This is a genomic window from Rahnella sp. AA (genome assembly GCF_002834385.1).
Lineage (GTDB): Bacteria > Pseudomonadota > Gammaproteobacteria > Enterobacterales > Enterobacteriaceae > Rahnella.
The window spans coordinates 230,686-343,304 of sequence record NZ_PITQ01000003.1; the positions used below are offsets into that span (position 1 = coordinate 230,686).

Annotated in this window: 125 protein-coding genes (1 of these 125 running past the window's edge); 19 read left to right on the top strand and 106 right to left on the bottom strand. The window is 51.3% G+C overall.

Annotation, left to right across the window (positions count from 1 at the left end; all coding sequences use genetic code 11):
- From CWS43_RS09365 to CWS43_RS09400, 8 genes are all read right to left on the bottom strand, one after another.
- Positions 1–120, bottom strand: partial view of an ABC transporter permease subunit gene (locus CWS43_RS09365; protein WP_101076674.1) — the 5' portion only. It extends 792 nt beyond the left edge of the window; the window shows 120 of its 912 coding nt (coding positions 1–120); it begins with the start codon at positions 118–120; its stop codon lies beyond the left edge, outside the window.
- A gap of 9 nt (positions 121–129) precedes the next feature.
- On the bottom strand, positions 130–1,050 hold the full coding sequence (locus tag CWS43_RS09370) for an ABC transporter permease subunit (protein ID WP_101076675.1): 921 nt from the start codon (positions 1,048–1,050) through the stop codon (positions 130–132).
- Positions 1,051–1,191: 141 nt separating this feature from the next.
- Positions 1,192–2,736 carry a glutathione ABC transporter substrate-binding protein gene (locus tag CWS43_RS09375; protein WP_101076676.1) on the bottom strand — a complete coding sequence of 515 codons (1,545 nt, stop codon included), beginning with the start codon at positions 2,734–2,736 and terminating at the stop codon, positions 1,192–1,194.
- A 36-nt stretch (positions 2,737–2,772) separates the two neighbouring features.
- Positions 2,773–4,644 carry an ABC transporter ATP-binding protein gene (locus CWS43_RS09380; RefSeq protein WP_198555801.1) on the bottom strand — a complete coding sequence of 624 codons (1,872 nt, stop codon included), beginning with the start codon at positions 4,642–4,644 and terminating at the stop codon, positions 2,773–2,775.
- 30 nt (positions 4,645–4,674) lie between these two features.
- The gene (gene dgcA / locus CWS43_RS09385) at positions 4,675–5,640 is read right to left on the bottom strand and encodes an N-acetyl-D-Glu racemase DgcA (RefSeq protein ID WP_101076677.1); all 966 of its coding nucleotides are present in this window, start codon (positions 5,638–5,640) and stop codon (positions 4,675–4,677) included.
- Positions 5,640–6,650, bottom strand: a complete 1,011-nt coding sequence (gene dgcN, locus CWS43_RS09390; protein ID WP_101076678.1) for an N-acetyltransferase DgcN — start codon at positions 6,648–6,650, stop codon at positions 5,640–5,642. The genes dgcA and dgcN overlap by 1 nt, the downstream gene beginning before the upstream one ends.
- A gap of 284 nt (positions 6,651–6,934) precedes the next feature.
- Positions 6,935–8,032 (bottom strand): porin, encoded by a 1,098-nt coding sequence (locus tag CWS43_RS09395; protein ID WP_101076679.1) that lies wholly within the window; start codon positions 8,030–8,032, stop codon positions 6,935–6,937.
- A 686-nt stretch (positions 8,033–8,718) separates the two neighbouring features.
- Entirely contained in the window at positions 8,719–10,431 is a 1,713-nt protein-coding gene (locus tag CWS43_RS09400; RefSeq protein ID WP_101076680.1) for an ABC transporter ATP-binding protein, read from the bottom strand.
- A gap of 192 nt (positions 10,432–10,623) precedes the next feature.
- On the opposite strand from CWS43_RS09400, the gene CWS43_RS09405 reads away from it, so the two are divergent.
- Entirely contained in the window at positions 10,624–11,331 is a 708-nt protein-coding gene (locus tag CWS43_RS09405; RefSeq protein ID WP_101076681.1) for a DUF2461 domain-containing protein, read from the top strand.
- Positions 11,332–12,146: 815 nt separating this feature from the next.
- Here CWS43_RS09405 and CWS43_RS09410 read toward each other — a convergent pair.
- The 6 genes from CWS43_RS09410 to CWS43_RS09435 form a co-directional block, all read right to left on the bottom strand.
- Positions 12,147–13,019, bottom strand: a complete 873-nt coding sequence (locus CWS43_RS09410; protein ID WP_101076682.1) for a D-amino-acid transaminase — start codon at positions 13,017–13,019, stop codon at positions 12,147–12,149.
- 169 nt (positions 13,020–13,188) lie between these two features.
- On the bottom strand, positions 13,189–13,428 hold the full coding sequence (locus CWS43_RS09415) for an LPXTG cell wall anchor domain-containing protein (RefSeq protein WP_101076683.1): 240 nt from the start codon (positions 13,426–13,428) through the stop codon (positions 13,189–13,191).
- 82 nt (positions 13,429–13,510) lie between these two features.
- Positions 13,511–14,191, bottom strand: coding sequence for a respiratory nitrate reductase subunit gamma (gene narI / locus CWS43_RS09420; RefSeq protein WP_101076684.1), 681 nt, complete (start codon positions 14,189–14,191; stop codon positions 13,511–13,513).
- Positions 14,188–14,910 (bottom strand): nitrate reductase molybdenum cofactor assembly chaperone, encoded by a 723-nt coding sequence (gene narJ / locus CWS43_RS09425; protein ID WP_101076685.1) that lies wholly within the window; start codon positions 14,908–14,910, stop codon positions 14,188–14,190. Before narJ ends, narI begins: the two co-directional genes overlap by 4 nt.
- Complete coding sequence (narH, locus tag CWS43_RS09430) at positions 14,910–16,445, bottom strand: nitrate reductase subunit beta (RefSeq protein ID WP_101076686.1); 1,536 nt, start codon at positions 16,443–16,445, stop codon at positions 14,910–14,912. Before narH ends, narJ begins: the two co-directional genes overlap by 1 nt.
- Positions 16,442–20,218: a nitrate reductase subunit alpha gene (locus tag CWS43_RS09435; protein WP_101076687.1), complete on the bottom strand. Its 3,777-nt coding sequence runs from the start codon at positions 20,216–20,218 to the stop codon at positions 16,442–16,444. The genes narH and CWS43_RS09435 overlap by 4 nt, the downstream gene beginning before the upstream one ends.
- A 385-nt stretch (positions 20,219–20,603) precedes the next feature.
- Between CWS43_RS09435 and CWS43_RS09440 the strand changes: the two genes are divergently transcribed.
- The gene (locus CWS43_RS09440; RefSeq protein ID WP_101076688.1) at positions 20,604–21,623 is read left to right on the top strand and encodes a transporter; all 1,020 of its coding nucleotides are present in this window, start codon (positions 20,604–20,606) and stop codon (positions 21,621–21,623) included.
- Here the strand turns inward: CWS43_RS09440 and CWS43_RS09445 are convergent.
- From CWS43_RS09445 to CWS43_RS09500, 11 genes are all read right to left on the bottom strand, one after another.
- On the bottom strand, positions 21,620–23,323 hold the full coding sequence (locus tag CWS43_RS09445; protein WP_101076689.1) for a chloride channel protein: 1,704 nt from the start codon (positions 23,321–23,323) through the stop codon (positions 21,620–21,622). The two genes, CWS43_RS09440 and CWS43_RS09445, sit on opposite strands and share 4 nt — an antisense overlap.
- Before the next feature lie 74 nt (positions 23,324–23,397).
- A complete protein-coding gene (locus CWS43_RS09450; RefSeq protein WP_101076690.1) occupies positions 23,398–24,045 on the bottom strand; it encodes a DUF998 domain-containing protein in 648 nt (215 codons plus the stop codon).
- 61 nt (positions 24,046–24,106) lie between these two features.
- The gene (locus CWS43_RS09455) at positions 24,107–24,700 is read right to left on the bottom strand and encodes a hypothetical protein (protein WP_101076691.1); all 594 of its coding nucleotides are present in this window, start codon (positions 24,698–24,700) and stop codon (positions 24,107–24,109) included.
- A gap of 580 nt (positions 24,701–25,280) precedes the next feature.
- Positions 25,281–26,858, bottom strand: coding sequence for an ABC transporter substrate-binding protein (locus CWS43_RS09465; protein ID WP_101076693.1), 1,578 nt, complete (start codon positions 26,856–26,858; stop codon positions 25,281–25,283).
- A 433-nt stretch (positions 26,859–27,291) separates the two neighbouring features.
- The gene (locus CWS43_RS09470) at positions 27,292–27,969 is read right to left on the bottom strand and encodes an ABC transporter ATP-binding protein (RefSeq protein WP_101076694.1); all 678 of its coding nucleotides are present in this window, start codon (positions 27,967–27,969) and stop codon (positions 27,292–27,294) included.
- On the bottom strand, positions 27,962–28,867 hold the full coding sequence (locus CWS43_RS09475; protein ID WP_232776826.1) for an ABC transporter ATP-binding protein: 906 nt from the start codon (positions 28,865–28,867) through the stop codon (positions 27,962–27,964). Before CWS43_RS09475 ends, CWS43_RS09470 begins: the two co-directional genes overlap by 8 nt.
- Positions 28,857–29,720 (bottom strand): ABC transporter permease, encoded by an 864-nt coding sequence (locus CWS43_RS09480; protein WP_369825857.1) that lies wholly within the window; start codon positions 29,718–29,720, stop codon positions 28,857–28,859. Before CWS43_RS09480 ends, CWS43_RS09475 begins: the two co-directional genes overlap by 11 nt.
- A gap of 21 nt (positions 29,721–29,741) precedes the next feature.
- Complete coding sequence (locus CWS43_RS09485) at positions 29,742–30,794, bottom strand: ABC transporter permease (RefSeq protein WP_101076696.1); 1,053 nt, start codon at positions 30,792–30,794, stop codon at positions 29,742–29,744.
- Positions 30,794–32,362 carry an ABC transporter substrate-binding protein gene (locus CWS43_RS09490; protein WP_101076697.1) on the bottom strand — a complete coding sequence of 523 codons (1,569 nt, stop codon included), beginning with the start codon at positions 32,360–32,362 and terminating at the stop codon, positions 30,794–30,796. The genes CWS43_RS09485 and CWS43_RS09490 overlap by 1 nt, the downstream gene beginning before the upstream one ends.
- A gap of 221 nt (positions 32,363–32,583) precedes the next feature.
- Positions 32,584–34,830 carry a TonB-dependent siderophore receptor gene (locus tag CWS43_RS09495; protein ID WP_101076698.1) on the bottom strand — a complete coding sequence of 749 codons (2,247 nt, stop codon included), beginning with the start codon at positions 34,828–34,830 and terminating at the stop codon, positions 32,584–32,586.
- A gap of 268 nt (positions 34,831–35,098) precedes the next feature.
- Positions 35,099–35,788, bottom strand: coding sequence for a gamma-glutamylcyclotransferase (locus CWS43_RS09500; protein ID WP_101076699.1), 690 nt, complete (start codon positions 35,786–35,788; stop codon positions 35,099–35,101).
- 780 nt (positions 35,789–36,568) lie between these two features.
- On the opposite strand from CWS43_RS09500, the gene chaA reads away from it, so the two are divergent.
- Positions 36,569–37,669 carry a sodium-potassium/proton antiporter ChaA gene (gene chaA, locus CWS43_RS09505; RefSeq protein ID WP_101076700.1) on the top strand — a complete coding sequence of 367 codons (1,101 nt, stop codon included), beginning with the start codon at positions 36,569–36,571 and terminating at the stop codon, positions 37,667–37,669.
- Between the two features lie 74 nt (positions 37,670–37,743).
- Here the strand turns inward: chaA and phoH are convergent, their stop codons facing one another.
- From phoH to putP, 7 genes are all read right to left on the bottom strand, one after another.
- The gene (phoH, locus tag CWS43_RS09510) at positions 37,744–38,532 is read right to left on the bottom strand and encodes a phosphate starvation-inducible protein PhoH (RefSeq protein WP_101076701.1); all 789 of its coding nucleotides are present in this window, start codon (positions 38,530–38,532) and stop codon (positions 37,744–37,746) included.
- A 638-nt stretch (positions 38,533–39,170) separates the two neighbouring features.
- Entirely contained in the window at positions 39,171–40,442 is a 1,272-nt protein-coding gene (locus CWS43_RS09520; protein ID WP_198555802.1) for a chloride channel protein, read from the bottom strand.
- Positions 40,443–40,506: 64 nt separating this feature from the next.
- Complete coding sequence (locus tag CWS43_RS09525; protein WP_101076703.1) at positions 40,507–41,652, bottom strand: N-acetylmuramoyl-L-alanine amidase; 1,146 nt, start codon at positions 41,650–41,652, stop codon at positions 40,507–40,509.
- Between the two features lie 168 nt (positions 41,653–41,820).
- Positions 41,821–43,128 carry an iron uptake transporter deferrochelatase/peroxidase subunit gene (gene efeB / locus CWS43_RS09530; RefSeq protein WP_101076704.1) on the bottom strand — a complete coding sequence of 436 codons (1,308 nt, stop codon included), beginning with the start codon at positions 43,126–43,128 and terminating at the stop codon, positions 41,821–41,823.
- Positions 43,129–43,332: 204 nt separating this feature from the next.
- On the bottom strand, positions 43,333–44,472 hold the full coding sequence (efeO, locus tag CWS43_RS09535) for an iron uptake system protein EfeO (RefSeq protein WP_101076705.1): 1,140 nt from the start codon (positions 44,470–44,472) through the stop codon (positions 43,333–43,335).
- Between the two features lie 46 nt (positions 44,473–44,518).
- Positions 44,519–45,370: an iron uptake transporter permease EfeU gene (efeU, locus tag CWS43_RS09540; protein WP_101076706.1), complete on the bottom strand. Its 852-nt coding sequence runs from the start codon at positions 45,368–45,370 to the stop codon at positions 44,519–44,521.
- 214 nt (positions 45,371–45,584) lie between these two features.
- A complete protein-coding gene (gene putP, locus CWS43_RS09545) occupies positions 45,585–47,069 on the bottom strand; it encodes a sodium/proline symporter PutP (RefSeq protein WP_101076707.1) in 1,485 nt (494 codons plus the stop codon).
- Positions 47,070–47,595: 526 nt separating this feature from the next.
- Between putP and putA the strand changes: the two genes are divergently transcribed.
- Positions 47,596–51,570 (top strand): trifunctional transcriptional regulator/proline dehydrogenase/L-glutamate gamma-semialdehyde dehydrogenase, encoded by a 3,975-nt coding sequence (gene putA / locus CWS43_RS09550; protein WP_101076708.1) that lies wholly within the window; start codon positions 47,596–47,598, stop codon positions 51,568–51,570.
- A gap of 741 nt (positions 51,571–52,311) precedes the next feature.
- Here the strand turns inward: putA and tcyN are convergent.
- From tcyN to CWS43_RS09585, 7 genes are all read right to left on the bottom strand, one after another.
- Positions 52,312–53,064: an L-cystine ABC transporter ATP-binding protein TcyN gene (tcyN, locus tag CWS43_RS09555; protein ID WP_101076709.1), complete on the bottom strand. Its 753-nt coding sequence runs from the start codon at positions 53,062–53,064 to the stop codon at positions 52,312–52,314.
- Positions 53,061–53,729 (bottom strand): cystine ABC transporter permease, encoded by a 669-nt coding sequence (gene tcyL / locus CWS43_RS09560; RefSeq protein ID WP_101076710.1) that lies wholly within the window; start codon positions 53,727–53,729, stop codon positions 53,061–53,063. Before tcyL ends, tcyN begins: the two co-directional genes overlap by 4 nt.
- Before the next feature lie 29 nt (positions 53,730–53,758).
- Positions 53,759–54,559, bottom strand: coding sequence for a cystine ABC transporter substrate-binding protein (tcyJ, locus tag CWS43_RS09565; RefSeq protein WP_101076711.1), 801 nt, complete (start codon positions 54,557–54,559; stop codon positions 53,759–53,761).
- Positions 54,560–54,697: 138 nt separating this feature from the next.
- Positions 54,698–55,708, bottom strand: a complete 1,011-nt coding sequence (locus CWS43_RS09570) for a D-cysteine desulfhydrase (protein ID WP_101076712.1) — start codon at positions 55,706–55,708, stop codon at positions 54,698–54,700.
- 188 nt (positions 55,709–55,896) lie between these two features.
- Positions 55,897–56,403 carry a flagella biosynthesis regulatory protein FliZ gene (gene fliZ, locus CWS43_RS09575; RefSeq protein WP_101076713.1) on the bottom strand — a complete coding sequence of 169 codons (507 nt, stop codon included), beginning with the start codon at positions 56,401–56,403 and terminating at the stop codon, positions 55,897–55,899.
- A gap of 54 nt (positions 56,404–56,457) precedes the next feature.
- Positions 56,458–57,180, bottom strand: coding sequence for an RNA polymerase sigma factor FliA (locus CWS43_RS09580; RefSeq protein ID WP_101076714.1), 723 nt, complete (start codon positions 57,178–57,180; stop codon positions 56,458–56,460).
- A 307-nt stretch (positions 57,181–57,487) separates the two neighbouring features.
- Positions 57,488–59,197 (bottom strand): FliC/FljB family flagellin, encoded by a 1,710-nt coding sequence (locus tag CWS43_RS09585; RefSeq protein WP_101076715.1) that lies wholly within the window; start codon positions 59,195–59,197, stop codon positions 57,488–57,490.
- A 376-nt stretch (positions 59,198–59,573) separates the two neighbouring features.
- Between CWS43_RS09585 and fliD the strand changes: the two genes are divergently transcribed.
- The 5 genes from fliD to CWS43_RS09610 all read left to right on the top strand — a co-directional run bounded on the left by fliD (position 59,574) and on the right by CWS43_RS09610 (position 63,176).
- Complete coding sequence (gene fliD, locus CWS43_RS09590; protein ID WP_101076716.1) at positions 59,574–61,031, top strand: flagellar filament capping protein FliD; 1,458 nt, start codon at positions 59,574–59,576, stop codon at positions 61,029–61,031.
- A 3-nt stretch (positions 61,032–61,034) separates the two neighbouring features.
- A complete protein-coding gene (fliS, locus tag CWS43_RS09595) occupies positions 61,035–61,472 on the top strand; it encodes a flagellar export chaperone FliS (protein ID WP_101076717.1) in 438 nt (145 codons plus the stop codon).
- Positions 61,447–61,809: a flagella biosynthesis regulatory protein FliT gene (gene fliT / locus CWS43_RS09600; protein ID WP_101076718.1), complete on the top strand. Its 363-nt coding sequence runs from the start codon at positions 61,447–61,449 to the stop codon at positions 61,807–61,809. Before fliS ends, fliT begins: the two co-directional genes overlap by 26 nt.
- Before the next feature lie 367 nt (positions 61,810–62,176).
- A complete protein-coding gene (locus CWS43_RS09605; protein WP_232776829.1) occupies positions 62,177–62,878 on the top strand; it encodes an AraC family transcriptional regulator in 702 nt (233 codons plus the stop codon).
- 121 nt (positions 62,879–62,999) lie between these two features.
- Positions 63,000–63,176 carry a GhoT/OrtT family toxin gene (locus tag CWS43_RS09610; protein WP_101076720.1) on the top strand — a complete coding sequence of 59 codons (177 nt, stop codon included), beginning with the start codon at positions 63,000–63,002 and terminating at the stop codon, positions 63,174–63,176.
- Between the two features lie 71 nt (positions 63,177–63,247).
- On the opposite strand, the gene CWS43_RS09615 is transcribed toward CWS43_RS09610, so the two are convergent.
- The gene (locus tag CWS43_RS09615) at positions 63,248–63,406 is read right to left on the bottom strand and encodes a YqaE/Pmp3 family membrane protein (protein WP_101076721.1); all 159 of its coding nucleotides are present in this window, start codon (positions 63,404–63,406) and stop codon (positions 63,248–63,250) included.
- A 70-nt stretch (positions 63,407–63,476) separates the two neighbouring features.
- Positions 63,477–63,731, bottom strand: a complete 255-nt coding sequence (locus CWS43_RS09620; protein ID WP_101076722.1) for a hypothetical protein — start codon at positions 63,729–63,731, stop codon at positions 63,477–63,479.
- A 129-nt stretch (positions 63,732–63,860) separates the two neighbouring features.
- Between CWS43_RS09620 and CWS43_RS09625 the strand changes: the two genes are divergently transcribed.
- Positions 63,861–64,298, top strand: a complete 438-nt coding sequence (locus tag CWS43_RS09625) for a DUF4186 domain-containing protein (RefSeq protein ID WP_101076723.1) — start codon at positions 63,861–63,863, stop codon at positions 64,296–64,298.
- Between the two features lie 235 nt (positions 64,299–64,533).
- Positions 64,534–64,809: a hypothetical protein gene (locus CWS43_RS09630; protein ID WP_101076724.1), complete on the top strand. Its 276-nt coding sequence runs from the start codon at positions 64,534–64,536 to the stop codon at positions 64,807–64,809.
- A gap of 87 nt (positions 64,810–64,896) precedes the next feature.
- Here CWS43_RS09630 and CWS43_RS09635 read toward each other — a convergent pair whose 3' ends face one another.
- Positions 64,897–65,166: a hypothetical protein gene (locus tag CWS43_RS09635; RefSeq protein ID WP_101076725.1), complete on the bottom strand. Its 270-nt coding sequence runs from the start codon at positions 65,164–65,166 to the stop codon at positions 64,897–64,899.
- Between the two features lie 150 nt (positions 65,167–65,316).
- On the opposite strand from CWS43_RS09635, the gene CWS43_RS09640 reads away from it, so the two are divergent.
- Complete coding sequence (locus CWS43_RS09640) at positions 65,317–65,517, top strand: hypothetical protein (protein WP_101076726.1); 201 nt, start codon at positions 65,317–65,319, stop codon at positions 65,515–65,517.
- Between the two features lie 67 nt (positions 65,518–65,584).
- Here CWS43_RS09640 and CWS43_RS27380 read toward each other — a convergent pair whose 3' ends face one another.
- Positions 65,585–65,758, bottom strand: a complete 174-nt coding sequence (locus tag CWS43_RS27380) for a hypothetical protein (protein WP_198555803.1) — start codon at positions 65,756–65,758, stop codon at positions 65,585–65,587.
- Between the two features lie 332 nt (positions 65,759–66,090).
- Here CWS43_RS27380 and CWS43_RS09645 point away from each other — a divergent pair, with 332 nt between their 5' ends.
- The gene (locus tag CWS43_RS09645) at positions 66,091–66,555 is read left to right on the top strand and encodes a GNAT family N-acetyltransferase (RefSeq protein WP_101076727.1); all 465 of its coding nucleotides are present in this window, start codon (positions 66,091–66,093) and stop codon (positions 66,553–66,555) included.
- Positions 66,556–66,635: 80 nt separating this feature from the next.
- Here CWS43_RS09645 and CWS43_RS09650 read toward each other — a convergent pair whose 3' ends face one another.
- On the bottom strand, positions 66,636–66,875 hold the full coding sequence (locus CWS43_RS09650; RefSeq protein ID WP_101076728.1) for a hypothetical protein: 240 nt from the start codon (positions 66,873–66,875) through the stop codon (positions 66,636–66,638).
- Positions 66,876–67,019: 144 nt separating this feature from the next.
- Positions 67,020–67,925, bottom strand: a complete 906-nt coding sequence (locus tag CWS43_RS09655; RefSeq protein WP_101076729.1) for a bestrophin family protein — start codon at positions 67,923–67,925, stop codon at positions 67,020–67,022.
- On the opposite strand from CWS43_RS09655, the gene CWS43_RS09660 reads away from it, so the two are divergent.
- Positions 67,875–68,141: a hypothetical protein gene (locus CWS43_RS09660; protein WP_157825370.1), complete on the top strand. Its 267-nt coding sequence runs from the start codon at positions 67,875–67,877 to the stop codon at positions 68,139–68,141. The two genes, CWS43_RS09655 and CWS43_RS09660, sit on opposite strands and share 51 nt — an antisense overlap.
- A 182-nt stretch (positions 68,142–68,323) precedes the next feature.
- Here the strand turns inward: CWS43_RS09660 and CWS43_RS09665 are convergent, their stop codons facing one another.
- The 35 genes from CWS43_RS09665 to CWS43_RS09835 form a co-directional block, all read right to left on the bottom strand.
- The gene (locus CWS43_RS09665) at positions 68,324–68,584 is read right to left on the bottom strand and encodes a hypothetical protein (RefSeq protein ID WP_101076731.1); all 261 of its coding nucleotides are present in this window, start codon (positions 68,582–68,584) and stop codon (positions 68,324–68,326) included.
- Positions 68,585–68,697: 113 nt separating this feature from the next.
- Complete coding sequence (locus CWS43_RS27725) at positions 68,698–69,138, bottom strand: tail fiber assembly protein (RefSeq protein ID WP_304528643.1); 441 nt, start codon at positions 69,136–69,138, stop codon at positions 68,698–68,700.
- 15 nt (positions 69,139–69,153) lie between these two features.
- Entirely contained in the window at positions 69,154–70,074 is a 921-nt protein-coding gene (locus tag CWS43_RS27510) for a hypothetical protein (protein WP_232776832.1), read from the bottom strand.
- Positions 70,075–70,131: 57 nt separating this feature from the next.
- Positions 70,132–70,368 carry a cor protein gene (locus CWS43_RS09680; RefSeq protein WP_101076732.1) on the bottom strand — a complete coding sequence of 79 codons (237 nt, stop codon included), beginning with the start codon at positions 70,366–70,368 and terminating at the stop codon, positions 70,132–70,134.
- A 124-nt stretch (positions 70,369–70,492) separates the two neighbouring features.
- Positions 70,493–71,161, bottom strand: coding sequence for a hypothetical protein (locus CWS43_RS09685; protein ID WP_101076733.1), 669 nt, complete (start codon positions 71,159–71,161; stop codon positions 70,493–70,495).
- On the bottom strand, positions 71,161–71,475 hold the full coding sequence (locus CWS43_RS09690) for a hypothetical protein (RefSeq protein WP_101076734.1): 315 nt from the start codon (positions 71,473–71,475) through the stop codon (positions 71,161–71,163). The genes CWS43_RS09685 and CWS43_RS09690 overlap by 1 nt, the downstream gene beginning before the upstream one ends.
- Positions 71,475–74,663, bottom strand: coding sequence for a host specificity protein J (locus CWS43_RS09695; RefSeq protein WP_101076735.1), 3,189 nt, complete (start codon positions 74,661–74,663; stop codon positions 71,475–71,477). Before CWS43_RS09695 ends, CWS43_RS09690 begins: the two co-directional genes overlap by 1 nt.
- A 54-nt stretch (positions 74,664–74,717) precedes the next feature.
- Positions 74,718–75,308 (bottom strand): tail assembly protein, encoded by a 591-nt coding sequence (locus CWS43_RS09700; RefSeq protein ID WP_101076736.1) that lies wholly within the window; start codon positions 75,306–75,308, stop codon positions 74,718–74,720.
- Between the two features lie 55 nt (positions 75,309–75,363).
- Positions 75,364–75,783 (bottom strand): hypothetical protein, encoded by a 420-nt coding sequence (locus tag CWS43_RS09705; RefSeq protein WP_101076737.1) that lies wholly within the window; start codon positions 75,781–75,783, stop codon positions 75,364–75,366.
- A gap of 8 nt (positions 75,784–75,791) precedes the next feature.
- Complete coding sequence (locus CWS43_RS09710) at positions 75,792–76,325, bottom strand: hypothetical protein (protein WP_157825371.1); 534 nt, start codon at positions 76,323–76,325, stop codon at positions 75,792–75,794.
- A gap of 75 nt (positions 76,326–76,400) precedes the next feature.
- Positions 76,401–76,784, bottom strand: coding sequence for a hypothetical protein (locus CWS43_RS09715; protein WP_101076739.1), 384 nt, complete (start codon positions 76,782–76,784; stop codon positions 76,401–76,403).
- A complete protein-coding gene (locus CWS43_RS09720) occupies positions 76,781–77,569 on the bottom strand; it encodes a hypothetical protein (protein ID WP_101076740.1) in 789 nt (262 codons plus the stop codon). Before CWS43_RS09720 ends, CWS43_RS09715 begins: the two co-directional genes overlap by 4 nt.
- Before the next feature lie 197 nt (positions 77,570–77,766).
- A complete protein-coding gene (locus tag CWS43_RS09725; protein WP_101076741.1) occupies positions 77,767–78,144 on the bottom strand; it encodes a hypothetical protein in 378 nt (125 codons plus the stop codon).
- Complete coding sequence (locus tag CWS43_RS09730) at positions 78,141–78,350, bottom strand: hypothetical protein (protein ID WP_101076742.1); 210 nt, start codon at positions 78,348–78,350, stop codon at positions 78,141–78,143. Before CWS43_RS09730 ends, CWS43_RS09725 begins: the two co-directional genes overlap by 4 nt.
- A gap of 212 nt (positions 78,351–78,562) precedes the next feature.
- Complete coding sequence (locus CWS43_RS09735; RefSeq protein WP_101076743.1) at positions 78,563–78,766, bottom strand: DUF551 domain-containing protein; 204 nt, start codon at positions 78,764–78,766, stop codon at positions 78,563–78,565.
- 72 nt (positions 78,767–78,838) lie between these two features.
- On the bottom strand, positions 78,839–79,549 hold the full coding sequence (locus CWS43_RS09740) for a C40 family peptidase (RefSeq protein ID WP_101076744.1): 711 nt from the start codon (positions 79,547–79,549) through the stop codon (positions 78,839–78,841).
- A gap of 4 nt (positions 79,550–79,553) precedes the next feature.
- The gene (locus tag CWS43_RS09745) at positions 79,554–80,306 is read right to left on the bottom strand and encodes a phage minor tail protein L (protein WP_101076745.1); all 753 of its coding nucleotides are present in this window, start codon (positions 80,304–80,306) and stop codon (positions 79,554–79,556) included.
- A 14-nt stretch (positions 80,307–80,320) separates the two neighbouring features.
- Positions 80,321–80,662: a phage tail protein gene (locus tag CWS43_RS09750; protein WP_101076746.1), complete on the bottom strand. Its 342-nt coding sequence runs from the start codon at positions 80,660–80,662 to the stop codon at positions 80,321–80,323.
- Positions 80,663–80,694: 32 nt separating this feature from the next.
- Positions 80,695–83,817 (bottom strand): phage tail tape measure protein, encoded by a 3,123-nt coding sequence (locus CWS43_RS09755; protein WP_101076747.1) that lies wholly within the window; start codon positions 83,815–83,817, stop codon positions 80,695–80,697.
- Positions 83,817–84,065 carry a DUF1799 domain-containing protein gene (locus CWS43_RS09760; RefSeq protein ID WP_101076748.1) on the bottom strand — a complete coding sequence of 83 codons (249 nt, stop codon included), beginning with the start codon at positions 84,063–84,065 and terminating at the stop codon, positions 83,817–83,819. The genes CWS43_RS09755 and CWS43_RS09760 overlap by 1 nt, the downstream gene beginning before the upstream one ends.
- A 56-nt stretch (positions 84,066–84,121) precedes the next feature.
- Positions 84,122–84,433, bottom strand: coding sequence for a phage tail assembly chaperone (locus CWS43_RS09765; protein WP_101076749.1), 312 nt, complete (start codon positions 84,431–84,433; stop codon positions 84,122–84,124).
- Positions 84,434–84,492: 59 nt separating this feature from the next.
- Complete coding sequence (locus CWS43_RS09770; RefSeq protein WP_101076750.1) at positions 84,493–85,173, bottom strand: phage tail protein; 681 nt, start codon at positions 85,171–85,173, stop codon at positions 84,493–84,495.
- Positions 85,174–85,219: 46 nt separating this feature from the next.
- A complete protein-coding gene (locus CWS43_RS09775; RefSeq protein ID WP_101076751.1) occupies positions 85,220–85,627 on the bottom strand; it encodes a DUF4128 domain-containing protein in 408 nt (135 codons plus the stop codon).
- Complete coding sequence (locus CWS43_RS09780; protein WP_101076752.1) at positions 85,624–86,208, bottom strand: hypothetical protein; 585 nt, start codon at positions 86,206–86,208, stop codon at positions 85,624–85,626. Before CWS43_RS09780 ends, CWS43_RS09775 begins: the two co-directional genes overlap by 4 nt.
- Positions 86,209–86,210: 2 nt before the next feature.
- Complete coding sequence (locus CWS43_RS09785) at positions 86,211–86,561, bottom strand: hypothetical protein (RefSeq protein WP_101076753.1); 351 nt, start codon at positions 86,559–86,561, stop codon at positions 86,211–86,213.
- Between the two features lies 1 nt (position 86,562).
- A complete protein-coding gene (locus CWS43_RS09790; RefSeq protein ID WP_101076754.1) occupies positions 86,563–87,045 on the bottom strand; it encodes a DnaT-like ssDNA-binding protein in 483 nt (160 codons plus the stop codon).
- Positions 87,042–87,635: a hypothetical protein gene (locus CWS43_RS09795; RefSeq protein ID WP_101076755.1), complete on the bottom strand. Its 594-nt coding sequence runs from the start codon at positions 87,633–87,635 to the stop codon at positions 87,042–87,044. Before CWS43_RS09795 ends, CWS43_RS09790 begins: the two co-directional genes overlap by 4 nt.
- Positions 87,617–89,068: a glycosyltransferase family 2 protein gene (locus CWS43_RS09800; protein WP_101076756.1), complete on the bottom strand. Its 1,452-nt coding sequence runs from the start codon at positions 89,066–89,068 to the stop codon at positions 87,617–87,619. Before CWS43_RS09800 ends, CWS43_RS09795 begins: the two co-directional genes overlap by 19 nt.
- 70 nt (positions 89,069–89,138) lie before the next feature.
- Complete coding sequence (locus CWS43_RS27190; RefSeq protein ID WP_157825372.1) at positions 89,139–89,570, bottom strand: hypothetical protein; 432 nt, start codon at positions 89,568–89,570, stop codon at positions 89,139–89,141.
- Between the two features lie 346 nt (positions 89,571–89,916).
- Positions 89,917–90,894, bottom strand: coding sequence for a major capsid protein (locus tag CWS43_RS09810; protein WP_101076758.1), 978 nt, complete (start codon positions 90,892–90,894; stop codon positions 89,917–89,919).
- A 13-nt stretch (positions 90,895–90,907) separates the two neighbouring features.
- Complete coding sequence (locus tag CWS43_RS09815; protein ID WP_101076759.1) at positions 90,908–91,630, bottom strand: hypothetical protein; 723 nt, start codon at positions 91,628–91,630, stop codon at positions 90,908–90,910.
- A gap of 89 nt (positions 91,631–91,719) precedes the next feature.
- Positions 91,720–92,829: a hypothetical protein gene (locus tag CWS43_RS09820; RefSeq protein WP_101076760.1), complete on the bottom strand. Its 1,110-nt coding sequence runs from the start codon at positions 92,827–92,829 to the stop codon at positions 91,720–91,722.
- The gene (locus tag CWS43_RS09825) at positions 92,813–94,222 is read right to left on the bottom strand and encodes a DUF4055 domain-containing protein (protein WP_101076761.1); all 1,410 of its coding nucleotides are present in this window, start codon (positions 94,220–94,222) and stop codon (positions 92,813–92,815) included. Before CWS43_RS09825 ends, CWS43_RS09820 begins: the two co-directional genes overlap by 17 nt.
- A 4-nt stretch (positions 94,223–94,226) precedes the next feature.
- Positions 94,227–95,708, bottom strand: a complete 1,482-nt coding sequence (locus tag CWS43_RS09830; RefSeq protein ID WP_101076762.1) for a terminase — start codon at positions 95,706–95,708, stop codon at positions 94,227–94,229.
- A complete protein-coding gene (locus tag CWS43_RS09835) occupies positions 95,708–96,310 on the bottom strand; it encodes a hypothetical protein (RefSeq protein ID WP_101076763.1) in 603 nt (200 codons plus the stop codon). Before CWS43_RS09835 ends, CWS43_RS09830 begins: the two co-directional genes overlap by 1 nt.
- A 103-nt stretch (positions 96,311–96,413) precedes the next feature.
- On the opposite strand from CWS43_RS09835, the gene CWS43_RS09840 reads away from it, so the two are divergent.
- On the top strand, positions 96,414–96,698 hold the full coding sequence (locus tag CWS43_RS09840; RefSeq protein ID WP_101076764.1) for a hypothetical protein: 285 nt from the start codon (positions 96,414–96,416) through the stop codon (positions 96,696–96,698).
- Positions 96,699–96,881: 183 nt separating this feature from the next.
- On the opposite strand, the gene CWS43_RS09845 is transcribed toward CWS43_RS09840, so the two are convergent.
- The 5 genes from CWS43_RS09845 to CWS43_RS09865 form a co-directional block, all read right to left on the bottom strand.
- Positions 96,882–97,322, bottom strand: coding sequence for a DUF2570 domain-containing protein (locus tag CWS43_RS09845; RefSeq protein WP_232776835.1), 441 nt, complete (start codon positions 97,320–97,322; stop codon positions 96,882–96,884).
- Positions 97,310–97,942: a glycoside hydrolase family 19 protein gene (locus tag CWS43_RS09850; RefSeq protein WP_101076765.1), complete on the bottom strand. Its 633-nt coding sequence runs from the start codon at positions 97,940–97,942 to the stop codon at positions 97,310–97,312. Before CWS43_RS09850 ends, CWS43_RS09845 begins: the two co-directional genes overlap by 13 nt.
- Positions 97,929–98,291 carry a phage holin family protein gene (locus CWS43_RS09855; protein ID WP_157825373.1) on the bottom strand — a complete coding sequence of 121 codons (363 nt, stop codon included), beginning with the start codon at positions 98,289–98,291 and terminating at the stop codon, positions 97,929–97,931. Before CWS43_RS09855 ends, CWS43_RS09850 begins: the two co-directional genes overlap by 14 nt.
- Positions 98,292–98,447: 156 nt before the next feature.
- A complete protein-coding gene (locus tag CWS43_RS09860) occupies positions 98,448–98,852 on the bottom strand; it encodes a type II toxin-antitoxin system HicB family antitoxin (protein ID WP_101076767.1) in 405 nt (134 codons plus the stop codon).
- A 49-nt stretch (positions 98,853–98,901) separates the two neighbouring features.
- Entirely contained in the window at positions 98,902–99,078 is a 177-nt protein-coding gene (locus CWS43_RS09865; protein WP_050122017.1) for a type II toxin-antitoxin system HicA family toxin, read from the bottom strand.
- Between the two features lie 274 nt (positions 99,079–99,352).
- Here CWS43_RS09865 and CWS43_RS09870 point away from each other — a divergent pair, with 274 nt between their 5' ends.
- Positions 99,353–99,625, top strand: a complete 273-nt coding sequence (locus CWS43_RS09870) for a hypothetical protein (protein WP_101076768.1) — start codon at positions 99,353–99,355, stop codon at positions 99,623–99,625.
- A 196-nt stretch (positions 99,626–99,821) separates the two neighbouring features.
- Here CWS43_RS09870 and CWS43_RS09875 read toward each other — a convergent pair whose 3' ends face one another.
- From CWS43_RS09875 to CWS43_RS09885, 3 genes are all read right to left on the bottom strand, one after another.
- Positions 99,822–100,559, bottom strand: a complete 738-nt coding sequence (locus tag CWS43_RS09875; protein ID WP_101076769.1) for a Rha family transcriptional regulator — start codon at positions 100,557–100,559, stop codon at positions 99,822–99,824.
- A gap of 109 nt (positions 100,560–100,668) precedes the next feature.
- Positions 100,669–101,307, bottom strand: coding sequence for a P22AR C-terminal domain-containing protein (locus tag CWS43_RS09880; protein ID WP_101076972.1), 639 nt, complete (start codon positions 101,305–101,307; stop codon positions 100,669–100,671).
- A 70-nt stretch (positions 101,308–101,377) separates the two neighbouring features.
- The gene (locus CWS43_RS09885; RefSeq protein WP_101076770.1) at positions 101,378–101,542 is read right to left on the bottom strand and encodes an Arc family DNA-binding protein; all 165 of its coding nucleotides are present in this window, start codon (positions 101,540–101,542) and stop codon (positions 101,378–101,380) included.
- Between the two features lie 109 nt (positions 101,543–101,651).
- On the opposite strand from CWS43_RS09885, the gene CWS43_RS09890 reads away from it, so the two are divergent.
- Positions 101,652–102,035 carry an Arc family DNA-binding protein gene (locus CWS43_RS09890; protein WP_101076771.1) on the top strand — a complete coding sequence of 128 codons (384 nt, stop codon included), beginning with the start codon at positions 101,652–101,654 and terminating at the stop codon, positions 102,033–102,035.
- Between the two features lie 41 nt (positions 102,036–102,076).
- Here the strand turns inward: CWS43_RS09890 and CWS43_RS09895 are convergent, their stop codons facing one another.
- The 17 genes from CWS43_RS09895 to CWS43_RS09975 form a co-directional block, all read right to left on the bottom strand.
- Positions 102,077–102,910 (bottom strand): antitermination protein, encoded by an 834-nt coding sequence (locus CWS43_RS09895; RefSeq protein WP_101076772.1) that lies wholly within the window; start codon positions 102,908–102,910, stop codon positions 102,077–102,079.
- Positions 102,907–103,221 carry a hypothetical protein gene (locus CWS43_RS09900; protein ID WP_101076773.1) on the bottom strand — a complete coding sequence of 105 codons (315 nt, stop codon included), beginning with the start codon at positions 103,219–103,221 and terminating at the stop codon, positions 102,907–102,909. The genes CWS43_RS09895 and CWS43_RS09900 overlap by 4 nt, the downstream gene beginning before the upstream one ends.
- Positions 103,218–103,397, bottom strand: coding sequence for a hypothetical protein (locus tag CWS43_RS09905; protein WP_101076774.1), 180 nt, complete (start codon positions 103,395–103,397; stop codon positions 103,218–103,220). The genes CWS43_RS09900 and CWS43_RS09905 overlap by 4 nt, the downstream gene beginning before the upstream one ends.
- Positions 103,394–104,008: a recombination protein NinG gene (locus CWS43_RS09910; RefSeq protein ID WP_101076775.1), complete on the bottom strand. Its 615-nt coding sequence runs from the start codon at positions 104,006–104,008 to the stop codon at positions 103,394–103,396. Before CWS43_RS09910 ends, CWS43_RS09905 begins: the two co-directional genes overlap by 4 nt.
- A complete protein-coding gene (locus CWS43_RS09915; protein ID WP_101076776.1) occupies positions 104,001–104,306 on the bottom strand; it encodes a hypothetical protein in 306 nt (101 codons plus the stop codon). The genes CWS43_RS09910 and CWS43_RS09915 overlap by 8 nt, the downstream gene beginning before the upstream one ends.
- Positions 104,307–104,589: 283 nt before the next feature.
- On the bottom strand, positions 104,590–105,030 hold the full coding sequence (locus tag CWS43_RS09930; RefSeq protein ID WP_101076779.1) for a hypothetical protein: 441 nt from the start codon (positions 105,028–105,030) through the stop codon (positions 104,590–104,592).
- On the bottom strand, positions 105,027–105,473 hold the full coding sequence (locus CWS43_RS09935; protein WP_101076780.1) for a recombination protein NinB: 447 nt from the start codon (positions 105,471–105,473) through the stop codon (positions 105,027–105,029). The genes CWS43_RS09930 and CWS43_RS09935 overlap by 4 nt, the downstream gene beginning before the upstream one ends.
- 15 nt (positions 105,474–105,488) lie before the next feature.
- Positions 105,489–106,244, bottom strand: coding sequence for a hypothetical protein (locus tag CWS43_RS09940; protein ID WP_101076973.1), 756 nt, complete (start codon positions 106,242–106,244; stop codon positions 105,489–105,491).
- Complete coding sequence (locus CWS43_RS09945; RefSeq protein ID WP_101076781.1) at positions 106,244–106,561, bottom strand: hypothetical protein; 318 nt, start codon at positions 106,559–106,561, stop codon at positions 106,244–106,246. The genes CWS43_RS09940 and CWS43_RS09945 overlap by 1 nt, the downstream gene beginning before the upstream one ends.
- Entirely contained in the window at positions 106,551–106,727 is a 177-nt protein-coding gene (locus tag CWS43_RS27195; RefSeq protein ID WP_157825375.1) for a hypothetical protein, read from the bottom strand. Before CWS43_RS27195 ends, CWS43_RS09945 begins: the two co-directional genes overlap by 11 nt.
- A complete protein-coding gene (locus CWS43_RS09950) occupies positions 106,724–106,918 on the bottom strand; it encodes a hypothetical protein (protein ID WP_198555804.1) in 195 nt (64 codons plus the stop codon). Before CWS43_RS09950 ends, CWS43_RS27195 begins: the two co-directional genes overlap by 4 nt.
- A 4-nt stretch (positions 106,919–106,922) precedes the next feature.
- Complete coding sequence (locus CWS43_RS27200; RefSeq protein ID WP_157825376.1) at positions 106,923–107,075, bottom strand: hypothetical protein; 153 nt, start codon at positions 107,073–107,075, stop codon at positions 106,923–106,925.
- A gap of 395 nt (positions 107,076–107,470) precedes the next feature.
- The gene (locus CWS43_RS09960) at positions 107,471–108,817 is read right to left on the bottom strand and encodes a replicative DNA helicase (protein ID WP_101076783.1); all 1,347 of its coding nucleotides are present in this window, start codon (positions 108,815–108,817) and stop codon (positions 107,471–107,473) included.
- Between the two features lies 1 nt (position 108,818).
- Positions 108,819–109,676 carry a replication protein gene (locus CWS43_RS09965; protein ID WP_101076784.1) on the bottom strand — a complete coding sequence of 286 codons (858 nt, stop codon included), beginning with the start codon at positions 109,674–109,676 and terminating at the stop codon, positions 108,819–108,821.
- Positions 109,660–109,821 (bottom strand): hypothetical protein, encoded by a 162-nt coding sequence (locus tag CWS43_RS27385; protein ID WP_198555805.1) that lies wholly within the window; start codon positions 109,819–109,821, stop codon positions 109,660–109,662. Before CWS43_RS27385 ends, CWS43_RS09965 begins: the two co-directional genes overlap by 17 nt.
- 36 nt (positions 109,822–109,857) lie before the next feature.
- Entirely contained in the window at positions 109,858–110,136 is a 279-nt protein-coding gene (locus CWS43_RS09970; RefSeq protein ID WP_101076785.1) for a CII family transcriptional regulator, read from the bottom strand.
- Between the two features lie 136 nt (positions 110,137–110,272).
- Positions 110,273–110,506: a transcriptional regulator gene (locus CWS43_RS09975; RefSeq protein WP_101076786.1), complete on the bottom strand. Its 234-nt coding sequence runs from the start codon at positions 110,504–110,506 to the stop codon at positions 110,273–110,275.
- 116 nt (positions 110,507–110,622) lie between these two features.
- On the opposite strand from CWS43_RS09975, the gene CWS43_RS09980 reads away from it, so the two are divergent.
- Together CWS43_RS09980 and CWS43_RS09985 are read left to right on the top strand one after the other, a co-directional pair.
- Positions 110,623–111,303: a LexA family transcriptional regulator gene (locus CWS43_RS09980; RefSeq protein WP_101076787.1), complete on the top strand. Its 681-nt coding sequence runs from the start codon at positions 110,623–110,625 to the stop codon at positions 111,301–111,303.
- Positions 111,304–111,607: 304 nt separating this feature from the next.
- Complete coding sequence (locus CWS43_RS09985) at positions 111,608–111,853, top strand: hypothetical protein (protein ID WP_101076788.1); 246 nt, start codon at positions 111,608–111,610, stop codon at positions 111,851–111,853.
- 319 nt (positions 111,854–112,172) lie between these two features.
- Here CWS43_RS09985 and CWS43_RS09990 read toward each other — a convergent pair whose 3' ends face one another.
- Entirely contained in the window at positions 112,173–112,616 is a 444-nt protein-coding gene (locus tag CWS43_RS09990) for a hypothetical protein (protein ID WP_101076789.1), read from the bottom strand.
- Between the last annotated feature and the right edge of the window lie 3 nt (positions 112,617–112,619).

The window sequence follows — 112,619 nt, forward strand, 5'->3', positions numbered from 1 at the left end:
TGCCATCGGATGGCGGATAAACGTCTGGAAAAAGTCGTACCACGGCGAGCGGATATCATCACTCTGCGCAGCAACCGCTGCCGGTTGGTTTTCTCCAGGCACTGAGACAGGATCGGTCATATGCAGCTCCTAGCGCAGGCGAATGGCAGGATTGACGACGGCGTACAGCACGTCAACCAGCAGATTAATGAGAATAAATTCAAACACAAAAAGCATCACCAGCGCCTGAATTACCGGCTGATCCTGCGTTTTGATGGATTCGATCAGTAACCAGCCCAGCCCGGGCCAGCTAAAGACGCTTTCAACAATAATCGAGCCGCCGAGCAGGAAGCCAAACTGTAAGCCCAGCATGGTGATAATCGGGATCAGCGCGTTGCGCATGATGTGTTTCCAGGTCACCAGCCGCGCACGTAAGCCTTTGGCATTGGCGGTGCGGACATAATCTTCCTGCGCGACATCGAGAAACGCCGAACGGGTGAAACGCGCCATGACCGCCGCGACCGAAGAACCGAGCGTAATCGCCGGTAAAATGATGTCGGTCGGCTGGTTAAATCCACTGACGGCAAATATCCCAAACGGCATCGCAACAAACTGAATCAGCAGCAATCCGAGCCAGAACGGCGGCATGGAAATCCCGCCGACCGCCATGCTCATCAGCGTCCAGTCCTGCCATTTACCGCGTTTAAGCGCTGACACCACGCCAATCACCAGCCCCAAAACCACTGACCAGGCGAAACCGGCCAGCGCCAGCAGCAGCGTGGGCATAAATCCGCTTTCGATCACGCTTAACACCGGCTGACGCGTGCGGTATGTCGTGCCCAGATCACCATGTACCATACCGTCGAGCCAGTGCCAGTACTGCGCCGGAAGCGGATCATTCAGACCAAGCAGTTGCCGCGCTGACTCAACCGCCTCAATCGGCGCATCCTGACCGGCGTAAATACGCGCAGGGTCACCCGGCAGCAGCTTGATAAATCCAAATACCAGTAATGACACCACCAGTAAAACAGGGATCATTTCCAGTATCCGGCGGAGAAAATAGGTCAGCATAAATGTGTTTCCCTGAGCCTGGATATTGATGACGGTTTACTCATCCCCGGCGCAGAAGAGAGAGCTGACCGAAGGTCTGGCCTTTGCTCCTCCCCCTGCGAAGGGGGAGGGAGTAAACCGCATACACGTTCTGGCAATCAATTACTTAAACTGTGCCTGATTGAAAATCAGAGAACCGTCGGCCAGCATGTAGACGCCGGACAACGCTTTGCTCTTACCGACCAGATTGTCCGGTACACCCAGATACGCCACCGGCGCATCGGCCCACAGCAGTTTCTGCGCATCGGCATAGGCCGCTTTACGTTTTTCAACGTCGGCGGTTTGCAACCCGGCGGTGATCGCCGCATCAACCTGTTTGTTGCTGTAGTACGACACGTTGTAGGCCGACGGGATCCACGATTCGGTAGCGAACAGCGGGCGCAGCGCCCAGTCAGCATCACCGGTCGAGGCCGACCATGCGCCGTAATACATTTCGACTTTCGCATCTGCCGGTTTAGGCGTGCTCCACAGACGCTGCGTCAGGGTTCCGGCATCCATCGGCACCAGCTTCACGCGCACACCAATCAGCGAGAGTTGCTGTTTCAGGAACTGCGCGCTGCGAATGCGGTCGGTTTTATTCGAACTCCACATTTCCACATCGAAGCCTTTCTCATAACCGGCTTCTTTCATCAGCTCTTTTGCTTTGGCGATGTTGTAGCTGTAATCCGGCGTGGTTTGCTTCTGGTAGAACTGGACGTTTTTCGGCAGCGGCGACGTGGATGGTGACCCTAAACCGGCGAAGCCCACTTTCAGCCATAAATTACGGTCAATGGCGTAGTTGATGGCCTGACGGACGCGCACGTCGGAGAACTCTTTTTTCTGCGTGTTGAAGGCGATGTAATACAGGTAAATGCCCGGATCCTGCGCGATATCGAGTTTCGGATCGCTTTTCACGGTTTCTACCAGATCAGACGGCAGTGGATAAACGGCATCGACGCCGCCGGATTTCAGTTTTGCCACCTGCGTGGAATCTTCCGGCGTCGGATACAACGTTACGGAATCGACTTTCGGCCAGCCTTTTTGCCAGTAATTGTCGTATTTCACCAGCTTGACGTCTTTGCCCTGCTGCCATTCGACGAATTTAAACGGCCCCGTGCCGACCGGATGTACGCTCAGATCCTGCTCGTTCGGATACTGTTTTAACGACGCCGGGCTGTGCATGACCGCAGACGGGTGAGCCAGCGTGTTGATCATCGCGCCAAACGGTTTATTCAGCGTGATTTTGACCTGATAAGGGCTCGTCACGTCTACCGATTTGATCATGCTGAACAGCGAGTTGCGCTTCAGATGATTCGCCGGATTCGCCAAACGATCGAGGTTGGCTTTTACCGCATCGGCGTTAAACGGCGTACCGTCCTGGAAGGTCACGTCGTGACGCAGGTTGATGGTGAATTCGGTGGCGTCGCTGTTGCTGGTGTAATCGGTCGCCAGCACCGGCACGACGGCCATTTTGCTGTCGAACTGGAACAGGCGTTCAAAAATGCCACTCTGGATGGAGTAGCTCAGCGTATCCGTGGTGTCGTGCGGATCAAAACCGGTCACGTCGGCATACATAGAGATGCGCAGATCTTTAGCCTGTGCTGAAGCGGCAAAACATAACGCCAGCCCTGCTGCCAGCAGGCTTTTACGCAGAAACGTCGAGTGCATGGTCTTCTCCTGTGTGTTCCCAAAAAGAAATATGATTTATCCCTGTGCGACCCAGTGATGTTCGCTGACCCGGGAATATTTAAGTTTTTCTATCTGTACACCTGCCGGATGCACCGGCGACTTTACTTCCACATCATCAAAATTACGGAGCGCACGCTGTGTCGGATCGGCCACTGGCACCGAACTGAGCAGGCGTCGGGTGTAAGCGTGTTGAGGATTGCTAAATACCGCATCGCGCGGGCCAATCTCGACGATCTGCCCGCTATACATCACCGCGACCCGGTTGGCGATGCGTTCCACCACCGCCATGTCATGCGAGATAAACAGCCAGGCCACGCCGGTGTCGCGCTGTAAGTCCATCATCAGATTGACCACCTGCGCCTGAATCGAGACATCCAGCGCCGATACCGCTTCATCTGCAATAATCACCTGCGGCTGCAACGCCATCGCGCGCGCAATAGCAATACGCTGGCGCTGGCCGCCGGAGAATTCATGCGGGTAGCGCCGTGCATGAGAAGGATCCAGCCCGACACTTTTGAGCAACTGATTCACCACCGGCGTGGCATCTGCCAGCGACTTTTTCAGGCCGTGGAGCAATAAAGGTTCTGCAATAGAAAAACCGACGGTCAGGCGCGGATTCAGCGAGGCGTACGGATCCTGAAAGACCATCTGAATCTGGCGGCGTACGGCCTGAAACGGCGTGTCGCGCATCAGCGTAATTTCTTTGCCTTCCAGATGAATGCTTTCCGATTCGCTGCCGACCAGACGCAAAATCGCCCGTCCGGTGGTGGATTTTCCGCAGCCACTTTCCCCGACCAGCGCCAGCGTTTCCCCCGGCCAGATAGAGAAATCGATTTGCTCCACGGCGTGCACTTCTTTGGTCACGCGCGACAGCACGCCGGAACGGATCGGATAGCAGACCCGAAGCCCGCGCACGTCGAGGAGTGGCGGTGCGTCGTAATCTGCGGTTTTCTGATCACCTCCGGCGGCTGAAGTGTGAGGTTCATCACCTGCAATCGATTGCTTATTTGCGCCATTTTTAGGGGCGCTGAGCAGCGGAAAACGGCGTGGCCATTTCAGCCCCTGCATGTCACCCAGTTTCGGCACGGCAGCCAGCAGCGCGCGGGTATAAGGGTGCTGCGCGTGGGCAAAAATTTCGGTCACGCTGCCCTGTTCGACCACGTTGCCCTGATACATCACCACCACGCGGTCGGCAATTTCGGCGACAACGCCCATGTCATGCGTAATAAAGAGCACGGACATGTCGGTGCCCTGTTGCAGGTCACGCAGGATTTGCAGAATGCGCGCCTGAACGGTGACATCCAGCGCAGTCGTGGGCTCGTCGGCAATCAGCAAGGCCGGATCACAGGCCAGCGCCTGCGCAATCATTACGCGCTGACGCATCCCGCCGGAAAGTTCGTGCGGATAACATTTGAGAATGCGTTCAACGTCGGGGATACGCACCTGTTTAAGCAAGTCGCGTGCAATATTAAGCGCATTGGCTTTGGTCGCCATCCCGTGATCGAGCAGCCCTTCCGTGAGCTGATCGCCGACCCGTAATACCGGGTTCAGCGACGTCATCGGCTCCTGAAAGATCATCGACATTTCACGGCCACGCAGCTTACGCCGGGACTCATCTGACAGAGAATTGAGGGCGTGCCGGGTGCCGTCGCGCCCGAAGAAATTGACCGTGCCGCCGTCGATATGCGCGGAATCCGGCAGCAACCCCATGACGCTCAGTGACGTGACGGACTTACCGGATCCGCTTTCGCCGACCACCGCCACCACTTCACCTTTGTTAATAGAAAAGGAAACGCCTTTCAGCGCCTGAGTTTTGCCCTGCCGGCCTGAAAATGTCACCGACAAATCGTTAATCTGCAAAATTGGCGATGGCTGTTCATTAATCAAAAAACGTCTCCTTTATATAGCAGTTAAAAATCAGAGCCAGACTTCGCCATTCTCGTAGCGCAATGCCGGTTCGGCGTCCTGCGCCAGCCAGATCGGGCCATCCAGATCGACACGTTCGGCCTGAACCGCCACCGGCAGCGCGGCTTCCATCGCAATGGAAGACCCGAGCATGCACCCGACCATAATCCGCAGCCCCAGACGGCGGGCTTCTTCGGTCATCGCCAGCGCTTCGGTCAGCCCGCCGCATTTATCGAGTTTGATGTTGATCATCTCGTAACGGTCGCGCAAACCGGCGATATCCGAACGTTCGTGACAGCTTTCGTCGGCGCAGACAGGGATAGGATGCAAACAACGCACCAGATCTTTGTCGTTACCTGCCGGAAGCGGTTGTTCAATCATCGCCACGTTATATTCGTGCAGCGCCTGAAAAAGGCTGCCGAGATCCAAACCCTGCCAGGCCTCGTTAGCATCCACCACCAGCGTCACCAGCGGTGCTGCCGCGCGTATAGCGGCGACTTTCTCAATAATCTGCTCACGGTCGAGTTTGATTTTCAGCAACTGTGCGCCACCTGCGGCGGCCACTTCAGCGGCTTTCGCCATGTTCTCCACGGAATCCAGACTCAGGGTTTCTGCCGTGATAACCGAAACAGGTTTCGGCATATCAAGCAGTTGCCACAAGGTTTTGCCCTGTTTTGCCGCATCCAGACGCCACATTGCACAGTCGAGGGCATTGCGCGCCGAACCGATCGGCATCACTTCCTGCAACGCTTCACGGGTCAGCCCCTCTTCAACCCGCGGGCGGATTAAATCCAACTGTTCGCAAACGCTTTGCGGGGATTCCTGATAATGCGCAGTGGGCGTGCATTCGCCGGTTGCGGTAAATTCACCGTCAGTCAGCGTCACCCGCACCACCGTGACAGCGGTGCGCGTACCCCGGGAAATTGCAAATGGCTTCGCCAGCGGCAATTCGACGGACCGGAAAGTCATCTCAGTCATCAGCCGTTGTCCCTGATCCATTGCGCAATATTTTTGATGCCGAAACGTACCGGATCGGTGGCAGGAACCCCGAATTCTTTGCTGATTTCCGCCAGCGCGATTTTGGCTTCTTCTTCACTCACGGCAGAGGTGTTCAGCGAGAAACCGGCGATCTTAACGTCCGGGCTGGTGAGACTGGCTGCGGCCAGATTAGTGTCGAGACACTGACGCAGCGTCGGCATAAACTGGTGCGGCAGATGACGCATGTGCGGGCGCCCCAGTTCATGACACATTACTAATAAGTGTGCCTGCGCGCCGTGGATCAGGCCCATGCTGACGCCTGCAAAAGACGGGTGATAGAGCGATCCCTGCCCTTCGATGATGTCCCAGTGGTCATCTTCATTAGCCGGAGCCAATGCTTCGACCGCACCGGAAATAAAGTCCGCAATCACGGCATCAATCGCGATACCGGCACCGGCCACCAGCACGCCGGTTTGCCCGGTAGCACGGAAATCTGCTTTCAAATCCAGCTCACGCATGGCCGCCTCAAGCGCCAGAGAAGTGTACATTTTGCCGACGGAACAATCGGTGCCGACGGTAAGAATGCGTTTGCCGCTGCGCTTCTTGCCGGTGCCGGTATCCAGCTCCGGTTGCATATGGCGCACATCGAACAACTGCACGTTATGTCCGGCGGCAAGTTCCACCAGTTCGGGGATATCGTTCAGCCCCTGATGCAAACCGTTCGCTACGTTCAGCCCGGCGCGGATCGCCGTTTTAATGGAATCAATCCAGTGCGCAGGTAATTTCCCACCCGAATTCGCCGTCCCCAGGACCATGGTTTTTGCACCCTGCGCTTTTGCTTCATCGATGCTCAGATCCGGCAACCCCAATGACACAGAATCCGTTGCCAGACGAATTTGTCCGACACAGGCTTCAGGGCGCCATACGTGTATCCCGCGCGCAGTTTTCGCCGCCAGTGGATCCATAACATCGCCCAGGAATAACAGGTACGGCTTCGGTATTTGCTGCATGTCAGTTTCTCCGGAAATGAATTTTAGAATGTGTTTTAAGTAAGACCGGAGGACACTATTCCACGGGGGGCACAACGCGGCGAATACTTGTTTAGCGCTGGGGTATAACTTCAGGTTATGGGTATTAGAATATTGAATTTATGGGGATTATTTCACATAACGAGAAAAAGCGAGTGGCGGGGGATTCACGGGAAAGCAGCAATAAAAAAAGGCAGAGCCAATGAACTCTGCCTTTGCGATTACCTTTTTCAGACACAGAATGGGGTAATAATTTTCAAACCAACTTAGAAGCGGTAAGTCAGTGCTACAGCAACAACGTCGTCAGAGCTCACGCCCAGTTTGTTGTTGTCATCAATCAGGTTGATTGCATAGTCAACATAGGTGTACATGTTTTTGTTGAAGTAGTAGGTTGCGCCCACTTCAACGTATTTGACCAGATCTTCATTGCCAATGTTTTCAACATCTTTCGCTTTAGACTGAACATAAGCAACGGAAGGGCGCAGGCCATTTTCGAACTGGTACTGTGCTACGAATTCGTAACCCTGAGTTTTGTTAGCGTAACCGCCAGCAATTGGCTGCTGGTTGCGGGTTTCGTTATACATTGCGGCCAGATAAACCTGATTAGCATCATATTTCAGGCCAGTTGCCCATGCAGACGCTTTATCACCACCACCGATTGCGGAAGCGGCCTGGTTATTGGTACGGTCAGAAGAAGAACCCGCGATAACAGCACCGATACCTGAACCTGCGATATCAGAATAATCGATGGATGCGCCGTAACCGTCACCGTTGGCACGCTTATCAGCACGGCCGTCGTTTTCGTTTTTAGCCTGGTATTGCAGGGCAATATTCAGACCGGTCACCAGGCCAAAGAAGTCCTGATTACGGTAAGTAGCCAGGCTGTTAGAACGGCCTACCATGAAGTTATCAGAGTTACCGGTATCGCCACCGAACTCTGGCAGCATATCGGTATAGCCGATTGCGTCGTATACCACACCGTAGTTACGGCCGAAATCGATAGAACCGAAGTTTTTGATTTTCAGACCCGCGAAGCCCAGACGCGTTTTAGTCCCTTCAGTCCCGCCATGGCTCACGCCGTCGGAATCAACGCTGGTCGCTTCAGCGTGGTTAGCCTGAATGTTATATTCCCACTGGCCATAACCGGTCAGTGTGTCATTAATTTGAGTTTCACCCTTGAAGCCCAAACGCGCATAAGTCAAATCGCCATCTGAGCCTTTGTCATCAGAGAAATAATGCTTAGCGGTTACACGACCGTAAAGGTCCAGTTTATTACCGTCTTTATTATAAATTTCGGCTGCATTTGCGGTAGAACCCACTGCAATTAAAGAGACCGCTAAGGCCAGCACACTGCGCTTCATCATTATTTAAGTTTCCTTGATTTTTTATAAAGGAGTTCTCATGCCCGCTTTCTTTTATATGGCGGGAATATCGGGCTGTGAGTATTTGTACATGTTTTAAAATGCGTCTGTCTGTAAAACGATTTGAACCTTAACACTGAGCACAAAAAGTTAAAATGGAAAAGTTCGACTCATTAAGTCTTTTTTGCGTAAAGAGTTGTAACCAAACATTTCAAACATAAGTTCACAACCCCCTGATTATATGCGGTTTTCGCATAACGTTTTGCACCAAGATTGTGCGATGCACTTTTTTGGCGCAATAAACCTTTCGATTTGTAAAGTTGTTGCAAGCCAGATCACCTTTATCAAAAGGTTTTTTTCTGTTAACAATCGTTAATGAATTAACAGAGTAATAAATCACTCTGCATTTAAATAGTGCATAGCAGGGTAATTATATTCATGATAAGTTCATTATCGAATTAATAGAAAATGCAGCCATAAGATTTATGTACTACGTAATTTTTTTTGATTTAGGATTTTTAATAAAATAACTGAACAAAATAAAACCAAATTTGATTATTGAATAATGACGGGCGTGATTGATTTGGACGAAAATAAAGATTTCACCAATGCCCGTATTGGGTGATTTTTATTCAAAACGGGCTTTGGTTTTTAATTCCTCCCTTTTTACCCGGGAGGCAGTGACATATTTAGCGAAACTGTGCGGCGTGGAGTTGTGCGTACCGGCCCTGACGGGCCAGCAGAGATTCGTGGGTCCCCTGCTCAACGATGCCTTCTTTATCAACGACGATAATACGGTCTGCGTTCTGAATCGTCGCCAGCCGATGTGCAATCACCAAAGTGGTTCTGCCTTCGGACAGCTCGGCCAGCGATTGCTGAATCGCCTGTTCGGTTGCGGTATCCAGCGCGGAGGTCGCTTCGTCAAGGATAAGGATCGGCGGATTCTTGAGAAAGATACGGGCAATGGAAAGCCGTTGTTTCTGCCCGCCTGAGAGTTTAACACCCCGCTCACCGATCACCGTGTCCATCCCCAACGGCAACGCGTCGATCACATCGTCAAGGCGCGCACGGCTGGCGGCAAGACGAATTTCTTCTTCGCTGGCATCCAGCTTGCCGTAGGCAATATTTTCGCGGATTGTGCCGCCAAACAGGAAGACATCCTGCTGCACAATGCCGATGTTGTGGCGCAATGAGGTTTGCGTCATATCACGGATATCAATGCCATCGATGGTGATACTGCCGCTGTCAATTTCATAGAAACGGGGCAGCAGCGAGCACAGCGTGGTTTTCCCCGCACCGGACGGCCCGACAAACGCCAGCGTTTCACCGGCATTAATCGACAGCGTGATCCCGTTCAGAATTTTACTGGCAGGCGTATAGCCGAACACCACATTGTCATAATGAATGTCACCACGCAGATGGCTGACAACCTTCGCATCCGGGCGATCCACGATATCCGGTGCCGTATCGATAAGCTGTGTGAAGCGTTTAAAGCCAGCAATCCCTTTCGGATAGCTTTCCAGAACAGAGCTGATTTTCGCCACCGGACGGAAAAACACCTCCACCAGCAGCAGGAAACCGACGAAACCGCCGTAGGTCAGTTGGTCATTGATCACGTACCAGGTGCCCGCCACCATCACAATCAGCTGAACCAGCCGCGTGCTCAGATAACTCAGCGTCAGGCTGGCGGTCATGATCTGATAGGCTTTCAGCTTCGTCGTCCGATATTTATCGTTGTCATGCGCGAACAGTTTTTGCTCATGTTCTTCGTTGGCGAAGGCTTTCACCACGCGGATACCGCCGATGCTTTCTTCTATACGGGCGTTGAAATTCCCCACCTGCCCGAACAGCCGCCGCCAGGTTTCCGTCATTTGCGCCCCGTAACGGCTGACCATCCAGGTCATCGCGGGCACAATAATGATGGTCATCAGCGCCAGTTGCATATGCACGGTTGCCATCAGAATAAAGGCCCCAATGAAGGTCATCACCGCGATAAACACGTCTTCCGGCCCGTGGTGCGCGACTTCCCCGACCTCTTCCAGATCTTTGGTCACATGCGTAATGATGTGGCCGGTTTTAGTGTTGTCGTAATAACGGAAAGAGAGTTTCTGTAAATGGCTGAAAGCCTGACGGCGCATGTCGGTTTCAATCCCGACGCCCAGCGCGTGGCCCCAGTAGTTCACAATCGCCATCAGCGCGGTGTTAAACAGGTAAATCAGCAGCAACCCGACCGTCGCGCCGATGATCAGCACCCAGTCATGGGCAGGCAGAAGCTTATCAATGAAAGTTTTGATCGCCATCGGGAACCCCAGTTCCAGCAATCCGGCGAGGATCGCGCATCCGAAGTCGAGGAAGAACAGTTTTTTATAAGGCGCGTAATAAGAGAAAAAGCGGCGGAGCATCATGCATCCTCATGGAATAGCCCGGAGGCGAAGCCGATAGTCTAGATGAAAACTTTTATCAATCAGAGAGTTTTATGGGCCTGCTTTCTGTACGGATTACCGGAAATTCAGCGTTCTTTTTTGATCTGGCGATAAAATTGCGTGATACTGTTTAAATACACAGTGCGGCATTTTTTGGCAAATTAAGGGAACATCATAGGAGCATTTACCGGTTTTACGCAGCCTGGCCTGACCTTCCTGCAGACACTTCGTCAGAACAATAATAAAGAGTGGTTCGATGAAAATCGTGATATCTATCAGGAACATCTTCTCGACCCTATGCGCAAGCTGGTCGAGGATCTGAGCCAGGATATGGTGGTCATCGACGATCTGTTTGAAACCCGCCCGGCAATTGGCAAAACCATCTCCAGAATGCACCGCGATACACGCTTCTCTCACGACAAATCTATTTATCGTTGCAACCTCTGGCTGACGTTCAAACGGTCACGTAAAAACTGGACCGATGCGCCGGTGTACTTCTTTGAATTCGGTCAGGACTGGTGGCGTTACGGGCTGGGTTATTACAGCGCGTCGAAAACCACGATGGATCTTTTCCGCCAGCAGCTTCTGAAAAAGCCCGCAGAATTTCTGAAAATGGCGAAATGCATCGAGCCGAATTTCACCATCGAAGGCGACAGCTATAAGCGCCCGCTGATTAAAGATCAGGATCCGGCGCTGGCGGCCTGGTACAACAAAAAATCCTTTGCGCTGATAAGTTCACACAGGGATATGGAGCCGGTTTTGAGCAGCGAATTGGTGGGGATCCTGAGGGCTGATTTTCTGCGCATTGCACCGTTATATCAGATGCTGATGGGGATCGAGGGGATGAAGAGGAATCAACTGCCGTTGGGGGAAGAATGATGTTCATGGGCTCGCCGCCCAGACTGGCCCAACGGATTGAGACCATTTCGGTTTTTCACTTGCAGTGAGGGCTTCATCGGGATCGAGTAAATTTCGGTTTCTCACTCGCCGTGGGGGCTTCATCGGAATCGAGAAAATTTCGGTTTTTCACTCGCCGTGAGGGCTTCATCGGAATCGAGAAAATTTCGGTTTCTCACAAGCCGTGGGGGCTTAATCGGAATCGAGAAAATTGCGGTTTCTCACGAACGGTGGGAGCTTAATCGGAATTGAGAAAATTTCGGTTTCTCACGGACGGTGATCACTTAACGCGCTGCGCCGAAACCGCCAAAGAGGGAGGAAAGCGCCTCCCTCTTTGATCTCCCACGCTTTTTTCACTGCGCGCTGCCGCTGGAACGATGGACATGTTCTGTTACTCCGACGAGTGGCGCGAAATCTTGCCGCTGCGCGGTTCCTTCCCTACGGGTTTCGAGCCTGAGGTCTCGAACCCTCGGTCAGCAAAATTTCTGAGCGCGCCAGCTTACCTTTCTTAAAGATAAAACCAGACCGTTTTTGAATTGAAAAAGCCATTGGCCGCTATCAGAAAGCTTGCTGAATGAGTGTTTCGAGACCTCAGGCTCGAAGACCGAAATGAAGGTACCGCGCAGCGGCAAGATTTCGCGGCAATAGCTGTGGTTGCTGAAACATAGTCAGCGAGCGACAGCGCGCAGTTAAAAAAGCGCAGAGTCCAGAGACCCGCGCGTTACCGGGTCTTTGGTCGGTGTGGGCCGACGCCCACGACCTTGACGTTGAAGTTGAAGTTGAAGTTGAAGTTGAATTTAACTCCCAACTCCCCCGGTTACCTCAACCGCCATCCGAACATATATCTCCCGTAATTTCCCGGTAATCTCCCCCGGTTTCCCATCTCCGATCGCTTTCCCGTTCAGGCTCACCACCGGCCAGATAAAGGTTGTGGCGGAACTGATGAAAATTTCCCGCGCATTCTGCGCCTCTTCCAGAGTGAACGGGCGTTCTTCAAATCGCAGATCGTTTTGTTTCGCCAGTTCGAGCAGTGCCTGGCGCGTGATACCGTGCAGGATATGCGTGCTCAGCGGACGGGTGATCAGCGTGCCGTCGGCATCGACGATCCACGCATTGCTGGAACTGGCTTCGGTGATCAGCCCGTTTTCCACCAGCAGCGCGTCGTCCGCATCGTGTTTATGTGCGTATTCTTTGGCAAGGCACGGCGCTAACAGACCGACGGTTTTAATATCGCGCCGATGCCAGCGGATATCATCCACGGAAACCATGCGGATGCCGGTTTTGGATTTCGGATGATCAATCAGCGGACGGGCCTGCGTGAACATCAGGATAGTCGGGCTGACAGTTTCGCCGGGAAAATCAAAGTCACGGTCGCCGCTGTTACCACGGCTGATTTGCAGATACACCGCCCCTTCCCGCAAATTATTTTCGGCGATTAGCCGGTTTTGCAGGATTTCGATTTCTCCTGGTGCGCAGGGTAACCGCAGATCCAGTGCCTGACACGAACGCACCAGCCGGGCCAGATGGGCGGCATTATCCAGCAACCGGCCATTCAGGACGGCGCTCACTTCATACACCGCATCCGCAAATAAGAAACCGCGGTCAAAGACAGATACCTTCGCATCCTGCTCGGCAACAAACTCCCCGTTGAGGTATACCGTTCTGGTCATGTTATTTTTCCTGGCCAAATTGAAATAGGATTTTTATTAGCTTAACTGAGTCACAGGAATAAACTGCGTGAAAACTGAGCGGGCGATGTTGACGTAACGCAGGTTTCTGGCTGCCGGCGCATAAAAAAAGCGCTCCGTTGAGCGCTTTTCAGAAAGTCACCTGAAGGTGTCAGATTTCGCCTTTCTTCTTTTTATTGCGGATCACCAGCCAGCTGATCAGTGCCATCGCTGCGCCAATAAAAATAAACCAGATGCCCAGCAGCAGTTGGGGCGCCATTTCACCCGGTGGGGTTTCAGGGCTGCCGACCACCAGACCGTGGATTGTGGCAACAACACCAATAACAAATAAAATCATGCTGTTGCGTAATAAACGGCGGGCTACGGTCATAGGTTGTCTTGGGGTGGCCATCGGATGCGTCCTTGAGCAAAAAATAAAGATAAGGGCGCATCATAGCGCCCTTCGTTTTTATGTCAAAACAGACCGGTCACATTCAGCGACGATTGCGCACCAGCTGATAACGCCGCGTCAGATATTCCACCGGCGCACTCCAGATATGCACCAGACGGCAGAACGGGAACAACAGGAACAACGTCATCCCGAGCACCAGATGCACGCGGAAAATAAACGCTACGCCGTCCAGATGCGCGGCCGCACCGCCGTGGAAAGTCACCACGGACTGCGCCCAGCCGACCAGTTTCATCATTTCGCTGCCGTCCATATGTTGGGCAGAGAACGGAATAGTGCCAAGGCCGAGCGCGCACTGGATCACCAGCAATGCGATGATCATGATGTCACCGAAGCTGGATGCTGCACGTACGCGCTCATTGCTCAGACGACGCCAGAGCAGCATGCCGCCGCCGACTAAAGTCATCACGCCACACGCGCCACCAGCAAACATCGCCATTTGCTGTTTCACCGGTACCGGCAGGAAGGATTCGTACATCCAGTGCGGCGTCAGCATCCCGAAGGCGTGCCCGGCAATAATGCCGAGAATACCGACGTGGAATAACGGTGAGGCTATGCGTAAGGTTTTTTTCTCCAGCAACTGGCTGGAGCCCGCGCGCCAGCTGTACTGACCGTAGTCATAGCGCAGCCAGCTGCCGACGAGAAAGACCGTGCCGCACAGGTACGGGTAAATATTGAAGAAAAAATTGTTGAGGAAGTCAGTCATTTGCGTGGTTCCCCCGCATTCATGTCATCAAGGTTCAGATACTGCGGCGCAACCGCACCGGCAAAGTGCTTCTGGCGCGCAGCTTCTTCACCGCCCGCACAGCTTTGCTCGCCGAGGAATTTGATTTGCTCTTCTTCCCAGACGGCGTCCAGCGCAGCCGGGGTGTCGTCACGCGCTTCCTGTTTAATCCCTTCACGTACGTTTTCCGTGGCGATGTCGCTGCCGGAAAGCGCCAGCAGCAGATCAAACAGCTCCGCATAATGGCTGTCGCGTTCCTGCAAACGGGCGCTCAGCAGCGCCAGAATCGGTGCGATATCACGCAGGCCGCCGCAGGCTTCCTGTTCATCACGCGTGGTCAGATATTCCAGATAAAGCGGCAGGTAATCCGGCAGCTCGCGGCTGTCGATTTCCAGACCGGCTTCACGGTACTGCCCCATCAGATCGACCATGGCCTGCCCGCGGTCACGAGATTCGCCGTGAACGTGTTCAAACAGCAACAGCGAGGTGGCGCGGCCACGGTCAAACAAACCGGTGTACGCCGACTGTGCGTCGAGTAAATCTTTCTGGCAGAAATCCGTGATGTACAGCGCCAGATCCAGGCGCTGCTGAGAGCTAAGTTCCGCAGAGGTGGTCACCGCTTCAAGCAGTTCCATCTTGTGCGTCCAGAGATCTTCCGACGGGTAATCCAGCAATAAGCCAATCAGTCGTAAACTGTTCATTAGCCTTTCCTTTCGGTTTTCGCGCCAATGTCTATGGCATCGATGCGTTTGCTGTTAAACAGGTTGAATTTGGTATCGCTACCGTGGCAACCGTCGCCAAAGCTGAAACCACAGCCCTTCGCTTCCGGGAACGCTTCGCGCGCCTGTTCGCGGTGGCTCGATGGCACAACGAAACGGTCTTCGTAGTTAGCAATCGCCAGATAACGGTACATTTCTTCCGCCTGTGCCGCCGTCAGCCCGACCTGCTCCAGCGCGCTGGTATCCACCACGCCTTCCACGCTTTCGGCACGTTTGAAATGGCGCATGGCCAGCATACGTTTCAGGGCGCGCAGCACCGGTGCGGTATCGCCCGCGGTCAGCAGATTCGCCAGATATTCCACCGGAATACGCAGGCTTTCGACGTCCGGCAACACACCGCTGTGCGGCAATGCGCCCGCGTCGGCGGCGGACTGAATCGGTGACAGTGGTGGCACATACCAGACCATCGGCAGCGTGCGGTATTCCGGGTGCAGAGGCAGCGCCAGCTTCCACTCAATCGCCATTTTGTAAACCGGCGACTGACGCGCGGCGTCCATCACGGAGAGCGGAATGCCGTCGATCTCAGCCTGCGCAATCACTTCCGGATCGTTAGGATCCAGGAAAATGCTCATCTGGCTTTCGTACAGATCTTTTTCGTTTTCTACCGATGCGGCTTCTGCAATACGGTCGGCGTCATACAACACCACGCCAAGGTAGCGGATGCGACCTACGCAGGTTTCGGAACAGACCGTTGGCTGGCCGGCTTCAATGCGCGGATAACAGAAAATACATTTTTCTGATTTGCCGCTTTTCCAGTTGAAGTAGATTTTTTTGTACGGGCAGCCGGTCAGGCACATACGCCAGCCGCGGCATTTGTCCTGATCAATCAGCACGATGCCGTCTTCGCCACGTTTATAAATCGCGCCGCTCGGACAGGTAGCCACGCATGCCGGGTTCAGGCAGTGTTCGCACAAACGTGGCAGGTACGCCATGAAGGTGTTTTCGAACTCGCCGTACATTTCTTTCTGCATATTGGCAAAGTTCTGGTCGGCAGAACGCTTGCTGAACTCGGTGCCTAAATCGTCTTCCCAGTTCGGGCCGCCGACGATTTTCTTCATGCGTTTGCCGGTCAGCAGGGAGCGCGGACGCGCCACCGGCTGATGTTTACCGTCTTTCGCGGTGTGCAGATGCTGATAATCGAAATCAAACGGTTCGTAATAATCGTCAATTTCCGGCATATGCGGGTTGGCGAAAATTTTATGCAGCAGGTTGGCTTTGTTGCCCATACGTGGCTGCAATTTGCCGTTGATTTTACGGATCCAGCCGCCCTTCCATTTTTCCTGATTTTCCCAGTCGTGCGGATAACCCAGGCCCGGTTTGGTTTCGACGTTATTGAACCACGCGTATTCCATCCCTTCGCGGCTGGTCCAGACGTTTTTACAGGTCACAGAACAGGTGTGGCAGCCAATGCATTTGTCGAGGTTCAGCACCATGCCGACTTGTGAACGAATTTTCATTTGGCTTTCTCCTGACCTTTTTTAGGGAGCACTGCGGCCTGCACGTAATCGTTGCCTTCATCGTCTAACCAGTCGATGCGGTTCATTTTGCGGACAATCACGAACTCATCGCGGTTAGAACCGACGGTGCCGTAATAGTTGAAACCGTAAGAAAGCTGCGCGTAACCGCCGATCATGTGCGTCGGTTTCGGACAAACGCGGGTCACGGAGTTGTGAATACCGCCGCGCTGCTGGCTGATTTCGGAGCCCGGAATGTTCACGATACGTTCCTGCGCGTGATACATCATGGTCATCCCCGCCGGTACGCGCTGGCTGACCACCGCACGGGCGCTCAGTGAGCCGTTGGCGTTGAAAGCTTCAATCCAGTCGTTGTCTTCGATACCCAGCTTTGTCGCATCGTCTTCACTGAGCCAGACAATCGGGCCGCCGCGACCTAAGGTCAGCATCAGCAGGTTGTCGCTGTAGGTGGAGTGAATGCCCCATTTCTGGTGCGGCGTCAGGAAGTTCAGCGCCATTTCCGGATTGCCGTTCGGTTTCGCATTCAGCAACGGCTGCGCCGCGCGGGTGTCGATTGGCGGACGGTAAACCAGCAGGCTTTCACCGAAAGCACGCATCCATTCGTGATCCTGATAAATCTGCTGGCGGCCTGACAGCGTGCGCCAGGGGATCAGCTCATGCACGTTGGTGTAACAGGCGTTGTAAGAAACGTGTTCGTCTTCCAGACCAGACCAGGTCGGGCTGGAGATGATTTTGCGCGGCTGAGCCTGAATATCGCGGAAGCGGATTTTCTCGTCTTCTTTATTGAGCGCCAGATGCGTGTGGTCGCGGCCGGTGTTGGCACTCAGCGCCGCCCAGGCTTTCACGGCAACCTGACCGTTGGTTTCCGGTGCCAGCGTCAGGATCACTTCGGCAGCGTCGATAGCCGTTTCGATGCACGGACGCCCTTTCGCTGCGCCATCGGCCTTGGTGTAGTTCAGCTTTTTCAGCAGCTCAACTTCACTGTCGGTGTTCCAGCTGATGCCTTTACCGCCGTTACCGAGTTTTTCCAGCAATGGCCCGACTGAGGTGAAACGTTCGTACGTATTCGGATAATCGCGTTCAACGGTCATCAGATGCGGCGCGGTGCGTCCCGGGATCAGGTCGCATTCGCCTTTTTTCCAGTCTTCCACGCCCAGCGGCTGCGCCAGTTCGGCGGCCGAATCGTGCTGGATTGGCAGCGTGACCACGTCGGTTTCCACGCCCAGATGCCCGACGCAAACCCGTGAGAACTCTTTGGCGATGCCTTTGTAGATTTCCCAGTCACTTTTAGAATCCCACGCCGGATCCACCGCCGCAGACAGCGGATGAATAAACGGATGCATATCCGAGGTATTCATGTCGTCTTTTTCATACCAGGTTGCGGTCGGCAGAACGATGTCGGAATACAGACAGGTGCTGGACATACGGAAATCGAGTGTCACCACCAGATCCAGTTTGCCTTCACCGCCCTGCGCCTGCCATTCGACTTCTTCCGGCATCACGCCACCCTGAATGCCCAAATCTTCTCCCTGAATACCGTGTTCGGTGCCCAGCAGATATTTCAGCATGTACTCGTGGCCTTTACCGGAAGAACCCAGCAGGTTGGAGCGCCAGACGAACAGGTTACGCGGGAAGTTCTGCGGATTGTCCGGCTGTTCCGCGGCGAAACGCACGCTGCCGTCTTTCAGGGCTGCGACGGTGAAATCTGCCGGAGACTGACCGGCGACTTTCGCCTGTTCCGCGATGTGCAGCGGGTTAACGTTTAGCTGCGGCGCGGATGGCAACCAGCCCATACGCTCGGCGCGCACGTTGAAATCAATCATGCTGCCGGTGAATTTTGATTTATCCGCCAGCGGGGACAACAGTTCCTGCGGCGCGACGGTTTCATAACGCCACTGGCTGGAGTGGTTATAGAAGAACGAGGTGCTGTTCATGTGGCGTGGCGGACGCTGCCAGTCGAGGCCAAACGCCAGCGGCTGCCAGCCGGTTTGCGGACGCAGTTTTTCCTGACCGACGTAGTGAGCCCAGCCGCCGCCGCTCTGACCGACACAACCGCAGAAAATCAGCATGTTGATCAGGCCGCGGTAGTTCATGTCGAGGTGATACCAGTGGTTCATCCCGGCACCCACGATGATCATCGAACGACCGTGAGTTTTGTTGGCGTTATCGGCAAATTCGTTAGCGATACGCACGATGTTGTGCTGAGAAACACCGGTGATTTTTTCGGCCCAGGCTGGCGTGTAGGCTTTGATTTCGTCAAAGCTTTGCGCGCAGTTTTCATCATTAAGGCCACGTTCGATGCCGTAGTTTGCCAGCGTCAGGTCATAAACGCTCGCCACCAGACCGGTGGTACCGTCAGCCAGTTGCAGGCGTTTCACCGGCAATTTGTGCATCAGAATTTCATCCAGCGCCACGCTGTTGAAATGTTCGCTGACTTCGCCGCCGAAGTACGGATAACCGACGTTCACGACTTCATCGTGATTATCCAGCAGGCTCAGTTGCAGGCTGACGTCTTTATGGTCTTTGCCTTCGCGTGATTCCAGATTCCACTGGCCTTTTTCGCCCCAGCGGTAACCGATGGAACCCAGCGGAGAAACCAGTTCACCGGTGTTTTCATCAAAGGCGATGGTTTTCCACTGCGGGTTGTTTTCCTGCCCGAGGTTGTCCACCAGATCGGACGCACGCAACATACGGCCAGCGGCATAAGAGCCGTCTTCGCGCGGTTCGAGCATGACCAGCATCGGCATGTCGGTGTAACGGCGCACGTAGTCGGTGAAATACTGACTTGGCGCGTCAACGTGGAAGGATTTGAGGATCACATGGCCCATTGCCAGCGCCAGCGCGCTGTCGGTGCCTTGTTTTGGTGCCAGCCACTGGTCGCACAGTTTGGCGATTTCAGCGTAGTCCGGGGTGATCGCCACCGTTTTGGTGCCTTTGTAGCGCACTTCGGTGAAGAAGTGGGCGTCCGGCGTACGGGTCTGCGGAACGTTGGAACCCCAGGCAATAATATAAGAAGAGTTGTACCAGTCAGCGGATTCCGGCACGTCGGTCTGCTCGCCCCAGGTCATCGGCGAAGCCGGTGGCAAATCGCAATACCAGTCGTAGAAGCTCAGACACACGCCGCCAATCAGCGACAGATAACGCGCGCCGGACGCGTAAGACACCATCGACATCGCCGGAATTGGCGAGAAACCGATAATGCGGTCAGGGCCGAAAGTTTTTGCGGTATAGACGTTAGACGCCGCAATCAGCTCATTCACTTCCTGCCAGCTCGAACGGACAAAGCCGCCGCGTCCGCGCGCCGCTTTATATTCTTTGGCTTTTTCAGGCTGATTAATAATCGAACCCCAGGCGTCTACCGGATCGCTGTAGGTCAGTTTGGCTTCGCGCCACAGCTGGATCAGCTTTTTGCGCATCAGCGGATATTTCAGGCGGTTGGCGCTGTAGAGATACCAGGAATAGCTGGCACCGCGCGGGCAGCCCCGGGGTTCGTGGTTCGGGAGATCCGGACGGGTTCGCGGATAATCGGTCTGCTGGGTTTCCCAGGTGACCAGGCCATTTTTGACGTAAATCTTCCAGCTGCATGAACCGGTACAGTTAACACCGTGCGTGGAACGGACCACTTTGTCGTGCTGCCAGCGGCTGCGGTAGCCGTCTTCCCAGTCACGATTGGTATTCAGCGTCTGGCCGTGGCCGTCAGCGAAAGGTTCAGCTAACTGTTTGAAATAGCGAAACCGGTCAAGAAACTTGCTCATCCGGGACTCTCCTGTGCAAAGGCCTGAGGCGCTTTGTCATTATGTGAATGGCGGGGAATACAACTTCATTGCTCAATATGGCCTCAGGGTATGCACCCCACACGCGCGTCTACTTGATTGCGATCAACGCCTCGACGTCATGTAAATATTTATATAACGACAAATACCCCCAAAGAGGTAACCGGAGATTTTTGTATAATTCATTGATTTTTAATAAATAAAAATAATAACTTTAGGGAATTAGTCACATTTATGTCCGGGCTGGAAAATTGGGGGTAAAGCGCGGGGAATATTACAGAATTGTGAAATTAGCATTCCGGTTATTGTATTTATCCGGATTGCTGGCGTAATGGGAGAACCTGTTTTTAGCCACCAGAATCTCTTCATGCAGACAGAAAAACCCGCCGTACTCAATTTCAACGATGAAGTGACCGGTATGATTTACGGCTTCGTTTTTCGCCCCAACAGGCAACCCGAACGCGTTTCTTCCAAACAAGTGCAGGAGGCCTATCAGGAAATCTGTCACGATAAAGGGTTCGTCTGGATCCACGTCAATCTCAACCACGCCATGTCAGAAAAATGGCTGAAAAAACACTTCGCGGTGGGTGAAAACTTCTTTGAGGAAATACGCGAAGGTTCGCGCAGTACGCGCATTGAGCGCCTCGATGATCAGTTGCTGGCGGTGCTTAATGACGTCATTTTTCACCCTGATGAAACCAGTGATGATGTTTCAACGCTGTGGCTCAGTTGTCACCAGCAATTGGTTGTAACAGCGCGCCATAAACCTGTCCGACTGATCGAACGGCTTTTCAAACGGCTGGAACACCTCGATATCAGTTCCCCCACGGCACTTCTGGTGCATTTACTGGAAGAACAAGAAGACTTGCTGGAACAGATTGTCCGGCGAGCCAATCAGTATGTGGACACGATAGAAGAACGTCTGCTCAGTCATCACGTCAAAAAAAATCGCGCAAAACTGGGGAGTTTGCGCCGTATGCTGCTGCGCTTTCAGCGGTTGCTGGCACCCGAACCCACGGCGCTTTTCCGCCTGCTCAACCGGCCTCCGGCCTGGATTGCGCCCGGCGTGGTGCAGGATTTGCGTCAGTTTGCCGAGGAGTTTTCTGTTGTACTCAATGACCTTATTGCGCTGACCGAACGTATCCGCCTGCTTCAGGAAGAGATCACTTCACGCCAGATGGAACAAAGCAACCGCACGCTCTACGTGCTGACAGTGATCACCGTTCTCGCCTTGCCCATCAACATTGTGGCAGGCTTCTTCGGCATGAACGTGGGGGGAATTCCACTCGCCAGTAATCACCACGGTTTTATCCTGCTGGTGGTGATTGTCGGGCTGTTCACCCTGCTGGCGGGCTGGTATGCGTTTAAGCGCAGGGATGAAGGTTAAAGGAAGTCTTTGGCTTTATTGAGCAATGCGGCTTTGGTGATCACGCCCAGCAAACGGCGCGATTGTGCGTTTTCCAGCACCGGCAGGCGTTCGAGCGGTGAATTGCTGAACATTGCCCAGGCTTGTTCGTAGCTGGCATGCTGGAATAACGTAGTAAACTCCTGCTCGATAAACGGGTCGATCGGGCTGTCAGATTTCACACTGCCATCAATGAGCCCGCTTGCCACGACGTTGGTGGGCACCACGCCGAGAAAACGCTCTTCCCGATCCACCACGTACACATACCGCGTGCGCTGTTTCAGCCCTTCACTCACCACTTCTGAAAGCGTGGCGTCAACGTACATTTTTGAGCACGGTGTAATCAGCGAGGCCACCGTGCTGTATTCAAACGCATTTTTGGCGGCGAAGCGCGCGTTGTGCCGCGCCAGCACCGGATAGGTTCCACCCACTTTCAGCCGCGAGGCGACCACGTAAGAAATCGCCGTCGCCAGCATCAGCGGGAATAACAGCGAACTGTTGAGCGTCATTTCAAATGCCATCATGATCGACATCAGCGGCGCATGGCTGGTTGCCGCCAGCAACGCACTCATCCCAATCGCCGCATACAACCCGACCGGACCGGGATCAAACCCCAGCCATTGCAGAAAAGTACACACCAGCGCCCCGCCCGCCGCGCCGATCAGCAGCGACGGCGTAAACAAACCGCCGACCGCACCGGAACCGATAGTGATCGCCGTCGCCACGATTTTCAGCACCAGCAACATCAGCAGCGGCGTCTGTAAATCGCCGTTATTGAGTATTAAATCAATCACTTCAAAACCGTTTCCAAGCACCAGCGGCGAGATCATCGCCACCAGCCCGACGCCCAGACCACCCAGCCCGAGGCGCAGCGCCGGATGGGAAATCGGTTTCATCCAGTCGCGGACTTTATCGATGGATGAAATGAACAACGGACCGAGAATGCCCGTCGCCACACCGATGAACAGCACCGTGAAAATCGCGCCAAACGACGGGCTGAACGACACGGAAGAATACAGATAAAGCGGTGCGTAATCGGTCAGGGAACGCACGGTCAGCACCGCCACCGACGCGGAAATAAACAGCGGGATCAGCCGCTGAACGGCGGTCACGCCAAACGCGATTTCGGCAACAAACAACGCACCCGCGAAAGGCGCGTGATACACCGCCGCCAACCCGCCCGCGGCGGCCATGGCGATAATGTCGGACTGATGAACGCCCTGAAAACGCGAGAATCGCCCGAGAAGGCTGCCGCTCAGCGCGGAAAGCTGCACCATCGCGCCTTCACGCCCGATAGAACCGCCGCTGGCAATACTCGCCAGCGATGAGAACCCGCGCAGCAGCGTGCTGACCACCGGGATCCCCGGCAAACGCCGGTCAATCACATCGAGATAATCCGGCATCTTGCCGTGTTTGCTTTCGTGACGCAGCGCCCACAACAAAATGAATCCGGCAATCACGCCGCCCGCCGTGGTGATCACCGGCCAGACGATTCGCGGGTATTCGCTGAACGCTTTGGTGATATCGCTGCCGTCGGTAAACATCAGACCGTTGATACCCGAAATCGCCCCACGAAACGCAATAGTGACCAGCGCGGCGACAATCCCGGCGGGAATGGCAATCAGCAAATTAATCAGGTCGCTTTTTTGCAGGGATTCAAGATTTAAGGCTTTCAGGCTCATAAGGTCTCAGTGGTCTGAACGTGGGCGGTGGTAAGAGTATCAATTTACAGCAAAACGGTGAAATTTTCGGGTTTTCACGCGTTTTCAGTTCTGAACGACAGGATCCAGAATCCGGTGAATATCTGCCAGAACGTGATGGGATAAACGGACATCCGCTCGATAAGACCGGTGGGCAGGATGTCGAACGAGATTGTCACCATACTGACCAGCCCGATTCCACTCAGCGCCAGGCTGAAAAGTGAAAATACCCGCCATCCTGCACTGCGAAATTTCATCCAGCCCGCCGACAGCAAACACACATTGCCGCCCGCAATCGCCATCACCGCGCCCGCCTGATGAACTGTCACGCCGCCCGTACTACCACCGCTGTGGAACAGCGCAATCAGCACACCGCCGATGGCATGTAGCAAACCGGAAAGGATAAATACCTGTCGGCCCGCACCGGGAAATATTGGGCGTAACAGCCAGCAGGCCATAAAGAACAGAATGCCTTCGGCTGCGAAACCAGCGTTCATCACGTTATGCAGCGGTGAGCAAATGTCGCGGCCGTCGGGCGTCATGCCACACGAGGCAATACCCAAATCGCTGATGTAATTATGCAGATAAGAATAGGAAGGATCCCGCCAGCCCGTGGAACTGATTTTTTCAGCGAGCAGATACAGTATCCCGCCAACGGTGAAACATAACGCACCCTTCTTTTGCCAATTTACGTTGGTTTGCATGTGGGCCTTAGAACTTACTGGATATTATCGGCAGACCTTATACCACCCGAAACAGGAAACTTTACGCTACGGTTGCCACAAAGCTTTTTAAAAGTGCGATGCGGTGGGTATCCGGATTAACAAGAATGTCATTGTTGATGGCCAGCACCACGCCCTTGAGCAATTCCGTGGTGTTCGCAATGTTTGAGAGAGATTTTAGCTCACTGATGTCGTTGTGGATTTCACGGCCTTTCAGCGAAAGGCGTTTATTTGCCAGCCCTGTTGCCAGCTCTGACGTCAGAAGCGGCAGCAGTTGCACGGCAGCAGAAGGATTGACGGCCAACTGATGAATGTAATATTTCACCAGCAGCGGCACAAAATCAGGTGCCGCGCCTAACCGGGCGCTGGCAAGATTTAAAATATCAATCATATGCGCAGGCACCCGGCTTTCAACTGCCCGGCGCTGCGATTCGAGCTGTCTTTTAATCGCAGGCACCGACTGGAAAGGGATTACAGCCACGCTGTCACAGGTTTTGCAAACACCTGCCACCACGTTTTTCACCACACCCGTTCCGTCGTTGAAAGGCACATCACGCAGCTGAAACACTACCGTCTGAAAAGACTGACACACCGCGCATTCAGCCGTTTTCTCATCACCCACTTTATAAATCTTCATATCTTCCCTTAATGGTGAACGCTGATAAAAATGCTGTCGGCCCCGCCGAAATACCATTTGATATACCAGCTCAGACCCGAGCAAACGACCGTAATAATGTGCACATTGATACGGCTATCCAGGTGATGAGGGCTTACCCTGTGATCGTCCCCACCCGCACGGGTGATCACAGCGATCAGCTCGTACGGCGTCACATCTCCCGTACTTAACAGATTTTTAATGTCCACATTATGGCGGACAGCAAACTCTATATTTCCCTCACGCAAACACTCAATCACCCTGCGTTTTATATCCTTAAACTTCATACCGCCCCAAATGTACGCCGAATGTCGTACACAATCAAATGATCATTTTGACTTTCCATCAGCCACGATGGCACCTGGTGATTCAGGGCGCCATCTTACGCAGTGAAAATAACTAAAAATGATATTTTTCAAAATATTGGGAAACGTTACGTAAAATAAAATGCAACCGATGTAAGGCATAAACGCAGGGAATGGATGGTCAATTTCTATATAGAAGGAACGTGGATTTGCGGGGTAAATACGGGGATAACAGCCGGTGTTATCCCCGGATGGTCTTATTCTTTCGTTACGGCATCCAGATACAACTGACTGCCCGCCACGTTCTGGCTTGCGCCTTTCACGTTATCTCGGATTGCCACCAGCAATTTACTTTGCAGCGCCACCACAAATGGCGAGTTCTTTTGCAGTTCGCGTTGTAAATCGGCGTACAGCGCTTTGCGTTTGGTCGGATCAGATTCCGCCGCTGCCGCGCGCGTTTGTTTGCTGATTTCCGGGATCACCCACTGAATACGTTGCGCCAGCGTTTTCGGGCCGTTTGGCACGTTATAGGCAAAGGTGCTGGCGTTGGTGTTCGGGTCGAGGTAATCCGCGCCCCAGTAAGTGAAGATCGACTGGAATTTATGCGCACGCATGCGGGTCAGCACGTCGCTTTCCACCAGCGGATGCACCACTAAATTGATATCCGCTTTGGCAAAACTGGCCTGCAATGCCTGAGCAATATCAGAATACGGCGGCTGGTTGATCACGATTAAATCGATTTTAGTGCCCGGCGCAATCCCGCCTTTGCTCAGAATCGCTTTGGCTTTGGCGACATCGTATTTAAATGGCTGATCGTCAATCGCGCCCGCCAGACCATCCGGCAGGAAGGTCTGATGAATCCCGTACTGGCCTTTCAGCAGGTCAGTAGAAATCCCCTGATAATCGACCAGCCAGCGCGCCGCTTCCCACAGTGCCGGGTTTGCCAGCGCCGGTTGTGTGGTATCGCCAACGTTAAACGCCAGATAGAACACTTTGGCCGCCGGGAATTGCGCAACGTGAACGCCCTTCTCTTTTTGCAGCGAGCTGAACTGATCCGCCCCCAAATCGTAAGCCACGTCCGCATCGCCATTCAGCACCAGCAGACGACGCGTTGACGGATCACCCACATTTTTAAACAGCACATTCTCAATCTTCGCCAGCGGTTTGGCATTCGGGTTACGTTTGAAAATCAGTGCTTCGTGCGGCACATAGTTACGCACTTCAAACGCGCCGCTGCCCGCAGAACGTGAACGCAGCCAGCTGTTGCCGAAATCGTTCTGATCGACGTGTTCTTTCAGCAATTTGCTGTCCACAATCCCGGCGACCGGCGCGGACAGAATGCTCAGCACCAGCCCGCTGCCAATATCGGCCGGCCAGCTAAGCTGCACTTTATCGTCCGCTATTTTTTTCAGATTGCCGTCCACGTTATCCGGCGTCCAGCCCAGTTCACCGAGAATGAACGACGGGCTTTTATTGAGTTTCACCACGCGGGTAAACGAATAAATCACATCGTCGGCCGTCACCGGATTGCCGCTGGAAAATTTCTGGCCAGGCTTGAGGGTGAAGATCAGACTGTGCGCGTCCGGCCCGGGTTGCCAGCTGGCAGCGGCGTCCGGGTCGAGCTTATCGGGATGCTGCCGGTCGGACTGCACCAGTTGCTGATAAAGGTTAACCAGATTGCCGGAACTGACGGTTTCAAAACTTTCCGCCGGATCGAGGCTGATAATGCCTTCAAGCGAACCCGCGACGACCAGCGTATCTTTTGGCGTCGCCGCATCCACACGGGTCACGGCCATCATCAGCAGGAATAACAGGGAAGGAACACGTACTTTCATTGAGGTCGATCTCCACAGGTGAAAAGACAGTTTTTTTCGAGTGTAGAGGGGCAACGTCAAGGCAAGAACCATGAAATAAAGCTATGTATTTTAATAAAATAGATTAAGGAATTAAGAATTCGCCCTTACTCATTCACATACAGAGGATAAAAGCAGACCCGAATTCTTGTTTAGAAATGTGGATATGGCGCGCTCAAAATCTTGCTGAACGGAGCGGGCTGGAGACCTTAGGCTCCAGCACCGGGTGAAGGCACCGCGCAGCGGCAAGATTTGCGCCACCCGCGAGGGTCACAGAACACGTCCGTCTTCCCAGCGGCAGCGCGCAGTGAAAGAGCCCGGGGGGTCTTGGGGGACGGCGGCGATATGCCGCCCCCCAAGTCGGTGTGGGCCGACGCCCACGGTTTTGAATTTGAACTTAAAACCCCAAACAGCTTCAGCTCAACACATACCCCTTCGCCATATGCACCGCGCGATCACACATATGATCAATCACATCCGCATCATGGCTTACCAGAATCATGGTCAGATCGCTGGTCGCTTTCAGGTCATTCAGAAGATTGAGTATTTCCGCCTGTACCGACATATCCAGCGCGGAGGTCGGTTCATCGAGCAGCAGCAGTTTAGGTTTGAGCAACAGCGCACGCACAATCGCCACGCGCTGACGCTGGCCGCCGGAAAGCTGGTGCGGATAGCGGTTCATCAGCGCCGGATCCAGCCCGACCTGACGGAAACCTTCGGCAATTTTCTGTTCGATATCCTGCTCTTTGAGGATTTTCAGCGGCTCCGCCAGCGTGCGCAGCAGCTTGTGTTTCGGATGCAGCGAAGCATACGGATCCTGAAATACCATCTGCACATCACGGCGCAGGCTGCCGGTAAACGGTTTGCCCGGTTTCACTTTGTGATCCAGCAGCGTCAGGCTACCGTCCCAGTTGCCGTTCAGCCCGGCGAGTACCCACAGCAATGAGGATTTACCGCAACCGGACGGCCCGACCAGCCCGAAACATTCACCTTTACTGATAGTGAGATTAACGTTGTGCACGACGGTACGGGTTTCATAACCCTGACGATGCGACACGCTCAGCTTATCCAGTTCCGCAACGATTTCAGTCATGGCGAGGTTCCTGTTTTAACGATTCCAGCAGTGCACGATCCAGCACCGGCAGGCGTTCCCCGTGCGTAAATTTACTCGGACGGCATGACCACAACGTATGTGTGTACGGATGCGTGGCCTGAGCCAGCTGGTCTGCCGGCAGTTCATCCAGCAACTCGCCCTTGTACATCACCAGCACACGCTCACAGTATTGGGCTACCTGTTGCAGGTCGTGGCTGATCAGAATCAGCCCCATATTACGTTGCTCAACCAAACGCTCTATCAGCCCGAGAACCTGTTCACGCATGTCGAAATCCAGCGCAGACGTCGGTTCATCCGCAATCAGCCATTGCGGATCGTTGATCAGCGCAATCGCCAGCATCACGCGCTGGCCCATCCCGCCGGAAAGCTGATGCGGATATTGCTGTTGCAGGAAGGCCGGATTCGGCAGGCCGACGGCGTTAAGCATGTCCGCAACCTTTTCCTGTCGCTCTTTGCGGCCAAGGCGCGTATGCAGGCGCAGCGGTTCTTCCACCTGTTTACCGATTTTCTGCGTCGGATTTAGTGCATGTTTCGGATCCTGCATCACCATCGACACGCGGTTTCCGCGAAGACGGCTCCACTCGCGTTCTTTCAGCGTGGTCAGATCATGGTCACCGAGCGTCAGCTCAGAAGCGCGCAGCTTACACGGATGCGGCAATAAGCCCATCAGGGCGCGCGCGGTCAGGGATTTACCGGAACCCGATTCCCCCACCAGCGCCACACGTTCCTGCCCGACGCTGAAAGATAGCGATTTCACCAGTTCCAGCGGGCGTTCACCCGGCAGATAAATGGTGAGATCTTTCGCCGTCAGCCGGTCGGTATGCTGCGTTTTTTGCTGATTATTTTGCTGATGAAGCGTCTGAGCATCAGTTGCCATGTCGTGGATCCATTTTGTCACGCAGGCCGTCGCCCAGCAGGTTGAAAGCCAGGCTGGCAAACAGAATTGCGCCACCCGGCGCAGCCGCTACCCACCACTGGTCGAAAATCACTTTACTGCCTTCGGCCACCATCGAGCCCCATTCGGCGGTCGGTGGCTGAATACCCATACCGAGGAAACCCAGACCGGCAGAGGCCAGAATGATGCCGCCGAGGCTGAGCGCCGCACGCACGACCGCGCTGGGCAGACACAGCGGCAGAATATGGCCGAACATCAGACGCAAACCGCCGATGCCCTGCATTCTCGCCGCCGCCAGATAATCACTGCGGCGCAGCGCCAGCGTTTCCGCCCGCGCCTGACGCGCAAACGGCGGCCAGCTGGTAAAGGCCAGCGCCAGCGCGCCGTTCATCAGGCCAGGACCCATGATGGCGACAAGTGCCAGCGCCATCACCAGGCTTGGCAAAGACATCACGATGTCGGTCAGGCGCATCACAATACGTTCATACCAGCCACCGATATAACCGGCACTGATGCCGATCAGCAGTCCAACGGGAATGGTCAGGATCAAAATCAGTGACACCAGCAGCAGCGTCGGGCGCGCACCGTAAATCACGCGGGAAAGCAGGTCGCGGCCAAAGCCATCGGTGCCCAGCCAGTGGGCGCCGGACGGCGGCAGCAGGCGTAATTCGATATGCTGAATATTCGGGTCAAACGGCGCAAGCAGCGGCGCGAGCAGCGCGGTCAGCACCAGAATGGCGACCAGCACCAGACCGATGGAGAACGCGGTAATCCGGCGCGCGGGCTTCCAGACGTTAGCCTCAGCTTCAACCTGCACCGGTTGTTCAGGGATCATTTGTTGTGTCATAAGCTAAAGCTACCGGGTCCGCGGATCGAGCAAATAAGTAAGGGCGTCAGCCAGCGCATTGAGCAGCACAAAACAGGTGCCGATCAGTAATGTTGCGCCGAGAATGGCCGGGGTATCCGCCGCAAACAGCGCAGTGGTCAGGTAACGTCCGACGCCAGGCCAGGCAAACACCGTTTCCGTCAGTACCGCCCCTTCCAGCAGGCTGGCGTAAGACAAGGTGAGCACGGTAATCAGCGTGCCCAGTACGTTCGGGAAGACGTGGCACAGCAACACGCGCACCCTGCCTGCGCCTTTCGAGCGCGCCAGAATCACGTATTCTTTGTTCATTTCGCCCAGCATGGACGCACGCAAAAGGCGCGTAATCCCTGCCATCGACAGCATCGCCAGCACCGTCACCGGTAACCATAAATGGCTGATCGCGTTGTAGAACATTTCACGGTCACCGGACAGCCAGGTATCAATCAGCACAAAACCGGTGCGCGGCGTCATGGTGTACATGTACAGATCGTCGAGCCGTCCGGGGCCGCCCGCCCAGTGCAGCACGGCGTAAAACAGCAGCAGGCCGAGCAGACTTAACCAGAAAATCGGCACGGAATAACCGAGCAGCGAAACAAACCGGGCGATGTTATCCAGCCAGCTTCCGGGTTTCCACACGGCCAGCAGCGCCAGCAAAATTCCCAGTGTTCCCCCCAGCAAGATGGAACAGGTTGCCAGTTCTACCGTCGCCGGAAAGGTACGCATCAGGTCGCTGGCGACCGGCTGCGCGGTGATACGGGAAATCCCCATATCGCCATGCGCGAGATGATCCAGATATCTGGCGAACTGCACGGGAACCGACTGATCCAGCCCCAGATCGCGGCGAACCTGCGCGTAGGTGGCTTCACTGGCGTGATCGCCCGCGACCTGCAACGTCGGGTCAATCGGGGCGAGATGGGAAAGCGTAAAGGTGAACGCCAGCAAACCGAGCAACGTCAGCGCCAGCGAAACCACGCCGGTCAGCAAACGGCCTGACCAGCGCCAACCCTGCCGGACGAATCCGGCGGGCGTTGAACTGTCTGTCATTACTTAGTGACCTTGCTGTAGAAGACCATGTCGGGGTTAATGCCCTGAACATATCCTTTGATGTTGTCACGCACGGCAATCAGGCTTTTGGCCTGTAAACCGACGACAAACGGTGAGTTTTTCTGCACTTCAAGTTGCAACTGACGGTAATCCGCCACGCGTTTTGCCTGATCTGGCTCTGCAATAGCGGCCAGCGTCAGCTTGTTCAGCGCAGGAATTGACCAGTTGGCACGCCATGCCAGCGTTTTGCTGCCGTCTTCCGGGTTGAACGCAAACGCAGAGGCGTTGGTGTTCGGGTCAAAGTAATCCGGGCCCCACGAAGACATGTACGCGTCGTAATCGTGTGATTTTACTTTAGTGGAGATCTGCTGGCTTAAGCCCGGATCCAGTTTCACGGTCACGCCGCCCTGTGCAAAGCTGGCCTGCAAGGCCTGCGCGATGTCCAGATACGGTGGCTGGTTTGACGTGGAGAGCGTGAAGCTCACATTCGTCAGACCTGCTTTGGCCAGAATCGCTTTGGCTTTGGCCGGATCATAGGTGTAAGGCGTGTCATTCACCGCACCCAGATAGCCTTCAGGCAGGAAGGCCTGATGCACCTGGAACTGATTTTTCATCAGATCATGCGCGATGTGGTTGTAGTCGAACAGGTAGCGCGCCGCTTCCCAGAAGGCCGGATTACCCAGCGCCGGAGAGGCTTTGGCGTTAAATTGCAGGAAATACAGGGAAGCATAAGGCACCGCCAGCGGCTTCACGCCCTTCTTGCCTTCGAGCGCAGCCATCTGGTCGGAACCGAGGTTGCGCGCCATATCGGCATCGCCCTGCTCAATCAGCAGCCGGCGGGCAGCCGGATCCGGCACGTTTTTAATCAGAATCGTTTTCAGCTTCGGCGCGCCTTCCGGCGAGGTCGGGTTCGCGGAGAGAATCACCACTTCATGCGGGATATAGTTACGGATCTGATACGGGCCGGAACCGGCGGAATGGTTGCTCAGCCACTGGTGACCGAGATCGTCAGCGGCGGCATTGGTTTTCACCAGTTTGCTGTCAACGATGGAAGAAACCGGCGCAGACAGCAGGCTCAGCACGAATGACGGGCTGACATCGGCGGTCCAGCTGATTTTGACGTGATGGTCATCGATTTTAGTCAGGAAAGTATCGACGTTTTTGTCGGTCCAGCCCAGTTGCGTCAGGATGAATGAAGGCTCAAGGTTCAGCTTCACCACGCGCGACAGCGAGAAAATAACGTCATCGGCGGTCAGCGGATTACCGCTGGCGAACACTGCTTTTGGCGACAGTGTAAACGTCAGGCTGCGGTTGTCTTTCGCCGCTTCCCATGAAGTCGCCAGCGTCGGTTTTAAATCGATTGGATTTTTGGGGTCTGACTGCACCAGACGCTGGTAGATGTTGTTGAAAGCCTGAACCGTCGTCAGCTCAAAACCCTGCGCCGGGTCAAAGCTGGAGGTGTCATCAATGGATTGCGCGATAACCAGGGTATCCGGCGGCGTCGCAGCCTGCACAGAGAAAGTAGCCGCAATAGCCGTAAACAGGACGGACGGTAATAAAGCTTTCATCAAGACAGACTCTCCAAAGTAGCGAAATTGCTAACGTTGCATCAGTGTAAAGTTTCTTCAAGCTACCAGAAAGTCTGATAAATACTATCGTTATGCATATTTTGCATAACGTTATCTGTTAGGTTATTAAAGCGTCGGAACGGGGGCTGGCGGGGAATGTTACTGGACAAAAAGTGTAAAAATACTCCCTTTCCCGGTGTGGGAAAGGGAGTGCGGTGAAATCAGAAGTCGTAGGTCGCGGAGAGTTTAAATTCACGCGGGTCGCCCTGCGTCAGATAACCCCCTGTGGCTGACGCCCAGTATTTCTCGTTGGTGACGTTTTCCAGATTTGCACGCCAGGTCAGTGTGTTTTGTCCGACCGGCATCACGTAACGTAAACCGAGATCCAGACGCGTCCAGCCGTCCACTTTCAGGCTGTTTTCTTCATCAGCATATTGCGAACCGGAGCGGATCACTTTGCCCAGAGCCGTCACGCCGCTGCCGCCGGGGATGTCCCATTCGCCGCCGAGCACCCACTGATAACGCGGAATACCCACGGCATCTTTGCCGTTGTAAGCGCCGTCCTGCGTTTGGGTCATTTCCGGGTTCATCCAGGTCACGCTGCCGTTCAGACGCACGCCCAGCACCGGTTCGCCAAATACGTTCAACTCTACGCCACGGTTACGGACTTCACCGTACGTGCCGTATTCATAGGTGTCGCCGGTCGCACGGTACATACCGACCGGTTTCTTGATCTGATAAAGAGACAATGTGCCCGCGATACGGCCAAAGTCCGTTTTCACGCCGACTTCATCCTGTTTGGAGGTTTCAATGCCGGACGCCTGTCCGCCGTTGGAGACCACTTTGCCGTTATAGGTGGTGCCTGACACCTCACCGGCCTGCAACGCTTCGATGTGGTTAGCGTAGAAGGAAACGTGTTCCCACGGTTTCACCACCAGGCCAAAGGCTGGCGTAACTTTCATCTGCTCAAAGGAGTCACTTTCAGTGCCGGTATAGCTGTAATCCTTCACGATGACGTTCTGGCGGCGCAGGCCGGCAATCAGTTGCAGACGGTCGTCGAGCATCGATAAGGTATCGGAAACCGACACGCCGACGTTCTGGACACGGTTACGGATAGCGGGGTCCCCCATATTGCCCCCCGCATACAGGGTAGCCGGTGAGCTGGCGTCAACCGGATCATAAATATTGGTGTTAATCGATGACGCCGACATGGTGTACGCGGTTTTGTATTTACGGTATACGCTCGACATCCCCAGGTTCACGCTGTGGCTGATAAAGCCGGTGTCAAATTTGCCGCGAACACCTGCCTGCGTGGCAACGCTGTCCGATACATAAGGCACAGTGAGACGCCCCATCGTGGCGTTACCGTTGTCATCTTTCAGCGTTGGCGAGCTGTAGTTGCCGTATTCGCGATCGTGGTTCATCCCGACTGCGCCATAAACGGTCCAGTCATCAGCCACGTCATACTCAGCTTTCAGCATGCCGAATTCATTTTCCAGGTTGCTGGAAGCAAAATCCTGCCCGTAGTTTTTAGTCGCAGAAGGCGCATCCGGCACTTTAGTGGCGTTACCGAGATACACCACCGGACGCCCGCCGTGGACAGTCTGTTTAGTCACACCGAAATCAAAGGAAGAGCGGAAACGATCGCCGCGATAATCAAGTCCGATTGACCCCATCGTCAGGCGGCGATGCTCATCATTAACGGCCGTTTCGCCTTCACGGTTCACGGCGTTGACGCGCACGCCCCACTGATTGTTATCACCAAAACGACGTCCCACATCCACCGCGCCGCCCACCTGAGAAGATGAGGTGTAATCGACGGTTACACGGTTGATTGGTGCATCCGTGGCACGTTTCGGCTCAATGTTTACGTTACCGCCAACGCCTGTGCCACCCGGCGGTACGCCGTTAAGAAATGCGCTGGAACCTTTGAGCAGCTCCACGCGGTCTGCCAGTTCCATCGGAACCAGCTGGCGCGGCAATACGCCGTACAGGCCGCCGTAGGAAATGTCCTCGCCGTCTAGCGCAAACCCGCGAATGTTGAAAGTTTCGGCATAGTTTCCGTAGCCATAACCGGTCTGAACGCTGGCATCGTTGTTCAGGACATCACCCAGCGTGCGGCTTTGCTGATCCTGAATCAGTTTGTTGGTGAAACTGATGACATTGAAAGGCACATTCATGGCGTCCTGCTGGCCCAGCACGCCAAGCCGCCCGCCGTTCGCAACATCGCCGTCCAGATAAGCCGGAACCGGTGTCTCGCCGCCCGCTTTAAAATCGCTTTGTGCGGCAGTGACGGTAATGGTGTCGCCGGTTTTAGACGACGCCGTATTAGCAGCGTCAGTCGCAGGTGTGGTTGTCGTGGCCGCATATGCAGGCAGCGTAACCGCCGCCAGTGCGGCTGAGATCACCCCTGGCAGCAATTTACGGGCGAAAACAGGCGTGTGAAAAATTTCACGTTGAGCGCGCATTGAGGATTCCCTGAAAAGTTCAATCAATAATGAGAATAATTATTAAAACCATTCGAATTATGCTCAGGCGTTTTGCAATTGCAACCGACTTTTCGTTAAAAAATCATAGTAAACAGGATGTTAATGGGGATTTTCAGTATCGCAGGGAAATCATAACGGCAGGAAACTAAGGCTAATCGCTTGAATTCAGAAAGATAAAAATAACGGCGGAGGAAGGAAACGCTGCGCAGGGAGCCTGCGCAGCGGAATAAAGACGTTTCAGGAAAAATCAGCTCAGGCCGGGAACATCAAAGCCAGGTGAAACCGAAAGCAGCATTCTCACCTGTCTGACCAGCTCGCTCATGCAGTCATCCCGCATGCCGTAATTATTGAGTTCTTTTTCCAGCGCAAACAGATACTGCGCGTTAGTGCCCAGCGGACCACTGGCCTGCGCAATCAGCGGCGCGATGACCTGATAATCTGTATCAGCTTCATACTGCGGATGCGAAGGATCCATGATAAACACCAGCGCGGTGACTTTACGGCCATCATCGAGATCAAGCTCACACCATGTCGGACGGTAACAACCGGTGACCATTTCGCGTTTCCACAGCAGTTCCAGCTCTTCAAGAAGTCTGTCTTCAGGCAGCCTGAATGCCAGACCTGTGGTCTTCCCGCCGTCACGCAGCGCCAGCATACGCCCCGGCTGGTCATGGGTGCCGCGCCCGGATGTCAGACGTAAACAGAATGCACGGTGATACCCCTGCAGGGTGGCAGGACGCGCCTCTTCGGAATCAAAGACCGGGTTCCACATCAGCGAACCGTAACCGAAAATCCACACGGGGCTGTTGTCAGGGCGACGCGTCAGCGTACAACCCAGAGAGGCAGCGCGTTGTTCAGGGGTCAGTAGCATCGATTCATCGATACTGCCGAATGCTGTTTTACAATCTGCGTTACGCAGGAAATCTCGAGTTAACATTCATTCCCCCTTCGGTACGACTTACTTTTGAACATGCCATGCTGTTGACGCTGTGTTCTCCGCTATCGTGGGTTTCAGTTATGTGTGTTATCGGACAATATTTGCGCCGGCTTGAGGCGGCAGGTCAGGTTTATTCAGAAACCAGTTATGTCCCTACTTGTTGAAACCTTATTCGTTTCTTTCGTTGCAATCAAGGTTGAGAGCGATCACAAAACGAAAATAAAGTGATTATTTTATGAACATTGTATGAATGTTGACATTTTAGAGGGAAATAAGACAAAAACAGGCAGAAAGCGCCTGATGTGGGCAGGCCCTTCAAGGTATTCATAGAAGGGGTATTTATTATGTGCGGTGCCTGCGCACAAGAACGTGTCTGGCTGCTACCCTCAATGGATCCTGACTGATGAGTTTGCGTTTTTGCACTTAATGAGTAAAAAACGCCAATATTCACAGGGCAATCTTATGGGTATAGCAATAATTTACATAAATTGACGCATCACCGTCATTAAAAACATAAAAATATTCAACTAACTGTATTTTAAGGATTAAAATTATTAACAATAAAAATTAAGTAAAGAAAAACCAACAGTTAATGCAAATTACTCATCAACAAACAATCATTAAGTGTATTTATCATGACTAACATCAATTATTTTCTGTTAACAGATTAATTTATCTACTATACTTAATGAGTTACACTTTTATGCTGCTATGCATTTTACTGACATCCGGGGACAGGCGGCTGTTATTTTGTGAACATTTATAAGGAGAATAATCACCATGGTGTCGTCACAGGAACATCCAAAAATCAAAACCCGCCATCAGGAATATTCCCTGGTGTTTCCCATTGCTGCACTTATCGTTCTCATCCTCTGGGGCAACAGCAGTAATTTTGTTTCAGTCGTAGGCATCAATTTATTAGCGCTGGTGGGTATTCTCGCCAGCGCCTTCAGCGTCGTCCGTCATGCCGATGTCCTGGCTCACCGCCTGGGTGAACCCTACGGCTCACTGATCCTCAGCCTTTCGGTCGTGATCCTGGAAGTCAGCCTGATTTCGGCGCTGATGGCAACGGGCGATGCCGCGCCTGCACTGATGCGTGACACATTATTCTCCATCATCATGATCGTCACCGCCGGTCTGGTGGGCGTCGCCCTGCTGCTGGGTGGGCGTAAATTCGCCACACAATATGTGAATCTGGGCGGGATCAAACAATACCTGATGGCCATTTTCCCGCTGGCAGTCATCGTCCTGGTTCTGCCAGCTGCCTTGCCGGGCGGGAATTTCACAACGCCACAGGCGCTGTTTGTTGCGGTCATTTCTGCCGCTATGTATGGCGTATTCCTGCTTATCCAAACTAAAACGCATCAGAGCCTGTTTATCTACGAACACGAGGATGAAGGCGAAGAAGATGGCCACGGGAAGCCGTCATCCAAAAGCAACCTGACGCACACCTTGTGGCTGCTCGTCCATCTGGTGCTGGTTATTGCGGTCACTAAGTTCAATGCCAACCCGCTGGAACACTTGTTGACCGAACTGAATGCGCCTGCGCAGTTCACCGGTTTTCTGGTGGCACTGCTGATACTTTCGCCTGAAGGTCTCGGCGCACTGAAAGCCGTGCTGAAAAATCAGGTGCAGCGCGCGATGAATTTGTTCTTCGGCTCCGTACTGGCGACGATTTCCCTGACGGTTCCTGCGGTAACGGTGATAGCCACGCTAACGGGCCAGAAATTGATCTTCAGCCTTGATCCGGCAAATATTGTCGTGATGCTGGCCGTGCTGATCCTGTGCCAGATTTCGTTTTCCACGGGCCGCACCAATGTATTAAACGGCACTGCGCACCTGGCTTTATTCTGTGCCTATATGATGCTGATTATGCTTTAACTGCCCTGCTATTCACGTTTCAAAAAGAAAGGCCGCTCTTCTGAGCGGCCTTATTTAATGAAACAGAGGAGGAATTAAGAGTAGGCGTGCAGGGTACGTTTACACAGCTCCGAACGCACGCAGTCCTCTTTGTCGAACTGAATGATGCCAACCATCTCGTCTTCTTCAAAGCGAGACATTGCATCGCTGAGCCCCGATACTACCCCACGCGGCAAATCGCACTGGGTAATATCACCGTTAACAATCACCGTCACATTTTCACCGAGACGGGTCAGGAACATTTTCATCTGGCTGGCCGTAACATTCTGAGCTTCATCCAGAATCACCACTGCATTTTCGAAAGTACGCCCGCGCATATAAGCGAATGGCGCAATTTCAACCTTCCCTATTTCCGGTCGCAAACAATATTGCAGGAATGATGAGCCCAGGCGACGTAATAAAATGTCGTAGACCGGACGGAAATAAGGCGCAAACTTCTCAGAAATATCACCAGGCAGGAAGCCGAGATCTTCATCGGCCTGCAATACCGGGCGCGTAACAATAATCCTGTCGATTTCTTTGTGAATTAATGCCTCTGCCGCTTTCGCAGCGCTGATAAATGTTTTGCCACAGCCCGCTTCGCCAGTGGCAAAAATTAACTGCTTATTCTCTATGGCTGATAAGTAATGACCCTGAGCTTCAGTACGTGCTTCGATGACGGAAGTATCGCGACTGTCGCGCGCCATTCCAATCGACTCCAAACCGCCCATCTGTACTAATGACGTCACAGATTCTTCCTCGCGCTGGCGGTGACTGCGTGAATCGCTACGAATTACACGTTTTGCTTCACGACGAGCTTTGATCACTGCTTTCTGTCTTCCCATAGTGGCACCTTACAGTTTGATTCACTTAACGCTAAGGCATAATGCCCGCACGGTTATGTTTCACTAACAAATGAGGTTTTGGTCTCCTTTTAGACCAAGTAGAGCCAATGAATAGCGTGAAGAGGAAAATAAACCAAAGTGATTACGCAATAATCTTTTGGCTGTTTTCTGTTCACAAGGAGGCATTGTCAGTAACGACAAACCGCTGACCCGCACAATGGAATTGCCAGAATAAGAACCAGTGCGTTTCGCATGAGTTTTGACGAAAGTGAAGGAGTCAGTTAAAGAACAGGGTTGTTGCTTCGTGGATGAAAACATCAGTGGAAAACGACAGGAAAATACTGAAAATATTTGGCTTAATATTGGAGAGTCGGATGCCTTGCCCTCGTTTGCTTTTAAGCGACAACAACGAGTGAATGAGTAAAGCTTGTTATTTTCTATCACCAGCCCAAACATGGACTTTACCATTCGCGCTCCCCGCAGTGTTATTAACGGCATCTGCCGTACACCTCGTGAAAACTACCGCTTAATAATTTCAGTATAATGACAGCTGAAATCTTTGCGTTACCAAAATGTAAAAAAGTTTGTGGGTGACGTCAATAGGATCTTGAGGATCTTTTTTGCGATCCTCGCGCTGGTTATTTTTTATCCGTGATTTTACTGCATAAAGTAAAGCAGGCGACCGACCCGCTGACGGCAAAAAGGATCGGAATCAGGAAGTCATGATCCACCCGCGTGAACTCCATTATCAGCACAACGGCGGTTATTGGCATTTTCATTGATGACGCCAGAAATGCCGCCGCGCCAATAATGGCAAATGCCCCGAGCGATGTCCCCGGCCAGAAAATATTCCACAGCGCGCCCAAAATACAGGCCAGCAATGCACCATTGGATAATCCCGGTGTCAGTAATCCGCCCTGCGCCCCGGCGCGTAATGTGCCCCAGGTAATCACCAGTTTGCCGATAAGTACGGTTGCAGCCAGCGCCACGGTAATCTGATTATCAAAACTCAGCTGCGCCGGGCCTTTGCCGTTGCCCAGTAATTGCGGAAGCCAGCCCGCCAGAATGCCGATAAACGCAAAATTAAGCAGATTATAAATAATCAAACGCGCATCACGCGGAGCCTGCGCTTTCGCCCGGTTGGTCATTCGCGTAAACCCGTAAGCCGCAATGCCAAACACCGGCCCCATGACTGCCGACCAGACCAGCAAGGCGGGCGTGGTATTCAGCTGCATCAGGTGATATTGCGATTCGTTGCCCAGCCCGATCCACGCCACCAGCGCGGCGATGGAAGATGTGGCGATCGCAGGCAGCAGCAGCGGCCAGCGGAATGCGCCGAGCAACACTTCCAGCACAAACACCGCGCCGCCGAGCGGGACGTTATACACCGCCGCCAGCCCCGCGCCTGCACCGCAGGCAATCATGATTTGCGTTTCGCGCGCCGTCAGCCTGAAACGCAGCGACAGCCAGTTTGCGCTGACCGCACCGATTTCGCGTGGCGCGACCTCACGTCCGAGCGGTGAACCAAGCGCGACGGTGATGATTTGCAGCAACGCATGAATTGTCGTGCTGACAAATGGCATTCGCGGATTTTCTGATTTCACCGCCGTGGCGATGCTCACCAGCGGTTTTCCCCAGCGGTACAGCGCCCACCAGCCTGCGCCAGCAATCGCACCACAAACAATCAGCACGATAAGCCGCCGGCTGCGCGTCGCGTCGCTGACGCCCTGCAAAAAGCTTTCGCTGCTGATGATAAAATCCGGGCTGTAGCCGAAGGCCAGATGCTGAATGTAGTGCAGGATCAGCGCAAGCATCATGCCACCGAGACCGGCTAACACGCCGGTACACAATGTCGCTGACGTCAGCCGCCATAGCGGGCTGGAAACTTCGGGATTATTCAACTCTGACACTCCGCATTGTTGCCTGATGTTTGGGTTACCTGAATAGCTTACAAAACATCAGTTAAACCGCACGTCAGCTCAGCAGATTATTTTTCTTTTCATTGAGGAAGTAACTGTTAATCCCTTCAGCCAGCGCGTGGGCCATTTTCTCCTGAAATGCGGGCTCACCCAGCAGTTTTTCTTCCTGCTTATTGGTAATGAACGAGGTTTCCACCAGCACCGAAGGTATACGCGGGGATTTTAGTACCGCAAAACCTGCCTGCTCCGGATGCGGGCTGTGCATGTGATGAACTTTGATAATATTGGCCGCCAGATGGCTGCCGAAATCCATGCTGCGGTGAATCGTTTCATGCTGGTCAAGATCAAACAACGTTTCTTTAAGATACTGATCGTCGGTCTTAAAATCGTTGTCGTACAGTACATCTACGCTGTTTTCGCTTTGCGATAAATATTTGGCCATCGCGCTCCCCGCACCATGTTCTGACAGTGCAAACACCGACGCGCCGGAGACCTGTTCGTTGGTAAATCCATCCGCATGAATCGAAATAAACAGGTCGGCCTCATGCTGATGTGCCAGGCTGACACGGTGATAAAGCGGGATAAACACGTCATCCTGTCGCGTCAGCACCGCGTGTATACCGTGCTGCTGATCGAGCAAGGTTTGCAGCCTTTTGGCAATATGCAGTACCACATGTTTTTCGTACGTCCCTTCAGTGCCAATCGCTCCCGGATCTTTGCCCCCGTGACCGGGATCGATCATAACCAGTAACGGCTTTTCTGAACGTGGCACCGTGGTCGTCACCGGCACGACCTGCGCGGCGCCCGCTTCCGTTATTGACACTTTCAGTACGCCATTTTCAGTGGTCCGTGAGATCTCTGGTTTACCGTCTACCTGCAACACGATACGCGCCACGTCAGGGCTGAAATGCGCGATACGCCCTTCTTTCACCCACGAAAATTTCTGCCGGACCACCGTCAGAGAATGCTCCAGTTCCGGTGGAAATGACGTCATCGGCATATCAATGACTACGCGTTCCGGTGAGCCGAGCATAAACACACGGCACCGTTTATCAGCAACGGGCAGTTCAAGGTGGATCTGGCTGTCATCCGAAGTCATAGCAATGCGCACAATCTTTTGCGCGGCATACAGGCGCGGTGCCGTAAGTGAGAGCCCGATACCGAAGATCAGCAATTTTCTGCGGGCGTGATTGATGGTCATAACAGTCTCAGTACTGGCATCATGATAAAAACATTTTTACGATTTATCATCATGACATTACGGACGTTTTTAGGAATTAGCGGGAGTATTAACAGAAAGTGAATTGCGTAAGCAGGCGTAAAAAAGATTTCCGGATAAACGCCTTCCCGCAACAGGAAGGCGTTCGCATTACGCTTCGATCAGCGTCTGCCCGAGATAATGATTTTCGTCTTTTACCCCCGGCAGCGTGAAGAAGAAACCGCCGCCATTTGGCCTGATATACTCTTCCAGTGCTTCACCGTTCAGACGCTTTTGTACTGTCAGGAAACCTTTTTCCAGATCATGCTGGTAACAGACGAAAATCAGCCCCATTTCCAGTTGCCCGGACGAGGTGACGCCCTGCGAATAGCTGTAACCGCGTCGCAGCATCAGGTTTTCTTCCGTCTCTTTGGTTCGCGGGTTGGCAAGGCGAATATGAGAGTCGAGACGGATAGTCTCCCCGTGCGGATCCTGAGCATAATCAGGCACATCATGTTCTTTTTCCATGCCGAGCGGCGCGCCGGTGGCTTTGTGGCGGCCAAAAATCGACTGTTGTTCCTGTAACGGCGTGCGGTCCCATGATTCGACGCGGAAGGGAATCAAACGCGTCGCCTGATAACTTCCGCCCACCGTCCAGCCCGGCTCACCCTGACCGGCGGTCACCCAGACCACTTTATCCATCAGTGGCTGATCTTTGGAATCCGGATTGGCTGTTCCGTCCTTAAAGCCCAGCAGGTTGATCGGCGTCTCTTTACCCTGGCTACGCGCGGCGTGAGAAGAAATAAAACCATCGCGACGCCAGCGCACACTGAGCAAATCCGGCGTGTATTTGATGATGTCGCGCAGCGCATGCACCACGGTATCGTTGTTGTTCGCACAAATTTGCAGTGACAGATCGCCGTGACAAAGTTTGGCATCGAGAGAATCGTTCGGGAAGCGCGCCATGCGCTGTAATTTCAGCGGCTTATGCGGTGCTAATCCGAAACGCTCATCGAACAGTGATTCGCCGACAGACAACGTCATGGTCAGATTATCCGGGTAAATTTCAGCCCCCATCACACCTGAATCCATCGGCGGGAATTTCGGATCAACCGAAGGTGTCGTGCCGCCGGTAGTGAGGAACGCAAAGCGGGTGTCGAGCAGACGGAAAAGACGCTCGAGATCGGCTTTGGTGGTCGCGAGTACATCAAACGCAACCAGCATCATCGACGCCTGCTGCGGCGTTAAAATCCCTGCCTGATGCCCGCCGTAATAAGGCTGCTTGCCCCAGCGTTCATCGGGAGAAACGGTGCCTGGTGTGTACTCTTTTTTGGCACCCGGTGTTTTTTCTGCCTGCGCACCGGCCGCGCCGCCGAGGGCAAATGCCCCGCCTAACAATCCCACGCCTTTCAGTAAACGGCGGCGTGAAGAAGAAGTCGCGTCCTGTTGTACGGACTTATTATCGTTTTTATTGCTCATTGCTATGCCTCAACTTCATGACACTTTGCACTATGCAAGAGAGCGCCTGAGCGCTCTCTGCTTATTCCCACTCAGGGAATACCCTAAATAATTCACGTTGCAGGAAGGCGGCAAGCTCATGAATCCCCGGGAGCAGGGACGTACCCTGTGACCGGGGTGAATGAGCGCAGCCAACGCATCTGCGGCGCGAAGTATGACGGGTATTTAATCCAGACCTAAAACGCCACGCAGCCTGGCTAAATCTTCTGCCAGCGTGGTGATCGGCCCTTTCATCGCATTACGGTCGGCGTCGGAGAGTTTTTCGTAGTTCTCGTAACCGTCTTTGGTTTTGTATTTATCCAGCAGGGTATCCACGGTTTTAAAGTTCGCGTCGATTTTATCCAGCAGCGGTTTGTCGGCTTTTTCCAGCAGCGGACGCAGCAGGTTCACGATTTTCTGCGCACCGTCGAGGTTAGCGCGGAAATCCCACAAATCGGTGCGGCTGTAACGGTCTTCCTCACCGCTGATTTTGCTGGCTGCCACTTCTTCGATGAGACCCGCTGCGCCGCCGACCACTTTGCTTGGCGGGAAGGTCAGCTCGGCAATACGTTTTTGCAGATCAACCGTGTCGGCATACAGCTTGTCAGCAAACGGTTCGGTGCCTTTGGTGGTTTTGTCCGCGAAGAGAATTTTCTCCAGACGGTGGAAACCGGTGAAGTTAGGATCTTCGGCTTTTTTCTCGAAGTCATCTTCACGGGCATCGATGCTGCCATCGAGATCAGAGAACAGCTCGGCGATAGGTTCGATACGCTCGTAATAAACGCGGGTGGACGCATACAGTGCCTGCGCTTTCGCCAGATCGCCTTTTTTAACGGCTTCTGTGAAGGCTTTGGTGTGAGAAACCAGCTCGGCAACCTGCTGGGTAACATACACTTTATATTCTGCAATCGGCCCCACCAGCGCCATAGCATCGGGCTTACCGGCAGCGTCAGCACCTTCCGCCGTCACGGTCAGTTTGCCTTTCGGATTGCTCAGCAAGCCGCAGGTCATGTCGTATTCGCCCGGTTCAAGATTGGCGGTCATTTTCTGCGTGAAGCCCGGTGCCACGTTTTCACGTTCTTCCACCACCATCACGCCTTTCAGAATTTCCCATTCCAGGTTTTTCTGGCTGTCGTTATGGATAACAAACTGGGTTTTACCGGCTGGCACGGTCAGCGCCATCGGTTCACATTGTTTGTCGTTAACGGCAATCTTGACCTGACGGACATCAGCCGCCAGCACGTTAGCGCTCAGCGCAAAAGCGGGCAGTGACAGCAGCGCGACCTGTAAAGCTTTACGGCGAAACAGCGGGGATGAATATGGCATGTACAACTCCGTGACAAAGGCAAAGTGATGAATCAAATGTATAAAATCAGCGTTGTGTTTTTTGTCCGGCAGAAGCCGGAGCCGTGACCGCTGATTTTCCCTGAGGCATAAAGAACAGGAACAGCGCGGGGATCAGATACAGGAAATACACCGCGACTTCACTGACGGTCGGCGCTTCCTGATAACCAAACATCCCTTCCAGCAAGGTGCCGAACAGAGAATGTGTGGACAGCGTGCCGCTGAAATCAAACGCGATATCCTGCATTCCGTTCCACAAACCGGCTTCGTGGAACGCACGGATAGCACCGGCCGCCAGACCCGCCGCAACGAACAGAATAAACAGGCTGGTCCACTTAAAGAACTTCGCCAGATGCAGCTTCACGCCGCCGTAGTAAATCAGGAAACCCAGCACGATAGCCGCGCCCAGACCGAGTAACGCGCCGATGGGGGCTTCAATGCCGACATCCTGCTGGAATGCCGCCAGCAGGAAAAATACTGACTCCAGCCCTTCACGCGCGACCGCGAAGAACACCATCGCTACCAGCGCCCAGCCCTGCCCGCGTCCGGAATTAAGCGCGTTATCAATCGCACCTTCCAGATGCACTTTGATGGAACGCGAAACCTTACGCATCCAGAACACCATGTAGGTCAGAATGCACACCGCCACCACGGCCACGATGCCTTCAAACAGCTCCTGCTGCTTTTGCGGAAACTCACCGGTGGTGGCGTTAATGAACAGCCCCAGCGCCAGACACAATGCCGCAGCAATGAACACGCCAATCCAGACCACACCGAGCCACTGCCCGCGCTGCGTCCGTTTGAGGTAACTGGCGATCAGGCTGACAATCAGCGCCGCCTCCAGCCCTTCGCGAAACATAATGAGAAACGGAACGAACATAGCGGAAACTCCCGAGCCCTGAATTCTGAAGACTGACAGGTATGTAAGGACTCTGTAAAGAAAAGTAAAAAGAAACGATATTGATTATCATTCCTGGAAAAAGAAATACAAGAGGTGACAGACTCTTTTTTGAAATCAGGCGGGGAAATGAGCACGAAAAAACAGAAAACCGGGATCAGGGCGATCCCGGTTTGCAGCGATAACGCGGGGAAAATCAGATGGTGTTGTATTCCGCTTCGGCAGCGTTGAAGCGCTCTTCGACTGCTACGGAAGGTTTACGCCCCATCAGGCTGACCACCCAGATGGCGATCGAAGCAAAGATAAAGCCGGGAATAATTTCGTACAGTTCGGCCCAGCCGTAGCTTTTCCACAAAATGACCGTCGCGGCGCCGATGACCATTCCGGCCAGCGCGCCGTTGCGGGTCATGCGTTTCCACATCACGGAAATCAGGATCACCGGCCCGAATGCCGCACCAAAACCTGCCCAGGCGTAGCTGACTAAACCGAGAACGCGGTTTTCAGGGTTGGCGGCCAGCGCAATCGCCACCAGCGCGACAACCAGCACCATCGCACGACCAATCCACACCAGCTCACGCTGGCTTGCGCCTTTACGCAGGAACGCTTTGTACAAATCTTCAGTAATCGCGCTCGAACAGACCAGCAACTGGCAGCTCAGGGTGCTCATCACCGCCGCCAGAATGGCCGACAGCAAAATCCCGGCAATCCACGGGTTGAACAGGATTTTCGCCAGCTCGATGAACACGCGCTCACCGTTTTGCGTCACGTTGCCCGCCACTGCCGGATTATTGCTGAAATACGCAATCCCGAAGAAGCCCACGGCGATGGTGCCCGCCAGACACAGAATCATCCACGTCATGCTGATACGGCGTGCGCTGCGGATAGTGTGATGCGAATCGGCGGCCATAAAACGCGCCAGAATATGCGGCTGACCGAAATACCCCAGCCCCCAGCCGAGCAGGGACAAAATCGCCACCAGATTCATATTCTTGAACATATCGGTGTATTCCGGGTTTTTCGCCTGAATCACCAGCATCGAACTGTCAATGCCGCCGACCGCGAGGATGACAATCACCGGTGTCAGGATCAGCGCGAAAATCATCAGGCTGGCCTGCACGGTGTCAGTCCAGCTGACCGCCAGAAAACCGCCTATAAAGGTATAAATAATGGTCGCTGCGGCACCCGCCCACAGCGCGGTCTGATAAGACATCCCGAAGGTGCTTTCAAACAAACGCGCACCGGCAACAATCCCCGAAGCACAGTAAATGGTGAAAAACACCAGGATCACAATCGCCGAAATAATACGCAGCAATTTACTGGAATCTTCAAAGCGGTGCGTGAAGTAATCCGGCAGCGTCAGCGCATTATTGTTGGCCTCGGTGTGAACGCGTAAGCGCCCCGCCACCAGCTTCCAGTTCAGATACGCGCCAATCGTGAGGCCGATGGCAATCCAGCTTTCGGAAATACCGGAAAGAAAAATCGCACCCGGTAAACCCATTAACAACCAGCCGCTCATGTCCGAAGCGCCGGCGGAAAGTGCCGTCACCACGCTGCCTAAACTGCGGCCACCCAGAATATAATCATCAAAGTTTTTGGTCCGTAAATACGCGATGAGCCCTATCAAAATCATCCCGAAAATATAAACACAAAACGTCACCACCATCGGTGTGTTCATTGTCATGTCTTTCTCCACTTTCTTATTTTTTGCGATACGTGTTTGCAATGCAGACCGGCATCTGTCTGTCCTGACACGCCTTTTTCAAAAGGCGGCCAACATCATGCCGGGGCGAGATGATGGCTGAAACCCGCGAAGGATGCAGCATGACTCTCCATTTTTTTTCTTTTTCAGCGTACTTAATGTGGTTTTTATTCAAATTAACTGTCGGTCGCGATACTGGTTGAGTGATCGCCACATTTCAAATGTTTTAACATTTTGGATACGTAAAATTTACGACGCATCACACTTATGATGAGAGCGGGTTGCACGTTACATTTTCAAAAGTTGCACCTTTAACATTGAGGTTATTAAGGCAGTCACCAGGGAAAACCGGCCTTTCCCGCGTTGATTCAATGTTAAAAATGCCAAATAAATCACATCAGGCATACTTCGTGCATTAACAGGGTTGCACAAGGTTGCAACATGGAAGATATTGCTTGCCATAAAGATAATGAATTCACCTGAACCTTTTCATATGGAGTGGTTGCGCATGGGTATGACGACGATGGGCGTGAAGCTGGACGAAGGCACACGCGACAGGCTAAAAATTGCGGCACAGCAGATTGACCGCACGCCGCACTGGCTGATCAAACAGGCGATTTTTTCCTATCTGGAACGTCTGGAAAATGGCGATTCGCTGCCGGAGATCCCGGCGCTGAACGGCGCAGCGGCTGGCGATGCGGAAGATCCCGCCGGTCAGCCGGTGCAGGAAATACATCAGCCGTTCCTTGATTTCGCCGAGCAGATTTTGCCGCAGTCAGTCAGTCGCTCAGCCATTACCGCCGCCTATCGCCGCCCGGAGCCGGAAGCCGTTTCCATGCTGCTCGAACAGGCCCGTCTGCCTGCCCCGCTCAACGACGCGGCGCTGAAACTGGCCGCCGACATCGCCACCAAGTTGCGTAACCAGAAAAGTGCAAACGGCCGCGCCGGGATGGTGCAAAGCCTGTTGCAGGAATTCTCCCTCTCCTCGCAGGAAGGCGTGGCGCTGATGTGTCTGGCCGAAGCGCTGTTGCGTATTCCCGATAAGCCAACGCGCGATGCGTTAATCCGCGACAAAATCAGCAACGGTAACTGGCATTCACATCTTGGCCGCAGCCCGTCGCTGTTCGTCAACGCCGCGACCTGGGGTCTGCTGTTCACCGGCAAACTGGTGGCGACACATAATGAAGCCAGCCTGTCGAAATCCCTGAACCGGATTATCGGCAAAAGCGGCGAACCGCTGATCCGCAAAGGCGTGGACATGGCGATGCGCCTGATGGGCGAACAGTTCGTGACCGGCGAAACCATCGCGGAAGCGCTGGCTAACGCACGCAAACATGAAGAAAAAGGTTTCCGTTACTCCTACGACATGCTGGGTGAAGCGGCGCTGACCGAAAAAGACGCGCAGGCGTATTTGCAGTCGTACCAGCAGGCGATTAACGCGATTGGTAAAGCTTCAAACGGCCGTGGCATTTATGAAGGGCCGGGGATTTCCATCAAACTTTCCGCCCTGCATCCGCGCTACAGCCGTGCCCAGTACGAACGCGTGATGGACGAACTTTATCCGCGCCTGCTTTCCCTGACACTGCTGGCGCGCAGTTATGACATCGGCATCAACATTGACGCCGAAGAAGCCGACCGTCTGGAAATCTCCCTCGATCTGCTGGAAAAACTCTGCTTTGAGCCGGAACTGGCGGGCTGGAACGGCATCGGCTTCGTTATTCAGGCTTACCAGAAACGCTGCCCGATGGTCATCGATTATCTGACTAATCTGGCGCAGCGCAGCCGCCGCCGCCTGATGATCCGCCTGGTGAAAGGCGCGTACTGGGACAGCGAGATTAAACGCGCCCAGATGGACGGTCTGGAAGATTATCCGGTTTATACCCGCAAGGTTTACACCGACGTTTCCTATCTGGCCTGCGCCCGCAAACTGCTGGCGGTGCCCAACCTGATTTATCCGCAGTTTGCGACACACAACGCGCACACCGTGGCGGCAATTTATCAGCTGGCCGGTAACAACTATTATCCCGGCCAGTACGAATTCCAGTGCCTGCACGGCATGGGCGAACCGCTGTACGAACAGGTTGTCGGCAAAATCAGCGAGGGCAAACTGAACCGCCCTTGCCGCATTTATGCCCCGGTCGGCACGCATGAAACGTTGCTGGCGTATCTGGTACGCCGCCTGCTGGAAAACGGTGCGAACACCTCCTTTGTTAACCGTATCGCTGACGCCACCTTGCCGATTGACGAACTGGTGGCCGATCCGGTTCTGGCCGTCGAAGCGCTGGCCGCCAGCGAAGGTCAGGTCGGATTGCCTCATCCGCGTATCGCGCTGCCGCGCAATTTGTACGGCGACAAACGTGTGAACTCAGCCGGGCTGGATATGTCGAGCGAACACCGTCTGGCGTCGCTTTCCAGCGCCCTGCTGCAAAGCGCCAGCCATCCGGTGAAAGCCCAGCCGATGATTGATGCGCAGACCGATGAGGGCGAATTCCTGCCGGTCATTAACCCGGCTGAAAACGGCGATATCGTCGGTTACGTGCGTGAAGCCACGCAGGACGAAATCAGCCGTGCGCTGGATGCATCCACTGCCGCCGGTGCCATCTGGTTTGCGACGCCTCCCGAAGAGCGCGCCGCAATCTTGCAACGCGCCGCAGAATTGATGGAAGCACAGTTGCAAAGCTTGCTTGGCGTGCTGGTGCGTGAGGCCGGAAAGACCTTTAATAACGCCATCGCCGAAGTGCGTGAAGCGGTGGATTTCCTGCACTATTACGCAGGCCAGATCCGCGAAGACTTTGCCAATGATTCGCACCGTCCACTCGGGCCGGTGGTGTGTATCAGCCCGTGGAACTTCCCGCTGGCGATTTTCACCGGCCAGATTGCCGCCGCGCTCGCCGCAGGCAACAGCGTGCTGGCAAAACCGGCTGAGCAGACGCCACTGATTGCTGCGCTGGCCGTAGGCATTTTGCATGAAGCCGGTGTTCCCGCTGGCGTGCTGCAACTGTTGCCGGGCCAGGGGGAAACCGTGGGCTCACAGCTGGTGAACGACGAGCGCGTCCGCGGCGTGCTGTTTACCGGTTCCACCGATGTGGCGGGAATTTTGCAACGCAACATCGCCGGTCGTCTGGATCCGCAAGGGCGCCCGACGCCGCTTATCGCCGAAACCGGCGGCCTGAATGCGATGATTGTGGATTCCTCCGCGCTCACCGAACAGGTGGTGACGGATGTCGTGGCGTCAGCCTTCGACAGCGCCGGTCAGCGCTGTTCCGCCCTGCGCGTGCTGTGTATTCAGGACGACGTCGCCGACCATACGCTGCAAATGCTGCGCGGTGCGATGGCCGAATGCCGCATGGGCAACCCTGAGCGGTTATGTACCGACATCGGGCCGGTGATTGACGCCGAAGCCAAAGCCGGTATCGAGAAACACATCGATGCCATGCGCGCCAAAGGCCGCACGGTGTATCAGGCCACGCAGGAATTTACTGCCGATCAGCAGGAATGGACGCGCGGAACCTTCATTAAACCGACGCTGATCGAGCTGGAAAGCTTCGATGAAATGAAGAAAGAAATCTTCGGCCCGGTACTGCATGTGGTGCGTTATGCCCGTCAGGAACTGGATAAGCTGATCGGTCAGATTAATGCCGCGGGTTACGGCCTGACGCTGGGTATTCATACCCGCATCGACGAAACCATCCACCGCGTGACGCAGCAGGCGCACGTTGGCAACATGTATGTGAACCGCAACATGGTCGGCGCTGTCGTGGGTGTCCAGCCGTTTGGCGGTGAAGGCTTATCAGGTACCGGTCCGAAAGCCGGTGGCCCGCTGTACCTGTACCGTCTGCTGAGCAGCCGCCCGCAGGACGCCGTGCAGCAAACGTTATTGCGTCAGGATCGCGAACTGCCGCTCGACACGTCTGTACGCGAAGCGTTACTGGCACCGCACCGCGCGTTGCAACAATGGGCAACGGAGCAGAAACATCGCGAAGACCTGATTGCCGTCTGCGAGCGTTTCGCGCACACCAGCCAGGGCGGCACATTGCGCACCCTGCCGGGGCCGACCGGGGAACGTAACACCTACGCATTGTTGCCGCGTGAGCGTGTTCTGGCGTTGTCAGACAATCAGGATGACGCGCTGACCCAGCTTGCCGCCGTCACCGCGACCGGTTGCCGTATTCTCTGGCCGGATGCGCCGTTACAGCGCGAACTGTTCAGCCAGTTACCGAAAGCGGTACAGGAACGTGTCGATTTCGCCAAAGACTGGCAGAACGATGCACCGGTATTTGACGCGGTGATTTACCACGGCGACGCTGATCAGCTACGTGAACTTTGCCAGCTTATCGCCAAGCGCCCGGGCGCGATTATTTCAGTACAAGGGTTTGCACGCGGCGAAGATAACATCCTGCTGGAGCGTCTGTTGCATGAGCGTTCGCTGAGTGTGAATACCGCAGCGGCTGGCGGGAATGCGAGTCTGATGACCATCGGGTGATAGATTGCAGAAGCCGCTGCAACTGGGCGGCTTCTCACTTGCAGTCAAACGCTGTCGGCGGACCGAGAAAGTTTCGGCTTTTCACTTGCAGTGATCGCTTAACTCAGGTCAAAACCTTGGGTTGCCACCCAAACCGGCCTCAAGGAGCGCCTGTCGCCGCGCCCCTTGAGAATCCCGGGCTCTTAAACTGCGCGCTACCGCTGGCTGGCTATGTTTCAGCAACCACTGCTATTGCCGCGAAAACTTGCCGCTTCGCGGTTCCCTTACTCGGTTTCGAGCCACAGGTCTCGAAACACTTCGCTCGGCAAGCTTTCCGAAAGCGGCTGGAGGCTTTTTCAATTCAAAATCAGCCTGCATCTATCTTCCGAATTACATAGCCATTGGCCGCTTTCAAAACGGCGTCGAATGAACGGTGAGAAACAGCGAGAGTCTTTTTTCGAGCAGGTTCGAACCTGAAGTGAGAGTACCGCGCAGCGGCGGCGTTTGCGGCACTAGCCGGAGTTGCTGAAACATGGCCAGCGAGCGGCAGCGCGTGTTGAGAAAAAGCGTGGGAGATCAAAGAGGGAGGCGCTTTCCTCCCTCTTTGTCGGTTTCGGCGCAGCGTGTTAAGTGAACACAGTTATTGAAAAACCGAAATTTTCTCGGTCAGCTGTCAGCCCTCACTGCAAGTGAGAAACCGAAATCTTCCCGATCCAGGGACTGAAAGCCGCAATGTGCAGCGGCTTCTGCACAAGACTGAATCTAGTGCGCCAGAAACTTCTCCAGAAACTGCTTAGTCCTCGCCTGCTGCGGGTTCGAAAACAATTCCTTCGCGGGGCCCTGTTCTACGATTTTCCCCTGATCCATAAAGATGGCTCTGTCCGCGACATCCCGCGCAAAGCTCATCTCGTGAGTGACGATAACCATCGTACGGTGCTCGAGCGCCAGTGCGCGAATGGTATTGAGCACTTCACCCACCAGTTCCGGGTCGAGGGCTGAGGTCGGTTCATCGAACAGGATCACTTCAGGGCTCATCGCCAGCGCACGGGCAATCGCCACACGCTGCTGCTGACCGCCGGAGAGACGGCGTGGATAAGCATTTTCTTTGCCGTTTAATCCGACTTTTTCCAGTAACTGACGCGCAGTGGCAATGGCTTTTGCTTTCGGCTCGCCCTTCACAATCACCGGCCCTTCAATGATGTTCTCCAGCACCGAACGGTGCGGAAACAGGTTGAAGTTCTGGAACACAAAACCGACCTGCTTGCGCAATTCCCGGACTTTGTTTTTTTGTTTGCTGATTGGTTTGCTGGCATCAATTTCGATACTGCCGACTTTAATCGTACCGCCGTCCGGCTCTTCCAGCAGGTTTATGCTGCGCAGAAGCGTCGTTTTACCCGAACCACTCGGGCCAATAATTGCCACCACTTCTCCGGCATTCACCTGTAAATCGATACCGTGCAGCACCGTTTGTCCGTGAAATTTTTTCGTCAGTTGCTTTACGTCAATGGTGCTCATGAAGGCTCCTGATCCTGGCGGTTAACGCGGTCTTCCAGACGGTTTTGCAGGAAGGATAAAACGGTCGCCAGCACCCAATAGATGATGGAGGCAGCCAGATACATCGTAAAGACTTCCAGCGTGCGCGAGGTGACCAGCTGCGCCTGACGGAACAGTTCCGGTACCTGAATCGTCGCCGCGAGAGAGGTATCTTTCACTAATCCGATAAAGCTGTTGCCCAGCGGTGGCAACGCAGTCCGTGCCGCCTGCGGTAAAATCACGCGGCGCATCGTCTGCCAGGGGTTCATGCCGATACTTGCCGCCGCTTCCCACTGCCCCTTTTCAATCGACGAAATCGCCGCTCGCAGGGTTTCAGAGGTATAAGCCGCAGTGTTTAGTGAGAGGCCAATCATCGCCGCCGGAATAGGATCCAGTTCAATACCAAACTGCGGAAGACCGTAGTAAATCATGAACAGCTGAGCGATCAGCGGTGTGCCGCGAAACACGGACACATAAAAACGTGATAGCCATGACAGTGGCCAGAAATGCGAAAGGCGCATCAGCGCCAGCATAAAGCCCAAAATTAATCCGAACACCATACCGCCCAGGCTTAGCTGGAGCGTGAACAATGTCCCTTTCAATAAAAATGGTGCTGAATCCAGCACCAGTTGAATACTTTCTTGCATCCGATAACGACCTTATGGATTGTCGGAAATTACTTCGTCACATCCGCGCCGAACCACTTCTGGGAAATCTTCGCGAGTGAACCGTCCTGCTGCATTTCAGCAATGGCTTTGTTGATCGCGGCCAGCAGTTCCGGGTTGTCTTTACGGATTGCAATGCCGGATTCCTGGCGGGAGAACGGTGCGCCAGCCACAGCCAGGGTATCACCGGTTTTCTTCACCAGATCCAACGCTGCCAGACGGTCAACCAAAATAGCGTTGATACGGCCTACACGAAGATCCTGATATTTCGTCGGGTCATCATCATAAGTACGGATATCGACACCCGGCACGTTAGCACGCAGCCACTGTTCGTAGTTGGTTCCCAAACCCACACCGACTTTTTTACCTTTCAGATCTTCAGGTTTGGTGATGCTGCCTTCTGCGCCTTTCTTGACCAGAGCCTGAATACCGGAAACGGTGTAAGGCGTGGAGAAGTCGTATTTTTTCTCACGCTCCGGAGAAATAGTCACCTGGTTGATGACCACATCAATGCGTTTGGATTCCAGAGACGCCAGCATGCCATCCCATTTGGTCGGCTGCAGTTTCGCCTTCACGCCCATGTGCTGAGCCAGCGCATCGGCAAATTCCACTTCAAAACCGGTCAGTTTGCCATCTTCACCCTGGAAACTAAACGGAGGGTAAGTGCCTTCAAGACCGACGATCAACGTGCCGCGATCTTTGACTTTCTTCAGTAGACCTTCATCAGCAAAGCTGTTGCTGACCAGACCGGTGGTTAATGTCACAGCCACTGCCCCGAGGACTAAACGACGACGTAACGCTGAAAAACCCATGTTGACCTCATGATTTATTGTTAGTTATAGAAATTTACAGCCCCAATGATTTTGCGCACAGTAGCACCGGCGGCGACAGTTATCAGGAATATAATTCTATAATCTTAGCGCAAAAAAGCATAAGCGCACTTTAAAGCATTATACCTGCGGATGATAAGCAAACAGTGCCGGTGCACCACCCGTGTGAATGAATAAAATAGGGCCTTCATCCGGGAATAATCCGCGCGCGATGCCATCGAGCAAACCGGCCATGGCTTTACCGGTATACACCGGATCCAGCAGCATCGCTTCCTGCTCCGCCAGCAGTTTCACTGCGGCCATCCCCGCTTCATTAGGCTCACCATAGCGCGGCGCAAAATACTCATCCCACAGGACAACCGGCTGAGCTTTTTCATCAAGCTGCAGGTTTGCTGCCACGTCACGCGCGATAGCCTCGACTTTAGGCCGCTGATCTTTCGCTGAACGTGAGACTGTCACGCCAATGAGCTGTGTGTCCGGCATTAAATGGCACATTGCCACCGCCAGCCCGGCATGTGTTCCCGCGCTGCCAGAGGCGACAACCACTGCGCTGAAATCGACAAAGCTGGCCGAAGACTGTTCCGCGATTTCCAGGGCACACTGCACATAACCCAGCGCCCCCAGTGCATTAGAGCCACCGACCGGGACGATATAAGGGCGAAAACCTTGCGCTTCCAGGCGTTCGGCCTGCTCTGCCAGTTGCGCCATCGGGTCGTGAAGCGCATCGCACATCACCACTTCGGTATTAAACAGATCCAGCAACAGGCGGTTGCCGTTAGTCAGATAATTAGTTTGCACGGTGCCGATCGGGTTCTCCAGCAGCGCGACGCATTTCAGGCCGAGTTTGGCCGCCACGGCCGCTGTCTGGCGAACATGGTTAGACTGGATAGCACCGGCTGTGACCAGGGTATCTGCGCCTTCAGCCAGCGCGGCAGCGGCCAGATATTCGAGTTTTCTGAGCTTGTTGCCGCCCATCGCCAGCGGCGTGATGTCATCACGCTTGATGTAAATATCGCGCCCCACGAATTCCGACAGGCGGTGAAGTTTTTCCAACGGCGTCGTGCTGCCTAACAAATCGAGTCTGTCGAAGGCTTCCAGCCGTTTTTTAAGCAAAGCAATTTTAGCAGGCACAATGTTCCCCTGACGCGCAGCTTCTGGCTGCACGAAGTCAATGTAGTCGAAGTGGGTTTGATTTTAGAAAAAGGTTATTGAATAAGTATATAAAGAATTTATAGAAACTGCGGACAGATTCAAGACAAAAAAACAGGCTCCCGAAGGAGCCTGTTGGTGCATTGCGTGTCAGTCTGTCAGAGCCCCGCTTACGCGGATTTTTGCCAGGCCAGATACTGGTCGTATTTGCGCAAGGCAATACGGTAGTTATCGTGGCCCGCCACCGGCAAATCACTGATGATTCGCTGGTGGATACTGTCCCCGGAAAGCTTATCCAGTGGATAGTTATTGGCTACAAGGATTTCATCCAGACGGCGTAGGCGGACAACATATTCGCGCACCGTACTGTGATTCATCTCCGTCTGCTCAAACAGGTATTGCTTAAACGCCATGATGTCAAAGTATGACGAATGGCTGTTACAGCTTATCTCACTGCAAAAACGACACAGAGCGGTCAGTTCCTGCGACAGGTTGTGCCACACGTCATCATCAATAGGCTGGTCCATCTTAGCGATGGCCTCTTTATTGATGATTTGCCCGCGAAACACCAGTGCCATCCTGTCTAGTTCTTTTGCACACTGTGAGCAATGAGTCTGACTGTGTTTAAAATCTTTAAGATAACGGCTTAAAGGCCTTGTTTTGATTCCCGCTGGCATAAATTTATTCCTGATAAGGGATATAAAATGTATAACCGGCCAGGAAAAAGCGGATCAGTGGTCATTAGCCAGACGGCTGCGCAAGCGCTTAATCGCCTGACTGTGGAGCTGGCTTACTCGGGATTCCCCGACGTCCAACACCGCCCCGATCTCTTTTAAATTCAACTCTTCCTGGTAGTAAAGCGTAAGTACCATCTTTTCCCGTTCTGGTAACGCATCGATGGCTTCCATCACCCGGTGGCGTAAATTGCCCTCCAACAGATGATGTAACGGGTTGGCCTCTTCGTGCCCTTCCATCAATGCCTCGGCAGTATCGCCGTGCTCTTCGCGCCATTCGTCATAAGAAAACAACTGGCTACTGTTCGTATCCATTAATATCTGCCGGTATTCCTCAATGGGAATATCCAGTGCCTGCGCCACCTCTCCTTCACTCGGCGGTCGCCCTAATTTTTGTTCTGCGTTATGCATCGCCTGGGACACTTCACGCGCATTACGTCTGACGCTGCGTGGAACCCAGTCACGGCTTCGCAGCTCATCAAGCATCGCGCCGCGAATGCGCTGAACGGCATACGTCGTAAACGCAGTCCCCTGCATCGCATCAAAACGCTCAACCGCATTTAACAGGCCGATCCCTCCCGCTTGCAGTAGATCATCTAGCTCTACGCTGGCGGGAAGCCGCACCTGCAAACGCAGGGCTTCATGGCGCACAAGTGGAACATAGCGCTGCCACAAAGAATTTTTGTCTATCACGCCGTCGGCGGTATACAGATCGCTCACTGTCGTAACCTGGCAAATTGAGGGTCAGTATCATTGTGCCAGTGCTAACCGCTGTTCAATCGGCTGAATAAGGCCTGAAAAGCGCGGTTATTTTGATTATGTCTCGCACATTCTGTTTCAGATTAACTGCCCGTGGCGCGAAAACAATTGCTTAAAAAACAACCATAACCTAAAGATTATCCTAAATTATACCAGCGAATGCGTTTCATTAATCCTTTTAAAAGGTAAATTTTGGTTAAAAAAAACCCCGCCGAAGCGGGGTTTGTTCTGTTTGTAACCGTACTGCGTATTTTGTCTGCGAAGACAATTATTGCAGCAGGGACAGTACAGACTGAGGAACCTGGTTAGCTTTAGCCAACACTGAAGTACCAGCCTGCTGCAGGATCTGCGCTTTAGACATTGCAGAAACTTCAGTTGCGTAGTCAGCATCCTGAATACGGCTCTGTGCAGAAGACAGGTTAGTGGTGGTGTTGTCCAGGTTAGTGATTGCAGAATCGAAACGGTTCTGAACCGCACCCAGAGATGAACGGAATTTGTCAACTTTAGCGATTGCGGCATCCAGAGCTGCCAGCGGATCTGCAGTTGCAGTACCGGTGCTGGTAGTGTCGGTGGTCAGTTTGCCTGCGCTGCTAACATAGGCAGCTGCGCCCACAGTTTCAGCATATTTGCCCGTTGCGCCAGCACCGTTTGCAGCAACAGTTACTGCGCCGGTGTCTGCATCAACTTTATAGTCGATAGCAACAGAACCAGTAGTCGTCAGATCACCATCGTTGTCCAGGTAGGTGTTAGTTGAGCTACCAGCGCCCGCAGCAGTTGCCGATGCGAAGTTAGCAGTGAAGCTTGAAACACCGCTGTTGTATTTGATAGTTGCACCAGTTAATGCAGCATTACCGGTGTAAGCAGCAGCAACGTCAGACTGTACAGCATCAGCAGAAACAGTTTTGGTGTAAGTCAGACCTGAGTTGGCACCCGCAGCAAAGTTGTAGGTGGTATCACCCAACTTCACAGTACTTGCGCCAGCAGTCGTATCTGCTTTACCAAACAATGAATTCAGTGTAGCTGCAGCCGGTGCACCCGCGTTGTTGGTGGTCAGGTTGCCGTCAGCAGAGATGTATGCTGCTTGTCCGCCGATGGTGATATTACCGTTCGCATCAGCAACGAAATTAACGCTGCCTGTAGCCGCAGTGTAAGTACCGCTTACAGTGCTGCCTGTTGCTGGTTTCAGGGAGTCAGCAAAAGTAGTAGTTGGAGCGCCGGTTGCTACAGTTGCAGTCGTGGTGAAGTTACCTTTAGTCGCATCATATGTGTATGTTGCACCGCTGGTACCTGTAGTAGTGACGACGTCACCTGTGTTCAGTTTGCTGAATGCCTGAGATGCAGTCATTGCGGCAAAGTTAGTGGTAACAGTATAAACACCACCAGCCAAAGTACCGCCAGCAGAAGTCAGGTCACTCACGGTCGCTGCTTTGTTAGCGATAGTGCCTGAACCATTCACGTTGAAGCCGTTCAGACCCAGAGTTGTTGAGTCAATTTTCTGCAGGTCGATAGAGATAGTCTGACCGTCGTTTGCGCCAACCTGGATTTTCATAGTCTGGTCAGAAGCCAGAACGTTCACGCCGTTGAACTGAGTCTGGCCGGATACGCGGTCAATTTCAGACAGACGGGAAGTGATTTCGTCCTGGATTGAGCTCAGGTCAGATGCTGAGTTGGTGCCGTTAGCAGCCTGAACAGACAGTTCACGGATACGCTGTAAGTTGTTGTTGATTTCGCTCAGTGAGCCTTCAGTGGTCTGCGCAACAGAGATACCGTCGTTGGCGTTACGTGAAGCCTGAGTAAGACCGTTGATGTTAGAAGTGAAACGGTTGGCAATCGCCTGACCAGCAGCGTCATCTTTTGCGCTGTTGATACGCAGACCGGAGGACAGACGCTCAATAGCGGTGCTCAGAGCGGACTGAGATTTGTTCATGTTGTTCTGAGTCATCAGAGACAACGTGTTGGTATTGATAACTTGAGACATGAGTGTGTTCCTTCAAATCTGGTTAAGGGGTTCGGGCTTATTACCCACGGCGTTCATCACCGTCCAAACTTGTATCGGCGCTACACCAGCAACCTTTAGAATTATTTCTTAAAAAACTCGGTTTTCTTACTTTGAGAATTACCCTTCCTTATACCGCCTATTCACGCCATTACTTTTTGTTGCTTTCTATTAAACTTTTTCTCCGTCGTGCCGATAGGGCTTAAAGACTCTTTTATACCTACAGTATTTGGAGTTGCAGTAAAGCGGCGTGGGTGCGAGCCAGTCACTGGCATCAGTCAGTATGTTTGGTGGACAGACACTGCGTAGGCAATTGCAAATTCATAAACTTAAGGCAATCCAACGGTAAAGGATAATTATGGCTACTTCAGGCACGATCTCTTCGCTAGGTATCGGTTCAGGTTTAAACCTTTCAGATCTATTGGATAACCTGACGACCGCAGAAAAAACTCGTCTTACCCCAATTACGACGGCACAGACGAAATATAGCGCGCAGCTGACAGCCTATGGCACCATGCAAAGCGCCCTGCAGACCTTTGCGGATGCAGCCACCGCGTTGGCGTCAGCTAAGACCTACGGCACGACGACGGCAACCTCAAACAATACTGCCGCATTCAGTGCGACAACCACGACGGGTGCTGCTGCAGGTAAGTACACCATTGCAGTCAGTGATCTGGCGGTAGCTCAGACACTGATTTCCGCGCCTCAGACCAGCAACACCACTGCACTGGGTGCAACCACCTCAGGCAATTCGCGCACACTGACTATCAGCCAGGGCGATGGCAGTAAGCCACTCAGCATTAACCTGACTGACAGCCAGACCTCGCTGACCGGCGTACGCGATGCGATCAATAGTGCCGCTGGCGGTGTTACAGCCAGCATCGTCAAAGTTTCCGACAGCAGCTACAAACTCGTACTGAGCGCAAACAACACCGGTACAGACTCAGAAATGACTGTCAGCGTCAGCGGTGATGACACCCTGAACAATATTATCGGTTATGACTCCTCCACCGGCACCAGTACTGGTGGCACGAACGGAATGAGTCAAAACACGGCAGCAGCTAACGCAAAGCTGACGTTTAATGGGATCGATCTTGAACGTCAAAGTAACACCATCAGTGATATCCAGGATGGGATTACGTTAAATCTGACCGGGACTACCACCACCGATGCAACGCTGACCATTGCTAAAGACACCAGCACTGCGTCAACAGCCATTACGACTTTTGTTAATGCATACAATTCACTGCAGGATACGTTTAGCGGTTTGACGAAGTTCACCGCTTCAACCCTTGACTCTGGCACTCAGGACTCATCTAACGGTGTACTGTTGGGCGACAGCACGTTACGTACCATCCAGACGCAGTTAAAGTCCGCTCTTGGTGGCTCAAACGGTTCAAGTTCTGTCAATACTCTGGCCAGCATCGGGATTACGAGTGATCCGACGACGGGCAAACTCACTATCGACAGCACTAAACTCAGCACAGCGCTGTCCAGCAGCACCAGTGCGGTACAAACGATGATGGTGGGTGACGGTAAGACCACGGGCGTAATGACAAAGATTGCCAACCTGAATACTAACTTCCTGAACACCAGCACCGGCGTTATCGCTAATGCTGAAACTTCAGTGAATAACACGCTGAAAAGCCTGACAACGCAGTACAACGCGGTCAGTGACAGTATCAACGCCACCATCGCGCGTTACAAAACCCAGTTCACTGCCCTTGATGTGGCTATGACCAAGCTGAACAGCACGAGTACTTATCTGACTCAGCAGTTCGCAACAACCAGCAGCTCAAGCTCATTAGGACAGTAATATATGTATAACGCTAAAGGAACTCAGGCCTACGCACAGGTAGGCCTTGAAAGTGGCGTGATGAGCGCCACACCTTACCAACTGGTGACGATGTTATTCGACGGGGCGCGCAGCGCCCTCATTCGCGCCGGTATTTTCATGCAGCAGGGCAGCATTGCGGAAAAAGGCAAATCGCTGTCTATGGCGATTAACATTATCGACAGCGGGCTGAAAGCCGGGCTAAGCCGTGACAAAGGGGATCCTGAATTAGTGGATAATCTGGAAGCACTGTACGCCTACATGGTCCGTCGTCTATTGCATGCAAATTTACACAACGATCAAGAGGCCATCACCGAGGTGTTGTCCTTGCTTGAAAACATCGCCGATGCCTGGCGGCAAATCGGCCCAAACTACCACCCGTCGCAGGACCAATATAATGGATCAACATCAGTATCTGGTTAATGAATATCAACTGATCCTGTCTTTGAGCGAGCAGATGTTGCGGCTGGCGAAAGAAGAAAAATGGGATGAGCTGGTCGAGCTCGAAATGAGTTATGTCAAAGCAGTAGAAGCCACCACAAAATTACCGATGTCAGAACAAACATCGGTAATGATCCAGAATGATATTCGTCGCTATTTGCGCATTATTCTGGATAACGAGAATACGATTAAAACATTATTACAGGCCCGGATGAATAAACTCACCGAGCTTATTGGTCAGTCGGCCCGACAACAACAAGTGAATACGACTTACGGAAAGATCGATCTCCGTTCGATCGCCTTTGGTGATCGCCAATAACTATTAATGCTCTATTTTTTTTACTTTTTTCAATATTTCTTGTGCGACAATAAGTTTTCAGAGGCAGAGAGTATCGGGCTGCCAGGGCTGGCTCTCTCTGTTTTCTTCCGTAGCTCACGTGCATTAACCGGCAGCCTGTTTGTAATAGCATAAGCGGGAAATTTTATATCAGGCAGCAAGCAACAGATTGCGGTCGTCTTTTTCGGGCATCATCAGCATGGTTCGTAAAATAAAAGTGACTCCAGGGATAGGGACCATTTCTCTGCTTATTCAGCATAGTGAACTTTTTATTCACGACATTTATATTAATAAGCCACAACTGGTTCTCATTCAGAATGGAAGCCTTTCAATTACCTGCCAGGAGCAGATGGTCACGCTGCAATCTGGAGAAATGCTGGTACTCAACAGTGGACAAACGCTGAGCCTCACGCACCACTTATCCGAAAATGGCCCTTTCAGCTGCGCCATCATGGCATGGGATCATCAGCTTCTGGGCGATGCCGGGCTCCATGCCACCGGGTTTAGCCCACCCCTTATCGCTGTTGATACCCTGCAGGTCATCCCGCATATTCCCAGCGCTTTTAAACAAAGTTTCACCGATACTCACACCGCCATTCTCTGGCATCACGGCCTGCCCGCCCCCATAACCCGCCACCGGATGCTCGAACAGCTATTGTGGTTATCACAGCTCGGTGTGCGTTATTCCCTTCAACACACTGAAAGCGTGACACAGCAGGTTCGTGAGTTATTAATCAATAATTTGCATAAATCGTTTACAGCGGCCGAAGTCGCTGAGCATCTGATGATGAATGAAGTCATGCTGCGCAGGCGCCTGGCGGCGGAAAACTGCGTTCTGAGAAATCTTATGATTGATGTCCGCATGACACACGCCCTGCGATTGTTACAGTGCACCGATCTGGCGATTTCACATATTGCGCATCAGGTAGGTTACGAAAGTGGCTCACGCTTTGCCGAGCGTTTCCGGAAACGTTTTGGATTCGCCCCCACGGCAATTCGTGGTCACCTGCGTCCCCTTTCAGCCCCGGTTTCTGTCTCAATTAATGAGTGATAACAATTCACGCCAAAGCGAAACAACATAAAACCTTGAGTAACATCACACTATAATTGATTACCAGATGTTAACGGAATATCATACACGCCGTCATTTTATCTGTAGTCAGGGGTTGGAAGTGCACGTTTGGTGGGAAGTGATTAAGACGATTTACTGGGGTGGACTGGGTATTGCGGTATTGGTAACACTGCTGGTAAGCCGGGATACGATTAAAATAAGACTGCTGACTTCCGGCATCATCGGGTTTACCTGGCCAATGAGCCTTCCGGTGGTCCTCCTGTTTTCCCTGTTCTGAGCAATACGGCATGATCGTCGCATAAAAAACCCGGCGTTTAACCGGGTTCCGATAACTGTATCTGTGCGCCGTTATTTGCGGGTCTGTACCCAAAAACCGTGAATTAGACCCGGCAGATAACCACAGAGCGTCAGAATGATATTGAGCAGGAAGGCCCAGCCAAAACCGTTGCCGATCAGCACACCCAGCGGTGGCACCAGAATGGTGATCAATACTCTCCAGAATCCCATTTTACTCTCCCTTTGATTATCATTGAGTTAATGATAGCTCAGCAGGATCACAACGGGCATCAGATGAAACCTAATTGATCAGCTCGAGCATAATCTCAACGTCACGACGCGTTTTCTCCAGCAACTCGACGTCCCCGCTTTTGTATTCAGCATCGCTCACCTGGTGGATTTGGCGCATTTGCCATCTCACCTGATTTTTTTGTTCCTCCGTCATACTCCGGCACATCACAATGATAAAATTGCGCAGCATCAGATGTTGCATGGCCGTTTCTTCAGCGTGCTTGTTGACCGACATGACCAAATCTATAACATGTTTTTCTGCCATTGCAGGTTCCTGCTGGAGTGAGAAAGTCAGTCCGGTCAGACTAGCATGTGGCGTCTGTCGTTAAAGACGACAGTTGATGAGATTTAACCCGCTATTTCGGCGTCTAGAATACCCACGGACACACCTGATATGTTTTCCACCGATCATGTTTTTCAACGTCTGGCCTTATCCCCGTTCCGCCAGCGCTTCCATCTTGGCCCCCGGGAGTATCTTTATTGCCAAACCAAAGGCCCGGATACCCTCAGTCAGCACGCCGCTGATTTTATCGCCCGCAGGCTCGCCCCGGCGGAGCCGGAACACGACGGAAAGCAGACCCCAATGCGCGGGCACCCTGTTTTTATTGCACAACATGCGACAGCGACCTGCTGCCGGGGATGTCTGGAGAAATGGCATCAAATCCCCGCCCATGCCGAAATGACAAAAATGCAGCAAGATTATGCGGTTGCAGTGATCATGCGCTGGTTAAATCTTGAAATGCAGCGCCCCGCACCGGCCACTAAGCCGCAGAAATTACAGCAAAAAAGACCGGCTAAGCCGGATGAAGCACAACAGTTAGATCTGTTGTAAGAGGTATGTCACAGTCATTAAAAAATAAAAGGTGACTTTCATCACAATTCCCCTGTATTTAGATATCTATACCGCGTCGTACTCTATAATTTTAAAAATATAATAAATGCGCCGGGCAACCGCCAGCACACCCTTTTCTTGTTATTTTTTTGCAGTCTTTCAGATGAGCTTTCCAGGTGAAACGAGTTTTACACTTGTTGTCAGGATCATTATCCCGTTGGGAAAAGGAGGATGCATGTCTGAATATCATTATTTACTGGTTGGCGGAAGCCGCAACGGGCAACGCCATATTGATAAATGCCATCAGTTTTCATTGTGTTTTTGGGAAGATGTATCACAAAACGCAGAGCGTGAATTTTACGGTAAGCAAAATGAGCGCTACAAAGTCAATCCGGAAAAAGGAGCAGACGGGAACTGGTATCTCGTTGGCTATTGTGGGAATTGTTCAAAAATCAAGGCTGATGAACTGTCCACCCAGGCGCTTACTCAGCACGTGAAGCCCCTGATGTGACATCGTGAACAGGATTCAAACCCGTAAACCCCGCCACTAACGCGGGGTTTTTGCTTTACCGGCCCGGCAGCGTGTTTGCCCGGGAAATCAGGCAGCCATGCCCTGAATGTTTCTGGCAAAAAAGGCGACGTGCCCGCCCAGCGTAAAATGCGCCTCGTGGTGTCCCAGACGCCCGAGCGGGGCGATACGGACTATTTCCCCTTCAAATTCACCATCATGAATACTGGTAATCGCCACATCGAGCTGATAACTGGCCGGATGCACGCCGACCGGAAACGTCAGTAGCTTAACCCGATCACCGACCTGAAAACGGGTAAGCAACGGCAGAGGTGCCTGTTCAAACAGATCCTGATCCATATGTGACTCCTTGTTTTCCAGTGGGATTCATTAGAGGATAGAATATGTTGCAGCGTCCTGCCGGATACCGGCGTGAAGCACTTCTCTCTTTCGATATTTTTATAAAAAACACGTTCAACATTTTCCAAAAACACACCATAAGGATCTCGCGTGAAGAAATTAACGCCACAGCAATGCATCATACTGACCGGGTTTACCGGCATTCTGCATGGCGAATTTGAATGGTTTCACGAGGACTTAGAAAAACGGCTTGGACGTGAGGTGCAAACTTCAGAATTGGGGTATCCGGAGTTTATGCAAGAGTGCCGCGTTCTGTACGAAGAAGACTTTGGCAATCTGATGCCCGACTAAAAATAAAAGGCCGGGCAAACTGACATCATTTGCCCGGCCTCTGACGCCCGGAAGACCCTAACTCACGCTAAGGTTTTACGATACCACGGATAAAATGCTCATTTACTCTGATCACATTCCCCGTTTCTACGTTAATAACCTGGTACTGCACCGGCGTAACATCATCCAGAACAGCAATAACTTCAAACAAACCTGGTGTAAAAGTAAGCGTGACAAAAACGCCAACAGGATAGACAGCCATAATTTTATCCTTACAATCAAACTCTTATAATTTACTTCCTTTTCCCCCAAAAGTGACAATATGCTTCACATTAATCACCCTGAGTTATTTCGTTGTATACATTAATCACTCTGGATGAATGTTACATAAAAGAAGTAGATATAACGTATAAAATGAAGCGGGCAGCTGAAAATCAGACAACTCTGACAGACGCACAAAAAACATAATTAAATTTTACAATCTTCTTGCATCCGCATGACGTTCAGCCCGCATAACCGCCCCGCAGTCCCTTGTTTTCGGAATAATTTCAGTTAAAAATATAAATCCATTTTGTTGCATTGAGAGCCCACGCTGTGAGTGCCCAGATTTTTGAAACCGATGTCACACACCCGCATCTGACACGTCTTATTGCTGAGCTGGATGCTTACCAATACCCGCTCTATCCGCCCGAGTCTTTTCAGGGGATTGACATCACTGAACTCAATGAAGGTGAGATCACCTGTTTTATGGCGCGCGTGGACGATGACTGGGCGGGCTGTGCCTGCCTTTTTATCACGAAGCATGGTATTGCAGAGATGAAGCGGGTTTACGTCAACCCGTTGTTTCGCGGGCAAGGTATCGCATCACTGCTGATTGCCGCAATGGAAAAGAAACTGAAAGCGTTGGGATACAAAGAGTTATTTCTGGAAACCGGCGTATTTCAGGAAAAAGCCATCACGCTTTATGAAAAGCTCGGTTATTCGCGCACTGAAGCTTTCGGCGATTATTTGCTGGCACCCGACCCACTGAGCGTCTATATGATGAAATCGGTCAGATAGTAACGGGGAAACGTCGGACACAACGAAGAGATCTCCATAACGCTGCCGTATGACAGTGTTATGGAGACGCGAAAAGCCTTTTACATCAGTATGTTGCTTTTCGTTGCAGAGACATCATTAGAGGGAATAACCCATTTTTTGAACGTGATAACAAAGAATTCTTTGCCTCGGGTGATTTTCGCACCACGGTCACCACATTCCAGCGCAAGTTTGAAAAACTCATCGCTATTAATATCAAAAGCCAGCTCGACTTTTTTCACTATACCGGAATTAAGCAGGTCTTCGGCTTCGTGCAATGATTTGGCCTGAATGACTGACATAAATACCTCGTGATAACGGAAGGGAGTTGTATTTGCCCCAACATGCTATTTCACTTTTGTTTCGTAATTATGACAGTCTCGTGAACCTTAGGAATATTGCCACTTCAAAGCACAAAATTTCCTCTTTGTATGCGCCAGATCACACTATGTAAGACGAAAGCGCGGGTCTGGCATCGGAGTATCCGGCAACTGAGTCTGGTTGTTCATTTCACGCAAATTGATTTCAATATTGGTGCACATGGCATCCAGCGGCAGATGGTTATTAGCAAGCCCGAACGGCATTTCAAGTTCTTCTGCCAGCGTATCCAGCGACAGGAAACTGTAGGAAATAAACCCCGATACCAGCAGTGTCATGTAATGCAAATCCACCACCAGCGCGAATGGCAGCAGGCTACAGAACAAGTACACCGTGCGGTGCAGCAGCAGGCCATATGCAAACGGGATCGGCATACTCACGATACGCTCACACCCGCCCACCACCTGTGAAAGCTGCAACAGCGTGGTATCCATGTGGGTATAGACGATATCGGACAACTCACCGCTGCGGCGTTTCTCCGCCAGCCATTGTGACAGGCGCAACTGCACCATATTGGTTGGCGCACGTCGCGAAAGAATATCCTCCGCATCCTCACCCAGCAAACGCTCGAGATCAGGCCGGGGCTCGCTGTGGCGCAGCTGATGTTTAAGGCTGTAACAAAAAGCCAGCAGCAAGGCGGTAACACGCTGTGCCTCGCCCGGGCAGATTGCCATAATCTGGCTTTGCAATGTCCGGCAGGCAATCAGCAACCCGCCCCACAACTGCCGGGCCTCGATATAACGCGAATACGCGACGCTGTTACGGAAACCCAGGAAGATCGCGATCGACACACCGAGCAGGCTGAAAGGGGCCAGCGTTAGTTTGACGCCCAGCGTCTCATACCAGGGAAGACTGAGAATGGCGGCAAGTGACATCAGCAAGTTCAGACTCAATCGGAACAGAATGCTGGGCAGGACAGAGCCATGCCAGGCGAACAAACGCAAGAACCAGTGACGTGGAGGACGGATTATCATTTTGAGCAGGTGCTTTATGCAGGTGAAGCGATTTTTTTTGCGATTTTGGCAAATAAACCTGCACATGCAAAGGACAATTTTGTGACATTGGTAACATTTATTTTGAAATCCGCTGTTTTACGTTACATCCGCGAATTTCCGGGGGAGATGCCTGAGATACGTCACTGCCTCTCCTCCCTAAAAGCAAGGTGCGGTGGTTTTCACCCGTGGAATTGATCTATCTGGGAAGAAAATACTACACCGACATGTTCATCATATGAGGATTAACTTTCTGAAAATAAAGAATAACTAGTAAGAGCAGGTAGAATACAGACGATTAACGCGAGCCAACATTCAAAGCAGGATAGAGAATGTAAGTTCGCGTTAATTTTTTGCCCCATCCATGCCCCATTAGATTTTCACTCCCCCTTCAACACGAACGCATCCATGTTGTCGGCGTCCTTTTGCTGATCGCCTATCATGACAAGCAACGTCATCCCTTCCCTAAGCGACACCGGTCGCTCAACAACAAATCCGAACCAGTTATCGTAAGCCTGTCCTAACCAATAGCCGCCGCCGTGCTCCTTCAGTCTCTGAAAGAACACGTATGTCCCCGGTCTGATGTGACTTCGCGTCTCCCCGCGATACACCACATCATAATTTGAGTTTTTGCTGCTCATAAATCACCCCGCAAAATACTGTATGTATAAACAGTATAATCATGATGCGTTTTAGTTGTGAAGGGCTGATCTGGGAGAAAATCTTAGAGGGCTGATCTAGAAGAGAAGAAAGTTTACGAGCCTGTTTGAACTGTCGGCAACACAGGCCAGGTGATATCCGGGGCGGTCGATAGATCGAGGCGATTAAGCGCTACGCGGTACTGTTTCCATTTTTTGAGCAATGCCGTTTCGTCGTCCGTAGCTTCATCGAGATCAACAGCATCCTGCAGAGGTGCAATCGTAATAGTCGCTGCGGCCATCAGCTCATCACGCTGAGAAATGGCAGGCGAGAGGTAGTCAACTGGCGGAATGATGCCAGTCTCTACCCAGTTACCACCTGCCCACTCACCTTCAGCGTTGCGTGTGGCTCCTTGGTACTGAGCATTATAGTAGCCGTCTCCCACCAGATCTTTCGTCCAGTTAGTTGGCAGGTCTTCACCACTTAACCCAACGATAAAATCATTAATAAAAAAACCACCATTATCCAGTTTATTTAATTTGGTCATATTATCCATGAGGAAAGATCTCAGTTAATTGAGCGTGTAACAAAGGTTAGCAATGACCCCATTCCCGCCAGCCGGGGATGCTAATTTCACTTCTCCAGCCGAATTTACATAAATTGATGTGGCGTTCAATGGAAGCCCAACGGACGGAGCAAATCTATTTCCGTTCGGTGCAAGATTCGTTGGGATGTTAAATAATGTTGTTCCGGATGCCTGGGTTCCGTTTGCTAAGTTCACTTCGATATAAACCAGTCCGTTCATTTTTCGATACGCGGTTCGCCCGCCCGCGCCCGAGTTATTTGCCCAGCCATTTATTGGCGTCGGCGAAACCCATGATGTTGTAGCCAGGGTAGTGTCGTTATAGGTATTTGAGAGTGTTGCAGCCTTTGAATAAACATCCAAAGCAGCCTGTGCATCGACTTGTGTTTTGCCCCCAGTCCCTCCTTGAGCAATGCTTAATGCCGTAGTCAGTCCAGACAATGAAGTGATATCACTGTTTGCTCCTTTTGCCGCTTTGTTACCAATCGCTGTTGTGTTTGTTGATATTTGGATTGCGATGCTATTCCACGATGGTCCCGTGAATGTTGACCCGTCCGGCAGAGTAACCGTGATGTTCCCTGCACTGCTGTAAACTGCTTGCCAGTTTGCCTTATCCAGATTGAGGCCACGAATGGCCTTTGCCACATCTGCGGCCACCTGCGCGGTGATACCGACCAACGTTGCATTTGGTACCGCCGTCCACGCAAGACCTGATGCGGTCGGGCCACCATAGTTTTGAGTGAGCGTAAGTGAGGTTGCGGATTCAATAGACTTAACACCGAGCGTATAAGTCACTCCGCCGACGATAACGACAATGAAATCCCCAACCTTTAAATCTGTCGTGAATGCAGTGCCGGTACCGACTGCTGTTGCTGAATTATTGGTTAACGCTATTGTGCCTGCTGACATGCTTTTCTCCGGACATAAAAAACCCGCCGGAGCGGGTTTAGTATGGATTTGGTGTGGCTACTTATCGCACGTCGTGCGACTGAAATTTGTTTTGCTGACCCAGCGCCAGCCGAACGGATCACCAGCTTTATACTGGGTCTGACTGCCAACTTGCCGAACGCCATAAATCTGCACAGTGGTTTCCTGTCCTCCGATCAGGGCGGTACCAGAACAAACGGGTTCCTGCTTTTCAAGCACGCCGGCACATCCGGATGCCAGCAAAACAATGGTCAGCACCATCAAAATATTCTTCATGTTTCCGTCCCTTTTAACTTAGATAAAAGGACAGTAGCAATGAATATTATGGCGGTATAATTGGTTATATAGATCAATTTTATGAGATTGATCGTTTATAACGATCGTTTTCGCTATTTATTGATTAATAACGGGAAACATCAATTGCAAATATCTGGTCTCTGGAATTTGAATAACCAACATTGTGTAATTCTTCACCAGGCGCATCCCTCTGACCCGCCGTTAACCGAGTAGATGAGCCGTTATAATATGCCGAGGTATCAATGGGAGAAGACCAGGGGCGCGGCTGTGACGTTCCCAAAACGCCGACAACGATGCCCATGACGCGCGGCAGAACCGCCCACTTTCCTGCAACGGTCTTATCAACGAGATAGCCAATGTCATTTGTAGAACCGATGGTGCCGTATCCAACCGGCGGATTCATCACTTTCGTTTCATTTGTCAGAATGCACTGACCGGCAGCATTCCATATAGCAACCCCCCATTTCGGTAAAGGCTGCGGGATGACATATCCAAAAATATAAATGGTCACCGTGCCCGGACTTCCGCCGACACCTGATACTGAGTAATTTAGGGTATAAGTCGAACCAACCTTTCTGATATAGAAAAGCGTATTTGCCACTGTGGCGTGGCAGGCAATAATAAACGGTGAAGAGGAGTTCACCGGCAAATTGTAGGATCCCCCCGTTGAAGGTGTTAAAACAATTTTCTGCACAAGACACATCGGCGTTGTGTCCAGTGTAATCCACGGATTCCCATACTGATCCGCGAGTAGTGCTCCCCATGTCGCCATTATGCTTTCACCAGATAAATAATTAACCAACACTCATCAGCTGTATATGTCCCTGCTGAATAATCTCCATTCGCATCGCTGATGGTTATCGTGCCGCCTGAGCCCGTTATTTTCCTGCGCGAGCTAGAGTAAGCATCACCGGTGATCGGTGACTGAATGGCCGTAACCTGAAATCCCGCTGGCACTGAGTATGAATAGGTGCCGGAAACTTGCCCGGCACTTAAATATACGGTTGCCACAACAAGCACTTGAACGATGCCGGTGTTATCCGGGTTTTTGTTAGCGTCCCATGTTTGAATGCCCCAGTCCGCCATTACCAAACTCCCGTAATTAAACCAAACTGAACACGCAGCACGCCGTTATCATCTTTTGCACTGATCGTTGTATTAGTCTGTTTCATTGCACCAGCGCCGCCAGCATTTCCAAGATTGATGAAAGTCCCTGATTTACTTAGCTGCCAACCCTGCGTCAATCCGTCATAGTTGTTCGACTGAATGAAATTGCCGATCTTCGCGTTCGTTATTGTTCCATCCTGAATGAACGCATCACTGATAAACACCTGACCGTTAACAACAGCAAAAGGTGAATATTGCGTGGCGCCCGAGCCTGACATCAGCACAAATTGGTTTGCGTTAAAACCAACGCGTGTCACTACAGGCTGACCAGCCTGCGCAAGCACGGCGATCGACATCCCGGCGTTATACATCACGCCATTAATACGAACGCCAGTTTTTAGGGTGTAAATGGCAGAGGCACCATCTGCATCAACAACCGCAGTTAGTTTGTCTTCGAGTGACGCCGTGACTTCACCAATCTGTGCCTGCACCTGAGTGGTCAGGTCTGCCATCGCCTGGTCAACTTCAGCAATGGTTGTTTTGACCGTCAGAATATCGGCCCTCACCTCACCGTTCTGAGCGAACTGATGATCAACAGTCGAATTTAGGTTTAAAGCATTCTGCAGGATGGCATCGATGTTGGTTTCAATGTCGCTTGTCAACCGGTCACCGTCGTCAGAATTCAGGAAGCCATCGGCAATATCACCCAAATAATCATCGGCGTTGTCGTTCGCCATGCCCCGGATCCAATCGGTGTAACCCGACTCGTTACCAATTTTGTCTACCAGCTGCGCGCGGTACCAAAATTCTTGACCAGCCTTAAGCCCTAATTGGGTGTAGGTGGCCTGAGGATATGGCACGTCGGTAAGAAGTAGCGGATCTGACTGGTCGGAATTTGGCGAGTACTGGATTTCTGTTTTCAGCGTATCAGCTGAATTTTCTGGGAATCCCCATTTCAACTGGATACCCCAGTTTATGCCCGTGGTCGAAAAACCTACTGGTTTCGCAGGCATCCCGACTTTTCCGGTTAATGCGGTCAATACCGAATAACCCCACGCGGAAGATATTTCTGCGGCATTAATGGCACGAACACGGACCAAATAATTACCGGCATAAATCCCTGACACATCGAACGAATTAGTTGAAGAGCGAGCAACAGAGATCCAGTTTCCATCATCTTTACGCCACTGTGCTTCATAAGCGATTGCGCCAGTTGCCGTGTCCCAGGTCGCATGAAGCGTAGCCACCGATAAGCCCTGTATGACAACCGACGTATTGCTAACGATTATGTTGTCAGGCACCGCCTGTGTGCCGGGCGGAATAACGCTAATCGGACGCTCATCGATAACAGCACCAGTGTCGATGCGGTCATATTTATCAGGATCGTGATAGGTAGCGGTGATGGTGAAAGTGTTGTCGTTGTTGTCTTTGCGACCGACAACACGATATTGCTGAACGAAAAGCGAGTCAGACTCAACTACCCATACAGATTCGGCTTCTGGAGTCTCGCCGAATGCAGTGTTGACTGTGACAACTTTCCCACTGACTGACTGAATTGTCCGGCTTTGCGATATGCCTGAGGGCAGATTCGCAAGTAAGCGATCACCGGCAACAGCATCAGGAGTGCGATCAAGAGTTATGACGCGCCCATTCACCGCACTGATTCTACCGCCAGTCACTTTGCCGGAAAGCAACTCATCTGCAACACCAATAATGTAGCCAGGAAGAGGGATCATCCCATCGAGGCCGACGCCAAACGAAACCATCCTGTCTTTGTTATTTGTCAGGATCCCCCAGCGCCCTTTTCGGTTTGCCTCTGACTGGCGGGTGCAGCCAATCGCCGTAAGTTCAAGCTGATTAAAACCGTAGCGCGTTACCAAATCCTGCTCAAAAACCGGCTCCATGGCGTCGCTGTAGGCGTTATCTGGATCAGACCATGAAACCAATGCTGTCGTGTAGCGCGCCTTGGTGGTGCTGCTTGAGTACGTAAAGCGCCCATCAATTACATTCGCGCGAGTGTAGTTGTAATCGATATCACGCGGCATATCCGCCAGCGCAACCAATTGGTTATTACCCCAATAAGTCATTCCTCGGAAGATGGCGGCAAAATCACGGATTACGTTGAACGCGCTGTTCCGATCCTGCACGTAAACATTGCAGACGTAGCGCGGCTCTGTACCACTACCACCTTTCCCGTCCGGTACCATCTGATCGCAATATTGCGATATGCGGTAAAGTTCCCATTTATCGATATTGTCAGCAGTAAGTCGCTGTCCAAGCCCAAAGCGGTCATTTACGACGATATCGTAGAAAATCCAAGTCGGGTTATCAGTCCACGCCCATTTAAAGGTTCCATCCCAGGTACCTGTATATGAGCGGGTTACAGGGTCGTATGTTGTCGGAACGCGAACGATACGCCCTTTCGGTTCACAAGAAATTTGCGGAATAGAGCCATTGAACTGGCTTGAGTCAAATTCGACATAAAGCAGTGCAGTATTTGGATAGCGGAGCTTGGCATCGATGACTTCGGTATAACTCTCAATGGTCATCTTATCGCCGATCAGAGAGCTCGTTGAATCAGCCGATAGCCGACGGACCCGAAGCGTCCACGTTGTGCCTGACTGAGGTAAATCGATTCGGCGGCTTCGCTCATAACCGGTTGTCGTCTTACCACTCACGGACTCGGTTAAAATATTCTGCCATGTGCCGCCGTCAATCTGCAGGTCAATCGCGTACTGAACTGTATACCCGTTGATATCGCCAGCGCTCGTCTGCTGATACAGGGAGAGCCATTTCAGGCGAACGCGAGCGGCAGAAAGCTGCGAATTGTTGAAGGTGTGTGTCCACGGCTTTACCGCGGTAATCTCAGTGCTAACGCTGATTTCGTTTTCGGTACCGGGTACACCCTGAATATATCTTTGATCCTGGGTGCCCGGGCGAAACTCCCACGCTACACCGCTGAAATTATTGCTGCCGTCCGCATTGGTGAGCGCCGTTCCATCAAGAAAGATGCTGGTGCCATCCAGCTCGCCGCCGAGTTCTCCCTCAGCCAGCGCCAACAAAACCTTTGCCTTCGCAACAGACTGAAGGTCATCCGGTGCCTCAGTTGGGGTTCGGGCAGATGAACTGCCGCCTTTTCTGCCTTTAATTACAGTAGCTGTCGCCATATTGGCCCCATAAAAAAAGGCACCCCGAAGGATGCCTGTTTAAAGATAAAAGCTTTATTGCTGGTCTTCCGCGTAAATCCCCGCCGAGATAACCGCGCCACCAATCCGGCGCTTGCCGTAGAACAGTGGCACAGGATTGCCCTGCGCGGTTGTATTGGTCACGCCGCCAAATGCATATGAAGCTTTATTGTCGGCATCTTGTTTCACGGAAAGGCCGCCAGCCTGCGGGGAAAGCATCTGGATGACGCCGCCGAGGGCCATAGATGCGCCCATCGCATATAAGAATGGTGAAGCCGCAGCAAAAGGCGTGAACGAAGCCACAAATGCTACGGCAATAAGAGCTGCCCCCAATATTGTTTGAAAAATACCCGCTTGTTTACTGCCAATAATAATCGGCACAATTCGGATTACCTCCCCAGATACAGGGAAACCAAGGTCGTCTTCGCCTAAATTCTTTTTCCCGCGAAATACAGCGTATGTAACCCCCCTTGCCTTACTGTTATTAAGGTAACGCTCGAAGTCATTTATAGTGCAACAAAGAGCTCTTATAGCTTCACTGGTTGTTTTAACTGCACGGTTGTGAGTTTTTCCGAATATCTTCCCAAGGGATCCCCCGAGGTGGATTTGTGTCATTATTTCTTTCATTTATTTTTTTCCAAAAAAAACCACCTCGTAAGGTGGTTTAGTTGATAAGCAGGATTTAGAGGGTTGTTGGCTTTATATCCAGATTTGCATTTCCATCAGAAAAAACTCTAACCACTTTGGTTTTATTTGCCTTCAGGACGACAGTTCTTTCCTGTCTATCCTTGCTCATTGAGCATAAAGCAGCTCCATCAAACGCTGCGCCAACATCATACTCGCCACCATTCAGATAGAATGTAGCCTTCTCAGAAGAATTCAGTAATGCCGCTTTTTCACCATTTATATAAACGGCGGCATAACACCCGCTTCCAACGATACCGCTGTCACGGATCACGATAAGTTTTGCGTCACCATCATGCGCCGTTTGATATTTAAACGTTCTTTCTACTGAAACTTGCTTTGCATCATTAAGCGGCACCGCACTTGTGGAACACCCCACCAGCCCGAACGCCAGCACTGCTATGTGTAGTTTTTTCACATTAAGACCTATTGCTCAATTTTTGGAGATGAGTAACCAGTGAGGTCAAATTTAAACTGCTTATTTCCGGCTTGATAAAATTCAGCCTCAATAATCAGTTTTTTGTGAGAGCTGACATTTTTAATGAAGGATGCCGAGTTTTCAAAGAAGATCACATCAGAACTTCCATCTGCGGCTTCTGTCATTGAGTACTGCTGAATTTTTCCATCGTCAAACTTCACAGAAATGTGGCAGTCATTAAATGAATTGCACAAGAACTGGCCCTTGCTCATAACCAAAACGGCCTCAGTAGGTTTCAGGTCATCTGGTTTTTGCCCGTCTTTGAGCGTGACTTTCTTTGAGCGGAGAACAATAGTCATCTGTGATCCGCCATTATACGGAAAATCAAAATCAACAGAGTTATCAGAAACAGAACGCACAAACTTCTGCGCAGTACCTCGCATCTCATCATTCTTGAAGTAAGTAGACCAATCATTAGCGAACGATGAAGCACTTGGGAAAAGGAGGAAAGCCGTAGCACCTAAAAATAAATATTTCGTCATTTCATACCTTTCTTATAGACAAGTTACAAGTGGTAACATCCTACCACCGGAATGACGTAAGGCAACGCAAAATGGTTAGCCGTGGTTCTTGATTATCAGGTGTACATCTTGAGCACACCGCACAGCAGTTGATCCATCACTAGCAGGTATCAGGATATTCAATTTATAGTCAGCCTTGGTTCTCAGTACCTTTGCCATACTGAGTAGCCCAGCAATCTCTCTCTGTGAGACGCTTCCCATTTCAGGGTTCATTTCTTGCCTGTAGTAATCAATCAACTGAGCATGAACTCCGCCGCGTCCATTTGGCGCTTTAATCTTGGATGCTATCTGAACATCACGAGCCAACAAATAAGCGCCATAGTAAGCCCTACTAACACGATTTCTAAGTGTCATTTCGTGGCGGCAGTCTTCAAAAGAAAGGGCAGACTTAAGAAAATCATCAGCAGTTACTGGCATCATAACCCTCGTTGCTTAGTAACTTCATTAGAAAATATTCCGACAACATCCCAGTTTGTGCCTAAAGTCGCCGCCCGTTTTTTAACTAATGCAATATTCAACTCTGCACACTCTTCCGGAGTAATGCCTGGAGGGGTAATTTCCAATACGTATGACTTTTCCCCTTCATCTTCTATGAGATAGAAACTACTCATGGCATCAATTTGCTGCAAAGGCTTAATCATTGAGTGCATCATTTTTCCCACGTGAGAAATCTCATCAGCAAATCCGGAGTTCATAGCCAGAGCGGCCTGTTCGACAGCAAGTGGCAAGGCAGAATTATCTTCATCGCTTAAATCGAAATCAGGATTACCCATCAGCGAGTACTTGGCTAGGTATTTCTCAAAAGCTTGATAATCACCCAAGCCTCTAGCGTAGTAAATTGTATCCCTCACCATCTTCGGCGAGTTGGTTTTCTCTGCTGCTCTCACGGATAATTCAAATGCCTTCTCCAGGCCCATTGTATATAGCGTGCAGAGAATATAGTTACCCCATGCTATAAAATCAGAAGGCCTCTCCATTATGACTTCTTCTGCTAATCTTGCGCCCTCTTCGTTTTCTCCTATCGAGAAAAGAAAATAGAACCGAGCAGCTTTGTAATAGTATGGATCGTTCACTTCATCGATTTGTGCGTCGATTCGACGTCTAATAAAATCAGTGTACTCTGCCTCCCCCTGTAGATAGGGAGTGATTTGAGATATTAGCGCGTTAATCGACTCAACTTCGCTTTTGGGTTTTGGTGGCAGCATAATGGCGCGTAATTAGATAAATTCTCTCAATGCTAGCATCGAAAAACCATTCTACGTTACTGATCGTTTGATCACCGCTAACCCGTGGCAAATAGTACTGCTGGCAATAAAAAACCCCGCCAGAGCGAGGTTGGATGATGAGTATTCCAAGCAAAAAGCCACCCGTAGGTGGCTTAGTCATGTCATTTGGATTCGATCTAATTGACTTCTAGAATGTGCGGGTCATTTGTTAAGAACGGATCCTTACGCTGTATTGTCGCAAGGGTGATTCTAGCCCATGGCTTGTTATACTTTCTTGTTAACTCAATGAAACAAGGGATGTTTATCTTTGATGCCTTGCACTTTATAACAAAAGCAGTGCCATCGGGGAATCCCTGTATTGTTTTGGAATGTGAAGCCTGTACCTTTTTGAATATATCTTCCAACTCAGGCAACGTAATTGCTGGGTTATTACGCTGATCATTAACTCTATCAATAGCGAAATGACCAGATATTGAAATTTCAAGGCAGTCTTTGTCGAGGTCTTCATTTACCAGCGCCTCAAGATCGTCTAAACCTTGACGCGAAATTGTCATAGATGGTCAGCCACGACTTGCTCAAGTCTCTCGTTAAGTTCAGCATCACTATCGGCAACAACAGTCCCAATCAATTTGCTGTTGCTTCGAGTGCCAAACCTCACGTCAAATTCTTTGTTATCAAAGCTATCGACAATCACACATCTGCCGGCTTCATCTTGGAATGAGGCGTAGTTCTGCTGAACAAGCATATTGAATTTGAACATAAAAATCTCCTTAGCCGAGACTATTGGAGCCAACTGGAATCTTGCTTAGCAAGGAAAATTTGGATGATAGACATCAAACCTATGTATCGGCACGAATGTCACCTTTCTTGAGTGTATGCATGCCTCATGGGGTTTTCAACTAAAAGTTGATTAATTAAAAACCAAATATGGGCATTACTGCCCCCGAAAACCCTCCGAGGAGGGTTTGTTAATCACGAAACTGGGTCTTCTGGTAGATACATCCAGTGGCTAATTTCAAGGCGTGAATATTGAGTGCCTCCATTAAGCACAACTCTTTCAAAACCGTTAACTTTGTTATAGTTGGCAACACCTATGCCTTTATTTGAAGCCACAATAACCATTTGAAATTGAGACCGGGTCTCGGGTAGAGAATCTCCGACTGAAATCCACTTCATGGGAATAACTCCATCAAGTAATGAAGATTGATGATAGCACTAACCTCAAAGCAAAAAGCCCACCTAAATGAGCTACATCAGATCTTTGTGCCTGACTATTTTCATCGTTCTTTCCCGCCAATACCCGCCATACGGCACGCGCTGGCTAAGCCTTCCGTACATATGGTGCAACAACATGTTGCCTTCGAGCAAGATCCCCGCATGATTCCATTTATCGGATTGAATCTGCATGATCACCAAATCCCCTGCTGCTGGCGCTCCGGAGAACTCGCGAAACCCGCATTCGTACCAGCACTCATGATAGAAATTATCCGGATACTGCTTTTCCCACCAGGGATAATCAACCCGGTAGTCAGTCAGCTCAATACTGTGCGTTTGCCGGAAATAGCTCATCACAAGGCCCCAGCAGTCCGAGTGTCCGAGCACGAACGGACGCTCGAGTAACGGCAACTCACCACGCGGCTGAATGGTGCGTAAGTCTCCTTCCGGCCAGCTCACGATGTGCCAGGGCAATTCAGTCGCATCACATTGGGCTTTGTCCAGTTCGCTCGGCTGAGTCGTTGCATCCGGGTGGCTATGCACAATGCCGATCACTGCCCCCCAGTCCTCTGCGTCGGCATATCCGCCGGGATCGAGATGGAAATGCTCTGTCGGGTCTACGGACAGATTGCGGCATGGGAAATATTTAGTTATCCGCGATTTCTGCGCCAGCACGCCGCAGCACTCTCGCGGATACTCAGCTTCAGCATGCGCCATAATAGCCTGAATCAGTTTATCGTCCATCGAGTTAACTCTTCAGTAAGCTGGTGCCGGGGAAACCACCGAAATCGAGTTCATTATCAGCGCCAAACCGGCATTTACAACCAGTCAATGTGCCGGGGCAGACATCCTTAGAAGGGTCATCAACCGGATTACTGAATTTGTCGAAATAGGCCGCCCCGGAATAGGAACAGCCATTACCCGTGCGATACCAGCCGTTTATAGCCCACGTACAGATCGCGTGTATTTGCCGCTTGGGCAGGATTTCCCCCTGCAAATCCATCGGGCTGCTTAAAGTAAACTCGACTACCTGATTGTCTTCCTGGCTCTTACTGTCGATATAGAAAACACTAAGCTTTTCCTGCGTCGGATCAGCAGTCGAATTTCCATCCGTAAAGTTTCTCGCATCCAGATAATGCTTAAACGTGTCATGAATGGTGACCTTTGCCTGCAACATATCGTCATAAGCCAGGCACAGTGCTGTGATGCTGCTATTCAGGTTAGCGACCGTCAGTTTGGGTTGTGCTGATGAGCCGTCAGTTGAATCTTCAATCCCATCGATTTGTGTCGGCCACGCTGAATACTCGATTCCCTGCCACCAAACTGACTTCGGCAACAGTTTGGTTTCATCGCCGCCTGCGGCCGCAATGTCTTCCGGCGTATGTGGTATCGTTTCATTGTGAAACCGTAAAATATCTGCCCCAAAAGCGGAACCATCGACTTCGTACAGCCGCAGCTTGTTTCCCGGCTCCAGCTTCTGGACATCAGAATTCATTACCATGTGATCGCCTGCTCTCAGACCGAATAAGCCTGCTCAAAAGTGAATGAAACACTCATCGCAGTACCGCCAATCGGGTTTGCTTTGATAGAGTCTTTCGTAACGCGATAAAGACCAGCTACGCCATATGGCGGCGTCCAGACGCATGATTTCGTGACGTGATTACGTACAAACGTAAGGATGGGAGTGATGTCCTTTTCGCGCCCCTGAAAAGTAAGCGGCCATGTCTGGGTTTCCGGATTAATGCCATCTCCTGCAACCTGCTTATAGCCGCTGTCGAACTGTGCAGATCGTGTCCGCCAGTCATAGGAACCTTCCGGCGAGCCCTGGACGCGCCAACTAAACGTGTCGATTGCCATAAATTCCCCATAAAAAAACCGCCCGAAGGCGGTTAGCGTGAGTTTTGTGCGTTGTATATAAGGCCGCCGGGACGCAGCGCCTTAGTGATGCCATCTTTGACAGATTGATCAATCACCTGCTGATAGGCCTTGCCAATTGCATCATTGTTTCCCGACGTCTGTTGCTGATTACTGCCTGCCTGTACAACAACAGATGTCTGAACAATGGTCGAATTCGACTGGCTGCCTGCCAGGCCAAACATACCAGCTTTTGCTCCAACCAGGCCACCATCTGCATAACCTCGCATCATTGAATACAGATTATCGACGCCAATCCGACTTGTGGCTTCTTTGGTCATGACGAATTCGCCGCGGTGAACGATACCGGCTGGCGCGTATTTATCGCCTTCACCGGTGTAGCCACCAGAATCAAACGACAATCCGCTATAAGCACCTGACGAAAACGAACTGCTGGAGGCTGCGGTGGCTGATCCCGCGCCTGCCGCGAATGAACTGCTAATCCACCCCATTGCAGCCTGAACGGCCTGGGCCAATAGCAGCTTATTAATGATGTCAACGATACTGGTCAGGAAGGATTTGGCAAAATCCTTCAGATTAGCTTTACCCGTAGTCACCAATGAAGTCATCATTGACGACATGTCACTAAGCGTTGTTTGCGCCAATTGGCTGGTCGCAGTAAACACATCGCTCGCGTTTTCCCCAAACTGAGAAATCCCCTGGTTCATTCCCGCAAGCCAGTCCCCCTGATTGGCATCTTCCTGATCCCAACCTGAACGCAAAGCATCTTTCGCCCGATTGTATTCGGCAGTAATCTTGGTTAATGCTGCCGGATCAGTGATGCCATCGGTCTGTTTACGAAACGTATTATCGAGCTGAGTTTCCTGATCAACCCGCCCGGCTTGTTTCGTGGTGAGCCCAAACTTCTCCTGATTCTGTGCATTTTTACTGACAATCGACGTCGTGTAGTCCTGCATCTGCTTTAGCGCCTTTACAGCCTTCTCTCTTTGAACGTTTTCGCGAGAAAGTTGTGCTTCCAGCTGCAGGCTGGCCGTTATTTCCCCGGAGCGCGCCAGTAAAGACTTCTGATCAGCTGTCAGGATTGTTTTGCTCTTCAGATCAGCAATCTGTTGAGTGAACTTCGCCAGTTGCTGCTCCTGGCTGGTCAGCGTCAGGCTGGCCGAGACCTGATCCTTAAGCGCAGCGACGCGTTGCTGGCTTGCCAGCAGTTCACGCGTACCGGCATCATCCTGAAATGCCTTTTGCTTCGGCGTTTTCGGGACCTGACTCTTTTTGGCTTGTTCGACTTCCTTTTCTCTGGCCGCTATCAATTTTCCGGCGTTTGCTATCGCCTCTTTATCACCAGAGTCAGCAATGAGTTTTGCCTTCTTTCTGGTTTCAGTCAGCCGGGCTTCCGCTCCTGCCACACGGTCAGTGGCTAAATACTCTTTATTTATCCAGTCAACGCGCTCTTTTGTTGCCAGGTTACCGGCGATGGTTGCAGAGGTGACATCTCCGAGTAAGGTCTTTTGCTTATCAATGAGCGCTGCCGCAGGATCATAAGCACCACCCAGAGATACGTTTTGCTTTGACCCGCCGCTACCAGCGTAATAGTTACGCTGCTCCTCAATAGCTTCGTTCCAGGCACTTTTTATGCCAAGAACTTTCAGCTTATGATCTTCGATAATTGAATTCAGGCCGCTGAAATCAGCGCTATTTTTATAATCATCAGCATATTTTTTGGCATCTGAATAACCAATGCCGACCGATAGCATTTTGTTAACTGCCTGGTCTGCGCCGTCACTGATGGTGATAAAAAGTTTGCTGGTATCATCGACCGACTGATTAGAAGCATCAGCAATACCGATAATGTTGAGTGCTAATTTTGTAGCCGCATCACCAGTCACGCCGAGGGTTTTAGTTACCGTGGTGGTGGTGTCATCGATGACCTGTTTTGCCTTGTAAATTGCAAGATAGGCTCCACCAAAGACCACCGCTGTACCGGCAATGAGTAAATTCATCGGGGAAATAAATGTGGACAATGCTTTCGCTGCAGCCCCAATGCCACCGAACGAATCTTTAATCTGGCCGCCCTGTTGAATAGCAACCATATAAACAGGCATACCAGAAGCCAAGGATGTGACGACATCAGTTAGCTGCGCGGGCAGTTGGCGCATTGCCTGCCGGTATTGCCCGGCAGAAACCGCGCCATTCTTCATGGCTGATTCCTGCTCTTTCAATCTGGCAATAAATGGCGTGACTTGCGTTGTTACACCTAATTCAGCAGCTTTTAGCTCAAGAATTTCGGCTCTGGTTTTGCCTATAGCGTTTGCCTGGTCGCTCAGCGACTTGATGAAACTTTGCCGGGTATTAGCCGCACGCTGCTCTTCCTGCGCGGCTGACCGTTCAGCGGCTTCCAGCTCAGCGATAGCCTGCTTGAGCACGCGTGATGATTGGGCCGACAAACGTTTCTGCTCAGCATCTCGGCGTGTTGCATCTTCCTGCTGCCGCATCGCTGCAATAAGCGGTGCAGCCTCCTGCGTGATACCAAGCTGCGAGGCTCTGTATTCCGCCGCCTCTGATGCTGACGTTTTATAGAGGGCATTCTGATCGCGCAATTTTGAAAGAAAAGTCTCTTTCGCAGCTGCGGCGGCTTTGTCTTGCTGTGCCGCTGCGGCGGCTGCCCGGCCTTCCTCGGTTCTGGCATCAGCAGCGCGCCCAAGCTCCTCCCTCGCCTGCTGAATGGTACGGGCCGCGTCGCGGAAGGTGTCACTGTCGATCAGCCCTTTGGCATTGAAACGCGACAGCTGCTGCTCCATGTTGTCGAGCTTTTCGAATGCGGCCGTTACCGGATTGATCTGGGTAAGCAACGTGCGCAGCTCCTGCTGCTGCTGGGCGGTAGCCTGCGCCACGCCCTTAGTGCTGGCTTCGTTCTGCTTCAGCCCCTCAGTGAATTCGCGCACCCGCCGGTGCGTGTCTTCCACTTCGCGCGCCACCTCAGCCGATACTTTGGCTGCGCCTTTGCCGCTGGTGCCGAAGTTATCTGCTCCCTTTGCCGCGTCGGCAGCCGCATCAGCAAATTTATCCAGCTCGTTACTGCCGCGCTCGACGTCGGAGGTGTTGACCTTGAGCGAAATCGTTGCAATATCACCAGCCATTACGCCCCCTTATGCATGATTTTTAATGCCGTTCTTTCCATTACCCGGATGTCATGCAGCGCGGTTGCCTCGTCGTCTATACCTTGCGTACGCATCAGCCAAGGCAGACAGTTATAATCCAAACCGGTCGCCCCGCTCATACCCACCCGCCATTGCGTACTGGCTGACTGAAACACGTCGAAAGCAGGCCAAACGTCGGGCCAGACATCGATGATGACATCGTCAAAATCATCCGCAGTCAGCCCCATGCCAGCCAGTTCTTCCGTAGTGGGATCAGGCGTATAGAACGCCGATGCAACCGCTATCAGTTTTTTTCGCGATTACCCAGCAATTCGGCGTAGTACGCTTTCATGACCGCCTCACCGGCGCGCGGATAGTTATCCAGCAGAATTTCAACATTCTCCTGGTTGAATTCGTCAGGCAACGCCCAGCCTTCAGTGATTTCGAGTAGGAACTGAGAGATGTGTTTACCCTCGACCTTTTCCAGATCCGCCAGTTCTTTGATCGGGCGATGCTTAAACGTGAAGGTCACAATCCCCGGCTCGTCACCAGGAACAGGAATAGTCACATCAGCTTTAAATGTTGGATTCGGTTTTAATTTAAATTTGGCTGCCATAGTGGCCTCAGTAAAAAGTGAATAAAAAGCCCGTTTCCGGGCTCAAATTAGAAGCTGTTTCAGCTGGAAGGCTCAGACGTGCTGTCTTTATAAAAAGTCATGTCTCGCGACTGCACGGCAAAGGCGGCCTGAACGGTTTCGACAGCATTCACCGTTGTGGTCGGCTGTGGGTCAAAGGATGGGGTGCCTGACCAGTAGCGCATTTCTTTGGCTTTCGGCACGTACATGCGCAGCGGCAAAGTGTCACCACTTCGGTCGCCGGCGGTCAGCACGCTGTAAATAGGCAGAGTAGAATCATGCGCCAGCGTGAAGGTTTGCGTTTTCGCCGCTTTGTAGGTGGCGAGGTTGCGCTGACGGTCATCTGACAGGAACTGAATCTGCACATACTGCTGATCGCCGCCGCTGGATGCGACTTCTGTAATCTGCGGGATCTCAGTCCATTCGGTGACTTTGCTAAGTGAGCCGATACCAGCGCCAGCAGCAAAGAAATTGGTGTCTGAGGTATTGAGCACATCGATGGTGACCGATGTCGTCGTCTGACTTGAGATGCGTGCAACCAGGTTGTCGATAAGCCCCCAACCGGAAGAAATAAGAACGGTATCATCAACAGCGAGACCGTGATCGTTGGCAACAGTAAATACCGCGCCTTCTGTGTTTGATACTGCAGTCACTGCCACTGCGGCAGCGAGTTTTGACCCGACAAATACAGTCGCGCCGTTAGGCAATGCAAAAGAGCCCATTGGGATTCTCCGTTAAGAAGGAATTTAAACCGCCAGCAGGCGGCGCTTATGAGACGTCAGCGCGATAAGACATGCTGACGGGGATGGTGTAAGAGGTATCAGTGGATATGCCCGCGAAAGCGCTGGGCGCGCTGTTGATGAAACAAGTCAGTTCGCCGTCACTCATTTCCTGATTTTCAGGGAACAAGTCGATCAGTTGTTCAGCAATGGAACCACCGGCAGATTTTCCGGTACCGGCAGGCGCGATCACATTAATCTGGTAGACGCCACGAAACACTTTGGCCTTTCGACTTAGGTCGATAGCCGTCGTTGTCGCTGGCATAACCTGAGATTCCAGATAGATGCCATCCGGAGGGGTAAACTCGATATTATCAAAAGCGACCTGCAATCCCTGCGTTTCAGCCCAATTTCCAAGCCGCGCTTCTAGCAATTGAGTAATAGCTTGCTGGCTCACGGCGCCACCTCCTGTATTGATTCAGTAAAGAATCGCTGAAACTCTTCAGCTGTGATGCGTACCATGCCGCCCGGTGCCTGTTTCGAATGGCCGAATTCCAGCAGATAGGCATATGGCACGTTGTTGCAGAAGTAGATGGATTTGGTGCCCACTTTGAACGACGCCATGACCAGGCCGCCGGCCGATTTTGTCGCACCGCCATTTTTATCGATGACCCCCGTCTCGCCAGTGGCTGGCGCATCTAGCGATACCTGCCAGTTGCCACGGAAGCGCCCGCCGGTATAGCCCGGAGGTGCTTTAATATCCATGCTGTCACTGACTCGTGCATTGCGTTTCAGTCGGCCAGTTTTCGTCAGATTGGCGGCATCACTCTTCAGCGCTTCGTTATGGTCGAAAACTTCTTTGTTATATGAAACAGCGGTCTGGTTTACTGCCCAAACCTCAGGATTACCCACCGGTGACATATCAACGAGACGGGCAAGAATTTTTATACCAGTGGCTCGGATAACTTCTTCCTGATTAGCTTTGGCCGTAGCCACAAAGGCGTTGATCGATGCCATGAACGAATCGTTATCAGCCATGACTACGCCCTCAGTTGCGCTTTATAACAAATCAGCGTGGCGGCTGGTTTTACTGGTCCCGGCAACACAACACGATACTTTTTACCGTCCACCTCGATCCGGTCATCAGTTTTAATTTCGACGGCATATGTCGCGGTTAGCTTGATGTCACCATTTTGGATCCGCGTCCCGTCGATTTCGCCTGGTGCGTAAGCCGTGATGACACCGGTTGGCGTTGCCGTTTCTACTGGCATGGTGACTTCTTTGCCCCCTACCATCTTCACAGTACCACCGCGAGTGAGGGCATATTGCTGGCCGTTCTCGGTCAACAATCTCGTTGCGGTAGCGCGCATTCGTAGATAGTTGATCGCCATGTCAGCCCCGCATTACGTCAAAATTGACGGATGACGACGCGCCAGTCAGCCCGCGCAATAAACCAGAAAGCCAACTGAAATAAGGCGCTGATGTGCTACTGCCTTCGGCATATGACACGCTAACAGCTCCGACGACTGTTTCCTGAGTGACCTCTCCGCCACCGGAGAATGTTGGGGAAAGGTCGACAGTTTGGGCCTCTATCGCCAGCCGACACTGAGCCTGAATGACTTTTAGGGGAATACCTACAACAGCCGAACCATTCAGATTAATACCCGTACGAGGCCACGCCAAAGGCTGAGTTGCTTCTTCTGGTTTGCCTCGCCAGGTAAGCCCTTCGAGATAGTCCATCGCCTGAATAAGCAACGTTTCGATTTCTTCGTCGTCTTCCGGCAATGAATTTCCCCGGGCAGATGCAAAGTTCTTCAAATCTGCGACGTTCGTGTAGCTGTTGAATTCCGGCGATGTCGGATCTGTAATTATCATTGGTAAAGCCTCCACGCTTTTCGACGTTCAGTGCGGGGAACATTGTCAGGATGACTCTCGACGCTGCTCTCATCCAGATGATCAACCAGCGAATAACATGGATAAATCACCGCACCACCGTAGGCATCGCCGACCGCGTAATCTGCTGCCTTCGCATAGTTCCAACGGCTCAATATTTTATCAATGACCTGTTTCGGTGGGCTGTAACAAACCCCGTGGATAAGTCGCGGCAACGTGACAAAATCTGACCGATTTTTGTCGGCGTTAATCAGTTTTCCTGCGATTGCCATTTGATATTGGGGTGGCCGACCGGTACCAAGATAGAAGCTGATGAGGTCATCAGGAAAGCGGCCTAGCCAGTCAGTAACAGTTTCAATGAAGCCAGAAACAGGGATCGCATCATCCTCGATTACGACAACGCGACAAGCCTGCCCACCGGCCCACTCGATGGCGCGCCGGTGATTCCAGTTACTGCCGTGGTCGCCTTCATCAATCAACAGGTGTGCGCTCAGCGTGTCAGCGAGGCGAGTCGCCATGTCTCGGCGCTTGTTGTGGCCTACAACACAGAAGGTCACTTGTGCCGATACCATGCGAACTCCTTACCAATACCATCATCAGATTTAAAGACGGTGTGTACCTTTGGTCCGGTAACAACACGATCACCGAAGGACTTTGCAGCCATGCCGAAAGCGCCCATATCAACCTCGGTCGCTGGCGCTGTTTCCATCTTCCAGAACCGCTGGCTTTCGATGCGGCAATGCAGCCTGATAATCCGGTGCGCAAACTCCATCACGTCAGCACGCGAACCGCCAAGGAGACCGGCGTTAAGCAGTGGGTCATCGCGGTGATGGTCGATGAATTCACAGTACGCGCGCCCGTGGTGATTGGCTTTCATCCATCCGTCGGCATAAGTCTTGTGCTCAGAGCCAACGTATATCTTGCCGGGTACCATCTCAGCCCAAGGCTCACGTAACATCTCAACGTCAGTGCCATCAGTACACCACACGAACCGGTATTCAGGATGCGCTCTGAGGTACTGATAGATGTGAACCCAGCGGGCAAAGTACGGGCTCATCTGAACCGCGGGCACCATAACCAGAGACGCGCCAGCAGGTGCAGCATTGAGCTGGTCAGCCAGCACCACAGCGTCTGCGCCGCGAATCGAAGATGACCAGGCAAAAAGAACTGATTCATCTGGCTTCATTGCAGCTGCACGCTGGGGATCTGGCTGACTGGTCAGCAGTGTCGTAATGACCACGTCACGTTCGCGCCGATAAGGGGCAAAGCCGGTATAGCCGCTGTCCCGCCTGCCGTTGTAAATTCCGACATTGCGCTTTACCAGCGCCTCACGGTCAGGCTGAGGGACAGAACGTTCGACAGCCGCATGCTCATCCAACGAATGAATCAGCTTTTCAGAACCAATTACATCAGCGAATGCCCACGTTGACAGGCCAGCGTTATGAATGCGCAGCGCCAGATCGGGATGCTCGTACATGCCACGACCATAAACCGGGTCAAAGCCGCCGACCTTCTCAATCGCGCTGCAGTGGTAATAGAGCATCACGCCTCGCTGGCCGGTATATGCAACATGCTGGTCATCGCGATACAACACTGCCATATCCTTCAGCTTCTGCGCGCCAGCCAGATCAAGAAATTGATAAGCCAGGTGAGGTTCGGGGGATTCGATGTAAGGAACGTGCCAGTTATCACTGATCGGATAAGCGTCGTCGTCCCACAGAAAAATGTGCTCACAACCGGCATCAATCAGAGCCTCAAGGCTCCGGTTCTTCGAAGCAACAATCCCGAATGATTTTTCATGCCTGATTATTTCTATATCGACAACGCTGGCCGCTGGCGCGGAACCGTCATCAATAACAATGAGCTTAGCGCCAGCAGGCAGGTGCTTCAGGTGCTGTTCAATCGTCTTTGCCAGAACAGCAGGCCGGTTGTGCGTGGTGATGGCAATGCCAATACGCGAACCGCACGCAGGCGCATACGCGACACCATTAATAGTGACCTGCATATTGGCTCCCATAAAAAAACCGCCCGTGGGCGGTTATCATTTAGACTGAATATCTGCTTATGAAAGCATTCTATTTCGGTTGTTTAATATTAGCAGCCCATATATTAATTCTTTTATCTATGACCAGAGTAAAACCTGAAGTTAGATTAAAATAAAGTTCTTTTGCTCTTTTTGAATTGGAAATGGTGTACGTAATGATGCTGCCATGCCCTACAGGCTTGCAACTATAATCCAATTCCTCTTGTTTCATGTTAATCCATACACTTGCTGTTTTTTTATCCAGATCGCAATGTTGGTCGCTCATGAAGGATATCACCATAGTGGACCAGTCTGTTCCAGGCCCAACAATACTGACTAAAACAGGCTCATTACTTTCTGTCTGTGTTGTTCCGTATAACACCCCATCAGAAGACCGCCATACATTATATTCATTAGGAACATATGCTGCATATGAAGAGCTAATAAATCCGACACACAACAAAACGGAAATCATCCTTTTCAAAATAGATCCTTGCCACTAGGAATTTTCTTATATTGATAAGAAAAATATCACTTTAGAAAAAAAATTCAAAGTGACAACACTGAACATAATATTTTATCCCTCATTATTTTGTTACAGGCTTACTTAATTCTATAGCCACTTAATCATCAAGCGCTGAATAGTTGATAATTTTTAGAACAAATCGTAATCACAAGTTAAACTTGCAGCGTTTCTGAGCTTCAGTGGCATAGCCATAAAGGTATTGAGTCAGTTGGTAGTCTCTGCTGATTTGCTCTCTAACATTGAGAGCAACTCCAGCATCTTATGACTATTTTAAAAGGGGCCAAAGCCCCTTTACGGTTAACGTCTACGAACCGGCTCCGGCTGACAATACTGCAGCAAATGGAACCTGCTTACGGTCAAAGACACGCTCCCAGTTGGTGGCAGTTGCCATCTGGGTATAGGTCGGGGTTAGGTTCGGGTCATCTTCACCTTTCCAACTGAAACCAGCGGGCTGGATGATGTAGGTTTTTCGTTCCCACAAGACTTCCGCACCACCGCCATTGCCTCCATCAGGCTTGCGTTGCAATTCTGTTGGGGTATGCGGAGTACCGACGCCATAACCGAAAGCACCAGAACCGAAGAACACTGACAAATAGCCGCCATCGGCTGTTTTGAGGCTGTCATCCATGAAGATTGGCTTACCCAGGTAAGTACGCAGGATAATCTGGCCTGTGGAGTCGCGCAGATATTCAATCAAATCCTGCTCAGCCATTTGTTTCATGACTACGGAGTGCGCACCTAGTGCAGAGAAACCATCAGCGGCGTCACCTGCTGTATAAGCAGCGTCGATGAAGTTTTGTGCACTGATTGTTGCCCCCGCCTGAATAACCATGTCGCTGTCGTCATTGGCGATATTCGAGGCAATAATGCCGCGAGCAGTACCAATTAGATAACGCTGCCATTGGCGAGTCCAGTAGGTGCCGAAACGGTTGCGAATCTGTGTCATTGGGTCACTGTTTGCTAACTCAGATGCTAAGTCAGCCACCCCATAGCCCTTGTTCAGGAACAGAGTACGAGAACGCATGCTGCCCTGAGTGGCTTTACCAACTTTACCGATTTCATCCGGATCATCAGTGGAAGCATTCGGCGCTTCATCAGCGTCCAAATCCTGCCAGTAACTGATAGTGGCGGTGCCTTGACCATTTTGAGCCACTGCGTCGAGCGCTGGCAGGCGTGTGATAATTCCTGAGTCGTATACAGCGGTTCTCTCCGGGCTGTTAACCGGTGCGATTGTTTGGTAGTAATCGCTGATGAAAATGTCTGAAAGACGTGTGGAAGCCATGCGGCGTTACCTCTTAATGATTTTGGGTTGCCTGGAGTCGCTTGAACTCTTCAGGGTTTTCTTTGAATAACTGAATGCGTTGCGCCTCAGTGAAATCACTCCATTTTTTGCCTTCGCCGCTGACGATGGACGGGCTTCCATTACCTCCGGTGCCGGATGCCCTACTTCCGATGACAATCGGTGCAAACAATTTGTTGCCTCGGAATTCTTTCTCTAAATCTTCAAGCGTTGCCGCTGATGGCTTCCCTTCAGCGTCAATAATGCGCGTCTTGCCATCCTCAACAAGGAGGCGTGATTTGATGTGGGGCATGATTACAGCAGCGCTGTCACCTGCTAGCTTTGTTGCCAACGACTGCGCAACGTTATCAACCAAAAGCGTGGTCAACCGGCTGTCGCGCTCTTCAATCTGTGAGAGGAGTTCTTTTTCGCGAACAGTCAGTTTTTCTTGCCAGCTTTTCTCCAGCGTCTCGATGTCACCTTTCTTGCGAGCCTGCTCTGCCGCCAACTCTTTGGCCTGATCATCTTTTTCTTTAGCTAATTTCTCGGCCGCCTCACGGTCTTCACGCCATTTGGCCTTTTCTTTCAGCAGTTCTTCGTTCTTACGTTGTAGTCCGTCAACGTCAGGAGCGCCGTCAACTGCTAGTTGATAACCATCGCCTTTTGCGACATACAGGGCTTTAGCGGATTCGTCAAGTGCTTCAAATTCTTCTTTGGTTAATACAAATTTAAGGGCCATCTTTAACCTCTGGTCAGATGTTTGCAGCCTCTGGCCGCGGACAATAAAAAGGCCACCCGAAGGCAGCCTTGTGTAATTACTTATCGATACTAAAAACCAGCTTTCTCAAAAGCGTCCGCATCAATTTCTTTCAGCTTATCCAACGTTATCCACTCGCCTTTGTCAGTGAAGAAATCCGGCACCTTCATGCCACCGCTTCGCAAAAGCCTGGCGCGTGTATCACCCAGCACCTGCACCTGACGATAGAGAGATTGCTGGCTGAGCCATTCACTGTAAGTCGTGTTTGCCGGAACCTGCCCATCCATGCTGGCGCGCGTTCCCGCGTCCATTTCGTCTGCATCAATCCCCATTTCACGCCATGATTTCGTTACCAGCGTTTCGGTCGAGCGACAGCAAAAATGGATGCGCCCAGGCCCCTGCAGATAAGGGACTTTGTGTCCGATAGGCTTATTTTCCAGCGAGTACTTCAGCCGATCCCGAATGATGCATGTTGGCGTAGTTTTGTTGTCCAGCGTCGAAAGCCACTGTTTACAATCTACGATATCGCTGTTGTGCTCTGCGAACTGAGTGCGCGCCGTTGCAGCGATATGATTGATCGCCGTCTTCGTGATGCTGGTGGCGTTGGCTCGGCTGATCTGAATTGCGCCGTCCTGATAGTTATTCGTTGCAGTCCCGCGAATATTTCTGGCGATTTTGTCAGTCGATTGCCCGGTTAAATATCCCGTACGGACAGCGTTGGTGATCCGCGCCAGCCGGTCACTTTCCAGATTACTCGCCCACTCACTCAAGAGGCGCCCCTGAAATGGCTGGGTCATCGCGGCTGCATATACCTGATCGGGTGTAATGGCCGCTAATGGGAAGCTATGCGTTACCGGCGCAGGAATGAGGGATTCAAACAAACTCAGATGATATCCGGCTTCATGGTCTGCAAAGGTCTGTAGCTCCTCGCCCAAGTTGGTGAATGCGGCCTGAATGGCGGTCTGGTTTATCTGCCGGACACTGCCTAGCAATCCTTCCAACCGCCTCACAGTGAAGCTATTAGGTGAAAGGTCATCCAAAGCCACCTGCAAACGAATCGAAAGTTCAGCATCGCTCTGGTTGAGTATTTTCACCATTCTTTTGGAGACGCCTGTCGAATAGCGACTGACAAACAGTGCGTGACTTATTGCCTCATCACGCAACCTATCGTTGACTGTCATTGGATTCTCCAGGCAGTAATGATGGTGTCTGGTTTAAAAGCTCATCAACTACCTGCTCAGGATTTTCATCCTGGCCGATAAGACCAATGCGTTGCTGGTAGCGTATAAAGTCAGAAAGTCGCATTTTCCCGGACTGCACGGCAGAGAGAAGCGCGGTAATTGCCTGAGAGTCTAGATTGGCTATTTCATACTTTTTGTTAAGTTCTACAGCTCCTTCACCACTTCCTGCGAACTGGATGGCAAAGCTCAAGGCACGATTGAAAGCCTGCTCCACATTGCCAGCACAAAGTGAAAGGATGGAGTTATCGGTTTGTGCCTCGTCACCTGCTTGAGTAGCAGTTCTGGCCGAGGTGTTACGCTCTACCAACTTTGCACCGAGCATTGCCATCTGATTTTCTCGGCGCTCAGCAAGGGAAATTAAAATATTTCTCTCATCAGGTTGAGCGAACTTCAAATCACCACCAACTGGGAGAAGCACCCCTTTACGGGAGCCAACTTTGAAACCATCTGTAAGGTATTTAGCTGCCCACTCATCGGTAAGACCGGTCAAGGCAACCATTGGCTGGCCCACGGTGTGGGCTGCCTCAGCAATATCAGCCTCTGCCTGATAGTGTTTAATATTCACGTAAGCAATATCGGCTAATGGCGGTGAGTCTGGCGTGTGGTCATTGTTATTCGCGCCAATCCATGACCAGGGCAATTCTGTTAACTCCGTACCATTTGCGTCCTTAAGCTCCATCGAGACAGAACCTGTAATGTCTGTATCCCCCTCATCCCATTTGCGGGAATGAGCGACTCCGTTGATTAATCTAAGCTCGATCCAACGCTTTTTTAACGTAAGCGCAAAGCCATTAGGATCATCAACAGGTTCGACGTAATGAATAACTACCAGGGATGTTTTACCGTTAGTAACACGCCAGTTGATGATTTCTTTGGCAGTGAAGAGTTTGAGCACCGGTCTACCTTTGGTTGCCTCGGTCTGCAACCCTGAACCAGTAAAGTCTGTGAGTATACCTGCTCGACCGCGCTGGAGATTTTGGCCTAGTGCATCACGGATCATCTGCTCAAGTTGCTGCCCCTCTCCGTCAGCATCGGATTCTATATCTTCAATACCCCCAGAAAGCTCAATTTTGGGAGGCTTATTAAATGCTATACCCAACATTCCTGACTGGGTTCTGCCTGTTGCATTGATGAATGCCGCACGCATCAGGTATGCATCGTACCGCTCACCTGTTGGGTCATCATTAAGGTGGTCACTACTTGGGTGAGGGAGATACTTGGTGCGTTTTTTCTTAATCTTACGCTCGCCATCCACGCAATCGCCGATCATCTCCCATTCGGGCATGAATTCAGCGTATGCCGGGTGACGATAGTCAATATCTAGATCGGCCATATTATTACCACTTGAAAGGAATAGATTTGGCAGGCTTAACCCTGTTTTTCTTAGCTACGGCAAAGTAGCGGAACGCATCAGAGCCGTGAGATGTGTGGTCATGTAATGGCTTGTCTTTCCAGCAGCCGCGCTTGTCATCCCACTCCTTCCTATACCCTTCCAGATGAGTGATGCCTTCTGCGCACTTCTCATCATCAAAGACACATTTCGGGAGGATTTCACGCACGGACTCAATGCCGGTATCAACGCCGGTTTTCGGCACCACTTTGAACGTCATGGAGTAGATCTGACCGTCGATTTCGTAGCCTTCGCGAGCCAACTCTTTTCGGGACTTAGCATCAGAGCCGAATTCACGGTTTTCGATGTCGTGTGGTCCCCAGTGGTCGCCATACTCATAGCCACGGTCTTTCAGCACCTTCATGTAGTGCCTCAGCCCTTCGCCGGAGTTTTCGTAGTAGTCGATGACGTGGAACTCTTCGCCCACCTCACGCACGAACCAGATGGCCGTTGAGTCACCCACACCGATATCCCAGAACGTATGAACCGGCAGGTGTGAGTTATCAGGCAAGGTGCCAATGCGCTTGTTGGTATAGAGCCAGCGGAACTGTTTGGCGTAGTACGCGCCTTCCACTGATTGCTGGAATGCCTCAGCGGGTATCGTTGGATATTCCCGCTTCATATCGTCGCCGAGTGTCTTCTCTTTGGCGTAGTACCAAGCTTTCTGGCGTTCGTTAAGGTGAACGCCGTGCTTGGCTTCCATCTCTTCGAAGTAATCAACCAGCCGCTGCGGGATGGCCTCTACAGGGTCGATTGCATAAAGAGGATTCTTCCACCAGGAGAAGAAAAAAAACTTCCAATCGAGCGCGGATAATTTCTTATTCTGCAACTGTGCCTTTTCTGCTGTCTGGCAGTAATCGAAGAAGTAACCGGCGCGACCTTCAGCCGTGCTTTCGATAGTGGCAAAGCATCCGGTAGATACTGCCTCAAACGCACCTGTGACAATCTCACGGGCTTTGTCTGGATACTTAGCGCATATCTTGCCGAACTCTGATACGTGCAGGTAGCGCAGCGTACCACCACGAAATGAGGTACTGACGTAGAGTGAGCCGCCCTTCCTGAACACCAACTCCCCGGCAGAGTCATTGCTTGCCGGGTTAGCGGCTTTAATCTCGTCGGGTAACTTGTCGTATGCGTACTTCACTTTTTCGCGGAACAGTCGCTTGGCGTCGTTCAGCGTGTGGGCAATCAGGGCGCACTTTGCAGACTCGAACAAGGCGGCATCCAGCTGAATGATACAAACTTCAGTCGTGAAGCCGAGCTGGCGAGCCTTAAGAATGATGTTGCGGGTATGGATACCTTCGAAGTACTCGCGCTGCTCAGGTGTCATCCTGAAGCGTACCGGCTTGCCTTCTTTATCGGTGATCCAATAGAGATTGTTCAGTCGCCAGTCTTTGTCAGCCAGCAACTTGAGATGCTCAGGTTTCATCACGCCCCCTGAGACAGTGAATCCATCAGGTCTGAAAGTTTATCGACCACGTTGTCGCCGGTGCTGCCGTCAATGTCGTAGGCCTGACGCTCAAGTCCAATAAGGTTCTTCAGTGCATCGCTAAGCGCTTTCACTGACTTCACTCGCTCAGGCATGCTGATGACCTTGTGATAAATCTCGCTCAGGCGGTCTTGTCCCTTGTCGTCTGGATTGAACATCAGTTCACCCAACTTTTCTAGAGACGCAAGGTCAGCGCTTTCGGCTGCAAGTTCATCAAACAAGGCATTCGTGATACTTCTCGCCCGGCGAATGTCTCCTCGGTGCTCCATACGGACGTTGGCAATAACCTCAGCTGATGCCTCAATTAGTTGCCGTTCCGAAATAGCTCTCTCCGTGGAAACCTGTTTGGAAACCTCACGTTTGGAAACCAGTGCATCAGCCTTGGCTTTTATCTTTGCCTTGAGGTCACGCTCCCATCCTTCCTTCTTTGCCTGCTTGTTTATCGCAGTGTGGGAGATGCCGTGATGCGATGCAATTTCACGGACAGACATCAAGCCAGCTCGGTATGCCGATTCGATGGCCTCCCAATCTGGTTTGGTCATTCGTTATTCCTTACATACTGTATGTATTTCCAATTGTAAATTTAACTTAGTGCCTGTATTTATGTTGGGTCGCAATCACGCGGCATAAAATTAAGGATGCATCATGCCTCAGCTCGAAGGTTCAATTGACGGTGGTTTTAAGCTTCAGGAAGAAGTTTCAAAATTAGAATTTAATCAAGACGGCCTTGTCATTGATCATACTGTCACCGTGAATGGTGTTACGCATCGCATAGTCAAATTTGATAATAATGGCTGCGTTAGCCTTCATTTTGATGAGGGTACGGGAAAGAACTTTTCCGTAAGCTCATTTGAGGTTACCACTCAAGTAAAAACTGACCCGCTAAATGACAAAAAGGCGATTATGGTTTTCTCTCGCCTTGAGAAGTGATTTTATGAACTTGGGCGTATTTTACGCCCTTTATCAAACGCTCACCTTTGTTACGACTTGGTTTCTATTGTCTTAATTGCTCTTATTTGATTTGTACAGTCTTCCAGAGCACCCTGCATTAGTAAGTTGAGCACCACACTATCTGCGTAGGTCATCTCATCAGGGATGTCTGGAATCCGGCAGTCAGCCAGCAGGCTTTCCGGCAATGGCAGGCTTGGTATCTTTACCGCTTCGTATTCTGTCTGCGTTCTCACGCAGCCTGTTAACAGCATCAGCGGGAACAGGAGCAATAGCGCATTTGTCTGACGCCAGATACTTCTTGATTTCATCCTGTAGTTTCCTGTTTTGCTGTGCAGTAACCGCCCGTTGTTCTGCTACCTGGCTAACCACTTCGTTTTGACTTCGCACAGCATCGGTCAGGCTTTTGACTGATTCAGCCAAGCCGTCGTTCTTACTGTGGAGAGTTGCTATCTGAGTGTCTTTAGCGTCGTTCATTTGCTCAAGACGTTGGTTAGTGGCGGTGAGCTGTGAGTTGCGAGTGTTCAATCCCCATAGGGCGAGGCAGAACAGCGCAACAATGAATATGCCAATGTTGTTTCGGATAAAGCTTATTACGTTGAGCATAGAATCCCCTTAGCTTTGAGTAGCCGGGATTTCCTGTCTTCCATTCCATTCGTGCCGCCGTTAATGATACGGGTGATGCGGTCAACATCATCCGAGTCGGCAACTTCGTTTAAACCGTTATTCTTCCACCATGCCGCTGCTGATTCTGCGGCAAGATTTGGCTCTGTCAGCTTTTCAGGATTGTTGACGATATCCACCCGCAGCTGATTAACGAGCGCCGAGTAATTAGCGCGACCGGTAATCTGAATTAATCCCCGCCCCCGATATTTGTAGCCGTCACCAGATTTCACATCGCCGTTGCCGTTTCGGTTTGCGTAGATGATGCTTCCGATCATCTTCTGGTCTGCGGGGTGTGATTCAGTGCGCCCGTATCTCTCGGCGTCTGCTGGGGTGATTCTTTTCGGGAACATCGCAGTTAATGCGGAGGATTTGTAATTTAGGCTTTCTTCAACAGTCGCAAACCCTGATGACTCATGACCGGCCTGTGCAATGAAGTGAGCCATACGGAGCGGAGTATTGATTCCGTACTTCGCCATTGCGTTCACTACTGGCTGATACCACTTATTCGCCAGTGCATCATTCAGGCCGGCAGCCTGTTGAAACTGTTTAACTGTCAGCATTTGCGCCTCCGTCACTTCCTTCCATGCCGACGCGCTTTCTCACCGAAGAGAACAACGCATCAACGCCGATGTAACCAACGAAAGCTGAGAAAGGCCAACAGAGCTCAGGCGGGAACGTCCATCCGAATATCGCGCATAAGGCTGTAAGGGTCGGCTGAGCGAAGAAACATAGAATCCCGCACATCACCGCGCCGGTCATACGGTCACGCCATACAGTCTTTTTGTTTCGTGAGGTGGCTAGTATCGACATAACGAATGCCAGAATGGAGTAACCAGCCTCATTACGATGATTTGCCAGCCAGGCGATCATGGCCGCCCATGTGTCGGGTCTATCTGGCATATTCTTCATCCGGTAACCTCTCGTAGTGGCAGGCTGTGAGTAGTCATAGGGAATAGAGCCGCTACCGCATGGTTTCATGAGGGTGAGGTGACTGATTGGTCGGGCTCTAAATTTGGGCAATAAAAAAGGCCGCCAGGAGGCAGCCTTTAAAGGATATTTCTAGATTTAAACTTCGAGTCTCAAGCTCTTACCCATAGCTACTAGTGCAGCGTGGATAGTGTCTATTTTCGTCGAATGTTTTAGGTCAAACAGGCGCGTGACTTCCTGTTTTTTTATTCCCATACGATACGCCAGCTCTACGCGAGTAAAGCCGGAATCAATGAAAGTATTTAGCATTATTACTTTCGCCGTAATACTTGGTGGCACTTCCACAAAATCGCCAGTGATTTCACCTGGCATCGGGATTTTCTGGTTGTCTTCGAAGTAGAACTCGAAGGCAGTTACCAGAGCATCTAGCCCCGCACTTAGTGCTTCCTCTTTCGTATCACCCTGCGTTAACGCTTCAGGGATATCTGGGAATCTGACGACATATCCACCCGTATCGGGCTCTAACTTTATCGGATATCGCATTTTAGTCTTAGTGAAGCTTCTGAGTAACCAGCCCCGAGAGGCTGGTTTATTAGTTCAGGCCTAACTGCTTGAGTATGGCCTTTCTTAGTGGTTCTTTAATCTCAGAGCTGGGATGCCTTGGCATTACGCTTCGATTCCCGTTTAGTCTCAGCTTCAAGTGGTTAGTACCGTTTGAAACTTCAACTCCCTGCGATTCAAGCCACCGCCTAAACTCGCTTTGCTTCACTACTCCTCCTGTTTGTTGAACATGTGATTATAGTAATCATTAATGCTTACCACGTCAACATTTTTGTTTACTGGAGGGTTGGTGCTTTTCGGTTAAGTTTATCCGAAAATGTTTTACCTATAGATGCGAATTCGAGAAAGTAAATAAACGCCACGTGTAATTACTTGATAATCTTAGTTTTGGCAGATTCGCAATGAAATCACGGATAATCAAAAAGATTAATGATTTTTAAGTCTATGCCGATGATCAATTAACTTTTTAGAAGGGGGTAAATATGATTACAAAAAGTTTAAAGTTCCGCATCGAATCATCATTAGTACAAAGATTTAGAAGTGTTGTAACAACAAGCCAATTGCACTGCGCACTAATGAAGATATCCGAAGGTACTTTTACATTCCCTGCTCAAGCAGTAGGTAAGAAAGTAAGCGTTTATGTCGTTGTATTTAATGCGTCAAGAGATCCACAAGCTAGTAAAAAGGCATATGCCGCGATCGCTCAAAACTTTAACACTATAAAGATTGATCAAGACCACTTTTACCTAAGCTAATAAATAGAAAAGCCCTGATCTATTAACTCAGGGCTTTCATTATGCTTTTCACTCACCGTAACAGATTCACGGATTTCTAGTGTTAGAGGAATATAAACCCAGTTTCGGGAAAATGCAACTTTTAACTGTTTGGATGATCAGTAAATAAAAAACCCCGCCTGAGCGAGGTTGGAAGATTGGCGGAGATTTCCGCCGATTAGAAAATCTTTCTTAAATCTACGCCATACACTGCAAGCCAAGCTTCGCGAGGCCACGACTTCACAGTGCCAAAGCGTTTATCCTCAACCTCTTTTGGCTTTACTCCGTTTTCTCTGCACCACTTGCGAAGTGGTTGCCACTTAAATTCCAGGTCTGTTTTCTTTTCTACCGGGATGATAGCTGCATGTTTCTTACTTTCGCCGATCTTCTCTGCAAGCTTGTTCTTTTCACGTACTGCAGCTGATGCAGTTGCCATTGCTGTAGCTTCACGTTTTTCGCCAATCCAGGCTTTAGTTTCAACGGCCTCATCACGCTCAGCTGTGATCAGTTCTTTTTCCGTTTCAGACTGAACGAGTGCTAACAAAGCCTCTTTATAGTTGACTGGAAGTGCCCGCTGACTGATTTTTTCTTCGAGACTATAAATGTGTCGAATAACAGTCATTCGCAAAACAGCGCTGTACCCCGTAAGCAAACACTCAACATGAGGCTTATCGAGTCGAAAGCTTGATACGTAACCGCGTGAGTCAACCGTAATATCGACGCCATCAACCAACGTAACTGTTTGATTTTTCTTATGACTCAGATTTGAGCCATCTTTTGTAATGCCGTACAGGTCTTCGAGCATTTCCCAGATATCGCGGATTACATTCTTATGCTCCTTTTTCGTGAGCTTAGATATCTCGCGACTTGACATAGTGACATGTGATCTGTGGTCTGCTATCTTTAATGCAGTCATTCGACATTCCTTATGTGATAGTTAGGGCATGTGACATACGCCAGTAGGTGCAAACTACTGGCTTTTTTATTGCTGTATGCCAGAGCAAACGCGCCATCCCATACGCCTTTCAGTGAACCCCTTCCTTTCCATTCAAGCGATCTAACATCCCTTGTGCGTTTCGAGCATGAAATCCGTTCATGTCGATATTTTCAGTTTCGCGAACCAGACTATCCCGCGCCTTGTCGATCATGTAGTGACTTTCGTTTGCCATGTCGTAGAAGAAACCATGGTGCGGAGAGCCGAGTTGGTGCAGTGCCGGGTAAACCTGTTTAGCAACACGGCGGCCTTTGTCCATCCATACCCACATGTAGGAAAGGTTAATCAGTTCTTCATCCGTGAACTGCTTGGCAATTGGTGAATGAGCGACTTCGCGATCCAGAATGTCGAGCACCCAGCGGCGAAATTCTTTGGCTACTGGCGTACGAGCGAACATTGCAATCAGGTGTGCACCACGTAGAGAGAAAACTCGCACCTTCATACGGCGCGATGACCCATTAATCCCATTGGTCACTGATTCGATGACCATTGTCATTCCCTGGGAAAATTCGTCCTCGTACTGCACAAAAAGGTTAGAGATTGATTTAGTGCTCTTGTATCCCAGCGCCTTTGCCACATCTGCTGAAGTCAACCAAACCCCATTAACATCTTTCACAGGTATAAGCGCTGTGCCGTGGAAATTAAGTTCTGAATTCGCTATACTTTTCATGTCGGTTACTCGCTTAAGGTTTCTGACGCCGAGGCCCTGACTATCGCAAGTAGTTAGGGCTTCACTGTTTTTAGTTGCCACTCAAAAAGCCCTCTTCTCTCAAGCTTTTCTCCAAACGTTTAATCACCTCCCCATTGAGGGAACGGCATTCTTTGCTTGCTGCAGATTTAAGTGCGTCTTTCAGCCAGTCAGGGAAACGAATTCCTGTTGGTGGGATGTTTCGTGCGTTTTCCATATCAAACCCTCTTCACTGTGATAATTAAATACTACACCGTGTGTATTTTTTGTCAAAGCGATTTTGACTACACTGTGTAGATTATTTGCAACTGTAACTTGGAGTAGAAATGAAGGGTATGCGAAGCATCTCTCCCTTGGGCGTGAGAATTCCTGATGAGGTTAAAGAAAAGATCCAAGAGAGGGCAAAGGCCAATGGTCGGTCAATGAATGCAGAGATCGTTCAGATTCTAGAGGATTCAGTGAATGGAAGTGGAGATTCTAACGATGTAAAACACTTGAAAGATGTAATGACAGAAATGAGAGTGATACTTCATCTTAAAGATGAGCTCATCTTTCAAAAAGAAAGAACAATAAACGCCTTACTTCAACAGGTTGAGTTTTTTGAAAAATTTCTTAAGGACAGCTTTGGCATTGAATTTGGTAAAAACAAAAATAGCTCAGAGAGTAAGCCAAGTGAGCCTAGCTCCAATTCAGATGATGAAAAGAAATAAGCCAATGAAGCAAAAACCCTCCGAAGAGGGCTCCTTGCTTGTCACTGAGTGACCTTCTTCAGTGCCGAATTAGCCCACTCCTCTTCAATTTCTAACTTTGTTGAAAGTCCGTCGTAGAACGGCTTAACTGACTTCTTCCAAGTATCCAGGGTGATCGCATCGGTAATTTGACAGACTGCGCGGTGGACATCAGTCGACAGGATTCTCTCGAAACCTCGACTGTTACACCGCTTGCATTTGCACTTCACCGGTACGCCCTGCCGCTTAGTTTCCTCTCGGTCTACAGCCTCACCTCGACCCCGGCAGTCGCTACATGCAGTTGATAGCGTGCCTTTTCCATTGCACTCTTTGCACAATACCCTCACTTGCTCGCGAATCTCTCGGCGCACTTCGTATTCCGATGGTATTACGCCCTTCGCTCCCCATTTTATTGAGGTTCGCATTACGTCCTGAGCAACAAAGGGAGTGTGTGATTTGGTAGTGAATACCTCAGCGTCAGTGAATCCCTCACCGTTACAGCATTCGCAAGGCTTTTTGCTGGACGCCGCCCGGCAATAATCCAAGTAGGCATAAGTTGCGAGAGTTTGCACAACTGCTGGTTTAATATCGCTATCGAGTTTGCGTAAGGCTGCAACCTTATCGCAGGTTTGTAATGCATATTCTGTTAACAGCGTGACGGCGCGTTCTGCGTCGTTTTTACTTACCCCTACCTTCCCCATAAAAGCGCTGAATCCCATCGGCGCAATAGACTGAACCATTCCCATGGCTGCCATCTGATCCGTGCCAGTTAGAGCATCAGATTTAGTAGCTGGTGGCATGCCTTCGAAATTGGCCGTTTTCGGGAAGTGGTATTTGACTGTCGCTTCGAGGTTCATACCTTCACCTTATTGGCATCTGACCTGTTGATGATTTCGCGGCGCTGCTCACGAATACGATTTAGCTTTTGTTCGATAAGCTTTTCTTCCTCGGCGAGCCGGGCGAGTTCGAATCTGTCGTATTGGGTCATTTTTTTTGGTATTCCATTGATGTGCTTCAGAAGGTCGTGCGACTTAATTGCCTTCCTTACGCAGAAATTGAAATAAGCCCAGCAGATTCTTGCTGCGACGCACATCCAGACCATCGAGAACAGGATTGCGCTACAGACGCCGAGGAAACTGAAAATTGCCACTAAATGTTCACCTGTCATTTCTGCCACCTGATAGCTGCGTCCAGTTCGCTCTGAGGGATTTCCAGCAGAGTTTTCTTCTCATTAGGCTTGAGATTGCGAGCGCCCATAAAGACAATGCCGGAGGGTGTGCGTACAGCGGCCACGTTGCGAGGTCGGTACCATTCGAGTAGAGCAATGGTGTTTTGAATACTCATGCTGCCTCCGATAGTTTCTTTGATGCTCGCAATTTCGCTCTGTACGTGGCACGCATGCCGTCGAGTTCTTCGCGGGTGTATCGGTGAGGGGCGTTGTTGTTTTCAAGCGCCTCGACACGCTCAAGGCCGATTTTCAGTACCAGTGCGGCTCGATAAGGAATGGCATTGCTTGATAGCTCGGCATTGCATCGATGACATTGCTTGTGGATATTGTCCTCGTTGTATCTGAGGTGTGATGCCGCGCCTCTTGACCTGTAATGTCCCGCTTCCCATTGCACTGTTTCGTATGTCCCGCAGCTGATGCATGGCTCGTCAACGTCTCGGCCTTTGGTGATGTAGTCATTCACCACTCGCTGAGTCATATCTTCCCAGTGCTTCAGCGGCTTCAGATTGGCCTTGCGTTCACGCCATTGCTCACGACCTTCTTTTGCAGACGCAGCTTCGGCTTTGGCTTGTTTCTTGGCTTCGGCGCGTTTGCCGTAGATGACGGCGCAGGGAACGGAACAGGTTTTTTGAGTACTTAAGAAGGGGGAGAACTTGGTGGAGCAGATGCAGCAGGTTTTCGGTTTTGGTTTCTTTGGCTCTTTGCGTAGCCTCGGATCTTTAGCCATGACTCAGTTCCTTTTTTTTCTCATACTCATGGCTGAAGTCGTCGCCGTCGATTGGCATTAGATGATTTATCCAGAAAAATCCCCAACCATCTAATGATGACCCATCAGCAAGCGGAGTAATGATCCTTGAGTCTGTACACATCCATTTTGGCCTGACAACATTAAGTGCTTTCCTGCCGTCAGGGCCAGTTGCAGCCTCTCCTGGCATTACTAAGCGAACAGTTCTAACTTCCATCCCAAATAGCTCAGGATTGCCGCCTACCACCATAGCTAGGCCTCCTGCTTTTAATTCACTCATCACTCTCACTCCTCAGATGCTCAGAAACCTCGACTCCCGTCATTTCCCACCAGTCGCGACAGTCTTCGCAGCAATAGACTTCATCGTCACTGAGTGGCGTTCCGCAGCCAGCACATAGCGAATCTTCATTCATCGGGTAAGCCTTATGCGGTTCCACTTGGCCTGTAATAGCCCGTGTACGTAGTCGAAAGTTTCTATCTGGTTTGCTGCTGGGAGGGTCTTGCGTTTCTTGCGGTGGGATACTTTGAAGATTGCGTTGTTCTCTATTCGTTGCCAGGGTGAATTAGCCATAAAGCCTCCGAGCCATCACCTGTAATACCGGCAGAATGCCGAAGTTATGTTTGCACTCTTCGAATACTACATTCACTCCAGCCGGGCGCTTTCTGCTCAGGAATATCATTTCAGGTTCTGCCGATGCTGAGCGTCTGCATTTGCTGACAGGAGCCACCTCTTTCATTGAGATAGGTTCTGACTCAGCCTGTGAGGCGTTGTATTCGTTCATGCGCTCCTCGCTAATCCAGTAGCGAATAGTCGGACCAGTACCGAATCGATATATTTCACCGAGCCTGACAACCCTCGTCAGCAGGTCAGCCGTGAACGTGTCTTTCAGTCCAAGCTTGTTCTGGACATCTACGCGCCGAACTCCGTTATGTGCTGCCACAAAGTTCTTGATGATTTTCTTTCTGGTTTCGAATAATTCGATGCTGTCTTGAGTGTTCATCATGCAGCCCTCTTGGTTTCGCCAAATCTCCGAGCCCACTCCAATGCCTGACGTGATTCATCAGACCACCTGACGCCCTGCTCCGCACCGAATGCGTTAATCAGCTCTATCAGGTTGCTGAGTTCGCCGACTGTCATCTTGCTGGTTGACTGCCCGAGAACGACAAAGCCATCACCGGCCAGATTCGGCACCACATCCTGCTTAGTCAGCGCGGCGGTGAAAATATGCTTCCACTGTTCTGTGGTGAGCTTTCGACCGTGCCAGTTAACCTGTTCGCTGATGTCAGACAAAGTTGCCCATAAACGTGCATTTTGCTCCAGTGAGCGGGTACGCTCTTGGATAGTTACGATGAATGGTTTGTCTGGATTAAGCGGAGTGTTGCGGAGGTGGTTTATTGCGTTACTGAGGATTTGTTCGTTGCGTAATTGGTAGGTTTGTTTGGTCACTTGTCACCTCACGGCTTAGATTTCCATTTGAAGTTGCATGCTGAACCTGTCGCGTTTCTCGCAATAATTAAGGCATGACATGCTGTTAAATGACTCGATACGCTCGACTAAAATGCTTGCCCGCGTTTCTTTTGACTGGGGCGAATAAGTACCCTTCCACGCGCTATCAATCCCAATGTTCCTGGCTACGTTTGTGCTGTCAGCTGATGCCAGCGGTAAGCGAGTGAAGATTGTCGGGTTAAGCATTCTCAGGCCGTGTAGCTTGGTTATTGGCTGCCCATGCTCATCAACAACGTGGCGGATAATGTCCTTCAGGCGTGCCACCGCTTTGAGCGGGGATTTAACGTCGTACTCTCCGCAGCTGCCAATGGCTACTCGTGGGTACTCATTACAAAGCCGAATGAAGCGGTCATCTGATTCGTTCATGTGCCAAACCGGAACACCTACAAATGAGCCATGCGGCCACTCTGCCAGTAACGCATCGTTTTCCTCAGCGCCTCCATCAATCACATCTGGGATGATTGCGAAATCTAGGCCGGGGTGATTTTTCCAGCGTTCTACGAAAGCGTAATAATCAGACCAATCGATTTTGTTCTTACCAGCTGCTTTCCATGCAGTGAATGCGCCGTTGTCCAAGGCGAATGACTGACAGATTTCAGAGGCAAGATTCAACTGACTAGCATTAGCGAACGAGATAAAAGCGTGTCGCCCTTTCCATGCCTTCATTGCGCACGGGTCAGGCGTTATTGGCCCACCGTGATAATGGATCATCATTCACTCTCCGGTTTAGGGGCGGCGGCGTGAAGCAATTGCCCTTTGTATGTGATGTATGCAACCACTTCGGCCTGCTTTGCTGCTCTACGAAATGCCAGCAACTCCCGATAAGCATTCGCTACTGGATTGTTGCCGTGCGTCATTCCTTCAAGGTCTTCGTCTGTGAATGCATTGGTTCGGTCAAGCGCTGCTGATTTGGCCTGCTTAGCTGATAGGGCTATGCGGGCAAGCGCTGCAAGCTCAGATGCCTGTTTAAATCTTGAAAGCTCAATCAGTCTTTCTTCGCTGAACTGCTCTAAATCGTTATTCATCATCACCCTCGTCTGCTTCTGCTTCATATTCCAGAAACTCGTAGTTGTTGCTGATTAGCTCACAACCGGCCATGAAGTAGCCCAGCGCTTCGGCTCGTTCCGTGTCGCTCTTGAACTCTGCCAGCGGGTAACGTTCGTAAAATTTGTTAATGCATTTTGCTATATTCATGGCTTAGGTTCCTGTTCAAAGAGTTCCATCAACGCCTTAGTGTTAATTTCAGAGTGGTAGCGGCCTTTGCACTTCACCCACTTGCGGGCAGCTTCGACAACCTTCTCTTTCCATTCGTTGTGAGCAGCAGCCTTTGACCATGCTTCGGTCATCTCGGCTTCTTTGCTCCACTTTTGTTCGCCTAAGTTCATTTGGTCATCCTTCGATGTGAATTCTTGGTAGGGTTAGCAGGGAGAAAATCGCGAAGACTATCCATGGCCATTTGTCGTTGATTGCCAGTCTCCATGAGCACATAGCAAAGAACAGTGTTGGCATCATGGCGATGGCTGCCATGGTCAGGTCTTTCATTCCGTCTTCCCCTTAATTATGATTCCGTGGGAGGTGATGGCCTTTGTGCGCCATTTCTTGAATGGTTTAGTGTCCATCAGAATTCCCCCGATTCAATTTTCCCGCAATGCACGCAGAGAGTAACGATATGAGTCCAAGCCTTGTAAGGCAGCGTGCTAGTTGAGTGTGAGTATTTCGCGCGCTTGGTTGACTCAACAATCTCAGCCTGATGCATGCCGAAAAGGCACTTCCAGTTTCGTGTGTCGATTGGCTTTTCCATCAGAATTCCCCTTAGCTGAAATAAATTTTGCAGCCGCAATGTGGGCAGGCTGGCTCTTTTATTTTCAAACGATTTGTTTTAGTGAGAGGTGCGGTAGAAGGATCATAAAGCTTTAGGCATCGATAACAGATGACCATCACTCGCCTCCCCGCCATGACTTGTTGTCAGTCGGTTTATTTGTGTTTTCCGCGTAACGCTTTGCAGCGTCTGCCTGATCGATATTGACGAAGTGACCATTCTTCCAGCCCATGTAAAACGTCTTTGGCTGCCCAGACCGGTATTTGCCCACGATGATTTCAGCGATGCCTTTCATGTTGCTGCGTTCGTCGTAAATTTCATCTCGGTAAGGGAAAATAATCACGTCTGCATCCTGCTCAATGGAGCTGGAGTCCTTCAGGTCACCCAATCCGGGACGCTTATCAAGGCGTGACTCAACGCCGCGGTTAAGCTGGGATAGAAGGATTACGGGAACCTTGTTTCGAAGACAGAACTGTTTTAGCTTGCTGGTGATGTCGCCGATGGCGATGTCGTTACGCTCTGCCTTGGATTTCTTCATCAGGCCGAGGTAGTCAATCGTCAGGAGGCTAAGGCCGCCGTCCATGTTCATGCGCTCAGCGTGAGCAATGATTTCGTCTACCGTGAATGACCCGTCGATAACGTAGTTGTCCTCGTCCATCAGGGTGCCGGTAGCCGCTGTCAGTCTGGTGTATTGCTCATCCAGCATGTTCAGTGGGTTACGCAGCGAACCAACCGACAGCCCAGCTCGGTCAGCAACGTGGCGTTCGACCACCTGCATGTCAGACATTTCCATCGACACCAACAGCCCTTTCCCCTTCTGCCGGCCAATTGAGTTACCGATGTTGATTGCCAGTTCAGTCTTACCCATGCCCGGGCGACCGGCTACGATGATCAGGTCTGTTCGGTCGAAGCCGCCGTACTCATCATCCATCGCATCAATGCCAGTTTTCAGGTACATGCCAGACTCAGCACCTTTCATGCGTTTCTCCAGCACTTCCATGTAATCGTCCAGCATGTCGCCAATTCTCCGCGGTAAACGGTCGTTGGTTTCAAACTGAAGCTTGGAAAGCATCCCTGATACTTCTGCCAGACGTTCACCCAAATCATGCGTTGATGCGCCCCGGAGTAGCTCAGCTGCTTTGAGTAGTTCAGCCTCACCCTGTCGCAGCATCCAGCACTGGCGAACACGCTTAGCCCATGCCTTGATGTTTGCCGCGGAACGGCAGCGAGTAGCCACTTCAAGTACGAAGTCTTTCGTCTCCGCAGGAACGCTGCTCTGCACGGTGAACATGTCTGTCGGCTCGGCTTTGCTCAGCAGAGCGACGATGACGGTGTACATGCGGCGAAGGTGAAAGTTTTCAAAGGCTTCGGCAGGAAGTTTCCCGGCGATGTCTCGGCAGTCGATGTGATCGCCTTTCACGATCATCGAGCCTACGAGTAGCTCCTCGAATTCATAACTCTCCATGTCAAACCTCCTGACTGATGATTTTGTCGATAATCCGCTGAGTCAGCGCGGTGTCTATCCCGTACTTCCTTCCGGCTGGGTTATCGCCCATGGCATACGGAGATGGTTCATAACCGAACTCAATGTAACCGTTGATGAACGTGTCGATGTCAGCTGGCGATCGTTTGGTCTGCTTGCAGTGCAGCAGGTGGGATTCATACAGGCGCTTAATGCCTTTCTCGGTGGAAATGCTGATGCTGGTGATGCGTGGCAGTCCGTGCTTCTTGGCTTTGCAGTTCCAGGTGTCTTGGAAACGTTCACGGTCGAATGTGAATTTTGATGCTGCCTGTTTTTTGGGTTTGGTTTCTTCCTGCTCGACCAAACTCCCCTCTGGGGATTTAGGGGTAGTTTCTTTTATCTTTTGTATATTGTCTTTTGTGGTTAGCAACTTCTGCTTAGTTTCAGAAGCAACTTCTGCTAAGGTTTTCTTAGCAGGTTTAGCTAATGTTTTGCAGAACCCGTTAACCTTTGTTTTCCACTCGGCGACATTGGTGTTCATGCCAACCTTTCTGCCTTCCTGAAGAAGGACTTTCTTATTGATAAGCAAGTTCTTAGCAGTAGAACAATGCGTGTGATGCTTGCCTACCATTCCCTCTAACTGCTCGTTGCTGATCCAATCCATTTTTTTGCTGTAGCCGTATGTCTTCCGCCACACAGCGAGAAGAATACACAGCTCTGTTTCGCTCAATCCTGAGGCCATAGCAGCATCCAGCAGATCGTTAGCCACCCGAGTGAACCCATCCTCAAGTTGTGCCACGCGAGTCTCCATAACCTCAGGAGAGGTGGTTACTAGCTGTAAATGTCTAGCTGCGTTGCCCATTCTTCACCCCTGCTTTAGCCAGTCTGAAACAACCAATAAACCTTTCAGCGAACGGCTTGTTTGTGGCGGCTGCCATTACGATTGGATCGGGTGAGTCTGGATAACGCCGCTCCTCTTCTTGCTTGAGTTTTCTGCTCTTTTGCATATAATGACTCCTGTGAATATGAACAGTTATTTGCAACTACGCCTCGAAGTGTTCCAAGCACTCCGGGGCGTTTTCTTTTGTGAGTAACCGCGCTACTGACTTAGCCAGCTTCGACAATTCCTCGTCCTCTACTCCCCATTCCAAAACTGCCAGGAGCATTCCCATCTTGGGGATCATCGTTTCTTTCCATCTGGTGATTTGTGACTCGTTAACGCCTACTGCTTTTGCGACTGCTCGCTGACCACGAATAGCTATGCCATTCATAATCTTGCTTGTTATTTCATTCGCTTTATTGCGAGTGCTTGCAATGTCCATGCGTGATACTTCCGTTGTTGGTTAGTTGTGAGTTTGCGTGATCAGCCCGTGGGGATGACCACAGTTAGATTTGGTATTTTTGACTTCGCTTTGCAGCGACGTAGGACGAATGTCCATTGTGAAAAGAGCGGTGTTGCTATGCTGCTGTAGCTCGCACCTGTGCGAACACTAAATTCTCTTTTGTTACCGGATCTAAAGCGGTGAATTCTTTAGTTGCCGCTTCAATCTGTTTCGCTTTGCCGGGGGAGGCGCGACGAAATCCATATGCGATTTGATCTAGGTAACCAACTGAGGTATTTGCGAGGATTGCAAGTTTTGACCACTGGTCAGAACTTGCTTCCTTTCTCCATCGGAGCAAATCGTTGTTCATGGTCTTGTCCTCTTGGTTATTTCAAAGACAAGTTTATCGTTATGATAAATTTACTGCAACTGATATTTATCAATTTGCATATTTATCACACTGCTAAATAGTGTGAGAATTGGCACATGGAAACTAAAGACATCAGGCGAGCAAATCTTGCAGCCTTACTAAAAGAGCATCTAGCTAATAACCCTAAATCTACGAGGGCTGACTTTGCAGTTCTAAGTGGACTGGCTCCGGCTCAGTTGAGCCAGTTAACGGGAGAGAATTCTTTCCGAAACATTGGGGGTAACTTAGCGAGAAAGATTGAATCATCTTTGAACCTGCCAAATGGGTGGCTGGATACACTGCAAGAAGATGCAGGGGTTACATCTAATGTCTCATTTGCCGGTTCATATGCTCCTGGAAACAAATACCCTGTTATTAGCAAGGTTCAAGCTGGAGCGTGGAGTGAAGCTGTAGAGTCTTACTCCATGAAAGACATAGATCTATGGCTAGAATCAGACGCTCATATTCAAGGGGATGCTTTTTGGCTTGAGGTGGATGGGGATTCTATGACTTCGCCTGCAGGTCTTAGCATCCCAGAAGGGACATTTGTTCTTTTTGACACAGGCCGCGATCCGGCAAATGGCAACCTAGTGATCGCCAAACTCACAGATTCGAATGAGGCGACGTTCAAGAAGTTGGTTATTGATGGTGCGCAATGGTATCTGAAAGGGTTGAATCCAGTCTGGCCGCTTGTTCCCATTAATGGAAACTGCAGAATCATAGGTGTTGCCGTAGAAACTAAGCTACGCCTGCTTTAGCTTTGGGCTGGTTAAGGTGAGAGGTCGCAGAGATGCGGCCTTTTTTATTGGATGGAATTACAGATGTGAAAAAACACAGCATAAGCTGATCTTTTAATTGAAGTTTTTATGTGGTGTCGATATTATCCCGAGGTTATATGGTTATTTCTTGATCGCCATATATAGGACGGCCCCAACAGGTATGAACTGTCAGGGCCAATTTGAAAACAGGTACTAGTTGCTTTCTTGAGATCTCACCGCTGAGAGTATCCCATGAGAGATCCCATGTAAAGTAGCCTGTGCCTATTGTTTATAGGTACTTTGCATGTCTTATATTTGTAAGAAGAATCACCGATACAACCCTATGTTTAGCGTTCTTCCGGAAAATCAGGGGAATACTGGACGCCATAAATGCCCCGGCTGCGCTTTCGAGCTGGCTATGCTGAACAAGGCAAAAGGTATTCCAGCTTCCAATGAAGATTCGGTTCTAGCTGAGCTGCCTAGCAGTCAAGCTGGAGAGGTTCGCCACAAGGATGCATTCGAAGCTTATAAAATGGCTTATCAGTACTAACAGCAAGAAATCTAACAACCCGGCCACTGCGCCGGGTTTTTTGTGCCTGAATCCCTACCCGGTCGCCACCCAATAGACAGTATAAACGATTGAATATAATCCACACGTAGGGAAAACGCCCCGTTTTGGGTGTCAATAGGTCACCACCCTGATCTCTGCTCATGTGATAGCCCACAGGCCATTTTTTTAATTACGAAAACAAAATAACTTAAGTCAAATTTACGCCATAGGCTATCGTTAACTAAGGAGTAACCCTCCTGTTCCGAGCTAAATTTTTTGTGATGTTTCACTAGCCCTCTTCCTGAGGGCTTTTTTATGCCTAGTGGTACCTTTTGTACTGCTCCTCAGCAAATTTGATAGTGCCTTTCCTAGCGTCAATGTTTTTGATGCAGACTTTTAGCTCTCCATTGATGCTATCAAAATCCTGAGCGTGGATACCTTGCTCTACCTTAGAGAACTCATTCATCAATGCATCATTCGTATCGGTAATGCAGTCAATTTGCTGTTTTAAAAATTTAAACTCCATCCACTGTACACCGTAGATCGATGTTGGGATGCCTATAACCAGTCCGATTACCCAGATAATTAACCGCCCTCTCATGCTCATAAAACCTCTCATCCACGTCGTGGTAAAGGCGATATCGACAAGAGGAAGGATTTCTGCAGCGAAATTACCGTAATTTACAATGACCCAGAAAGCAAAATCCCACCTAAGTGAGCTCGTTTGACAGCCAGAAAAGCCGAAATTATATTTTCGTTGCAAGAC

Bases quoted from the DNA above. Each gene is read 5' to 3' on its own strand.
- CWS43_RS09370 (WP_101076675.1), bottom strand. From the start codon at position 1,050: ATGCTGACCTATTTTCTCCGCCGGATACTGGAAATGATCCCTGTTTTA.
- CWS43_RS09375 (WP_101076676.1), bottom strand. From the start codon at position 2,736: ATGCACTCGACGTTTCTGCGTAAAAGCCTGCTGGCAGCAGGGCTGGCG.
- dgcA (WP_101076677.1), bottom strand. From the start codon at position 5,640: ATGACTGAGATGACTTTCCGGTCCGTCGAATTGCCGCTGGCGAAGCCA.
- dgcN (WP_101076678.1), bottom strand. From the start codon at position 6,650: ATGCAGCAAATACCGAAGCCGTACCTGTTATTCCTGGGCGATGTTATG.
- CWS43_RS09395 (WP_101076679.1), bottom strand. From the start codon at position 8,032: ATGATGAAGCGCAGTGTGCTGGCCTTAGCGGTCTCTTTAATTGCAGTG.
- CWS43_RS09400 (WP_101076680.1), bottom strand. From the start codon at position 10,431: ATGCTCCGCCGCTTTTTCTCTTATTACGCGCCTTATAAAAAACTGTTC.
- CWS43_RS09410 (WP_101076682.1), bottom strand. From the start codon at position 13,019: ATGACCAGAACGGTATACCTCAACGGGGAGTTTGTTGCCGAGCAGGAT.
- CWS43_RS09415 (WP_101076683.1), bottom strand. From the start codon at position 13,428: ATGGCCACCCCAAGACAACCTATGACCGTAGCCCGCCGTTTATTACGC.
- narI (WP_101076684.1), bottom strand. From the start codon at position 14,191: ATGACTGACTTCCTCAACAATTTTTTCTTCAATATTTACCCGTACCTG.
- narJ (WP_101076685.1), bottom strand. From the start codon at position 14,910: ATGAACAGTTTACGACTGATTGGCTTATTGCTGGATTACCCGTCGGAA.
- narH (WP_101076686.1), bottom strand. From the start codon at position 16,445: ATGAAAATTCGTTCACAAGTCGGCATGGTGCTGAACCTCGACAAATGC.
- CWS43_RS09435 (WP_101076687.1), bottom strand. From the start codon at position 20,218: ATGAGCAAGTTTCTTGACCGGTTTCGCTATTTCAAACAGTTAGCTGAA.
- CWS43_RS09440 (WP_101076688.1), top strand. From the start codon at position 20,604: ATGCAGACAGAAAAACCCGCCGTACTCAATTTCAACGATGAAGTGACC.
- CWS43_RS09445 (WP_101076689.1), bottom strand. From the start codon at position 23,323: ATGAGCCTGAAAGCCTTAAATCTTGAATCCCTGCAAAAAAGCGACCTG.
- CWS43_RS09450 (WP_101076690.1), bottom strand. From the start codon at position 24,045: ATGCAAACCAACGTAAATTGGCAAAAGAAGGGTGCGTTATGTTTCACC.
- CWS43_RS09455 (WP_101076691.1), bottom strand. From the start codon at position 24,700: ATGAAGATTTATAAAGTGGGTGATGAGAAAACGGCTGAATGCGCGGTG.
- CWS43_RS09465 (WP_101076693.1), bottom strand. From the start codon at position 26,858: ATGAAAGTACGTGTTCCTTCCCTGTTATTCCTGCTGATGATGGCCGTG.
- CWS43_RS09470 (WP_101076694.1), bottom strand. From the start codon at position 27,969: ATGACTGAAATCGTTGCGGAACTGGATAAGCTGAGCGTGTCGCATCGT.
- CWS43_RS09475 (WP_232776826.1), bottom strand. From the start codon at position 28,867: ATGGCAACTGATGCTCAGACGCTTCATCAGCAAAATAATCAGCAAAAA.
- CWS43_RS09480 (WP_369825857.1), bottom strand. From the start codon at position 29,720: ATGATCCCTGAACAACCGGTGCAGGTTGAAGCTGAGGCTAACGTCTGG.
- CWS43_RS09485 (WP_101076696.1), bottom strand. From the start codon at position 30,794: ATGACAGACAGTTCAACGCCCGCCGGATTCGTCCGGCAGGGTTGGCGC.
- CWS43_RS09490 (WP_101076697.1), bottom strand. From the start codon at position 32,362: ATGAAAGCTTTATTACCGTCCGTCCTGTTTACGGCTATTGCGGCTACT.
- CWS43_RS09495 (WP_101076698.1), bottom strand. From the start codon at position 34,830: ATGCGCGCTCAACGTGAAATTTTTCACACGCCTGTTTTCGCCCGTAAA.
- CWS43_RS09500 (WP_101076699.1), bottom strand. From the start codon at position 35,788: ATGTTAACTCGAGATTTCCTGCGTAACGCAGATTGTAAAACAGCATTC.
- chaA (WP_101076700.1), top strand. From the start codon at position 36,569: ATGGTGTCGTCACAGGAACATCCAAAAATCAAAACCCGCCATCAGGAA.
- phoH (WP_101076701.1), bottom strand. From the start codon at position 38,532: ATGGGAAGACAGAAAGCAGTGATCAAAGCTCGTCGTGAAGCAAAACGT.
- CWS43_RS09525 (WP_101076703.1), bottom strand. From the start codon at position 41,652: ATGACCATCAATCACGCCCGCAGAAAATTGCTGATCTTCGGTATCGGG.
- efeB (WP_101076704.1), bottom strand. From the start codon at position 43,128: ATGAGCAATAAAAACGATAATAAGTCCGTACAACAGGACGCGACTTCT.
- efeO (WP_101076705.1), bottom strand. From the start codon at position 44,472: ATGCCATATTCATCCCCGCTGTTTCGCCGTAAAGCTTTACAGGTCGCG.
- efeU (WP_101076706.1), bottom strand. From the start codon at position 45,370: ATGTTCGTTCCGTTTCTCATTATGTTTCGCGAAGGGCTGGAGGCGGCG.
- putP (WP_101076707.1), bottom strand. From the start codon at position 47,069: ATGACAATGAACACACCGATGGTGGTGACGTTTTGTGTTTATATTTTC.
- putA (WP_101076708.1), top strand. From the start codon at position 47,596: ATGGGTATGACGACGATGGGCGTGAAGCTGGACGAAGGCACACGCGAC.
- tcyN (WP_101076709.1), bottom strand. From the start codon at position 53,064: ATGAGCACCATTGACGTAAAGCAACTGACGAAAAAATTTCACGGACAA.
- tcyL (WP_101076710.1), bottom strand. From the start codon at position 53,729: ATGCAAGAAAGTATTCAACTGGTGCTGGATTCAGCACCATTTTTATTG.
- tcyJ (WP_101076711.1), bottom strand. From the start codon at position 54,559: ATGGGTTTTTCAGCGTTACGTCGTCGTTTAGTCCTCGGGGCAGTGGCT.
- fliZ (WP_101076713.1), bottom strand. From the start codon at position 56,403: ATGCCAGCGGGAATCAAAACAAGGCCTTTAAGCCGTTATCTTAAAGAT.
- CWS43_RS09585 (WP_101076715.1), bottom strand. From the start codon at position 59,197: ATGTCTCAAGTTATCAATACCAACACGTTGTCTCTGATGACTCAGAAC.
- fliD (WP_101076716.1), top strand. From the start codon at position 59,574: ATGGCTACTTCAGGCACGATCTCTTCGCTAGGTATCGGTTCAGGTTTA.
- fliS (WP_101076717.1), top strand. From the start codon at position 61,035: ATGTATAACGCTAAAGGAACTCAGGCCTACGCACAGGTAGGCCTTGAA.
- fliT (WP_101076718.1), top strand. From the start codon at position 61,447: ATGGATCAACATCAGTATCTGGTTAATGAATATCAACTGATCCTGTCT.
- CWS43_RS09605 (WP_232776829.1), top strand. From the start codon at position 62,177: ATGGTCACGCTGCAATCTGGAGAAATGCTGGTACTCAACAGTGGACAA.
- CWS43_RS09615 (WP_101076721.1), bottom strand. From the start codon at position 63,406: ATGGGATTCTGGAGAGTATTGATCACCATTCTGGTGCCACCGCTGGGT.
- CWS43_RS09620 (WP_101076722.1), bottom strand. From the start codon at position 63,731: ATGGCAGAAAAACATGTTATAGATTTGGTCATGTCGGTCAACAAGCAC.
- CWS43_RS09625 (WP_101076723.1), top strand. From the start codon at position 63,861: ATGTTTTCCACCGATCATGTTTTTCAACGTCTGGCCTTATCCCCGTTC.
- CWS43_RS09630 (WP_101076724.1), top strand. From the start codon at position 64,534: ATGTCTGAATATCATTATTTACTGGTTGGCGGAAGCCGCAACGGGCAA.
- CWS43_RS09635 (WP_101076725.1), bottom strand. From the start codon at position 65,166: ATGGATCAGGATCTGTTTGAACAGGCACCTCTGCCGTTGCTTACCCGT.
- CWS43_RS27380 (WP_198555803.1), bottom strand. From the start codon at position 65,758: ATGGCTGTCTATCCTGTTGGCGTTTTTGTCACGCTTACTTTTACACCA.
- CWS43_RS09650 (WP_101076728.1), bottom strand. From the start codon at position 66,875: ATGTCAGTCATTCAGGCCAAATCATTGCACGAAGCCGAAGACCTGCTT.
- CWS43_RS09660 (WP_157825370.1), top strand. From the start codon at position 67,875: ATGCCAGGCGAACAAACGCAAGAACCAGTGACGTGGAGGACGGATTAT.
- CWS43_RS09655 (WP_101076729.1), bottom strand. From the start codon at position 67,925: ATGATAATCCGTCCTCCACGTCACTGGTTCTTGCGTTTGTTCGCCTGG.
- CWS43_RS09665 (WP_101076731.1), bottom strand. From the start codon at position 68,584: ATGAGCAGCAAAAACTCAAATTATGATGTGGTGTATCGCGGGGAGACG.
- CWS43_RS27725 (WP_304528643.1), bottom strand. From the start codon at position 69,138: ATGGATAATATGACCAAATTAAATAAACTGGATAATGGTGGTTTTTTT.
- CWS43_RS27510 (WP_232776832.1), bottom strand. From the start codon at position 70,074: ATGTCAGCAGGCACAATAGCGTTAACCAATAATTCAGCAACAGCAGTC.
- CWS43_RS09680 (WP_101076732.1), bottom strand. From the start codon at position 70,368: ATGAAGAATATTTTGATGGTGCTGACCATTGTTTTGCTGGCATCCGGA.
- CWS43_RS09685 (WP_101076733.1), bottom strand. From the start codon at position 71,161: ATGGCGACATGGGGAGCACTACTCGCGGATCAGTATGGGAATCCGTGG.
- CWS43_RS09690 (WP_101076734.1), bottom strand. From the start codon at position 71,475: ATGGCGGACTGGGGCATTCAAACATGGGACGCTAACAAAAACCCGGAT.
- CWS43_RS09695 (WP_101076735.1), bottom strand. From the start codon at position 74,663: ATGGCGACAGCTACTGTAATTAAAGGCAGAAAAGGCGGCAGTTCATCT.
- CWS43_RS09700 (WP_101076736.1), bottom strand. From the start codon at position 75,308: ATGAAAGAAATAATGACACAAATCCACCTCGGGGGATCCCTTGGGAAG.
- CWS43_RS09710 (WP_157825371.1), bottom strand. From the start codon at position 76,325: ATGACGAAATATTTATTTTTAGGTGCTACGGCTTTCCTCCTTTTCCCA.
- CWS43_RS09715 (WP_101076739.1), bottom strand. From the start codon at position 76,784: ATGATGCCAGTAACTGCTGATGATTTTCTTAAGTCTGCCCTTTCTTTT.
- CWS43_RS09720 (WP_101076740.1), bottom strand. From the start codon at position 77,569: ATGCTGCCACCAAAACCCAAAAGCGAAGTTGAGTCGATTAACGCGCTA.
- CWS43_RS09725 (WP_101076741.1), bottom strand. From the start codon at position 78,144: ATGACAATTTCGCGTCAAGGTTTAGACGATCTTGAGGCGCTGGTAAAT.
- CWS43_RS09730 (WP_101076742.1), bottom strand. From the start codon at position 78,350: ATGTTCAAATTCAATATGCTTGTTCAGCAGAACTACGCCTCATTCCAA.
- CWS43_RS09735 (WP_101076743.1), bottom strand. From the start codon at position 78,766: ATGAAGTGGATTTCAGTCGGAGATTCTCTACCCGAGACCCGGTCTCAA.
- CWS43_RS09740 (WP_101076744.1), bottom strand. From the start codon at position 79,549: ATGGACGATAAACTGATTCAGGCTATTATGGCGCATGCTGAAGCTGAG.
- CWS43_RS09745 (WP_101076745.1), bottom strand. From the start codon at position 80,306: ATGGTAATGAATTCTGATGTCCAGAAGCTGGAGCCGGGAAACAAGCTG.
- CWS43_RS09750 (WP_101076746.1), bottom strand. From the start codon at position 80,662: ATGGCAATCGACACGTTTAGTTGGCGCGTCCAGGGCTCGCCGGAAGGT.
- CWS43_RS09755 (WP_101076747.1), bottom strand. From the start codon at position 83,817: ATGGCTGGTGATATTGCAACGATTTCGCTCAAGGTCAACACCTCCGAC.
- CWS43_RS09760 (WP_101076748.1), bottom strand. From the start codon at position 84,065: ATGGGGCTGACTGCGGATGATTTTGACGATGTCATCATCGATGTCTGG.
- CWS43_RS09765 (WP_101076749.1), bottom strand. From the start codon at position 84,433: ATGGCAGCCAAATTTAAATTAAAACCGAATCCAACATTTAAAGCTGAT.
- CWS43_RS09770 (WP_101076750.1), bottom strand. From the start codon at position 85,173: ATGGGCTCTTTTGCATTGCCTAACGGCGCGACTGTATTTGTCGGGTCA.
- CWS43_RS09780 (WP_101076752.1), bottom strand. From the start codon at position 86,208: ATGGCTGATAACGATTCGTTCATGGCATCGATCAACGCCTTTGTGGCT.
- CWS43_RS09785 (WP_101076753.1), bottom strand. From the start codon at position 86,561: ATGGCGATCAACTATCTACGAATGCGCGCTACCGCAACGAGATTGTTG.
- CWS43_RS09790 (WP_101076754.1), bottom strand. From the start codon at position 87,045: ATGATAATTACAGATCCGACATCGCCGGAATTCAACAGCTACACGAAC.
- CWS43_RS09795 (WP_101076755.1), bottom strand. From the start codon at position 87,635: ATGGTATCGGCACAAGTGACCTTCTGTGTTGTAGGCCACAACAAGCGC.
- CWS43_RS09800 (WP_101076756.1), bottom strand. From the start codon at position 89,068: ATGCAGGTCACTATTAATGGTGTCGCGTATGCGCCTGCGTGCGGTTCG.
- CWS43_RS09810 (WP_101076758.1), bottom strand. From the start codon at position 90,894: ATGGCTTCCACACGTCTTTCAGACATTTTCATCAGCGATTACTACCAA.
- CWS43_RS09815 (WP_101076759.1), bottom strand. From the start codon at position 91,630: ATGGCCCTTAAATTTGTATTAACCAAAGAAGAATTTGAAGCACTTGAC.
- CWS43_RS09820 (WP_101076760.1), bottom strand. From the start codon at position 92,829: ATGACAGTCAACGATAGGTTGCGTGATGAGGCAATAAGTCACGCACTG.
- CWS43_RS09825 (WP_101076761.1), bottom strand. From the start codon at position 94,222: ATGGCCGATCTAGATATTGACTATCGTCACCCGGCATACGCTGAATTC.
- CWS43_RS09830 (WP_101076762.1), bottom strand. From the start codon at position 95,708: ATGAAACCTGAGCATCTCAAGTTGCTGGCTGACAAAGACTGGCGACTG.
- CWS43_RS09835 (WP_101076763.1), bottom strand. From the start codon at position 96,310: ATGACCAAACCAGATTGGGAGGCCATCGAATCGGCATACCGAGCTGGC.
- CWS43_RS09840 (WP_101076764.1), top strand. From the start codon at position 96,414: ATGCCTCAGCTCGAAGGTTCAATTGACGGTGGTTTTAAGCTTCAGGAA.
- CWS43_RS09845 (WP_232776835.1), bottom strand. From the start codon at position 97,322: ATGCTCAACGTAATAAGCTTTATCCGAAACAACATTGGCATATTCATT.
- CWS43_RS09850 (WP_101076765.1), bottom strand. From the start codon at position 97,942: ATGCTGACAGTTAAACAGTTTCAACAGGCTGCCGGCCTGAATGATGCA.
- CWS43_RS09855 (WP_157825373.1), bottom strand. From the start codon at position 98,291: ATGAAGAATATGCCAGATAGACCCGACACATGGGCGGCCATGATCGCC.
- CWS43_RS09860 (WP_101076767.1), bottom strand. From the start codon at position 98,852: ATGCGATATCCGATAAAGTTAGAGCCCGATACGGGTGGATATGTCGTC.
- CWS43_RS09870 (WP_101076768.1), top strand. From the start codon at position 99,353: ATGATTACAAAAAGTTTAAAGTTCCGCATCGAATCATCATTAGTACAA.
- CWS43_RS09875 (WP_101076769.1), bottom strand. From the start codon at position 100,559: ATGACTGCATTAAAGATAGCAGACCACAGATCACATGTCACTATGTCA.
- CWS43_RS09880 (WP_101076972.1), bottom strand. From the start codon at position 101,307: ATGAAAAGTATAGCGAATTCAGAACTTAATTTCCACGGCACAGCGCTT.
- CWS43_RS09885 (WP_101076770.1), bottom strand. From the start codon at position 101,542: ATGGAAAACGCACGAAACATCCCACCAACAGGAATTCGTTTCCCTGAC.
- CWS43_RS09890 (WP_101076771.1), top strand. From the start codon at position 101,652: ATGAAGGGTATGCGAAGCATCTCTCCCTTGGGCGTGAGAATTCCTGAT.
- CWS43_RS09895 (WP_101076772.1), bottom strand. From the start codon at position 102,910: ATGAACCTCGAAGCGACAGTCAAATACCACTTCCCGAAAACGGCCAAT.
- CWS43_RS09900 (WP_101076773.1), bottom strand. From the start codon at position 103,221: ATGACAGGTGAACATTTAGTGGCAATTTTCAGTTTCCTCGGCGTCTGT.
- CWS43_RS09905 (WP_101076774.1), bottom strand. From the start codon at position 103,397: ATGAGTATTCAAAACACCATTGCTCTACTCGAATGGTACCGACCTCGC.
- CWS43_RS09910 (WP_101076775.1), bottom strand. From the start codon at position 104,008: ATGGCTAAAGATCCGAGGCTACGCAAAGAGCCAAAGAAACCAAAACCG.
- CWS43_RS09915 (WP_101076776.1), bottom strand. From the start codon at position 104,306: ATGAGTGAATTAAAAGCAGGAGGCCTAGCTATGGTGGTAGGCGGCAAT.
- CWS43_RS09930 (WP_101076779.1), bottom strand. From the start codon at position 105,030: ATGATGAACACTCAAGACAGCATCGAATTATTCGAAACCAGAAAGAAA.
- CWS43_RS09940 (WP_101076973.1), bottom strand. From the start codon at position 106,244: ATGATCCATTATCACGGTGGGCCAATAACGCCTGACCCGTGCGCAATG.
- CWS43_RS09945 (WP_101076781.1), bottom strand. From the start codon at position 106,561: ATGATGAATAACGATTTAGAGCAGTTCAGCGAAGAAAGACTGATTGAG.
- CWS43_RS27195 (WP_157825375.1), bottom strand. From the start codon at position 106,727: ATGAATATAGCAAAATGCATTAACAAATTTTACGAACGTTACCCGCTG.
- CWS43_RS09950 (WP_198555804.1), bottom strand. From the start codon at position 106,918: ATGAACTTAGGCGAACAAAAGTGGAGCAAAGAAGCCGAGATGACCGAA.
- CWS43_RS27200 (WP_157825376.1), bottom strand. From the start codon at position 107,075: ATGAAAGACCTGACCATGGCAGCCATCGCCATGATGCCAACACTGTTC.
- CWS43_RS09960 (WP_101076783.1), bottom strand. From the start codon at position 108,817: ATGGAGAGTTATGAATTCGAGGAGCTACTCGTAGGCTCGATGATCGTG.
- CWS43_RS09965 (WP_101076784.1), bottom strand. From the start codon at position 109,676: ATGGGCAACGCAGCTAGACATTTACAGCTAGTAACCACCTCTCCTGAG.
- CWS43_RS27385 (WP_198555805.1), bottom strand. From the start codon at position 109,821: ATGCAAAAGAGCAGAAAACTCAAGCAAGAAGAGGAGCGGCGTTATCCA.
- CWS43_RS09970 (WP_101076785.1), bottom strand. From the start codon at position 110,136: ATGGACATTGCAAGCACTCGCAATAAAGCGAATGAAATAACAAGCAAG.
- CWS43_RS09975 (WP_101076786.1), bottom strand. From the start codon at position 110,506: ATGAACAACGATTTGCTCCGATGGAGAAAGGAAGCAAGTTCTGACCAG.
- CWS43_RS09980 (WP_101076787.1), top strand. From the start codon at position 110,623: ATGGAAACTAAAGACATCAGGCGAGCAAATCTTGCAGCCTTACTAAAA.
- CWS43_RS09985 (WP_101076788.1), top strand. From the start codon at position 111,608: ATGTCTTATATTTGTAAGAAGAATCACCGATACAACCCTATGTTTAGC.